Genomic DNA, 110,547 nt, shown 5'->3' on the forward strand with positions numbered 1-110,547 from the left:
ACAGCGGGTTGGGCCATCGCCGTCGGCTGCGCCCGAGAGGTGCCAGGCCCGGCCGGCTGCTGAAGCATCGGCAGCGGCTGCGTCAGCCGAACCTGCGGCTCCTCGGCCAGCTGCGACAGCGTGCGCAGCCCCATGGCGAATTCGAGCAGATGCGATTCGTAGAACAGCCCGCTGCCGCTCACCGATCGTCCCAGCGCGGCCGCGAGCACGGCGCCGGACGGAGCTTCCTGCGGCGACGCCCACAGCGGCGCCGCACCGCGCACCGGCTCCGGTTCGGCATGCAGGTCCGCCAGCACGGCGCCGATGACGCGTGCCGCCGCCGACCACCGCGTGTCGATCGAGGGCGGCGCATCGGCGCGCGGCAGTGCGGGCGCGGCGCCAGTGTCAAGGCGCGTTTCGAGCGGCGCATGGGACGGCAGCCGGACATCGTTCTTGATCTTCTGGATCTCGGCCATCGGCCCGACCGGCATGCTCGTGCCGACCTCGGTCTGCAGCACGGCGAGGTCCGGCCGCGCCGAAGAAAGCTTCGAGGCAAGCAGCGCATCGACGGCAGGTCCGATCGGTCTGTTCATGGCTTCGGGTGCAGCGTCCGGCGATCAGTGCGGCAGGCCGTAGGCCTTGCCAAGATCGCTGCGGTTCTGCAGCTGGGCCATCTTGGCCACCAGGCGCTCCAGCTGCGGCTTGACCAGCGCGCACACCTCGTCCTGGTCGGCGTGGATGCGCGCGATCAGTCCGCGCACCTGTTCCAGCTGCGCGGCATCGAGCGACACCGCGCCCACGGCCTTGAGCCGGTCGACCAGCTGCGCACAGCGGGCTTCGAGCTCGGGCAGCCGGTCCCATTCCCTCGCGCGGGCCAGCGAAGCCATGAGCGACATGGCCGAGGCGAGCTCGCCATAGCAGTGGACGACTTCGTGGCGGACTGGCACGGCCTGCGCTTCCAGTGCGGCGGGGTTGGGATCAATTGCCGGCACTGGCGCCGCCGATCTCGCGCCATGCGGACGCGACGTTCTCGAGCAATGCCTCGGCCTCGTCGAGTGCCTTGGGCTCGTTGTGCAGGTTGGCATAGAGCAGCCGGCGAATGACGTAGTCGTACAGCGCCGAGAGATTGCCCACCAGCTCGGCGCCGGCCGCGCCCGCGGCCTTGGCATCGAGGGCGGCCTTCAGGCCGTTGTCGACGATGCTCACGGCCTTGGAGATCGCGTTGCCCTTGGCGGCCATGTCGCCGGTGGCCATGTGGTGGCGGGCCATGCCGATGCTGGTGACGACGCCGTCGAACAGCATGACGATGAGCTGGTGCGGTGACGCGCTCATGGTGCGCGTCTCCATGCCGACGTGCGCATACGCGCTGGCGCCGGTCCTGAAGGTGTGGGGGGTGTACATGACTGCTTGCTCCGCTGGAATGGCTACTTGCTGCTGCTTTGCATGCTCGCGAATTGCTGTGTGAGATAGCTGCTGGTCCGGTTCATCTGGCTCATGAGCAGGTCGAGCTGGGTGAACTGCGTGCGATAGCGCTCCACCTTGGCGTCGACCCGCGTCTTCATGTCGGCGTACTGCTCGTCGAGCTGCTTGAGCGAGGCGGTCATGCCATCGGACGCGACCTTGAGCGCGCCGCCGGTGGAGGTGAGGTCGTCCACCAGCGCGCTCAGCTGCTTGCCGTAGCCGGCGGTGCTGCCGGTGGCGCTCGCGAACAGCCCCGAGACGCCCGCCAGGTTGCTGGCCAGGGCCGACTTGAGCTTGGTCGAATCGACCGCCATGGTGCCGTCCTTCTGGAAGGCGACGCCGATCTCGGACAGCACCTTCATGTCGTCGGGGCCGCCGGCCTGCGGCGTGGTGAGCGCCTGCCGGATGCGCGTCTGCAGGTTGCGCAGCGTCGAATCGCCGACGAGCGCGGCGCCGGTCTTGGAGTCCTGGTTGTAGGCGGTCAGCGTGTTGGCCGTGGCCTGCAGGCTGTTGTAGGCCTTGACGAAATCGTTGATGGCCGTCTCCACCGCGGCCGTGTCGGCCTGGGTCGAGAGGCTGCTGCTGCCGGTCTTGAGCAGCGTCAGCGTGGTGCCCTGGATGGCTTCCTTGACGGTGTTGCTCGCGCTGGTCACGGCAATGCCGTTGACGCTGAGCTTGGCGTTCTGCCCCGCCACCGTCTGCCGCAGGTTCTGCGTGCCCGCGGGATCGTTGTTCAGCAGGTTCTGCAGCGCTGCATCGCCCGCCACCGAGACGCGCATGCTCGAGGCCTCGCCGGTCTGCGAGGAGGTCAGCACCAGCCGGTTGGGCGTGCCGCTGCCGTCGTTCACGATGCTGGCCGAGACACCGGCCTTGGCGGCGTTGATGGCGTCGCGGATGCCCGCCAGCGTGTTGTTGCTGCTGTCGATGGTGATCGGCACGGCGGTGCGGGTGGCGTCCTTGGTGAAGCCGGAGCCGCTGTAGGTGCCGGTGGCCGCATCGAGCGTGCCGCCCGTGATGGCGCCGAAATCGATGGTGATGGTTCCGCTGCCGATGGCCGCGGTGGTGCTCGCCTGGCCCGCCGCCACCAGCGACTGCGGCTGCGCGAGCTGCGTCACCTCGACGGCATAGGTGCCGGCCGCGGCCGTGCCTGCGGCTGCCGCGGTCAGCACGTCGGTTGCGCTGGAGACGGCCTTCACGCCCTGGAACAGCGCCGGGTCCGAGAGCTTCTTGGCCGCGGCCTGCAGCGTGCCCAGCGAGCTTTGCAGCGTGCCGTAGGCCGAGAGCTTGCTCGTGTAGCTCACCTGGCGCTGCTGCAGCGCCACCAGCGGCTGGCTCTCCGCCGTCTGCAGCTGCGAGAGCAAGGTGCTCAGGTCGAGGTTGGAGCCCACGCCCAGGCTGCTGATCGATGCCATGTTGAAATTTCCTGATGTCTGTGAATGAGAAGGCGGCGGCGGCTGTCAGGATTGCTTTCGCTGTCGTCTGCGGCCTGGCCGGAACCAGGCCGCAGGGAACAGCGCAGGCGGAGCCGGGCTTTCGCCCGGCGGCCTGCGCAATGCCTTTTCAGATCAGCGCAGGAGCGACAGCACGCCTTGCGTGGTCTGGTTCGCCTGGGCCAGCACCGAGGTACCGGCTTGCTGCAGGATCTGCGCACGGGTCATGTTCGACACTTCGGTTGCGTAGTCGGCGTCTTCGATGCGCGAGCGCGAGGACGACAGGTTGGTGATGGCGGTGCCCAGGTTGGAGATCACCGAGTCGAAACGGTTCTGCACCGCACCCAGCGAGCTGCGCAGGTCGTCGACTTGCTTGAGCGCTGCGTCGATGGCTTCGAGCGGGTTGGCGGTCGAGCCGGTCTGCAGGCTGGCGACCGAGACCTTCGAGGTGTCGAGCGCGAAGGCGGCCGTGCCAGCGGTCGTGGTCGTGTCGGCGGCTTGCGGGTCCAGCGCGACGTAGAAGCGTTGGGCCACGCCGTTTGCTGCGTCGGTGAATCCTTCGTTGTTCAGGGCCATCGCTTCCGCGGCGCTGGCAGGCGTGATGGTGACTTCCGCGTACCAGTTGCCAGCCTTGTCGCTCAGTGCGTTGGCACCGAAGGTCACGCTACCGGCAGCCACGCCCAGGCTGGTTGCCAGCGTGCCGCCGGTCTTTTCGGTCACAGCGGAGGTCGTGACGTTGGTCGTTGCGCCGTACACCTTCTGTGCGGCGGCGGCGTCCACGTCGGCCGAGGTGCCGACCATCGTGGCGGTGCCGTCGAAGCTCGCGCCGGTCTTGGCTTGCGGGCCGTTGACGTTGAAGCCTTGCATGCCGAGCGTCTTCGAGCTGATTTCCTTCAGGTCGATGTCGATGGTCTCGCCGTCGTTGGCGCCGACCTGCACGGTCAGCGGCTTGGCCGACGACGACAGGACCTTCACGCCGTTGAAGTCGGTCTGCTTGGACACGCGGTCGATTTCACCGAGGCGCAGCTTGATTTCGTCCTGGATGGATTGCAGGTCGCTGCCGGAGTTGCTGCCGTTGGCGGCTTGCACCGACAGTTCGCGAACGCGCTGCAGGTTGTTGTTCACTTCCTTGAGCGCGCCTTCCGTCGTCTGCGCCAGCGAGATGCCGTCGTTGGCATTGCGCGAGGCTTGCGTCAGGCCGCGGATGTTGGCCGTGAAGCGGTTCGCAATGGCCTGGCCGGCGGCGTCGTCCTTGGCGCTGTTGATGCGCAGGCCGGAGGACAGGCGCTGGATCGCCGTGTTCAACGACGATTGCGACGCGTTGAGGTTGTTCTGCGTGAGCAGGGAAAGGCTGTTGGTGTTGATGACTTGCGCCATGTTCGACTCCTGATAGACAAAGGTTGTGGACTCCGGCCCTCAGGCCGCAACGCTGGACCCGCTCCCACTGTGAGACTCAAGCCATCGTTGGTTTAGTTATCGGCAGGGCTTTTCAAACATTTAGAGTCCGGCGCAAAAAAAGATGCGCGCCCCACAACCTCGGCGCTCAGGCGGGCAGGTTCATCACTTCCTGGTAGGCCGCCACCAGCCGGTTGCGCACCTGCAGCCCGGTCTGGAAAGCCACGTTGGCCTTCTGCAGGTCGACCATCACGTCGTTCAGCGCCACGCCGGGCTTGCCCATTTCGAAGTCCTCGGCCTGGCCGTAGGCCTTGGTCTGCGCGGTGCTGATGCTGTCGAGCGAGCGGCGCAGCTCGGCCGCGAAGGCCCCGGGCTGGGCCGCCTCGGCGGCGGGTTGCGCAATGCCGCTCTGGAGCGCGGTGGCGCGCATCTGCTGCAGGACGGATTCGATGGCGGTGATCGACATGGAGAGCTCTCTCTGGATGGGTTGGATCTGGATATGAAGAGGGAGGCCCAGGGCCTTCCCGCGTGTTTTCAGCGTAGCAGGCGAAGCCCCGGCGACATGCGCCCAACTGACGGCAAAACCCGCAGTTGTTCGACCAATCGAATATGGCCCGGCTGCTGAGAATCAACGCCGAACCCATAGCTCGCTGACGACACCACGGCCCCCTCGGCATGACCCCAGAACATCGAAGCCTCCAGCCCCTCGACATGATCCCGCGCCGCCCCGTGCACCTGGCCGCGGCGGAGCCTGCGCAATGAGTTCGGCGGCCCCCGCGGGCACCGGCCCGGCGCCCTCGCCCGCCTCCGGCCTTGCCGAGCGCCTGCGCACCCAGCCGAAGCTGCCGCTGATCGTCGGCGCGGCCGCCATTGCCGCGGCCGCCGCGGCGTTCCTGCTGTGGAGCCGCGCGCCCGACTACGGCGTGCTCTACACCAACGTGACGGACCGCGACGGCGGCGCCATCATCGCGTCGCTGCAGCAGATGAACGTGCCCTACAAGTTCGCCGAAGGCGGCGGCGCGATCCTGGTGGCGCGCGACAGGGTGCCCGAAGTGCGCCTGAAGCTCGCGTCGCAGGGCCTGCCCAAGGGCGGCGGGGTCGGCTTCGAGCTGATGGACAACCAGAAGTTCGGCACCAGCAACTTCGCCGAACAGGTCAACTACCAGCGCGGGCTCGAAGGCGAGCTGGCGCGCTCGGTCGAATCGATCGGCTCGGTGGAATCGGCGCGCATCCACCTGGCGCTGCCCAAGCCTTCGCTCTTCGTGCGCGACCAGAAGAAGCCCTCGGCCTCCGTGATCCTGACGCTGCACCGCGGCCGCAGCATCGACGAGGGCCAGGTCAGCGCCATCGTGCACATGGTCTCCAGCAGCGTGCCCGACCTGGACGCCAAGAGCGTGACGGTGGTCGACCAGCACGGCAACCTGCTGTCGGCCGCCAATGCCGGCGCCCGCGGGCTGGACGTGAGCCAGCTCAAGTACGCGCAGGAAATCGAGCAGGGCTACATCCGCCGCATCGAGGCGATCCTGCAGCCCCTCGTGGGCGCGAGCAACGTGCGCGCGCAGGTGGCGGCCGAGATCGACTTTTCCGTGGTCGAGCGCACCGAGGAAAGCTACAAGCCGAACCAGGACCCGCGCGCCGCAGCCATCCGCAGCCAGCAGTCCAGCGAGTCGATGCAGCAGGGCGCCACGCCGCCGGGCGGCGTGCCGGGCGCGCTGTCGAACCAGCCGCCGCAGACGCCGAGCGCGCCGATCACCGCGCCGCCGAACGCCGCGGCAGCTGCGCCGAAGGCCGCGGCAACCGCCACGGCAGCCAGCACGGCACCGGGCAGCTCGCGCAAGGACGTGACGACCAACTACGAGCTCGACCGTTCGATCCGCCATGTGCAGCAGGGCGCGGGCGGCGTGAGGCGGCTGTCGGTGGCCGTGGTGGTGAACCACCGCGACACCGCGGACAGCGCCGGCAAGCCGGGCCAGCGCGCGCTCACGCCGGCCGAGATCGAGCAGATCCGCAACCTGGTCAAGGAAGCGATGGGCTTCAGCCAGGAGCGCGGCGACTCGCTCAACGTGGTCAACAGCGCCTTCGCCCGCGAAGGCGGCGACGCAGAAGCCGGGCCCGCGCTGCCGTTCTGGCGCGACCCCGCCAACCTCGGACTCGCCATGACCATCGCGCAGTACCTGCTGGTGGCTGGCCTCGCGCTGTTCGCCTGGTTCGCGGTGCTGCGGCCGCTGCTGCGCAAGCACCTCGCGCCGCCCGCCGCCGCGGTGCCCGAAGCGGCGCCGGCCGCCCCTGGCGCGGCCGACGACGACGGAACGGTCGCGCAGAACAACGCGCGGCTGCGCGAGATCGAGCGCCAGAAGGCCGATCTCGACTACGCACACCAGACCGCCGACCAGGACCCGCGCCTGGTCGCCACGCTGATCAAGCATTGGATGAATTCATGAGCGACGCAGGCACCCGGAAGAGCGCAATCTTGCTGATGTCGTTGGGCGAGGACCGCGCCGCGGCCACGCTGCACCACCTGCCGGCCACCGAGGTGCAGGCACTGGGCGTGGCCATGGCGCGGCTGAGCCAGGTCTCCAAGGACGAGCTCGCGGCCGTGCTGGCCGAGTTCCGCATGGAGACCGAGCAGCTGTCCGCGCTGCACCTGGGCTCGGGCAGCTACATCCGCGCCGTGCTGCGCAAGGCGCTGGGCGACGACCGCGCGAGCAACCTGCTCGAGGACATCCTGCAACCCGACGAGCCGCACGGCGGCATCGAGCGGCTCAACGACCTGGAAGCCGGCGAGGTGGTGGAGCTGGTGCGCGACGAGCATCCGCAGATCCTGGCCACGCTGCTGGTCCACCTGGACCGCAAGAAGGCCTCCGAGGTGCTCGAACGGCTGCCCGAGCGCCTGCGCCACGACGTGATCCTGCGCGTGGCCACCTTCGGCGGCGTGCAGCCGGCCGCGCTGGCCGAGCTGACCGACGTGCTCACCGAGATGCTCTCGGGCGAAGGCCTCAAGCGCAGCCGCCTGGGCGGCGCGCGCACCGCGGCCGAGATCGTCAACCTGATGAACAGCGCGCAGGAGGAAGAGGCCATTGCCCACGTGCGCGCCCATGACGAGGCGCTGGCCCAGCGCATCGTCGAGGAGATGTTCGTGTTCGAGAACCTGCTCGACCTGGAGGACCGCTACATCCAGCGCCTGCTCAAGGACATCGAGTCCGATTCGCTCATCGTCGCGCTCAAGGGCTCGGCGCCCGAGCTGCGCGAGAAATTCCTCAAGAACATGTCGCAGCGCGCCGCCGAGACGCTGCGCGAGGACATCGAGCTGCGCGGCCCGGTGCGCGTGTCGCAGGTCGAGACCGAGCAGAAGGCGATCCTGCAGGTCGTGCGCCGCCTGGCCGATGCCGGCGAGATCGTCGTAGCCGCGCCTGGTACCGATGATTTCGTCTGACGCCTTTCCTGCCGCCGCGCGTCCGCGCCTGTCCGCCTGGCAGCGCTGGGAGATGGGCGCGATCGACGCGGACGCGCTCGCGGCGCGCAGCGCCAGCATCGAAGTGCCCGCAGCGCCGCGCGTCGACCCGGCCGCGCTGGCACGCGAGGCCGAGCTCGAACGCCTGCGGCTGGAAGCGCGCGCCACCGGCGAGGCCGAAGGCCGCCGCGAGGGCTGGGCGCAAGGCCATGCCGAGGGGCGCGCCGAAGGCCTGGCGGCCGGCTTGGCCGCGGCCAGCGCGCATGCCGAGCAGTTGCGCGCGCTGGCCGCCTCGCTGCCGGCCGCGCTGCGCAGCGCCGAGAGCGAGCTGGCCGATGCCATCCTGGCGCTTTCGCTCGACGTCGCGCGCCAGGTGATCCACCGCACCCTGCGCGTCGAGCCCGAATGGGTTCTTGCGCTGGTGCAGGACCTGCTGCACACCGAACCCGCGCTGCAGGGCGAACCGCGCCTGCTGCTGCATCCCGACGACCTGGCGCTGGTGAAGAACAGCCTCGGCGGCGAATTGCAAGCCGCGGGCTGGCAGTTGCGCGCCGACGACGCCCTGGCCCGTGGCGGCTGCCGCGTGCGCTCCGCGAGCGGCGAGATGGACGCCTCGCTCGAGACCCGCTGGAAGCGCGTGGCCGGCGCCTTCTCGCGCGATGCCGAACCCGATGGAGCCTGAAGCCATGCAAGCCACCGCCAACACCGCCGCGCCCGGCGCCGTCAACCCGCACCTCAAGTCCTGGCTCGGCACGCTCGCGCAGGCCCGCGGCGAGGTCGGCCTGTGCGCAACCATCGCCACCTCGGGCCGCCTGACGCGCGCCGTCGGCCTGGTGCTGGAGGCCGTGGGCCTGCAGCTGCCGGTCGGCAGCGACTGCCTGATCGAATTGCCGCCCGGCTATCCGCAGCGCCATGCCGAGGCCGAAGTGGTCGGCTTTGCCGGCGACCGCCTGTTCCTGATGCCGCAAAGCGAAGTGGCCGGCCTGCTGCCGGGTGCGCGCGTGTTTGCGCGGCCCGGTCCTGCGCAGTTTGCGGGCGGCGCTTCCGGCGATGCCCACACCAAGCGGCTGCCGGTGGGCGAAGGCATGCTGGGCCGCGTGGTCGATGCCGCCGGCCGGCCGCTCGACGGGCTCGGCCCGCTCGACGTGAGCCGCCGGGTGCCGCTGGGCGCGCCGCCGATCAATCCGCTCGCGCGCGCGCCGATCGATTCGGTGCTCGACGTGGGCGTGCGCGCCATCAACGCCATGCTCACCGTGGGCCGCGGCCAGCGCATGGGCCTGTTCGCGGGCTCGGGCGTCGGCAAGAGCGTGCTGCTGGGCATGATGGCGCGCTACACCAGCGCCGAGGTGATCGTGGTCGGCCTCATCGGCGAACGCGGCCGCGAGGTCAAGGACTTCATCGAGAACACGCTGGGCGAGGAAGGCCTGGCGCGCTCGGTGGTGGTGGCCGCGCCGGCCGACAACTCGCCGCTGCTGCGGCTGCAAGGTGCGGCCTATGCCACCTGCCTGGCCGAGTACTTCCGCGACCAGGGCCGCGACGTGCTGCTGATCATGGATTCGCTCACGCGCTATGCGATGGCGCAGCGCGAGATCGCGCTGGCCGTGGGCGAGCCGCCCGCCACCAAGGGCTACCCGCCTTCGGTGTTCGCCAAGCTGCCCGCGCTGGTGGAGCGCGCCGGCAACGGCGCGCGCGACGCCAACGGCCGCGGCGGCTCGATCACGGCCTTCTACACCGTGCTGTCCGAAGGGGACGACCAGCAGGACCCGATCGCCGATTCGGCCCGCGCCATCCTCGACGGCCACGTGGTGCTGTCGCGCACGCTGGCCGAGGCCGGCCACTACCCGGCGATCGACATCGAGGCCTCCATCAGCCGCGCGATGACGGCGCTGATCGAGCCCTCGCAGTTCGACACCGTGCGCCGCTTCAAGCAAGCGCTCTCGCGCTACCAGCGCAACCGCGACCTGATCAGCGTCGGCGCCTATGCGGCCGGCCACGACCCGCAGCTCGACCAGGCCATTGCGCTCTATCCGCGCATCGAGGCCTTCCTGCAGCAATCGATGCACGAGCGCTGCGACTACGCCGCCTCGATCGAGCGCATGGGCAGCCTCTTCGAATCCGCCTGATCCATTTCCCTTCCACAGGAGTTGCCATGCCGCACAAGCTTCCGCTCGACACGCTCACCGACCTCGCCCGCACACGGACCGACGATGCGGCGCGCCAGCTCGGCCTGCTGCAGAACGCGCAGGTCAGCGCCCACCAGAAGCTGGAGCTGCTGCTGCAGTACCGCCAGGACTACAGCGACCAGCTGCAGGTGCTGATGGAGAACGGCCTGCCCTCGGCCCAGTGGCACAACTACCGCAATTTCCTCGGCACGCTCGACGGCGCCATCCAGCAGCAGCAGGCCATCGCCGCACAGGCGGCCAGCCGGCTCGACCATGGCCGCAGCGAATGGCAGCAGCACAAGCGGCGCCTGAACTCCTTCGACGCGCTGGCCGAACGCGCACGGCGGCAGGAACTCGTGGTCGGCGCGCGGCGCGAGCAGCGCGACAGCGACGAGCGCACGGCACGCAAGTTCTTCGACCGCGCCTCCCAACCGACACCCTGACGCACATGCCTTCCCCCATCGCCCCTTCCTTCAGCCCGAACGCGGCTGCCTCCGCGGCTTCTTCCACCGCCGCCGGTGCACGCGGCCGCAACGCCGAGGAACCCGGCGGCCGCAGCTTCGACGCGGCGCTGGCCCGCTCGCGCAACGCAGGCGCAGCGCAGGCGCCCGAAGAGGCCGAATCGTCCGCACTGGCAACCACGCACCGCCGAAAGGCCTCGCGCGCCGGCGACCGCAAGGACGAGCTTCCCGCCGAGTTGCTGCCGATGTCTTTTTTTGCGCCGCTGGTGGCGCCGCCAGCTGCCGCTACTGCTGCACTTGCAGCCGGTGCGTCCGCCGCCGCCTCGGTGCCCGATGGCGTCCAGGCCGTGGTGCCGGGCGATGCGCCGGCCGACACGCTGGCTGGAGAGACCTCGGACGCTGCGGCAGGCCAGACGGCCGTCGCGGCGGATGCCGAAGGCGAAAGCACTGCGCAGGCGAAGCCGGCAGACGGTGCACAGCAGGCCGCGGCCCCGGACACCGCGCAGCCGGCGGAGGCACGCGCCGCCATGCAGGCCGCAGCCGCTGTGCCGCCGCCGGCCGCCGCGGGCACGGCCCCAGCCGCGATCCCGGCTGCCGATGCTGCAGCGCCCGACGCCGCCGCCACCACCGCGGCTTCCGCAGCAGCAGCCACCGACCCCCGCGGCGCCTCCACCGCCTCCCTCTCCGCCGATGCCGACACCGACTCGGCACCGGCCACCGCCATGATCTCCGCCGACAAGACCGCCGACCTGGCCGCCGCATCCGACGCGGCGCCCACTTCCACCAGCGTGGCCACCGCGATGCCGTTCACGCCGGCCGCGGCCGCTGCCGCGCGCACGAACGTGCCGCCGGCTTCGCCGCACACGCCCATCCTCAGCGTGGAGCCGTCCGTCGGCTCGGCCGCCTGGGGCAAGGCCATCGGCCACCAGGTGCTGCGCATGACCGCGGCGGGCTACCAGGTGGCCGAGCTGAACCTCAACCCGGCCGGCCTCGGCCCGCTCAAGGTCACGCTCACCATGGGCGACAACCAGGCGCAGGCGATGTTCACCTCGGCCCACGAGAGCGTGCGCAAGGCGCTCGAGGTGGCCTTGCCGCAATTGCGCACCAGCCTTGCCGACCACGGCATCAGCCTGGGCCAGGCCTCGGTCGGCGCGGAATCGCATCCCTTCGCCGGCCAGGGCGGCGCCTTCGGCCAGCCGCCCCCGCAGCAGGGGTCGCAGCGGCAGGCCGACTACCCGGGCGCGAGCCGCGTGCCAGCCATTGCCACCACCGAGCCGCTGCGCAGCATGCCGGCGCCCGCCGCGCTTCGCCGGCCCAGTGCCGGCGTCGACACCTTCGCATGAGACGGTGAACGCGGGATCTGAGGCCTTTTCCCGCGCTTGATCAGCCCTTCGCCTGCCAGCCACCTGGCAAAGAATAGTCCGAAACCGATTCGCTTCGCAGCACCCTTATGGCTACCAGTCCTCCTGTCGCACTCGCCCCCGTTCCCCCTTCCCCCGCACGTCCATCGAAGCTGTGGATCGTGCTCCTGATCGTCGCGCTGGTTGGCGCGCTGGCCGCTGCCGGCGGCTACTTCCTGCTGCGCCAGCGCGCACCGGCCGAGCCTGCCGCAGCCGCCGCGCCGGTGCCGGAGAAGCCGATCTTCGTGACGCTGGAGCCGCTCACCGTCAACGTGCAGTCCGAAGGCCGCGGCCGCTTCCTGCACGTGGGCGTGGCCCTCAAGGTGCATGACGAGCAGGCCAAGGCGCGCATCGTCGAATTCATGCCCGAGATCCGCAGCCGGGTGCTGCTGCTGCTGTCGAACCGCCCGCCCGAGTCGCTGGTGACGACCGCCGACAAGGCCCGCCTGGCCGAGGAGATCCGCGTCGAGTTGAGCCGCCCGCTGGGCGCCGGCCTGCCGCCGCAGGAGATCGCCAGCGTGTCCTTCAACACCTTCGTGGTGCAGTAACCCTTTCCGGACCGCCGATCCATGGCCTACGAACAAGTGCTCTCCCAGGACGAGGTCGACGCGCTGCTGCAGGGCGTCACCGGCGGCGCGCCCGAGCAGAGCGACGGCGCCGCCGCCCGCGCGGACGGCCTGCCGGTGTACGACCTGGGTGCGCCCGACCGCGTGGTGCGCAGCCGCATGCACACGCTCGAAGTCATCAACGAGCGCTTTGCCCGCCACCTGCGCAGCTCGCTGCTGAACTTCATGCGCCGCAGCCCCGACATCTCGGTCGGGCCGGTGCACATCCAGCAGTACGGCGAGTTCGTGCGCCACCTGCCGGTGCCGGCCAACATCAACATGCTGCACATGAAGCCGCTGCGCGGCACGGCGCTGTTCGTGTTCGATCCGAAGCTGGTGTTCCTGGTGGTGGACAACCTGTTCGGCAGCGACGGGCGCTACCACGTGCGCGTCGAGGGGCGCGACTTCACACGCACCGAGCAGCGCATCATCAAGCGCCTCCTGAACCTCACGCTGCAGTGCTATGCCGACGCCTGGCAGCCGGTGTTCCCGCTGAGCTTCGACTACGTGCGCGCCGAGATGCACGGCAAGCTCGCCAACATCGTCGCGCCCAACGAGGTGGTGATCAACACCACGCTGCAGATCGAGTTCGGCCCGGTGGGCGGCTTCCTGCACGTGTGCATTCCCTATTCGATGATCGAGCCGATCCGCGACCTGCTGTCCAACCCGGTGCAGGACGAGATCGAGGTCGACAAGCGCTGGGTGCGCCAGATGTCCCAGCAGATGCAGAGCGCCGACGTGGAGCTCAGCGCCGAATTCATCACGCTGCCCTCGACCATTGGCGAGGTGCTCAAGCTGCAGGTGGGCGACGTGCTGCCCATCGAGCTTCCCACGTCGATCACCGCGCGCGTGGACGGCATTCCGGTCATGGAATGCGGCTACGGCGTGTCGAACGAGCGCTATGCCCTGCGCGTGCTGCAGATGATCTCCCACCAAGACAGCGATCCGAAGAACGACCATGACTGACAACACCCCATCCACCAGCGATGCGGACGACTGGGCCAGCGCGCTGGCCGAGCAGACCGCGGCCTCCGCGCCCGCGCCCGCCTTCGCCCCCCCTGCCGCCCCGCCGGCAATCGCTCCCGCTCCCGCACCGGCTGCTGCTCCCGCGGGCAGCCGCGTGTTCCAGCCGCTGCAGGCCATGGCGACCGGCGCCGGCTCGCCGGTGGACGTGGAGCGCATCCTCGACGTGCCGGTGCAGCTCACGGCCGAGCTCGGCCGCACGCGCATCACCATCAAGAGCCTGCTGCAACTTTCGCAGGGCTCGGTGGTCGAGCTCGACGGCCTGGCCGGCCAGCCGCTGGACGTGCTGATCAACGGCTACCTGATCGCGCAGGGCGAAGTGGTGGTGGTCAACGAGAAGTACGGCATCCGCCTGACCGACATCGTCACCCCCTCCGAGCGCATGCAGAAGCTCGGCCGGTCATGAGCCTCTTCGCCCGCCGGCTGCGGCAGGCCGCGGCTTCGTTCGCGGCCGCGGCCTGCGTTGCCGCCCACGCCGCGCTGCCGACCGTGCCCTCGCCCGTGGAGGCCGCCGCGCCGGCCGTGGGCGCCTCCAGCCTGCTGCAGGCCGGCTTCGGCATGTTCACGGTGCTGGGCCTGATCTTCCTGTGCGCCTGGGCCGCGCGCCGCTTCGGCCTGCAGCGCCTGGGCGGCGGCCAGTCGGTGAAGGTGGTCTCCAGCACCATGGTCGGCCAGCGCGAGCGCGTGGTGGTGGTCGAGGTCGGCGGCACCTGGCTGGTGCTGGGCGTTGCGGCCGGCCGCGTCAATGCGCTGCATTCACTGCCGGCACAGGTTCTGCCCGCGGCGCCGCCGGCCAGCGCCATGCCCGACGCCCGCCTGGCCGGCGCGGCGGGCCTGTTCGCCCAGAAGCTGCGCGACTCGCTCGGCCTTCAGCGGCCCCACCCATGATGCGCATCGCCCGCCAACGAAGCCTTGCCGGCTTCGCGCTGATGCTGCTCGCCCTCGCGCTGCCGATGGCGGCGTCGGCTCAGGGCCTGCCCGGCCTCACCAGCACGCCCGGGCCGGGCGGCAGCCAGACCTGGTCGCTCAGCGTGCAGACGCTGGTGATGCTGACCTCGCTCAGCTTCCTGCCGGCGCTGCTGCTGAGCATGACGAGCTTCACGCGCATCCTCATCGTGCTGGGCCTGCTGCGCACGGCCATCGGCACGCAGTCGTCGCCGCCCAACCAGATCCTGGTGGGCCTGTCGCTGTTCCTGACCTTCTTCGTGATGGCGCCGGTGTTCGACAAGGTCCACGACGAGGCCTACAAGCCTTTTTCCGAGAACAAGATCACGGCCGAGAAGGCGCTCGAGAAAGGCATTGCGCCCTTCAAGTCCTTCATGCTGAAGCAGACGCGCGAGAACGACCTGGCCCTGTTCGCCAGGCTCGCGAAGACGCCCGACATGCAGGGCCCAGAAGAAGTGCCGCTGCGCATCCTGCTGCCTTCGTTCGTGATCAGCGAGCTGAAGACCGCGTTCCAGATCGGCTTCACCATCTTCATTCCGTTCCTCATCATCGACCTGGTGGTGGCCAGCGTGCTGATGTCGATGGGCATGATGATGGTGCCGCCCGCCTCCATCGCGCTGCCCTTCAAGCTGATGCTGTTCGTCATGGCCGATGGCTGGCAGCTGCTGATCGGCGCACTGGCCCAGAGCTTTTATCTTTAGAGGCGCGCAATGACACCCGAATCCGTCATGTCCCTGGGCAGCCAGGCCATCCACGTCTCGCTGCTGCTGGGCGCGCCGATGCTGCTGGTGGCGCTGGTCGTGGGCCTGGTCATCAGCATCTTCCAGGCTGCGACGCAGATCAACGAAGCCACGCTGTCCTTCATTCCCAAGCTGCTGGCGGTGTTCGCGGTGCTGGTGCTGGCCGGCCCCTGGATGCTGGCGCAGATGCTCGACTACATCCGCACGCTGTTCTCGAGCATCCCGCAGCTGGTCGCCTGAGCGCGCGCCGACATGCCCGCCATCTTCTCCGTCACCTCGGCGGAGCTGACCGCCTGGCTGACGGCCTTCCTGTGGCCCTTCGTCCGCATGCTGGCGCTGGTGAGCACCGCGCCGGTGTTCGGCGAGCCCGGCGTCGCGCGCCAGACCAAGGTGGCCATTGCCGCGCTGCTGGCGGTGGCCATCGCGCCCACGCTCGGGCCGATGCCCGCGGTGCCGGTGGTCTCCGCGGGTGGCGTGTGGATCATCGTGCAGCAGGTGCTCATCGGCGGCGCCATCGGCTTCACGATGCGCATGGTGTTTGCCGCCGTGCTGGCGGCGGGCGAGTACATCGGCCTGCAGATGGGCCTGTCGTTCGCGTCCTTCTTCGACCCCATGGCCGGCGGCGCCACCATGGTGGTCGCGCGGCTCATGCACATGCTGGCCATTCTTCTTTTCCTGGCGGTGGACGGCCACCTGCTGATGCTGGCCGCGCTGGCCGACAGCTTCCACACGCTGCCCATTGCCGATGCGCCGCTGGCGGCGCAGGGCTGGATGCTGCTGGTGTCCGGCGGCGGCCGCATCTTCGCCAACGGGTTGATGCTGGCGCTGCCGCTGGTGACCGCGCTGCTCACGCTCAACCTTGCGATGGGCATCCTGAACCGCGCATCGCCGCAGTTCAGCATCTTTGCGGTGGGCTTTCCGCTCACGCTGCTGGCGGGCATCGGCATGCTGCAGCTGCTGATGCCGCAGCTCGGCGCCTTCCTGGAGCCGCGCTTTGCCGCCGCGCTGTCTTCGCTGCCGCAGCTGATGCAGGCGCTGCGGCCCTGAGCCGCACGCCCCTTCCCATTCACAGGTAGTTGAACAGCGCGATGCTGTGCAGCCGCGCGAAGGTCTGCTGGGTGGCCTGGAGCGAGGTCTGGCGCTGCAGGAATTCCGAGATGGCGCTGGCCGGGTCCAGGTCCACCAGTTCCGAGAGGTAGGCCTTGTCGGTCAGGCCGCGCGAGGCACCGCTGGTGTCGAGCGCGTCGATCTCGTTCATGCGCGAGCCGATCGACGACATCACGGTGAGCACGTTGTCGTGCGCGTTGGTGATCTTGACATTGAAGGTGCTGAGCGCGTTGAGCAGGTCGGCCTTCGCCGAATCGCCATTGCCGGCGAGCGGCTGCCTGAGCGCGGTGACCAGTTCGCCGATGGCGGCGAACACGTCGGTGCCCGCATTGCGCGCGGTGGCCACCTGGAAGGTGTCGCCATCGGCCGGCGCGCCGCTCATGGTGATCTGCAGGCCGCCGAACGAGATGGCGGCGCCCGGCACGTAGGCGCCCGATGCGGCCACCACAGGCGGCGTCTCCTGCGTGGCCACCGTGTAGTTGCCGCCGCTGAAGCTGATGACGAAGTCCTTGCCGTAGTTGGCCGCACCCGCGTCGGTCACGCCCACGGCGCCGAAGACGCCGGAGCCGGTGTTGGCCGCGCCCGCCGAGCTCACGTAGCCCGCGCCGCCCTGCACCGACTGGAACACGCTGCGCCCGTCGTCCGTGGTGGACATCTGGCGCGACACGTCGACCTGCATCAGCCGCTGGCCCTGGTCGCCCATGTACTGGATGCCGCCGGCGGCGCCGGCCACGAAGGGCTGGCTCCCGCTCTTGAAGCCGGCGAACAGGAACTGGCCGTTGCCGTCGTCGGCATTGGCCACGTTCACGAGCTGGTCCAGGTTGCCCTGCAGCGTGGTGGCCAGCGAGGCGCGGTCCGCATCCGACAGCGTGCCGTTGCCCGCCTGCACCGCGAGCGTCTTCATGTTCTGCATGATCGAGGTGACCGACTTCAGCGCGGTCTCTTCCTGCGAGAGCGAGAGCATCGCGCGGCTGCGGCTGGTGGCGTACTGCGCCGACTCCGCCATCGACTGGCTCACGCCCAGCGCGCGCGCGGCGGCCACCGGATCGTCGGCAGCCGTCAGGAACTTGGTGCCCGCAGCGAGCTGCTGCTGGATGCGGAACAGCTGCTGCTGCTGCGAACCGAGCGAGTTCATGCTCTGGGCGTAGAAGGATTGGGTGCTGATGCGCATCGCGGCTCCTGAAGATCTTCTTTGGAAAAATGCGGCCGGCTCAGCCGCGAATGCCCAGAATCGCGTCGAACATGGTCGACGCGGTCTGGATCACCTTGGCATTGGCCTGGTACATCTGCTGGTACATCAGCAGGTTGGCGGTTTCCTCGTCCTGGTTCACGCCCGAGATCGAATCGCGGCTCGCGCGGATCTGGCCCGTCACGCCTTCCTGCGTGGCCGAGGCCACGCGGATTTCCATGGCGCGGTTGCCCACCTCGCTCACCAGCTTGGCGAAGGCGCCGTTGAAGGTGGAGGTGCCGCCGTCCATCGCGGTCTTGCGCTGCAGCGCGCCAAGACGCAGCGCGTTGCTGCCGTCGGACACGCCGCCGGCGTTCTTGCCGATGGTGAAGGTGTCGCCATCGGCAGGCGCGCCGCTGAGCTTGACCTCGATGCCGTCGAAGCGGATGGAAGCGCCCGCGGTGTAGGGCACGGCCGTACCGGCGGCATAGCTGGTCGATGTGCCGTCGGCCAGCGTCACCGTCACGGCGGAGGTCGCTGGAAAGCCCGTCAGCGTGTTGGCCGCGGCGTCGTAGCCGAGCGTGACCGTGCCGGCCAGCGGCGTGGCCAGGTAGGCCGAATCGACCACGGCCGGGCTCAGCGCGCCGGTGCCCTTGTTGCCGACCGCCTTGCCCGTGGCCAGCGGCGACGCGGCGGCCACCTTAGCGGTGTCGCGCACCAGCACGTCCATGTCGCGCGCGCCGGTGCGCGTCGGCTGCACCAGGAAGGAATCGCCCGCCTGCGCGGTGCCGCTGGCCACCGCGAGGCTCACGCCGTCGAAGCTGGCGGGGAAGCTGGTGAAGTCGCCCATCGGCTGCTTGTCCGACAGCCGCGTGACGCTGTAGGTGAGCGTGCCAGCCACGTCCTTCACCTGCACCGAATAGTCGCTGGTCGTGAGCTGCGAGGTGTCGGCCACGCTGGCACCGAGCACCATGTCGCCCCCGTTGCGCGCATTGGAAAACACGCCCGCCGTGGCTTGCGAGAAGAAGTCGGTGCCCAGCACGCCGTTCAGGTCGACGCCCAGCTTGTGCTGCTCGTTGAACTCGCTGCCCAGCGCCATGGCCAGGCGGCCGACGGCGTTCTGCGTGGGGGTGAGCGTCTCGGCGCGGAAGGCCAGCAGGCCGCCCAGCGATCCGCCAGCAATCACGTCGTCGTTGAGTTCGGACACCGTGCCGGTGAGCCCGACCAGCGCCACCGCCTTGCGCGTGGGATCGGCGGCGGACGACACCGCCTGCAGCTGCGCGGCCCGGTCGCCCAGCACCAGCGTCTGGCCGTTGCCGATGAAGACGTTGTACTGGCCGCTGTCCTGCTCCAGCACCTTCACGCCCACGATCTTGCCGAGCTCGCTCACCAGCTGGTCGCGCTGGTCCATCAGGTCGTTGGGCGGCTGGCCGCCGGCCATGGCGCTGAGCTGGCTGATCTGCTGGTTCAGGCTCGCGATCTGCTTGGCATAGGTGTTGATCTGCCCGGTGCTGCCTTCGATCTGGTCGTTGACCGAACCGTTCAGGTCGGTGAGGTACTGGTCGGTGGCGCGGAACTTGTTGGCCAGCGTCTGCGCCGCGCTGATGAGCTGCTGGCGCGCCGCCGGATCGGCCGGCGTGTTGGCCACGCCCTGCACGCTGGCAAAGAAGCTCTGCATCAGCGGCGTGAGGCCCGCGGTCTTGTCGGCCAGCAGCGAGTCGATGCGGTTGATCTGCGATCCGTAGCTCGCGAGCGCCGCGCCCGCGGCCTCGGCGCCGTTGAGCTGGGCCGTGAGATAGCCGTCGTAGCTGCGCTGCACCGTAGTGACGCGCGCGCCGTTCCCGATGAACCCCGCACCGGTCGTCGTGCCGCCGTTGGACGAGACCAGCGCGGTCTGCCGGCTGTAGCCGGCGGTGTACACGTTGGCCGTGTTGTGGGCCGTCGTCATGAGCGCGGATCGCGCGACGCTCAGGCCGGACAGGCCCGTTTGGAACATCGACATGAGGCTTTACCTGTAAAACGTTTTCTTGTTGGCACCGGGCATCGCTTGCGATGCCTGCTTCCTGTCTATCGGCAGGCGGCGCGGAAAATGAAGTGCCCGGTGGAACATTTCAGGCGGCGCGCCGGAACACGCTGACCGACTCGACCAGGCTCGCGGCCTGCTCCTGCATCGACTGCGCCGCAGCGGCGGCTTCTTCCACCAGCGCCGCGTTCTGCTGCGTCACCTGGTCCATTTGCGCAATCGCCTGGTTCACCTGCTCGATGCCGGTGCTCTGTTCCTGGCTTGCTGCGGTGATCTCGCCCATGATGTCGGTCACGCGTTTCACGCTGTCGACGATCTCGTCCATCGTGCGGCCCGCCTCGGCCACTTGGCGGCTGCCGGCCTCGACCTTGTCGACCGAGTCGTCGATCAGGCCCTTGATTTCTTTTGCCGCTGCACCTGAGCGCTGGGCGAGGTTGCGCACTTCGGAGGCCACCACTGCAAAGCCTCGGCCTTGTTCACCGGCACGTGCCGCTTCCACGGCCGCATTCAGAGCCAGGATGTTGGTCTGGAACGCAATGCCATCGATCACGCCGATGATGTCGACGATCTTCTTGGACGACGCATTGATCGACGCCATGGTGTCGACCACCTGGCCCACCACCCCGCCGCCTTTCACGGCCACTTCAGAGGCCGAGAGCGCCAGCTGGTTGGCCTGCCGTGCGTTGTCGGCGTTCTGCTTGACGGTGCTCGTGAGCTCTTCCATCGAGGCCGCCGTCTGCTCGAGCGAACTGGCCTGTTCCTCGGTGCGCGCCGAGAGGTCCCGGTTGCCCGCCGCGATCTGGCCCGATGCGGTCGCGATGGTGTCGGTGCCCTGGCGTACTTCGCCGACCACCCTGGCCAGGCTCTCGTTCATGTGCTTCAGCGCCTGCATGAGCTGGCCGGTCTCGTCGCGCGAGTCGGCTTCGATCACCGAGCCGAGATCGCCGCTCGCCACGGTTTCGGCCACCTTCACCGCGCGGCCCAGCGGCTGCGTGACGCTGCGCGCGATCAGGAAGGCGCAGGCCGCGCCGATCACCAGCGTGAGCACCGTGAGCACGATGCGCAGGTTGAAGCCTCGCTCGTTGGCCGCGTCGATTGCATGGCTCATGTCGTCGATCGCCTTGCGCTCGAGCGCCAGCAGTTCGAGCACCCGGCTTTCATAGGCCTTGGCGGCCGGCTGGAAGATGTTCTTGAAAACCGCCTCCGCTTCGCCCGGGGTGCCGCTGGCCTTGGCTTTTTGCACCGCGTCCTTGGCGGCCTGGTACTTGGCCCGCAGCTCGACGATGGACTTGAAGGTCGACTTCTCGACGTCGGTCACCAGCAGGGCCTCGACCTTGGCCATGGTCTCGCCGCCCTTCTTGACGCTGTCGGAGATGACGTCGGCAAAGGTGACGGGAAGCGTCTCGTCGGTGGTGCGGGCAATCATCGCGGTGCGCGCGATGGCCGAGTAGGTCAGCACGTACCAGTCGGAGATGAGCCGCTCCTTCGCGAGCGGGCTCTGCATCATCTGGCGCGTGGCCTCGGCATTGCTTCGGGCGGTCACCAGGGCGAAGGCGGCCGAGACCAGGGTCAGCGCGAGAACCAGGCCGAAGCCGATGGCCAGGCGCGTTCCGATGCGCATGTTGGAAAGGAAGTTCATCTTTGAATACCGAATGGGAGTGAAGGAGGCGCGCGGCCTCAGATGGGCGCCACCTCGGGCGCGTGGTAATGGACAGGGCTGGTTTGGCGCAGGGCGGTTGCGGGCTGGCGCGGCGGGCCGTCCAGCTTGAACACGCTCACGGCCTGCACGAGGCTCGCGGCCTGCTCCTGCATCGACTGCGCCGCGGCGGCGGCTTCTTCCACCAGCGCCGCGTTCTGCTGCGTCACCTGGTCCATCTGGGCAATGGCCTGGTTCACCTGCTCGATGCCGGTGCTCTGCTCCTGGCTCGCGGCCGTGATCTCTCCGATGATGTCGGTCACGCGTTTCACGCTGCCCACGATCTCGGCCATGGTCTTGCCGGCCTCGCCCACGAGGGCGCTGCCCATGTCGACCTTGCCGACGGAGTCGTCGATCAGGCCCTTGATTTCCTTGGCGGCGGCGCCCGAGCGCTGCGCGAGGTTGCGCACTTCGGAGGCGACGACCGCAAACCCTCTTCCCTGCTCGCCGGCACGCGCCGCTTCCACGGCTGCGTTCAATGCCAGGATGTTGGTCTGGAACGCAATGCCGTCGATCACGCCGATGATGTCGACGATCTTCTTCGAGGACGCATTGATCGAGGCCATGGTGTCGACCACCTGCCCCACCACATTGCCGCCCTTCACTGCCACTTCGGAGGCCGAGAGCGCGAGCTGATTGGCCTGACGCGCGTTGTCCGCGTTCTGCTTCACCGTGGAGGTCAGTTCTTCCATCGAGGCCGCGGTCTGTTCGAGCGAGCTGGCCTGCTCCTCGGTGCGCGACGAAAGGTCCTGGTTGCCCGCCGCGATCTCGCCCGAAGCCGTGGCGATCGCATCGGTGCCCTGGCGCACGCCGCCCACCACCTTGGCAAGGCCGCCGCGCATCGATTCGACGGCTCGCGTGATCACGCCGATCTCGTCGCGGCGGTCGGACGACAGCGGCCGTGACAGGTCGCCCTGGCCGATGGCCTGCACATGCTCGCTCAGTACGCGAAGCGGCCGCACCATGCGCCGGATGAAGACGATCAGCCCCGCGCCCAGCAGCAGCGCGGCCAGCGCCATGATGCCGCCGAGCAGGCGCATCTCGCGGTAGAGATCGGCCATCACTTCCGAGGCGGGCATCTCCGCCACGACCAGCCAGCCGGTCGCATCGCTCCTGCTCACGGACGCGTAGCGCTGCCCCGGCTGCACCGGCTGCAGCACCGCGGGTGCATCCTCGATCCACGCGGCGTCCTCGCCCTTCAAACGTGCGAGCCACCCGGCCGGATCCGCGCCCTGCACAACCTCGGACAGCTTCTTGCCGGCCGCCGACGGATGGAACACGAGCGTGGCAGCGGCAGGGTCTGCGCCCGGGTTGACGATGTAGAGCCCGCCCGTGTCGAAGATCCGGCTCTGGCCCACCGCTTCGCCGAAGGAAGCCTGCTGCTGCGAGATGTCCAGGCCGATGTAGAGCACGGCGACGACCTGGTCCGCGGCGTCGCGCACCGGCTCGTAGACCGTCATGAAGGGGCGCCCGAACAGCATGACGCGGCCGATGAATTTCTTGCCCGAGCGCAGCACCGGATACGCTGCGCTCTTGCGGTCGAGCAGCGTTCCGATGGCGCGCTCGCCGTTCTCCTTCTTGACCGAGGTCGTGATGCGGCGGAAGTCTTCGCCCTGCGCCACGAACACCGTGGCGTTGGCGCCGGGAAAATCCCGCGCGAAGGCATCCACCTCGCTCGTGCTCGCGCCATTGATCTGCGTGCCGTAGCTGCTCACGATGCCTTGGGCCGCATCTTCGACAACGAAAGTGGCCGCGAACTGGCGCCGGAAGACGCCGTACGCGTTCTCCGCGGTCAGCTGCATGGTGCGGTCGAAGATGTCGAGCGACCGCGCAATCGCTTCGGCCTTGGCATTGGCGTATTGCGCGGCGCTGCGCTGCTGCTGTGCAGAGCCGATCGCATAGAACGCCGCGAGCAGCAGCCCCGTCACCAGAAGAATGGCAAGGGCGGCCCTGACGGTGAGCGCGCGCGCCAGCGAGACGAAGGGGCGCGTTGGCTGGGACGGGTCCGTGGCTGCGGCTTTCATCAGAGTTCTCTCCTGTGGGTGTCTAGAACTCGGTCCAATCGCCCGTGGCACCTGCGGCACCCGCAGCGCCGCCGGCCAGGGTCAGCGGCGTGGCGGAGGCCATCGCTTCCTTCTTGCGCGGCTTCGCGAGCGGCCGGGCCGGCGCCTCGGGCGTGCGCGGTGCTTGCGCATGCAGGGTTGGGGCCGCGCCCTCGAGCCTGAACACGCTCACGGCTTCCACCAGGCTCGCGGCCTGCTCCTGCATCGACTGCGCCGCAGCCGCCGCCTCTTCCACCAGCGCCGCGTTCTGCTGCGTCACCTGGTCCATCTGCGCGATGGCCTGGTTCACCTGCTCGATGCCGGTACTCTGTTCCTGGCTTGCGGCCGTGATCTCTCCGATGATGTCGGTCACGCGTTTCACGCTGCCCACGATCTCGGCCATGGTCTTGCCGGCTTCGCCCACGAGGGCACTGCCCATGTCGACCTTGCCGACGGAGTCGTCGATCAGGCCCTTGATTTCCTTGGCGGCGGCGCCTGAGCGCTGGGCGAGGTTGCGGACTTCGGAAGCGACCACTGCGAAGCCTCTTCCCTGCTCACCGGCACGTGCCGCTTCCACTGCCGCATTCAGCGCGAGGATGTTGGTCTGGAACGCGATGCCGTCGATCACGCCGATGATGTCGACGATCTTCTTCGAGGACGCATTGATCGAGGCCATGGTGTCGACCACCTGGCCCACGACATTGCCGCCCTTGACGGCCACTTCGGAGGCCGAGAGCGCCAATTGATTGGCCTGGCGCGCGTTGTCGGCGTTCTGCTTGACGGTGCTCGTGAGCTCTTCCATCGACGCCGCCGTCTGCTCCAGCGAACTGGCCTGCTCCTCGGTGCGCGAAGAAAGATCCTGGTTGCCCGCGGCAATCTCTCCCGAGGCGGTCGCGATCGCATCGCTGGAACTCTTGATCCGCACCACGACCTCGGTCAGCTGGTCCTGCATGCGCTTGATCGAGAACAAGAGGCTGCCGGCGCGGGCCGAGCGGGCCTGCACGCTTTCGCTCAGGTCGCCGTTCGCGATGCGGCCGACCACATCGGCGGCGTAGCCGGGCTCGCCGCCCAACTGCCGCGCCAGGAGCCGTGCCACCACCACGCCGAGCCCCACGCTGATGGCGATGCCGGCCAGCGCCATCAGCACCATCAGCAGGCGCGAGGTCTTGAAGGTGCGTGCGGCGTCTTCCATGCTGTCCTTGGCCTGCTGGTCGCTGTAGGCCACCATGCGCTGGAGCACTTTCTCCAGCGCGCGCGACTCCTTGAGCAGCTGCTCGCTCTCCTGCGGCACGCTGCCTTCGAACTGCGAGCTGTCCAGCGACTGCTTGGCGATCAGGTCGGCAAAATCGGCCAGGTGCTTTCGCAGCGGCGGCATCAGGCGCTGGTACTGCTCGCTGAGTTCGCGGCCTTCGGGCGTCTCCTCGAGCAGGGGCTTGACCTCGGCCACGTTCGATTCGAGCGCCCTCACGGCGTTCTTCAGTTCCGTGAAGCCGGTGTTGCGCTCGCCCTTGGTGCCGGCCGACAGCAGGCCCATCTGGGCGCGGCTCGCGTCGAGCAGCTGGATGTTGGCCGCCTGCACGGCCTTGATCGCGCGCAGGTCATGGCTGTAGAGGTCTTCAGTCGAGGCGTTGATGCGCCCCATCTGAATGATGCCGATCCCGCTCACCGCGGCACCCACCGCCGCGACCACGAGAAAGCTGAGCACCAGCCTGACGGCGACGCGAAGCTGCTGGAACCATTTCATTTTTCTTTTTCCTGGGGTGCGTTAGAACTCGGTCCAGTCGCCCGGCGCGGCAGCCTGGGCCGCGGCGAGCCTTGGAGCGGAACGGGTGCCGGCTGCGCGGCGGGCCGCCGCCGGCCGGGCGGGCGCCTTCAGCGCGGGCACCGCCTTGCGCGGCGGCAGCGCCGGCTGCACCCGGGCCTGCATCTGCACGAGCGGGCGCGGTGCGTTGTCGCTGTCCAGCTTGAACACGCTGACCGACTCGACCAGGCTCGCGGCCTGCTCCTGCATCGACTGCGCCGCGGCCGCCGCCTCTTCGACCAGCGCCGCGTTCTGCTGCGTGACCTGGTCCATCTGTGCAATGGCCTGGTTCACCTGCTCGATGCCGGTGCTCTGTTCCTGGCTGGCCGCCGTGATCTCGCCCATGATGTCGGTCACGCGCTTGACGCTGTCGACGATCTCGTCCATCGTGCGGCCCGCCTCGGCCACCTGGCGGCTGCCGGCCTCGACCTTGTCCACCGAGTCGTCGATCAGGCCCTTGATTTCCTTGGCGGCTGCACCTGAACGCTGGGCCAGGTTGCGCACTTCGGAGGCGACGACTGCGAAGCCTCTTCCCTGCTCGCCGGCTCTTGCGGCTTCGACAGCAGCATTGAGCGCCAGGATGTTGGTCTGGAACGCGATGCCGTCGATCACGCCGATGATGTCGACGATCTTCTTGGACGAGCTGTTGATCGAGCCCATGGTGTCCACCACCTGGCTGACCACGCCGCCGCCGCGCACCGCCACTTCAGAGGCGGAAACCGCCAGCTGGTTGGCCTGGCGTGCGTTGTCCGCGTTCTGCTTGACGGTGCTCGTGAGCTCTTCCATCGAGGCCGCCGTCTGCTCGAGCGAACTGGCCTGCTCCTCGGTGCGCGAAGACAGGTCCTGGTTGCCCGCCGCAATCTGTCCCGAAGCCGTCGCGATCGCATCGGTGCCGTGGCGCACTTCGCCCACCACCTTGGCCAGGCTGCCGTTCATGCCCTTGAGCGCGTGCATCAACTGGCCGGTCTCGTCCTTCGTCGTCACTTCGATGCGGCTGGTCAAATCGCCGGCGGCCACCGCCTCGGCCACCTCGACGGCGCGGCGCAGCGGATGCGTGATGCTGCGCACCAGCAGCCAGGCGAGCACCAGGCCCAGGCCCAGCGACAGCACGCCGAAGACGACGAGCATCAGGCTGGTGCTGGCGCGCATCTCTTTGCTGCGCTCGGCCGCGGCGTCGAGCAGCGCGCGTTCCGTGTCCACCATCTGCTGCACGCCTGCAAGATAGCTGCGCGAGGTGGGCTCGAAGCGTTCGTTGAAGATCCGGTTGGCGCCTTCCATGTCGCCCGCCAGCTTGGCCTTGCTGACCTCCTCGCGGGCCGCGAGGTAGGCCTTGCGCAGCTCGCCGACCTTGTCGTACAGCGCCTTCTTTTCGGGCGTGTCCATCTGTTCCTCGATGAACTTCTGCAGCTCGTTGGTCTCCTTGATGGAGAGCGCCGTGGCCGGCGCGAAGTAGGCGATCAGGCTCGCATCGCTGCTCTTGGCGATGGCCGCGGCGCGCTGGACGCCCGAGTTGGTGTTGCGCAGCCAGTCGGAGCCCGCGCGCTCGGTCTTGATGTTCTTCTCGACCATCGCATTGATTTCCTCGCCGAGCTGCTGCAGCTTCAGCACGGCAAGCACGCTGCTCGTGAGAGACAGGGCGAGGATGACGCCGATCACGACGGCCAGCCGCTTGCCGATGGAAATATTGCTCAGAAACATGCTCATCACTCCAGAAAATCAGGAAAGGGCAAGCACGCAGAACGCGCGCTTGCCGCAGGAAAGGGTTGTGCGCGCCGTCTCAGGCGGCGATCTTCTCGACCAGGCCCATCTCGTCGCTGGACATCAGCCGGTCGATGTCCACCAGGATCAGCATCCGCTCGTCCAGCGTGCCCAGGCCGATCAGGTAGTCGGTGTCCAGCACCGAGCCCATCTCCGGCGCCGGCTTGATCTGCTCCGCGCTCAAGGTGATCACGTCCGACACGCTGTCCACCACCATGCCCACCACGCGCCCTGCAATGTTCAGCACGATCACCACCGTGAACTGGTCGTAGCTGGGCGTGCCCAGCCTGAACTTGATGCGCATGTCGATGATCGGAACGATGATCCCGCGCAGGTTCACCACGCCCTTGATGTACTCCGGCGCGTTCGCGATGCGCGTCACCGCGTCGTAGCCGCGCAGCTCCTGCACCTTCTGGATGTCGATGCCGTATTCCTCCTGGCCCAGCGTGAAGGAAAGAAATTCCAGGGGACGGCCGGCCCGCAACGGGGCGATGCTGCGGCTGTCGGTGGTTTGTTGGGATGTTGTTGTGCTCATCGGATATCTGTCGCTGTTGGCTAGAACTCGGGCCACCCGCCACCGGCCGCGCCGGCCATGGCCAGCTGCGGGGACGCGGGGGCTTCGTGGGTCTTCTTGCCCGGCGCGAGGCGCCGGGACTTCTCGGAAGCCGGGGGCGTGGCAGCGGCGCTGCCGGCTTCGAGCCTGAACACGCTGACCGACGCCACCAGGCTCGCAGCCTGCTCCTGCATCGACTGCGCCGCAGCCGCCGCCTCTTCGACCAGCGCCGCGTTCTGCTGCGTCACCTGGTCCATCTGCGCAATCGCCTGGTTCACCTGCTCGATGCCGGTGCTCTGCTCCTGGCTGGCCGCCGTGATCTCGCCCATGATGTCGGTCACGCGCTTGACGCTGTCGACGATCTCGTCCATCGTGCGGCCCGCCTCGGCCACCTGGCGGCTGCCGGCCTCGACCTTGTCGACCGAGTCGTCGATCAGGCCCTTGATTTCCTTGGCGGCTGCGCCCGAGCGCTGGGCGAGGTTGCGCACTTCGGAGGCGACGACTGCGAAGCCTCTTCCCTGCTCGCCGGCTCTTGCGGCTTCGACAGCAGCATTGAGCGCAAGGATGTTGGTCTGGAACGCGATGCCGTCGATCACGCCGATGATGTCGACGATCTTCTTGGACGAGCTGTTGATCGAGCCCATGGTGTCCACCACCTGACTCACCACGCCGCCGCCACGCACCGCCACTTCAGAGGCGGAGACCGCCAGCTGGTTGGCCTGGCGTGCGTTGTCCGCGTTCTGCTTGACGGTGCTCGTGAGTTCTTCCATCGAGGCCGCCGTCTGCTCGAGCGAACTGGCCTGCTCCTCGGTGCGCGAAGACAGGTCCTGGTTGCCCGCCGCAATCTGTCCCGAAGCCGTCGCGATCGCATCGGTGCCGTGGCGCACTTCGCCCACCACCTTGGCCAGGCTGTCGCGCATGGCCTGGACCGCATGCAGCAGGCTCGCCTGGTCGCCGTGCTTCAGGTCGATGCGGACCGCCAGGTCGCCCTCGGCGATGCGGTGCGCGATGCCGGCCGTGACCATCGGTTCGCCGCCGAGCTGTTTCAGCAGGCCGCGCGAGATCGCCCAGCCGAGCGCGAAGAGTGCCGCGGCCAGCACCAGCGCACTGATCGACAGGCCGATGACCCGGCTCATGATGGTGGCCTGCACCGTGTCCACGTAGACGCCCGAGCCGATGATCCAGCCCCAGGGCTCGAAGCCCTTCACGTAGGAGACCTTGGGCACCGGCTTGTCGCTGCCCGGCTTGGCCCAAAGATAGGGAACGAAGCCCGCACCATCGGCCTTGACGGTGTCGACGAAGGCGACGAACAGCCGCTTGCCGGTGGCATCCTTGTTGGACGAGAGGTCCTTGTTCTCGAGCGCCGGGCTGATCGGGTGCATCAGCATGCGCGGCTGCATGTCGTTGATCCAGAAATACTCGCTGCCGCTGTAGCGCAGGCCGCGGATCGCCTGCATCGCCTGCTCCTTGGCCTGCGGCTCGGTCAGCGTGCCCTTGGCGGCGAGCGCGTGGTAGTGGACCAGCAGGCCATGCGCGCTTTCCACCACCTGGCGCACGCTGGCCTGCCGCTCTTCCAGGATGAGCTTGCGCTCCGAAACCAGGAAAAGGGCCGTCAGCGCCGCCACGCCCAGGATGGCGCTGGCCGTGAGCAGCCCGAGCTTCTGCCCGATGCTGAGGGCGCGCGGATTCAAGCGGTTGAACATGGTCTCTTCCTTGGGTGGATGTCTTTTGTGCGGTGCTCTGTCCACAGGGTTATCGGCATCCGCGCGCAAGACTTGAGGCCTTCAGCTCAAAATTCCGTCCAATCGCCATTTGCCGCGCTGGCGGCAACAGCCAGTTGCGGGGCCGCGGTGGCCTCGCTCTTCCTGGCCGGGGCCGGCCGCAGGGCCTTCGGCGCGGCGAATGCGAGCCCGGAACGAGCGGCCGGTGTTCCATCCAGCCTGAACACGCTGACGGCCCCGACCAGGCTCGCGGCCTGCTCCTGCATCGACTGCGCCGCAGCGGCGGCTTCTTCGACCAGCGCGGCGTTCTGCTGCGTCACCTGGTCCATCTGGGCAATGGCCTGGTTCACCTGCTCGATGCCGGTGCTCTGCTCCTGGCTCGCGGCCGTGATCTCCCCGATGATGTCGGTCACGCGCTTGACGCTGCCCACGATCTCGGCCATGGTCTTGCCGGCTTCGCCGACGAGGGCGCTGCCCATGTCGACCTTGCCGACGGAGTCGTCGATCAGGCCCTTGATTTCCTTGGCGGCTGCGCCCGAGCGCTGGGCCAGGTTGCGGACTTCGGAGGCGACCACTGCGAAGCCGCGGCCCTGCTCGCCGGCACGTGCCGCCTCCACCGCGGCATTGAGCGCAAGGATATTGGTCTGGAACGCAATGCCATCGATCACGCCGATGATGTCGACGATCTTCTTCGAGGACGCATTGATCGAGGCCATGGTGTCGACCACCTGCCCCACCACGTTGCCGCCCTTCACTGCCACTTCGGAGGCCGAGAGCGCGAGCTGATTCGCCTGCCGTGCGTTGTCCGCGTTCTGCTTCACCGTGGAGGTCAGCTCTTCCATCGATGCCGCAGTCTGCTCCAGCGAACTGGCCTGCTCCTCGGTGCGCGACGAAAGGTCCTGGTTGCCCGCCGCGATCTCGCCCGAAGCCGTGGCGATCGCATCGGTGCCCTGGCGCACGCCGCTCACCACGGTGGCCAGGCTCGCATTCATGTTCTTCAATGCCTGCATCAGCTGGCCCGTCTCGTCGCGCGACGACGATTCGATGCGGCTGGTCAGGTCGCCGTCCGCCACCGTCTGCGCCACGCGCACGGCTTCGTTCAGCGGCCGCGTGATGCTGCGCGTCAGGAGCCATGCCAGCACGCCGCCGAGCAGCAGCGCAGCCATGGCCAGCACGATCACGTTCATGCGGCCCGCGCGGTTCAGGCTGTCCACGGCATCGGCGGCCTTGTCGATGCGCTCGGCCTGGTGCGTCAGCATGCCGCGGATGCTCGCGTCGTAGACCTCGAGCATCGGCACCAGCTTGCCGTTGGTGATCGCTGCCGCCTCCTCCTGCTTGCCTTCGGCCTTGAGTTTGAGGATGGTGTTGCGCAGGCCCACGTACTGGCTGCGCTTTTCCTTGATGTCGGCGCTGATCGCCTGCTCCTCGGGCGAATCCAGCATGGCTTCGAGCTTGGCCTGCGTCTCGGAGATGCCGGCGCTGGTCTTGCTCATCTGCTTTTGCAGGTAGTCCTGCACTTCCGCATCGTTGCTCTTGACCAGCGCGAAGGTGCGCACGCTGTTGCTGCTGGTGTTGAGCAGCCAGTTCGCGGCCAGGCGCTCCTTCACGAGCGAGCGCTGCACCATCTCCTGCACCGCGTCGCCCACGCCCTGCAGGCGGAACACGCCAATGCCCGCGATGCAGGCCATGAGCGCCAGCACCAGCGCAAAACCGATGCCCAGGCGCGTGCCGATCTTGAGGTTCTTCATGTCGATTGCTCCGTGCGCGCCCGCCTCAGGCGGCGATCTTCTCGACCAGGCCCATCTCGTCGCTGGACATCAGCCGGTCGATGTCCACCAGGATCAGCATCCGCTCGTCCAGCGTGCCCAGGCCGATCAGGTAGTCGGTGTCCAGCACCGAGCCCATCTCCGGCGCCGGCTTGATCTGCTCCGCGCTCAAGGTGATCACGTCCGACACGCTGTCCACCACCATGCCCACCACGCGCCCTGCAATGTTCAGCACGATCACCACCGTGAACTGGTCGTAGCTGGGCGTGCCCAGCCTGAACTTGATGCGCATGTCGATGATCGGGACGATGATCCCGCGCAGGTTCACCACGCCCTTGATGTACTCCGGCGCGTTCGCGATGCGCGTCACCGCGTCGTAGCCGCGCAGCTCCTGCACCTTCTGGATGTCGATGCCGTATTCCTCCTGGCCCAGCGTGAAGGTCACCACCTCCAGCCGGCTCGAGGTGGCAGGCGCCGCGGCGCCCCGGTGTTGTGGAGGGGTCATGATCTCTGCCATATGGATTCCTTCAGCTGAACTTCTGCATGATGCGAACGAGCTTCTGCCCGTACTGGGGATCGGTGGCGTAGCCGGCCTTCTGCAGGCCGTGCGCGGCCTCGGCCGGCGTGTCGGCGGCCAGCACGCCGGCGTAGCGCGGGTTGCGCGTGATGAACCGGGCGTAATCGGTGAAGGCCTCGTCGTAGGAGGCGTAGGCCCTGAACTTCGCGCGCACGCGCTGCGGCTCGCCGTCCACGTATTCGGTCGTGGTGGTCTCCACCACCGGACCCTTCCAGCTGCGGTCGGCCTTGATGCCGAACAGGTTGAAGCTCTGGGTGCCGTCGTCGGCGCGGATCTCGCGCTTGCCCCAGCCCGATTCGAGCGCGGCCTGCGCGAGGATCAGCGGCGCGGGCACGCCGCTCGCCTCGCTCGCCACCTGCGCGGAACCGCCCATGCGCTGCACGAAGCTGTCGACATTGCCCTGCAGCGAAGCCACGGCGCCCGCGGCCGAGCGGTCGCTGTTGCGCTGGTAGATGCCCAGGTCCACCGATGCGGCCGATGGCCTTGCCGGTGCGGATGGCAATGACGATGGCGACGAGCCGAGCGGAATGCCCGACTGCGGCGTGAGTGCGATGCCCGCGCGTGGCGCGAGCGAGATGCCTTCGCTGCCGCTGCCGTCTGCTTCGCCCGAGGGCGCCGCGCGGCTGAGCTGCGCGAGCATGGCCTCGGCCAGTCCCACGCCGCGCCCGGAGAGGTTCTGCGCGAGCTGCTGGTCGAGCATCGACATGTAGATCTTCTGGTCGCGGTTCTCCAGCAAGCCGCTCGAAGGCGTGGCCTCGCGCATGCTCTTGAGCACCATGTTCATGAACAGTGCCTCGAACTGGCGCGACACCTGCTTCAGGCCCTCTTCGGGCGAGCTGCGCACGGTGTAGCGCAAGGCATCGACACCCTGCACGTCGAGTGCAAGGCGCTGGTCCAGCGCGCCGCTTCTGCTTTCGGTGATGGCCATGGCGATGCTCAGATGATCTCGAGCTCGGCGCGCAGCGCGCCGGCGGACTTCATGGCCTGCAGGATCGACACCAGGTCCTGCGGATTGGCGCCCAGGCTGTTCAGGCCCTTGATCACATCGGCCAGCGAGGCGCCGCCGCGCACCATCTGCAGCGCGCCGCCGCCCTGGCTGATCGAGATCTGCGAGGTCTGCCCCACCACCGTGGAGCCGCCGGAAAATGCATTGGGCTGGCTCACCACGGGCTCGGTGTTGATGACCACCGAGAGGTTGCCGTGCGCCACCGCGCAGTCGTTCACGCGCACGGCCTGGTTCATGACCACGGAGCCGGTGCGCGCATTGACCACCACGCGCGCGACCGCCTGCGTCGGCGTCACTTCGAGGCTCTCGAGCCGCGCGAGAAAGCCCACGCGCTCCTGCGGCGCGGGTGCCTGCACCTGGATCACGCGGGCGTCGAGCGCCTGCGCCGTGCCCGCGCCGAACTGCCGGTTGATGGCGTCGGCCGCCAGCTGCACCGTGCCGAAGTCGGAGCGGTTGAGCTCCAGCGTGAAGCTGCCTTCGCCGCCCACCGGCGCCTCGACGCTGCGCTCCACCAGCGCGCCGGCCGGGATGCGGCCCGAGCCGAGCTGGTTGACCTGCGCCTTGCTGCCGTTGGCCGACGCGCCCGCGCCGCCGACCACCATGTTGCCCTGCGCGATCGCATAGACCTGCCCGTCGACGCCCTTGAGCGGCGTCATCAGCAGCGTGCCGCCGCGCAGGCTCTTGGCATTGCCCATCGAGGACACCGTCACGTCGATGTTCTGGCCGGGCCGTGCGAACGAAGGCAGCGTGGCCGTGACCATCACCGCCGCCACGTTCTTGAGCTGCATGTTCACGCCCTGCGGAATCGTGATGCCCAGCTGCTGCAGCATGTTGTTGAGGCTCTGCGTGGTGAACGGCGTCTGCATGGTCTGGTCGCCCGTGCCGTCGAGTCCGACCATGAGGCCGTAGCCGATCAGCGGGTTGTCGCGCACGCCCTGGATGCTCGCGAGCTCCTTCAGCCGCTCGGCCTGCGCCGGTGAACACAGGGTGATGGCGCACAGCGCCGCAAAGCCGATCAACGAACGCACATTGCAGAAGAAATTCATGATTTGGGGGTGAGTCATCAGAACGGCATGACGTTCAAGAAGAAGCGCTGCATCCATCCCATGTGCTGCGCCTCGTCGATGTAGCCCTTGGCCGTGTACTCGATGCGCGCATCGGCCACCAGCGTCGAAGGCACGGTGTTGCTGCCCGAGACCGTGCGCGGGTTCACCACGCCCGAGAACCGGATGTACTCGGTGCCCTGGTTGATGCCCATCTGCTTCTCGCCACTCACCAGCAGGTTGCCGTTGCGCATCACGTCCACCACCGTGACCGTGATCACGCCGTTGAAGGTGTTGTTGGCGTTGGCGCCGCCCTTGGCGTCGAGCTTGTTGCCGCCCGACAGCTTGGCGTCCTGCCCGTCGAGCAGCGAACCCAGCAGCTTCGGAATGCCGGCGAAGTCGGCCGCCAGGCTGCCCGTGCGGCTTGCCGTTGCGCCCGAGTTCTTGCTCGCGTTGACGCGCTCGCTGATGACGATGGTCAGGATGTCGCCCACGTTGCGCGGCCGGCGGTCCTCGAACAGCGCGCTGCCGCCGGGACCGTCCTGGAAGATCGCGCCGTTGGCACGCCGCGGCATCGAAGCCATGTTCTCCGCCCGCGCCGTCATCGGCTGGTGCACCAGCGGCTCGCGCGGAACCTGCGCGCAGCCCGAGGCCAGCACGGCAAGAGCCACCGACAGCGCCAGGCACAAGGTGCGGGAGGTCATAACTGCGCCAGGCGCTGCAGCATCTGGTCCGAGGTCTGGACCGCCTTGCTGTTGATCTCGTAGGCGCGCTGCGTGGCGATCATGTTCACGAGCTCTTCGACCACGTTGACGTTCGAAGCCTCCACGTAGCCCTGGCTCAGGATGCCCGCGCCGTCGATGCCGGGGTTGACCTGGTTCGGCGCGCCGGAGGCATCGGTTTCCGCATAGAGGTTCTCGCCCTTGCTCTGCAGGCCGGCCGGGTTCAGGAAGGTGGCCAGCTGCAGCTGCCCGACCTGCACCGTGTTGGTCTGCCCGGCCTGCGTGATCGACACGATGCCGTCGCGGCCGATGGTCAGGCTGGTGGCGTTGGCGGGCAGCGTGATGGCCGGCTGCACCGGAAAGCCGCTGGCCGTGACGAGCTGGCCGTCGCGGTCGGTCTGGAACGAGCCGTCGCGCGTGTAGGCGGTGGTGCCGTCGGGCATCAGCACCTGGAAGAAGCCGCCGCCGTTGATGGCCACGTCGGTCGGCTTGTCGGTCTTGGTGAGGTTGCCCTGCGAGTGGATGCGCTCGGTGGCGACCACGTGCACGCCGGTGCCCACCTGCAGGCCCGAAGGCAGCCGGGTCTGGTCCGAGGTCTGGCCGCCGACCTGGCGCAGGTTCTGGTACATCAGGTCCTCGAACACGGCGCGGCTTCGCTTGAAGCCCGTGGTGCCGACGTTGGCAAGGTTGTTCGACACCACGTCGAGTTGGGTCTGCTGGGCATCCAGGCCGGTCTTGGCGATGTAGAGCGAGCGCATCATGGCAAAAAATCCTTGGGGAAATGGGTGGTGGGGCGCGGGCTCAGCCGTACGCCAGCAGCTTGTTGGCCGACTGCGCGTTCTCGTCCGCGCTGTGCATCGACTTCATCTGCATCTCGAAGCTGCGGGCGTTGGCGATCATGGCCACCATGGCCTCCACGCCGTTGACGTTGCTGCCCTCGACCGCGCCGGTGGTCACGGTCACGGCCGCATCGGGCTCGGCCGGCGCGAGGCCCTCGCGCATGCGAAAAAGGCCGTCGGCGCCGCGCACCAGGTCGGCCACGGGCGGGTTGACCAGCTTCAGCCGGCCCACCTCGGCAATGCCGATGGCCGGGTCGCCGGCACCGCGCGCCGTCACGAGGCCGTTGGCCGCGATCGCGACGGTGGAGCCGGGCGGCACCGCCAGTGCGCCGGCGTCGCCGGCCACGGGCAGCGAGCCCATGGTCGTGAGCTGGCCTTCGGCGTTCACCTGCAGGTTGCCCACGCGGGTGTAGGCCTCGCCGCCATCGGGCGTCTGCACCGCGAGCCAGCCGTCGCCGTGAATGGCAACGTCGAGCGCGCGGCCGGTTTCCGTGAGCGGACCGTGGCTGAAGTCGGCGCCCGGCGTGGTGGCAACCACGTAGGCGCGCGTCGTCGCCTCGGCGCCATCGGTCACCGGCACCGCGCGAAAGCTGTTGATCTGCGCGCGGAACCCGGGCGTGGAGGCGTTCGCCATGTTGTTGGCGACGGAGGCCTGCTGCTCCATGGCCTGCTTGGCGCCGCTCATCGCGACATACAGCATGCGGTCCATGGGCGGCTCAGCGGATGTTGATCAGGGTCTGGACGACCTGATCCTGCGTCTTCACCGTCTGCGCATTGGCCTGGTAGCTGCGCTGCGCGACGATCAGGTTGACGAGCTCGGAGGTCAGGTCGACGTTCGATGCCTCCAGCGCGCCCGAGGCGAGCGAGCCCTGCTTGGTGCCCGCGCCCGGCGTGCCGGTGAGCGGCTGGCCCGAGGCCAGCGTTTCGCCCCAGACGTTCTCGCCCATCGGTTCCAGGCCGTTGGGGTTGGCGAAAGAGGTCAGCACCACCTGGCCCATCAGCGTGGTCTGTTCGTTGGAGAACTTGCCGGTGATGGTGCCGTCGGGGTTGATCGAGAACGAGGTCAGCGTGCCGGAGGTGTAGCCGTCCTGCTTGAGCGTCTTGATCTCGTTGACGTTGCCGAACTGCGTGGTGCCCGAAAGGTCCACCGTGGCGTTGAGCGCCACCGAGCCGTTGCCGAAATTCATCGTGGGCAGCGTCAGCTTGCCGCCGGCCGGCGTGAGCAGGTTGCCGTTGCCGTCGAAGCTCATCGTCGAGATCGGCGCGCCGCCATTGAGCGCGCTGCCGTCGGCCGCGCCGTACACGTCCCAGGCATTGGCGCCGGTCTTCACGAAGAAGACGCCGAGCTCGTGCGGATTGCCGAGCGAATCGAACACCGGGCCGAGCGCGTTCGAATAGTTGAAGGTGGCCGAATCGGTGGCGGAGAACGGCGTCTTGGTGGGCACCGTGCCGCGCGCGTCCAGGTTGAAGGTGGCGTTGATGGCGGTGGTCGCCTTCGGGCTCATGGCCGTGGTCTGGACCTGCAGCGGGCCCGGCGTGCCGCCGTCCAGGCCGCCGGTGGCGGAGACGCCGTAGCCCGTCAGGCGCAGGCCCGCGGCGTTGACGATGAAGCCGTCCTTGTCGCGCGTGAACTGGCCATTGCGCGAATACATCACCTCGCCGCTCGGGCTGCTGAGGCGGAAGAAGCCGTCGCCGTTGAGGATCGCCACGTCCAGCGGCCGGCTGCTGGTCTGCACCGAGCCCTGCGTGAAGTTCTGCACGATGCCCGACACCGCCACGCCCAGGCCGACGCGCGAGCCCGCATACACGTCCTGGAAGGTTGCCGCGCCCGACTTGAAGCCGACCGTGCCCGAGTTGGCGATGTTGTTGCCGATGACGTCGAGGTTGGCGGCGGCTGCGGACAGGCCGCTGATGCCTTGGGAAAAGCCCATGATCGAATCCTTGTTTCAGTGCAATGAAGAAGAAGAAATGGCCTGCGGCGCACGGGCCGCTGCCGATGAGGAAGACAGCGCGCGACAGCTGCTCAGAGGAACATGCGCACGTCGGCCAGGCCGATGCTCTGGCCCGACATCAGTTCGAGCGTGACGCCGCTGGCGCCCTGCTTGACGGCGGCCACCTGCGAGAAGACCAGCGAAGTGGCCTCCACGCGCGTGCCGTTGTTGGCGGCCGCGACGCTGAAGCTGTAGGCGCCCGCCGGGGCCGTGCTGCCGTCGTCGGCCTTGCCGTCCCAGCTGACGGCGTTGACGCCCTCGGTCATCGGCCCGAGCGTCAAGGTGCGCACGGTGTTGCCCGCGGCATTGACGATCTTCACCTCGACGGTGCCGGCGGTGGCCGGCAGCTGCACGGCAAAGGGCACGGCCGCCGGTTCCTCGCCGGCCTTGGGCTCCGTGGCGGCGATGGTGTTGCCGGGCGACAGCACGTTGTAGCCAATGAGCGATGCCGCCTGCAGCACCTGGTTGGCGCCGGTCTGGTTCACCAGTCCGCTGAGCGCGCTGTTGAGCCGCTCGATGCCGCTCACGGTGCTCATCTGCGCGAGCTGCGACGTGAGCTCGGCGTTCTCCATCGGGTTGAGCGGGTCCTGGTTGTTGAGCTGCGTCACCAGCAGCTTGAGGAAGCGCTGCTCGCTGTCCGCTCCCGAGACGTTGCCGGCGCTCGACGCGGCGGTGGCTGCGTTGAGCCCGGAGATGGAAGAGGTGTCGGAAATGGCCATGGTTCTTGTTGGGATGTGGGGGGTTACTGGCCGATGCTCAGCGTCTTGACCATCAGCGTCTTGGCGGTGTTGAGCACCTCGACGTTGGCCTGGTAGCTGCGCGAGGCGGAAATCATGTTGGTCATCTCCTCGACCACGTTGACGTTGGGCATGGCCACGTAGCCCTTGGCGTCGGCATGCGGGTTCTTCGGGTCGAAGACCATCTTCAGCGGCGAGGGGTCCTCGATGACGCCGGCCACCTTCACGCCGCCGATGTCCTGCTGGCCCGAGGCGTCCACTTCGAAGACCACCTGCTTGGCGCGGTAAGGCTTGCCGTCGGGGCCGGCCACGCTCTCGGCGTTGGCAAGATTGCTGGCCGTCACGTTCATGCGCTGCGACTGCGCGGCCATGGCGGAGCCCGCCACGCTGAAGATGTTCATGGAAGCACCGGGATGCGGCATGTGCGGCTCCTTCCTGTTTATTGCGCAGCGGAGAGCAGCGACTTGATCTTGGCGCTGACCACCGTGAGGTTGGCTTCGTAGCGCAGCGCGTTGTCGGCGAAGTTGATGCGCTCGGCATCCATCTCCACCGTGTTGCCGTCGATGCTGGCCTGGCTCGGCACGCGGTACAGCAGGTCGCGCTCGGGCATCGAGGGCGGCGCATCGGCCTGGATGTGGCGCGCCGACGTGGCGGCCATCTGCACCGGCTGCTGCGCCGCGCGGCCGTGCTCGACCGCCTGTGTCAGGCGGCTCGCGAAATCGAAGTCACGCGCCTTGTAGTTGGGCGTGTCGGCGTGGGCGATGTTGGCCGCGAGCACTTCCTGGCGCTGCGTCCGAAGGTTCAGTGCTTCGCGGTTGAAGCGAAGCGCCGCATCCAGCTTGTCGATCATGTGTTTCCATCTTTCGAGGCGTCGCGTCCCTGGCGGGGCATGGCGACAGATGGAAAGCGAGTCTATGCATGCACTGCGTTCGCAATGGCCCGAACAAAGGGGCATTTGGCGTGCACTTCGAATCTTCGGATCGGGTGCGCCTTCCTAGAATTGCCGGGCACCCATCATGGAAAAAATCCCTTGCCGCCCACGCCGCCTGAAGCTCGTGCTGCCTGCCCTGGCGGCCGGGCTGGGCGCGGCGATGTGCGTGGCCGCGGCGCCGCTCACGGGCGATGCGCGCGCCGCCGTCGACAGCCTGCTGCAGGCCCAGGCCGCCGGACTGCCGGGCAAGGTCGGCATCCGCGTCGAGGCGCCAGCATCGGGTCCGCTGCCCGCCTGCGATGCGCTCGAGGCCTTCCTGCCGCGCGGCGCCGCGGCGTGGGGCCGGGTGTCGGTCGGCCTGCGCTGCCACTCGGAGCAAAAGCCCTGGACGCGCTATGTGCTGGCCCATGTGGCGGTCGAGGGGCGCTACCTGGTGGCCGCGCGCAACATCGATACCGGCCAGGCCCTGGGCGCGGGCGACTTCATCGCCCGCAATGGCGATCTCACCGCCCTGCCGCGCTCGGTCGTGACCGACCTTGCCGAACTGCAGGGCGTGGTGGCCGCCAACCGCATCGCGTCCGGCGCGCCGCTCAGGCGCGAACTGATGCGCGGCGTGGCCGTGATCCAGCAGGGCCAGACCATCAAGGTCGTTGCCGAAGGCCCGGGCTATGTGGTCAGCACCGAAGCACGCGCGATGAGCAGCGCCAGCGCCGGTGCGGCCGTGCGGGCCAGGACCGTGGACGGCCGCATGGTCAGCGGCGTGGCCGACGAGGAAGGGCAGGTCCGCCTGCCGCAGTAGCCGCATTCGATGCGCACTGCCCTAAAGTTCTGGCCCGAACTGCCGATACACCAGGCAGCCCTTTGAGGAACCATCTTGAAAATCGATCCATTCGCCCCTTCGGCCACACCGCTCCCCCGAACGAACAAGGGCGCGGCGTCCTCGCCCGCCAGCGGCACCGACGCCGTCCAGGGCGGCAGGAACGCGGTGAAGCTCTCGTCGTCGGCCCAGGTGCATTCGATGCCCGAGGCGCCCAACTCCGATTTCGACGCGGCGCGCGTTGCCTCGATCCGCGAGGACATCCGGGCCGGGCGCTATGAAATCCACCCCGACCGGATCGCCCGCGGCCTGCTCGCCAGCGTGCGCGATCTGCTCCACGAAAACGGAAAGCTCTGAACGCCATGCTGCTTCACCTGTTGGCCGAAAAAACCTGTATCGAGGAATTCCTGTCGGTGCTGGAGCGGGAGGCAGAGGCCATGAAGAACGGCCTCTTTGCCGAGCTGCCTTCGCTCACCAGGCGCAAGGCCGGCTTGCTCGACCGCATGGCGGCACTCGACCAGGCGCGCGAATCGGCGCAGGTGGCGCGGGGTTTCGAGCCAGGGCGCGCGGGCGCCGATGCCGCCGCCGAGGCGGACGGCGAGGCCTCGCTTGCCGCCTGGACGGCACTGGTCGAGCTGGCGCAGCAGGCCAAGGCCTGCAACCGCCGCAATGGCGCCATGGTGTACAGCCAGCTCGATTTCACGCAGAACGCGCTGCACTACCTGCAGGCCGGCGCGCAGCCCTTCTACGGGCCGGACGGCATCCGCAAGGCCGCCAGCGCCGCGGGAACGCGGCTGGCGGTGGGCTGAGCCGCAGATCTACTTGCGAGTCGTCTTGCCCGACTTGGGCGGCGCCTCGAACAACTCCGAGAAGAACGACTGATTCACCTCGCCGGAATCCTTGGCAGTTGGACTCGGCTCAGTCGACGGCAGCTCCTGGAAGTCCGACGACGCGAAGTGCGGCGGCACATACACCCCGTGCTCGTCCCGCCTGACCAGGCCGCGGCGCTCCAGGTCCCGCATGGTCTTGTTGACCTGCATCCTGGAAAGCCCCGAATAGGAGGCGATGACCGACTGGGTGATGCGCTTGTCGTAGCCGCCGTCGGTGCCCGGCGCCAGCACGGTGAGCTCGTGCAGGATGCGGCTGATGAGCCGCTCCGACGAGGCCGATGAAATCTGCCGGATCTGCCTGCGCAGCACCGTGGTGCGCTTCATGACCACGTCGAGCAGGCCCATCGTCACGGCCGGATGGCGGTCGCACAGCGCCTTGAATTCGAGCGTGGGCACCAGGTACAGCGAGGTGGGCAAGGCCGCCACCAGGGTCGCGCCGGCCTGGTAGCGCTCCTCGATCAGGGCGGAGTTCAGGAAGAAGTCGTCCTGCCGGATGAAGTCGGTCGTGACGTCGCCGCTGTCTCCGCTGCCCTGCACCACCACCCGCAGCAGGCCGGTGGCCACGCAGTAGATGCGGTCGGACCATTCGTCCGCCGCCAGCACCACTTCGTTGCGCCGGTAGGACCGAAGTTCGATGCGCTGAACGAAGGCTGCGCGCTCATCCGGGGGAACGCTGGCAATAAGAGGATGCAAATACATCTGTACCGTCCATGGGCTGCCTTGCCGCATATTGGCTCAAAGCGGCTGCCTGCAACTCTCCCCGCTCTCTAAATGTGAATATTTACCAGATTAGACTCATATACTAACAGTCGGTAACATCTGGACACGCAACATCATCGCATGACTTGGCGAACTACGCGCGCCAGCCGCCCGAGACCAGCCATTGGCTTGTACCGCAGGCGACAACGAGCGCCGCGTAGGTCGCCATCGCGCCGTCGCGCCCTGCAAGGACGACGCCGCCGAGCAGCACCAGCGCTCCCACGCCTGAATTGATCGCGCCCTGGGCCCACCATGCCCTGCCGCCCGCCTTGCGCCGGAAGGCCCGGCCCATGAGCGCGCACAGGAAGCCGACGGCCAGCGCGGGCGCCACGAAGTTCAGCAGGTGATTGAGAAGATCCAGCAGCGACATGGGTAGGAATGGGTATCGAGCGAGGGCCGCCGGATAAGGCCAAGGGCGCTCGCGGCGCCCTTGTTGTGTGGAGTTGCATGCGGCCAAGCCCCTTGGCGGCCGCATGGCTGCTGCTGATTTTATAATCAGTGGATATGTCAGTCTGGACCCTCGGGTTGAACCACACGACCGCGCCGCTCGATCTGCGCGGTCGTTTCGCGTTCGCGCTCGATCAGCTGGCGCCCACGCTGCAGAGCCTGCGCAGTTCGTTTGCCGGCGGCCGCCATCCGCAGGTCGAGGCCGCGATCATCTCCACCTGCAACCGCACCGAGATCTATTGCGCCGCCGAGCATGCCGCGCTCGACCACACGGTCGGCTGGCTGGCCGAGAGCGGCGGCGTCGCGCCCGCGCTGCTGCGCTCGCATGCCTACACGCTGCAGGACGACGAGGCTGCGCGCCACGTCTTCCGCGTGGCCAGCGGGCTCGATTCGATGGTGCTCGGCGAAGCCCAGATCCTCGGCCAGATGAAGGACGCCGTGCGCGCGGCCGAAACCGCCGGCGCGCTCGGCAGCACGCTCAACCAGCTGTTCCAGCGCTCCTTCGCGGTCGCGAAAGAGGTGCGCACCGCCACCGAGATCGGCGCGCATTCCATCAGCATGGCCGCGGCGGCCGTCCGGCTGGCCGGCCAGCTGTTCGAAGACCTGCACCAGACGCGCGTGCTGTTCGTCGGCGCGGGCGAGATGATCGACCTGGCCGCCACGCATTTCGCGGCCAAGGACCCGAAGTCCATCGCCATTGCCAACCGCACGCTCGAGCGCGGCGAAAAGCTGGCCTCGCGCTTCGGCGGCGAGGCCATGCGGCTGGCCGACCTGCCCAGCCGGCTGGCCGAGTTCGACATCGTGGTGAGCTGCACCGCCAGCACGCTGCCGATCATCGGCCTGGGCGCGGTCGAGCGCGCACTCAGGGCCCGCAAGCACCGCCCGATGTTCATGGTCGACCTGGCCGTGCCGCGCGACATCGAGCCCGAGGTGAAGGCGCTCGAGGACATCTACCTCTACACCGTCGACGATCTCGCCCAGGTGGTGCAGCAGGGCCAGGCCAACCGCCAGGCCGCCGTGGCCGAGGCCGAGGTCATCATCGACGCCGGCGTGCAGAGCTTCATGCACTGGCTCGGCCAGCGCGGCACCGTGCCGCTGATCCAGCAGCTCAATGCCCAGGCCGACGAGTGGCGCGCCGCCGAGATGGCGCGCGCGCGCAAGCTGCTGGCCAAGGGCGAATCGGTCGATGCGGTGCTCGAGGCCATGTCGCGCGGGCTCACGCAGAAGCTGCTGCACGGCGCCATGGCCGAACTGCACGCGGGCGACGCCGCATCGCGCGAGCACACCGCGCAGACCATCTCGCGCCTGTTCCTGCGCAAAGAGCGTTAGCGACGCTCGCCAGCGGCCCGGCCCTGCCGGCCGCGGTCCCACATGCGCCCTGCCGCGGCACCGCGGCGCCCTTCCCCATTTTTCCGAGCTCCTTTCCGCCGTGAAGACCTTTCTGCGCCACCAACTCGAACGCTATGCCCAGCGCCTGGGCGAACTCGACTTCCTGCTTTCGCGCGAAGACATCATGAGCGACATGGCGCAGTACCGCACCATCTCGCGCGAGCACGCCGAGATCACGCAGATCGCGGGCCGCTACGAGCGCTACAAGCAGCGCGAAGCCGACATCGCCGGCGCGGCCGAAATGCTCGAAGACCCCGACATGGCCGAGATGGCCCGCGAAGAAATCGCCGCCGCGCAGGCCGAGCTCGTGCAGCTCGAGGAAGAGCTGCAGCGCCTGCTGCTGCCCAAGGATCCGGACGACGCGCGCAACGCCTTCCTCGAAATCCGCGCGGGCACCGGCGGCGACGAGTCGGCGCTGTTCGCGGGCGACCTGCTGCGCATGTACACGCGCTACTGCGAGCGCGCCGGCTGGCGCTGCGAAGTGGTGAGCGAGAGCGAGAGCGAGCTCGGCGGCTACAAGGAAGTGGTGATCCGCATCGCCGGCAACGACGTGTTCGGCCGCCTGCGCTTCGAATCGGGCGGCCACCGCGTGCAGCGCGTGCCGGCCACCGAGACCCAGGGCCGCATCCACACCAGCGCCTGCACCGTGGCCGTGCTGGCCGAGCCCGACGAAACCGTGGCAGTGCAGATCAACCCGGCCGACCTGCGCATCGACACCTACCGCGCGAGCGGCGCCGGCGGCCAGCACATCAACAAGACCGACTCGGCCGTGCGCATCACGCACATTCCAACGGGCATCGTGGCCGAGTGCCAGGACGACCGCAGCCAGCACCGCAACAAGGCCAAGGCGCTGCAGGTGCTGTCGGCGCGCATCCAGGAAAAGGACCGCAGCGAGCGCGCCGCCAAGGACGCCGCCATGCGCAAGGGGCTGATCGGCAGCGGCGACCGCTCCGACCGCATCCGCACCTACAACTTCCCGCAGGGCCGGCTCACCGACCACCGCATCAACCTCACGCTCTACAAGCTGCAGGCCATCATGGAAGGCGACCTCGGCGACGTGCTCGACGCGCTGCGCGCCGCGCGCGAGGCCGAGCAGCTGGCCGAGCTCGAATCGAGCCTGCCGGCATGACGGCCACGGCCACCACGCCGTCCACCGTGGCCCAGGCGCTGGCCGCGGCCGTGGCGCTGGGCGTCGACCGGCTCGACGCGCAACTGCTGCTGCTGCATGCGCTGGGCCGCGCGCCGCACGACCGCGCCTGGCTGCTGGCGCACGACACCGACGCCATTTCCGAAGCGGCCTGGTCCGCCCTTTCGGCGCAGCTGCCGCGCCGGCTGGCGGGCGAGCCGGTGGCCTACCTGCTCGGCGAAAAGGAATTCCACGGCCTCGGCCTGCAGGTGGATGCGCGGGTGCTGGTGCCGCGCCCCGATACCGAAACGCTGGTCGACTGGGCCCTGCAATGCCTCGAAGGCCGCAAGGCGCCGCAGGTGCTCGACCTGGGCACCGGCAGCGGCGCGATCGCGCTGGCGCTGCAGCATGCGCGCCCCGATGCGCTGGTCGACGCGGTCGATGCCAGCGCCGACGCACTGGCCGTCGCCAAGGCCAATGCGCAGCGCCTGGGCCTGCCGGTGCGCTTTCGCCAGGCCCACTGGCTCGACGGCGCGGCCGGCGGCTACGCGGTCATTGCCAGCAATCCGCCCTACATCGCGGCCGGCGACCCGCACCTGGCGGCGCTGCAGCACGAGCCGCTGGCGGCGCTGGTGGCCGGCCCCGACGGGCTGGCCGACATCCGCCAGATCGTGCAGCAGGCCCCCGCGCACCTGGCGGACGGCGGCTGGCTGCTGCTCGAGCACGGCCACGACCAGGCCGCGGCCGTGCGCCAGCTGCTCCAGGCCCGCGGCTTTGCCGAAGTGCAAAGCCGCGACGACCTTGCCGGCATCCAGCGCTGTTCCGGCGGGATCTGGCGCACGGTGAAATAATCCCCCCAGCCCATTTTTCAGGAGTTCCCATGTCCGACGCCCAGCAACGCATCGACGATCTCGTCAAGACCAACGACCTCGTGCTCTTCATGAAGGGCAACGCCAGCTTTCCGATGTGCGGCTTCTCCGGCCGCGCGATCCAGATCCTCAAGGCGGTCGGCGTCGACACCAGGACGCTCAAGACCGTCAACGTGCTCGAAGACGATGGCATCCGCCAAGGCATCAAGGAATACAGCAACTGGCCCACGATCCCCCAGCTCTACGTCAAGGGCGAATTCGTCGGCGGCTCGGACATCATGATGGAGATGTACGAGTCGGGCGAGCTGCAGCAGGTGCTGGGCGGCAGCGGCAGCAACGCGGCCTGATTTTCCGGCCCTCCATGAGCCACGACCACGGCCACGAGGGCAAGGCCGCGCCGGCCTGGAAGCACGACGGCGTGCGCGTGATCGCGGCCAACCAGCTCGACGCCAACACCGCCCAGACGCCCGGCATGAACCGCGCCGCGGCCATCAACTTCGCGCGCGTCGGCGCGCAGAAGCTGTGGGCCGGCACCGTCACCATCCATGCCGACGCCAAGACCGGCGCCCATCACCACGGGCACCTCGAATCGGTGATCTACGTGGTGCGCGGCCGGGCCCGCATGCGCTGGGGCGAGAAGCTCGAGTTCACGGCCGAGGCCGGCCCGGGCGACTTCATCTACGTGCCGCCCTACGTGCCGCACCAGGAAATCAACGCCAGCGCCACCGAGCCGCTCGAATGCGTGCTGTGCCGCAGCGACGGCGAGGCGGTGGCGATCAATCTCGATATCGAGCCGGTAGAAAAACCCGAATCGGTCCTGTGGGTCGACCCGACCCACCCGCACGGCGGCGTCTAGGCTCTCCCCCAGGCTGCGCGCACTTCGTGTCGCTTCTCCCTCCCCCTTCCGGGGGCAACACCAGCGGCCCGGCAAAGCCGGTTCCGCGGTGTTCGCTGGAATGTGCTCCGGGTCATGGCACCATCGTGCACTTCGCCGTGCCACCATGACCCTCACCCAAAGCCTGCTCATCATCGTCCTGCTGATCGCGATGAGCGCGTTCTTCTCCCTTGCCGAAATCACGCTGGCCGCCTCGCGGCGCCTGCGCCTGCGCCAGATGGCCGACGAGGGCGATGCGCGGGCCGAGCGCGTGCTGCGCGTGCAGGAGCAGCCGGGCCACTACTTCACCGTGGTGCAGATCGGCCTCAATGCGGTGGCGATCCTCGGCGGCGTGGTCGGCGAGGGCTCGCTCAGCCCCTACTTCGCGCGCTTCCTCGAAGGCTGGATGAGCGTGGAAGCCTCGGCCAACGTGGCCTTCCTGTGCTCGTTCGTGATCGTCATCGCGGTGTTCCTGGTGTTCGCCGACCTGTTCCCCAAGCGCCTGGGCATGAGCGACCCCGAGCGCATCGCGGTTCGCATGGTGGGCCCGATGATGGTGCTGATCACCGCCTTCAAGCCGCTGGTGTGGTTCTTCACGCGCTCCACCGACATGCTCTTCAAGCTGCTGGGCATGCCGCTGGTGCGCGACGACAAGATCACCTCGGCCGACATCCTGGCCATGACCGAGGCCGGTGCGCGCGCGGGCGTGCTCGCGGTGCGCGAGCAGCAGGTGATCGCCAACGTGTTCGAACTCGACACGCGGCTGGTCAGCAGCGTGATGACGGTGCGCGACAACATCGCCTGGTTCCTGCACGACGACCCCGAATCGGTGCTGCGGGCGCGCATCGTGGCCGAGCCTTTTTCGGCCTACCCGGTGTGCGACGGCGACATCGACCATGTGCTCGGCTATGTCGACGCCAAGGAGATGTTCCAGCGCGTGCTCAGCGGCCAGCCGCTGGCGTTCGACCAGGGCCTCACGCTGCACAAGGCGCTGGTCATTCCCGACCGGCTCACGCTCACCGAGGTGCTCGAGCAGTTCCAGCAGGCGCACGAAGACTTCGCGATCGTGGTCAACGAATACAGCCTGGTGGTGGGCGTGATCACGCTCAACGACGTGATGAGCACGGTGATGGGCGACCTGGTGTCCATGCCCGACGAGGAACAGATCGTGAAGCGCGACGAGAACTCGTGGCTGATCGACGGCGTCACGCCGATCCAGGACGTGCAGCGCGCGCTGCACATCGACGAGATGCCGCATCCGGACGACTACGAAACGCTGGCCGGCTTCCTGATGGTGATGCTGCGGCGGGTGCCCAAGCGCACCGACAGCGTGAGCTGGGGCGGCTACACCTTCGAGGTGATGGACGTCGACAGCTACCGCATCGACCAGGTCATGGTCACGAAAACCTAGCTCGCCCTCAGGCAGCCGAGCGGTCGCGGTCCACGAAGGTCCAGAGGCGCTGGTTCGCGAACACGGCGCTCGGGTACGGCGCCTTGCCGCGGCTGCCGTTGTAGCGCCCGAGGGTCATGTACAGGTCGCCGTTCTCGCGGTCGAGATAGTGGCGCAGGATCACGCAGCCGAAGCGCAGGTTGGTCTGCATGTGGAACAGCTTGGCCGGGTCGCTGTCGCCGATCACGCGGGTCCAGAACGGCATGACCTGCATGTAGCCGCGCGCACCAGCGCTGGACACCGCGAACTTGCGGAAGTTGCTCTCGACCTGGATCAGCCCGAGCACCAGGCTCACGTCCAGGCCCGAGCGCTTGGCTTCATACCAGGCGGTCTGCAGGAATTCCTTGCGCGTGGGCCAGTCGGCAATCTTCTTCTTGAGGCGCTCGCTCATCTCGCCCAGCCAGCGCAGGTAGGTCAGGCGGGCCTCGGTGCTCGAGAACTCGGGCACCGGCGGCGCCTTGTTGTGCACGGCCGAACTCAGCGCAGTGCGCACCGAGTCGATCAGCGGCTCCTCGATCTGCGCGCCGGCGTGCGCGGCCTGCGGCAGCGACAGCGCCGCCAGGGCGCCCGCCGCCGCGGCGCCGCCCACCAGGCACCGGCGCCGCGAGAGGCCGCCCTCCAGGCTCATTGCGCGAACTTGCCGGCGATGAATTCGGCGATGCCCGCGGCAGGCACCTTGGTGGCCGCCGTGTCGCGGCGGTGCTGGTATTCGAGCTGGCCTTCCTTCAGGCCGCGGTCGGAAATGACCACGCGGTGCGGCACGCCGATCAGTTCCCAATCGGCGAACATCGCGCCCGGGCGCTCGCCGCGGTCGTCCAGCAGCACGTCGACGCCGGCCGCGAGCAGCTGCTCGTACAGCGCTTCGGCCGCCACCTTGACCTCGGGGCTGCGGTCCATGCCGATCGGGCAGACCACCACCGTGAACGGCGCCAGCGCGTCGGGCCAGATGATGCCGCGCTCGTCGTGGTTCTGCTCGATGGCGGCGGCCGGCAGGCGCGTGATGCCGATGCCGTAGCAGCCCATCTCGAGGAACTGCGGCTTGCCGGCTTCGTCCAGGTAGGTGGCGTTCATGTCCTTGCTGTACTTGGTGCCGAGCACGAACACGTGGCCCACCTCGATGCCGCGCTCGATCGCGAGCACGCCCTTGCCGTCGGGCGAGGCGTCGCCCGCCACCACGTTGCGCAGGTCGGCCACCAGTTCGGGCTCGGGCAGGTCGCGGCCCCAGTTGACGCCGGTCATGTGGAAGTCGACCTCGTTGGCGCCGGTGATCCAGTCGGCCATGACCATCACCTCGCGGTCGGCCACGAGCCTGACGGGCTTCTTGAGGTTCAGCGGGCCGAGGTAGCCGGGCTTGCAGCCGAAGTGGTCGTCGATCTCGGCCAGCGTCGCGAAGCGGAAGCCCTTGTCCAGGCCCGGCACCTTGCCGACCTTGATCTCGTTCATGTCGTGGTCGCCGCGCAGGAGCAGCAGCCAGACCTGCGAACCCTTGGGGTTGCCGGCCTCGTCGAGGATGTCCGTTGCCAGCACCAGCGACTTGACGGTGGTCGAGAGCGGCACGCCGAGCAGTTCGGCCACGTCGGCGCAGGTGCTCTTGCCCGGGGTGGGCGTCTTCTCGAGCGCCTTGACCGCTGCCGGGCGCGGGCCGGCCGGAGCGAGCGCCTCGGCCTTCTCCATGTTGGCCGCGTAGTCGCTGCCGGGGCAGTAAACGATGGCGTCTTCGCCGGTGGCGGCAATCACCTGGAACTCTTCGCTCAGGTCGCCGCCGATGGCGCCGCTGTCGGCCGCCACCGCGCGGTAGCGCAGGCCGAAGCGGTCGAAGATGCGGCGGTAGGCATCGGCCATGACCTGGTAGCTGGCCTTGGCCGCATCCAGGTCGCGGTCGAAGCTGTAGGCGTCCTTCATGATGAATTCGCGCCCGCGCATCAGGCCGAAGCGCGGACGGCGCTCGTCGCGGAACTTGGTCTGGATCTGGTAGAAATTCTTCGGCAGCTGCTTGTAGCTGCGGATTTCCTGGCGCGCGATGTCGGTCACCACCTCTTCGCTGGTGGGCTGGACCACGAAGTCGCGGTCGTGCCGGTCCTTGATGCGCAACAGCTCGGGGCCCATCTTGTCGAAGCGGCCGGTCTCCTGCCAGAACTCGGCCGGCTGCACCACGGGCATCGTGAGCTCGACCGCGCCGGCGCGGTTCATTTCCTCGCGCACGATCGCCTCGACCTTGCGGATCACGCGCAGCCCCATCGGCATGTAGGTGTAGATGCCCGTGCCGAGCTTCTTGATCATGCCCGCGCGCATCATGAGCCGATGGCTCGCGACCTCGGCGTCAGCGGGCGCTTCCTTGAGGGTGGAGACAAAAAATCGGGAAGCTTTCATCGGGATCGCGCTGGTGGATTTAAGAATCTTGGGGAAGACGGATGCCGGCGGAGAGACCTCCGGGAACCCGCGGGCCTCGAACTGGCCGCTTGCCGTGTGCAACCCGGCATGCATAATCGACTCAGTTCAAAAATTGGGGTTTGATTATGCTCGACCGGGACGGCTTCAGGCCCAACGTCGGCATCATCCTGCTCAACCAGAGAAACCAGGTTTTCTGGGGCAAACGCATACGCACGCATTCCTGGCAGTTTCCGCAAGGCGGCATCGACCGCGGCGAAAGTCCCGAGCAAGCCATGTTCCGGGAACTGCACGAGGAAGTCGGACTCCATCCGGAGCACGTGCGCATCGTGGCCCGTACCCGTGACTGGTTGCGCTACGAGGTGCCGGATCGGTTCATTCGCCGTGACGCACGGGGCCACTACAAGGGCCAGAAGCAAATCTGGTATTTGCTGCAATTGATCGGTCACGACTGGGATCTGAACCTGCGCGCGACCGACCACCCCGAATTCGACGCCTGGCGATGGCACGACTACTGGGTGCCGCTCGATGTGGTCGTCGAATTCAAACGCGGCGTCTACGAGATGGCACTGACCGAGCTTGCTCGCTACCTGCCGCGGCAGGATTTCCGCAACCGCTTCCTGCGCAGCAACGTGCGCGCCCGGGAGTTCGAGCGCCACATGCCAGACGGCGGCGCGCCCGCGGGGCTGGACCTGCCGCCCGGCGGCAGTTTCGATCCGCATCCCGACATTACTTCTGCGAGCGATGACCCTTCCCCTCCTCCCCACAACAAAGCGCCTTTCCTTCCGTCGCAGCGCTGAGGGCGCCCTGCTCGCCGTGTGCCTGGCCCTGCTGGCCGGATGCGCATCGGGCCCGCACGACACGGACAACCCCGACTGGGCGCAGGCCGGCCTGCCGCCGCCGCCCAAGCGCTATGAGACCGATGCCGAATGGAAGGAAAGCGAAGCGCCTCCGCCTCCGGCCTTCGACGTCAAGCGTCTCGAGCCGATCGCAATGCCGCCCTACATGTCGCTGAAGTTCGGCGTCGATCCGGCCACCATCACCATCACCGGCGACGGCGTGGTGCGCTACGTGGTGGTCGCCACCAGCCGCAGCGGCGGGGACGCGGCGCTGAACGCTTTCTACGAGGGCGTGCGCTGCTCGACCGACGAGGTGAAGAGCTACGCGCGATTCAACAACGGCGCCTGGAGCAAGGTCGAACGGTCCGAGTGGAAGAGCTTCCGCGACCTGAACTCGAGCTACGCCAGGCAGCTGGCGCAGCAGGGTCTGTGCCGCGGCCATGCGCCCCGCGTCTCGGTCAAGGACATGGTCACCAACATGCGGGACCCGGCGCGCCAGCTGCAATAGGGCAAGGCGGCAGAACGATCGAACGGGGCCTCCTTGAAGGCCTCGTTTTCCATTCCGGCCCGGCCTCAGCCGCGCATCAGCACCATGTTGTCGCGGTGGACCATTTCCGGCTCCGCCACGTAGCCCAGCAGCCGCTCGAATTCCGACGAGGGCTTGCGGCACAAAAGCCGGGCCTCCACGCTCGAGTAGTTGGCCAGGCCGCGGGCGAGTTCCACGCCGTCGGCGTCGCGCACGGCGATCACGTCGCCGCGCGAAAACTCGCCCGAGACGCCCGTCATGCCGATCGGCAGCAGGCTCTTGCCCTCGGCGCGCACCTTGGCGGCCGCGCCGGCATCGACGGTGACCGCGCCGCGCAGCTGCAGGTGGTCGGCCATCCAGCGCTTGCGCGCCTGGTGCTTGGCGGTCTGCGCCACCAGCAGCGTGCCGATGGATTCGCCGCGCACGAGGCGCAGCAGGGCATCGGGCTCGCGGCCCCAGGCGATCACGGTGGAGGCGCCCGAGCCGGCCGCGCGCTTGGCAGCGAGGATCTTGGTGATCATGCCGCCGCGGCCGAGGCTGGAGCCCGCCCCGCCCGCCATGGCTTCGAGCGCCGGGTCGCCGGCCGCGGCCTCGTGCACGAACTTGGCCTGCGGGTCCTTGCGCGGATCGGCCGTGTAGAGGCCCTTCTGGTCCGTGAGGATCACCAGCGCATCGGCTTCGACCAGGTTGGCCACGAGCGCGCCGAGCGTGTCGTTGTCGCCGAACTTGATCTCGTCGTTGACGACGGTGTCGTTCTCGTTGATGACCGGCACCACGCCCAGCCCGAGCAGCGTGACGAGCGTCGAGCGCGCATTGAGGTAGCGCTCGCGGTCGGCCAGGTCGGCATGGGTCAGCAGTACCTGGGCGCTGCCGATCCGGTTCTCGCGCAGCTTGGTCTCGTACATCTGGGCCAGGCCCATCTGCCCGACGGCCGCGGCGGCCTGCAGTTCATGCACCTCGTGCGGCCGCGTGCGCCAGCCCAGGCGCTTCATGCCTTCGGCAATGGCGCCGCTGGACACCATGACCACCTCGCGGCCGCCCTGCACCAGCACCGCCAGCTGCCGGCACCATTCGCCGATGGCGGCCTCGTCGAGACCGCGCCCCTCGTTGGTCACGAGGCTGGAGCCCACCTTGACGACGATACGGCGGGCATCCCGCAAGGCAGTGGATCCGGAGTTCGAGGTCATGGAGGGGCGTGGCGGTCGTGAATGCGGGGTGCGGAGCGTCAGGAGGAGGAGGAAGAAGTATCGGGCGGCAGCTCGACGAAGCGCGGATCGACCTCGACCGGCACGTGTTCAGCCGCCTGCTGCGCCTTGACCTGCTGGTACACGGCCTGCACCAGGTGCTCGCAGCCTTCGCGCGTGAGCGCGGAGATCTCGAACACCGGGCCCTTGAAGCGCAGGCGCTTGACGAAGTCCTTCACGCGCGCGGCGCGCTCGTCGGCGGGCACCATGTCCAGCTTGTTGAGCACCAGCCAGCGCGGCTTTTCATAGAGCGCGGCATCGTACTTCTTGAGCTCGCCGACGATGGCCTTGGCCTGGGCGACCGGATCGACCGCATCGTCGAACGGCGCCATGTCGATCACGTGCAGCAAGAGCCGCGTGCGCTGCAGGTGGCGCAGGAACAGGTGGCCGAGGCCCGCGCCTTCGGATGCGCCTTCGATCAGGCCCGGCAGGTCGGCCACCACGAAGCTCTGCTCCGGGCCGACGCGCACGACACCGAGGTTCGGGTGCAGCGTGGTGAAGGGATAGTCGGCGATGCGCGGGCGCGCGTTCGAGATGGCGCTGATCAGGGTCGACTTGCCCGCGTTGGGCATGCCCAGCAGGCCGACGTCGGCGAGCACCTTGAGCTCGAGCTTGAGGCTCTTCTTCTCGCCCGGCCAGCCCGGGGTCTTCTGGCGCGGCGCGCGGTTGATGGCGCTCTTGAAGCGCATGTTGCCGAAGCCGCCGTCGCCGCCTTTGGCGATGGTGACGACCTCGCCTTCCTTCAGCAGCTCGTACAGCACTTCGCCGGTTTCGGCGTCGCTGATGATGGTGCCGACCGGCATCTTCAGCAGGATGTCGTCGCCCGCGGCGCCGAACATGTCGGAGCCCATGCCGTGCTCGCCGCGCCTGGCCTCGTGGCGGCGCGAATAGCGGAAGTCGACCAGGGTGTTGAGGTTGGAATCGGCCACCGCGTAGACGTGGCCGCCGCGGCCGCCGTCGCCGCCGTTGGGGCCGCCGAATTCCTTGTATTTTTCATGACGGAACGACACGCAGCCGTTGCCGCCATCGCCTGCGGCGATGTCGATGAAGGCTTCGTCGACGAACTTCATGGGGTATCCAGTGTACAAATGAAGAAGCCCCGACAAAGCGGGGCTTCGAGCTGATCGAAGTGACTCGGGCTTATGCCGGGGTCACGTTGACCATGTGCTTGTTCAGTGCGCCCTTGACACCGAACGACACGTGGCCGTCCACCAGTGCAAACAGCGTGTGGTCCTTGCCCACGCCGACGTTCACGCCGGGGTGGAACTGGGTGCCGCGCTGGCGCACGATGATCGAGCCTGCGCTGATCAGTTCGCCGCCGAAGGCCTTCACACCGAGCATCTTGGGCTTGGAATCGCGCCCGTTTCGCGTTGAGCCGCCGCCTTTTTTCTGTGCCATGGAATCTGCTCCTTAGCCAGCGATCGCGCCGATTTGCAGTTCCGTGAACTGCTGGCGATGGCCTTGACGTTTCTGATAGTGCTTGCGACGGCGCATCTTGAAGATGCCGACCTTGTCGTGCTTGCCGTGCGACAGTACCGTGACTGTCACCGTTGCGCCGGACACCAGGGGCGTACCGATCTTGATTTCGCTGCCGTTGCCGACTGCAAGAACCTGATCGATCACGATTTCCTGGCCTACATCCGCAGCAATCTGTTCTACTTTAATTTTTTCGCCGGAAGCAACGCGATACTGCTTGCCGCCGGTTTTTATGACCGCGTACATGTGAACCTCTTAAGGAATGAGCTCTACGGCGAATTCCGCAGAGCCCAAGATTCTAGCACGGTTTGCACGCGCTAACATGGTTTGAGCCAAGGCGCCGCCGGGACGGCGCGCGCTCCTCCCTATAATCTGCGCCTTCCGGCCTCGTGCCGCTGTCACTTTCGCATTCAGACGCGCCGCGCGCAAACGCCTTGCCAGTCCACGCCGCCGATACCTCCCCCACCGCCACCGTGCTGGATTTGATCGCCGGCGACATGGTCGAAGTCGACCGTGTGATCGCGCAGCGCCTCGACACGGGCGTGCCCCTGGTCAGCCAGGTGTCGAAGTACATCATCTCCGCGGGCGGCAAACGCCTGCGCCCGGCGCTGCTGCTGCTCATGTCCGGCGCGCTCGGCTACACGGGCGAGCAGCGCTTCAACCTGGCGGCGGTGGTGGAGTTCATCCACACGGCCACCCTGCTGCACGACGACGTGGTCGACGAATCGACCCTGCGGCGCGGGCGCCCGACCGCCAACGAATCGTTCGGCAACCCGGCCAGCGTGCTGGTCGGCGACTTCCTCTATTCGCGCGCCTTCCAGATGATGTTGGATGCAAACAACATGCGCATCATGCAGATCCTGGCGGAGGCGACCAACGTGATCGCGGAAGGCGAAGTGCTCCAGCTGATGAACATGCACGACGCGACGCTGGACGAATCCGCCTACCTGCGCGTGATCCGCTCCAAGACCGCCAAGCTTTTCGAGGCCAGCACGCGGCTGGCCGCCGTGCTGGCGGGCGCCACGCCGGAAGTCGAGGAAGCCTGCGCTACCTACGGCCAGGCCCTGGGCACGGCCTTCCAGGTGATCGACGACGTGCTCGACTACGCCGGCGACGCACACGAAACGGGCAAGAACGTGGGCGACGACCTGCGCGAAGGCAAGACCACGCTGCCGCTGATCTTCGCCATGCGTCGCGGCAGCCCCGCGCAGGCGACGCTGGTGCGTGCGGCCATCGAGGCCGGCGACACCGCCCAGCTGGGCAAGATCGTCGAAATCGTCCACGCCACGGGCGCCCTGGAAGCCTCGCGCGCCGCCGCGGCCGACGAGGCAAAACGCGCAATTCATGCCTTGCGCGACTTCCCGTCCAATTTGCATGCCGACGGTTTGCTACAATTGGCGGCTCAGTTGCTTGAGCGACGTGCCTGAACACCTCACAAGAGTTGGCAAGGACGAATTCTCTTTTTTTGCAACCAATCGGGGTGTAGCTTAGCCTGGTAGAGCGCTACGTTCGGGACGTAGAGGCCGGAGGTTCGAATCCTCTCACCCCGACCAGCCTTTGGCTGGCACAAATAATGCCCGTGCCTGTTGCTGCGTAGCGATTTACAGGGACGGGTGGTTCAGCGATGATCGTGAAGCACTTTTTCACATCTCTTGCAATTCGCTGAATGGCTGCTGCCGAACTTCCTGTTAAAGAAAACACGCAAATCGCCCTCCCGGGTCTTGCGCGTGCCTTGGTCTCGGCCGGCAAGCTTCCTGCGAAGACCGCGGAAGACATCTATCAAAAGTCGCTGAGCGGCCGCACCAGCTTCATTGCCGAGCTGACCGGCAGCGGCGCCGTCTCGGCCGCCGACCTCGCCCACACGCTGTCCAGCGCCTTCGGCGCGCCGCTGCTGGACCTGGACGCCATCGACCACCAGCGCCTGCCCAAGGACCTGCTCGACCCGAAGCTGTGCCACGCCTACCGGATCGTGGTTCTCAGCAAGCGCAACAACCGTCTCATTGTTGCAACGGCCGACCCTTCGGACCAGCAGGCGGTGGAAAAGATCAAGTTCGCCTCCCAGATGGGCGTGGACTGGGTCATTGCCGAATACGACAAGCTCTCGCGCATGATCGAAGCCGCCGCGGTCACTGCGGCGGAAACCATCAACAGCATCGTCGGCGCCGAGTTCGAGTTCGACGACGTCTCGGCGGACACCTCGGGCGATGCCAACGAACAGGCCATCGCCGAGGTCGAGGACGCGCCGGTCGTGCGCTTCCTGCACAAGATGCTGCTCGACGGTGTCAGCATGCGGGCCTCGGACATCCACTTCGAGCCCTACGAGCACAACTACCGGGTGCGCTTTCGCATCGACGGCGAGTTGCGCGAGATCGCGAGCCCGCCCACGCTCATCAAGGACAAGCTGGCCTCGCGCATCAAGGTCATCTCGCGGCTCGACATTTCGGAGAAGCGCGTGCCGCAGGACGGCCGCATGAAGCTCAAGATCGGGCCCGACCGCGTGATCGACTTCCGCGTCAGCACGCTGCCCACGCTGTTCGGCGAGAAGATCGTGATCCGTATCCTGGACCCGAGCAGCGCGCGCCTGGGCATCGACGCACTGGGCTACGACGCCGACGAAAAGGAGCGCCTGCTGCATGCGATCGGCCGCCCCTATGGCATGGTGCTGGTGACGGGCCCCACGGGTTCGGGCAAGACGGTGTCGCTCTACACCTGCCTGAACCTGCTGAACCAGCCCGGCGTCAACATCGCCACGGCGGAAGACCCGTCCGAAATCAACCTGCCCGGCGTGAACCAGGTGAACGTCAACGAGCGCGCCGGGCTCACCTTCGCGGCGGCGCTGCGCGCCTTCCTGCGGCAGGATCCCGACATCATCATGGTCGGCGAAATCCGCGACCTCGAAACCGCCGACATCTCGATCAAGGCCGCGCAGACGGGCCACCTGGTGCTCTCGACGCTGCACACCAACGACGCGCCGACCACGCTCACGCGCATGCGCAACATGGGCATTGCGCCGTTCAACATTGCCTCCAGCGTGATCCTGATCACGGCGCAGCGGCTCGCGCGGCGCCTGTGCCACGTATGCCGCGCGCCGGCCGACATGCCGCGCCAGGCGCTGCTGGATGCGGGCTTCAAGGAAGAACAGCTCGACGGTACCTGGAAGCCCTATCGGCCGGTCGGCTGCGCGGCGTGCAGCAACGGCTACAAGGGCCGGGTCGGCATCTACCAGGTGATGCCGATCTCGGAAGCCATCCAGGCGATCATCCTGCGCGACGGCAGCGCACTCGACATCGCACGCCAGTCCGAGGCCGAGGGCGTGCGCTCGCTGCGGCAATCGGGCCTGCGAAAAGTCATGCAAGGGCTCACCTCACTCGAAGAAGTGGTGGCGGTCACCAACGAATAACGAACACACTGCAAGAAATCGGAGATCGAATGGCAACAGTGGCATCCACCCGCACCTCGAACACGCTCAAGGAATTTGTCTACGAGTGGGAGGGCAAGGACCGCAACGGCAAGCTGGTGCGCGGCGAGCTCCGGGCCGCCGGCGAGAACCAGGTGCAGGCCGCCCTGCGGCGCCAGGGCGTCCTGGCGTCCAAGATCAAGAAGCGCCGCATGCGCTCGGGCAAGAGCATCAAGCCCAAGGACATCGCGATCTTCACGCGCCAGCTGGCAACCATGATGAAGGCCGGCGTGCCGCTGCTGCAGTCCTTCGACATCGTGGGCCGCGGCAATGCGAACCCGAGCGTGGCCAAGCTGCTCAACGACATCCGCAGCGACGTGGAAACCGGCACCTCGCTGTCGTCCGCCTTCCGCAAGTTTCCGAAGTACTTCGACAACCTCTACTGCAACCTGGTGGAAGCCGGCGAAGCGGCCGGTATCCTGGAAGACCTGCTGGACCGCCTGGCCACCTACATGGAAAAGACCGAGGCGATCAAGTCGAAGATCAAGTCGGCGCTGATGTATCCCACCTCCGTGGTGGTGGTCGCGTTCGTGGTGGTGGCCATCATCATGATCTTCGTGATTCCGGCCTTCAAGCAGGTGTTCACCTCGTTCGGCGCCGACCTGCCCGCGCCCACGCTGTTCGTGATGGCCATGAGCGAATTCTTCGTCTCCTACTGGTGGCTGATCTTCGGCGTGGTCGGCGGCGGCACCTACTTCTTCCTGCAGGCCTGGAAGCGCAACGAACGCGTGCAGCGGGTCATGGACCGCGCGCTGCTGCGCGTGCCGATCTTCGGTACGCTGATCGAGAAGTCGTGCGTGGCCCGCTGGACCCGCACCCTTGCGACCATGTTCGCGGCCGGCGTTCCGCTGGTCGAGGCGCTCGACTCGGTGGGCGGCGCCTCGGGCAACACCGTCTACGGCGACGCCACGGCCAAGATCCAGCAGGAAGTCTCGACCGGCACCAGCCTCACGACGGCCATGACCAACGTCAACCTGTTCCCCTCGATGGTGATCCAGATGACGGCCATCGGCGAAGAATCCGGCTCGATCGACCACATGCTCGGCAAGGCCGCCGACTTCTACGAGTCCGAGGTGGACGACATGGTGGCCGGCCTCTCGAGCCTGATGGAGCCCATCATCATCGTGTTCCTGGGCGTGATCATCGGCGGCATCGTGGTGTCGATGTACCTGCCGATCTTCAAGTTGGGCCAGGTCGTTTGATGCTGGTGTCGCAGGAGTTCGACGCCGCTTTCGCCGGCGTCCTCGGGTTGCTGGTCGGCAGTTTTCTCAACGTGGTGATCTACCGCACCCCGGTCATGATGTACCGGGGCTGGCTGGCCGATGCCGTGGCCAACCTGATGTCGTCCAAGGACGTCCCGTCGCTCTGGGCGCTGGTGTTCGGGCCCAAGGCGCAGCCGCCGGCCGGGCTCGAAGCCGCGGCGGACAAGGCGGCCGCGGCCATCGAGGCGCTGCCGCCCTTCGACCTCGCCCGGCCGGCCTCGCGCTGCGGCGCCTGCGGCCACAGGATCCGCTGGTACCAGAACATCCCGGTGCTGAGCTACCTGGTGCTGCGGGGCCGCTGCGCCGCCTGCGGCACGTCCATCAGCCCGCGCTATCCGCTGGTGGAGCTGGTGACGGGCGCGCTGTTCGCGCTGTGCGCCTACCGCTTCGGCCTCACGCCCACCGGCGCGCTCTGGGCGGCGTTCGCGGCCTTCCTGATCTGCCAGTTCCTGATCGACTTCGACACCCAGTTCCTGCCCGACGCGCTCAACTATCCGCTGCTGTGGCTCGGGCTCGTCGGCGCGGCCATGGGCTGGACCGGCACCGCGCTGAGCTCGGCGGTCTGGGGCGCCGTCTTCGGCTACCTGAGCCTGTGGCTTGTGTACCATGGCTATCGCCTGGCCACGGGCAAGGAAGGCATGGGATATGGCGACTTCAAACTGCTGGCGGCGCTCGGCGCCTGGCTCGGGGCCGACTACCTCATTGCCATCATCCTGGTCTCATCGCTGGTGGGCGCCGTGATCGGCCTCACGCTGCGCCTTGTCGGGAAGCTGGCGCACAAGGACATTCCGATGGCCTTCGGTCCCTTTCTTGCCGGTGCCGGCCTGGTCTGCCTGGTGGCGGGCCCGGAGCTCGTGAGGCAATGGATTCCCTTCGCCTTCCCGCTCGGCGCATTCGCCCGCTGAGGAGCGCGTGATGCGGCGCATCGGCCTCACGGGCGGCATCGGAAGCGGCAAGAGCACGGTCGCGGCCCTGCTGGTCGCCGAAGGCGCCGTGCTGGTCGACACCGACGCCATCGCGCGCCGCATCGCGATGCCCGCGGGCATCGCGATGCCCGCCCTCGAGGCCGCCTTCGGCCGCGGCGTCATCGCGGCGGACGGCGGACTCGACCGCGCGGCGATGCGTCAGCTCGTGTTCGCCGACAGCAGCGCCAAAAAGCGCCTCGAATCGATCCTGCATCCGCTGATCGGCGCCGAGACCGAGCGCATGGCCTCCAACGCCGGCCCCGACGCGGTGGTGGTCTTCGACGTGCCGCTGCTGGTCGAATCCGGCCGCTGGCGGGCCCGGGTCGACCGCGTGCTGGTGGTCGATGCCACCGAGGAAACGCAGCTGCGGCGCGTGGTGGCGCGCTCCGGCTGGACGCCCGAGGCGGTGCGCGCGGTGATCGCCCAGCAGGCGCCGCGCGGGCTGCGCAGGGCGGCCGCGGACGCGGTCATTTTCAACGAGTCGCTCTCGCTGGAGGAACTCGCTGCAGAGGTCCGGAGTCTCTGGAAGCGGTGGGTTCCGCCCGGCACGCGATAATCCGAGACTGGCCGCCAGAGCGGCCGCACAACGACCAAGACAAAAAAGGCGCTCGCCGGAGTGCCCTCACCTCCTGCGATGCTTTTCAATTCGTATCCCTTCATTTTTGTCTTCTTCCCGCTGGTACTGATCGGGTTCTTCCTGATCGGCAAGCGCAACGCCCGGTCCGCCGCGGGCTTTCTCGCCCTGGCCTCGCTGTTCTTCTACGGCTGGTGGAGCGTCAAGGCGCTGCCGCTGCTGGTGGCGTCGATCTGCATCAACTACTGGTTCGGGCTGCGCCTGTCGCCCGCGCCGGAGCGGGACGACCGCAAGCGCAAGTCGCTGCTGGTGCTGGCGCTGGTGGTCAACCTGGGCGTGCTCGCGGTCTTCAAGTACGCCAACTTCTTCGTCTCGAACGTGAACGACGGGCTGGCCGCGGCGGGCCTGTCGCAGATCCCGCTGCTGCACATCGTGCTGCCGATCGGCATCTCGTTCTACACCTTCACGCAGATCGCCTTCCTGGTCGACTGCTGGCAGGGCAAGGTGCATGAGCGCAGCTTCATCCACTATGTGCTGTTCGTCACCTACTTTCCGCACCTGATCGCGGGCCCGGTGCTGCACCACGCGCAGATGATGCCGCAGTTCGCCAATGCGGCCACCTACCGGTTCGACCCCAGCAAGGTGGCGCTCGGCATTGCGATCTTCACCTTCGGCCTCGCCAAGAAGCTGCTGATCGCCGACCCGGTGGGCCAGTACGCCGACATGATGTTCAATGGCGTGCACAAGGGCATCGAGCCCACGCTCTACACCGCGTGGTTCGGCGCGCTCGCCTACACGCTGCAGATCTATTTCGACTTCTCGGGCTATTCGGACATGGCGGTCGGCCTGTCGCTGTGCCTGGGCGTGCAGCTTCCGCTGAATTTCCGCTCGCCCTACAAGTCGACCAACATCATCGAATTCTGGCGGCGCTGGCACATCTCGCTGTCGAACTTCCTGCGCGACTATCTCTACGTGCCGCTGGGCGGCAACCGCAAGGGCCCGGCGCGGCGCTACTTGAACCTGTTCCTCACGATGCTGCTGGGCGGCCTCTGGCACGGCGCCGCCTGGACCTTCGTGATCTGGGGCGCGCTGCACGGCGTGTTCCTGATGATCAACCACCTCTGGAACGCCAAGGTGCGCCGCAACATTCCGGCGGGGCCGGTCGCGCACGTGCTGGGCTGGTTCCTGACCTTCCTGTGCGTGGTGCTGGCCTGGATCGTGTTCCGCGCCGACGGCCTGCACACGGCCATGGCCATCTACAAGGGCATGCTCGGCCTGCATGGCGCACCGCCTTCCGCGTTCAGCGAGCTGGGGCCGGTTCCGTTCCGCAAGCCCGAGTTCTTCCAGACCATGCTCGTGGGCATCGTGATCTGCCTCGCATTGCCGCCGACGATCACGCTCGAGCGCTGGATTCCCCACCCGAAGGCGGTGGCGGGGCAGCGCGTCATGGCCTGGTGCTCCTCGGCCGTGCTGGCCATCGGTACCTTCGCGCTCTTCGCCTGGTGCGTCTCGAAGCTGGGCAACTACAGCCCGTTCCTCTACTTCCAATTCTGATTCGACATGACGACGCCCGCGAAAGTCTGGCTGCGGTTCTTCCTGACCGGCTACATCGTCCTGATGGTGCTGTGGATCGTTTCGCTCACCAGCCCCGTGCCTTACGGCGACCTCACGCGGATCGGCCGCCTGTCCGAGCGCGAATTCGGCTGGACCGCCCCGCCGCCCAAGGTGGACCCCGCCTACCTGAAGGGCACGCCCGTGGACCAGGCCGACATCATGGTGATCGGGGACAGCTTCTCCATGACCTTCCGCTGGCAGTCGGTGCTCACCAGGGCCGGCTACCGCGTCTCGACCACCTACTGGGGCCAGTACGAGAACGCGCTGTGCAGCGACTTCGACCAGTGGGTCGAGCGCACGGGCTTCAAGGGCAAGCTGATCATCATCGAGAGCGTGGAACGCCTGTTCGGCGACCGTACCAAGGACAGCATGAAGTGCCAGAAGATGATCCGGCCCTACGACGCCATGGACCATCCGCTGATCACGCCCGACGAGACCGTGCCGAGCCCCGCGCCCAACTGGAACGTGCAGTTCCTGACCGGCATCACCACCTACTACAACACCTGGAAAGCGAAAAAGTCTGCAACAGACATCCACTTCGACTGGAACACCTGGGTGCGCCCGGTGCCCGATGGTTGCAAGCTCTTTTCGCATCGCTCATGCGACAAGATGCCCTTTTTCGCTGAAGATGACGACAATGGGCCGCTGACCCTTGCGCACCTGGAATGGATGAAGAATTTCACAAAGGCGCACAGCAAGCTTCCTATCATGTGGATGGTGATTCCCAACAAGACCACCGTGTACCTGAAGCCCGACTACTCGAAGGATTTCGAAGCCGGGTTCCGCACGTCCGGGCTGCCAGGACCGGATCTCTTTGCGTTCACGCGCGAAAAGCACACGCAGATCCGGGACTTCTATTTCTCGAACGACACCCACATGTCCATGCACGGCCAGCTCGCGCTGGGAGAACGCATGCTGGCGGCCGTGCGCGAGGTGGTGCCGACGCCTCCCTCGAAATCGCCCTGAAGCTATGATGGCTCGACAGGAAAGCTATAGAACCGCGTGATCCTCTACGAGTACCCCTTCAACGAGCGCATCCGCACCTATCTGCGGCTGGAGCACCTGTTCCGCCGTCTCGGGGAGCTGGTGCCCTCGGAGTCCGCGCTCTCGCACCACTACGCGCTGGTCACGATCTTCGAGATCATGGATGTCGCCGCGCGCGCCGACCTCAAGGCCGACGTGATGCGCGACCTCGACAAGCACAAGAACGTCTTCAACAGCTACCGCGGCAATCCCGCCATTGCCGAGGCCGTGCTCGACCAGGTGGTCGGCCAGCTCGAACGCAATTTCGCCACGCTCAATGCCGTTGCCGGCAAGGCCGGCCAGTCGCTGACCGAAAACGAATGGCTCATGAGCATTCGCAGCCGCGCGGGCATTCCGGGCGGCACCTGCGAATTCGATTTGCCCGCCTACTACGCGTGGCAGCACCGCAGCGCGGCCAGCCGCCGCGCCGACCTCGAACGCTGGTCGGCCACACTCTCGCCGCTGGCCGAATCCATCTACCTGCTGCTCAAGCTGCTGCGCGATGCCGACGTGCCCTACAAGGTCATCGCCACCAGCGGACAATTCCAGCAGAACCTGCCGCAGGGGCGCAGCTTCCAGCTGCTGCGCCTGCGCATCGATCCGCAACTGGGGCTGATTCCCGAAATCAGCGGCAACCGGCTCATGGTGTCGGTGCGGATGATGCGGCATGAAGCCGACGACCGCCTGCACCCGAGCAGCGACGACGTCGCATTCGAACTCACGCTCTGCGCCTGAGCCGCCGGCTCGTCTCCAGGGCGCGCACCGCAGGGCAAGCACGAAGGTTATCCATCCCATCATGAGCGACGTGAACAAGATCGGCGAGCGGATCGTCCGCTGCCCCTCGTGTGGCGGCGACAGTGTCTACGCCGAACGCAACCCTTACCGCCCGTTCTGCAGCGCACGCTGCAAGGGCATCGATTTCGGCGCCTGGGCCAGCGAGGAATTCCGGATGCCGGCCGAAGCGCCGGCCGACGACGAGCCTTTCGGCGATCCGAAGAAAGTCCAGTAGGCGCGCTACGGCTGCGGCGCGAGCAGGATGCGGTCCAGGTAGTCCGCATGGCCGCGCACATAGGCCGGGCGCAGATGCTCCCGGTCCTTGTAGACCGGCGCGTCGTCGGGCGTTGCCCGCAGGCACTGCCCGCCGGTGCAAAGCCTGGCCATCACGTCGATGGGCTCCGCGCCGCTGGCCCGCGCCAGGGCCTTCAGCTGCTCGTTGAGCCGCGCCTGGTCCGGCGGCAGGGGCGCCGTGGGCGTGCTGTGCAGGGCCACCATGCGCCCCATGCGGCTGCCTTCGATGAGGCGCCGCGGCTCGAACTCGGGGCCGCCGGCGTTGTCCAGCAGCAGGTAGACCTTCTTCTTGTGCCGCACCAGTTCGGCCAGCAGCTTCTCGAGCGAGGCCAGCGAGCGGCCGAGGCCTTCGCCGCCGTTGTTCACGAGGTAGGCCGCATCGCCTTCGCGAAAGTAGAAGGGCAGCGGGAAGTTGCCCGTGAAATAGCAGTTCCAGCAGCCGCCCACCACCACCGTGTCGATCCGCGGATCGAGCGCCAGCGCCAGCATCTCGCCGCGCGCCTTCTCGCAGCCCGGGTTGCCTTCGGCGACCATGCCGGGCACCGGCGGGCAGGCGCCATAGGTCGAGAAGTACGTGGTCGCCATGCGCTCGGGCGCGCTGCCCGCGAGCGCCAGGGCGCGGGGTGCGTACTGCAGGATGTGGCTGTCGCCGATCAGCAGGACCGTGCGCGGCCCGCTGCCCACGCGCTTGACCGGATAGGCGCCGATCTTCTGCTGCTCGAAGCCGGCGTAGTAGTTGTCGTCCACGGTGGCGTCGGTCACCTTGCGCAGCAGGTCGCTGCCGTTGCGCGGCGGCATGCCGCCCAGCGCCAGCAGGCCGGCCACCGCAATCGCCGTGCTGCCGGCCACCAGCGAACGCAGCATGCCGGCCTGGGCTCGCGCCCGGGTGAAGCGCTCGACGAAGCGATAGGTGAACCAGGCCAGCGCCACGCTCGCCAGCACCAGGCATGCGCGGATCCACGCCGCCGGCTCGCCCTCTTCCACGATGCGCGCATACACCAGCAAGGGCCAGTGCCACAGGTAGAGCGGATAGCTGATGAGCCCGATCCACACCATCGGCCGGCTCGCGAGCACATGCCTGTTGAGCAGGCCCGCAGGCCCGGCCGCGATGCAGCTTGCCGCGCCCAGCGTGGGCAGCAGCGCCCACCAGCCTGGAAAGGCCTTGTCGCTGCGGGTCATCACGAGCCCGAGCACGATCAGCCCCACGCCCAGGCAGGACTGCAGGTGGCTGCGCCAGGCCGGCACCTTGCCCGCGGCCTTGAGGCGCATGCAGGCCAGGATGCCGCCCACCATCAGCTCCCAGAAGCGCGAAGCGGGCGAGTAGAAGGCCGCCGTGCGGTAAGGGTGGATGGTCAGCACGTTGACCAGGAACGACACCGCCGCGAGCACCCACAGCAGCCGAAGAATGGGCCAGCGCCGGCGCCAGGCCAGCGCGAGCAGCATGGGCCAGAAGATGTAGAACTGCTCCTCGATGCCCAGCGACCACAGGTGCAGCAGCGGCTTGGTCTCGGCCGCCGTGTCGAAGTACCCGGCCTCGCCCCAGAAGACGAAATTGGCGATGAAGGCCGCGCCGCCCGCTGCCTGCTTGCCGAGTTCGGTGAACTCCCTGGGCAGCAGCGCATACCAGCCGAAGGCGAGCGTGGCCAGCAGCACCAGCGTGAGCGCCGGAAAGATCCGCCGGATGCGCCGCGCGTAGAAGTCGCGGTAGCTGAAGTCGCCGGCCGCGTGGCTCTGCATGATGATGGTCGTGATCAGGAAGCCCGAGATCACGAAGAAGATGTCGACCCCGATGAAGCCCCCCGGCAATGCATCGGGAAACGCATGGAAGGCCAGCACCGAGGCCACCGCCACGGCGCGCAGGCCGTCGATGTCGGGGCGGTACTTGGGGTGCATCATCTGGTGCTCCAGGCCCGCAGCGCCGGCTGCGCGCGTCCGCCCGCCCGCGCGGCCCCGTCCATCAGGCCAGCGTCGAGACCGCCAGCGCCGCCGAGGCCGGCAGGCCGCGCTCCTGGGTCAGCCATTCGAGCACCGGCAAGGCGCCCGGCAGCACCGGCGCCACATCCAGCGGCAGTTGCTGCCAGCGCATGGCCTGGCCTTCGCGCATTTCGAACTCGCCGCTCCAGGCCGTGACCTTGCACCAGTGCAGCCGCACCAGCGCATGCGGATAGTCGTGCTCGGTGATCTTCCAGACCTCGGCGCCCGCGATGGTGATGCCGAGTTCTTCTTCCAGTTCGCGGCGCAGCGCCTGCTCCACCGTTTCGCCGGCCTCGATCTTGCCGCCCGGAAATTCCCAGAAGCCCGCATAGGCCTTGCCCTCGGGCCGGGTGGACAGCAGCAGCGCGCCGTCGGCCGGCCGGATCAGCACGCCAACGGCCACCTCGGTGTGCTTGCGGCCTTGCTCTGCACTCATGCCGTCGCCCGCCCGGCGTAGTCGCGCGCGAACTGGTAGGCCACGCGGCCGCTGCGCGATCCGCGCTCCAGCGCCCAGACCAGCGCCTCGGGCCGCGCCGCCTCGATGGCGGCGGCGTCGACGCCGAACGACGACAGCCACTGCGCGACGATGGCCAGGTATTCGTTCTGGCTGAACGGATAGAAGCTGACCCACAGGCCAAAGCGCTCCGACAGCGAGATCTTTTCCTCGATCACCTCACCGGGATGGACTTCGCCGTCCTCGGTGTGGGTGTAGCTGAGGTTGTCCTTCATGTACTCGGGCAGCAGGTGGCGCCGGTTGCTGGTCGCGTAGATCAGCACGTTGGGCGTGGCCGCGGCGATCGAGCCGTCGAGAATGGACTTGAGCGCCTTGTAGCCCGGCTCGCCCTCGTCGAAGCTCAGGTCGTCGCTGAACACGATGAATTTCTCGGGCCGCTGCGACACCACCTCGACGATGTCGGGCAGGTCGGTGAGTTCAGCCTTGTCGACCTCGATCAAGCGCAGCCCCTGCGGCGCATAGGCCTGCAGGCAGGCGCGGATCAGCGACGACTTGCCCGTGCCGCGCGCGCCGGTCAGCAGCACGTTGTTGGCCGGCTTGCCCTCGACGAACTGGCGCGTGTTGCGCTCGATCTTTTCCTTCTGGACGTCGATTTCCTTCAGGCTGTCGAGCGCCATGGCGGCCACGTGCCTGACGGGCTCGAGCACGCCATGGCCCGAGCTGCGGCGGCGGTAGCGCCAGGCGATCGACGCGTTCCAGTCGGCGGGGGCCGCGAGCGGCTGCGGCAGGATCGACTCGATGCGGCCGATCAGCTGCTCGGCGCGCTCGATCAGCTTCTGGAACTGCTCGTTCATGACCTGTAGTCGGCGTTGATGGTCACGTATTCGTGGCTGAAGTCGCAGGTCCACACGGTTTCGCTGGCGTTGCCGCGGCCCAGGCCGATGCGCACCGTGATCTCGCTCTGCTTCATCACGCGCTGGCCGTCTTCCTCGCGGTAGGACGGATTGCGCCCGCCCTTGACGGCCACGTGCACGTCGTCCAGGAACAGGTCAATGCCGGTCTGGTCGAGGTCCTCGATGCCCGCGTAGCCGACCGCCGCGAGGATGCGGCCGAGGTTCGGGTCGCTCGCATAGAAGGCCGTCTTGACCAGCGGCGAATGCGCCACGGCATAGGCCACCTGCTTGCACTCGGCGGCATTGCGGCCGCCTTCGACCTGGATGGTGATGAACTTGGTGGCACCCTCGCCATCGCGCACGATGGCCTGCGCGAGCAGGCGCGCGACGTTCTGCATGGCGTCAACCAGGGCCTTGCCCTCGGGCGAATCGAGCGAGGTGATGGCGGCGTGCGCGGCCTTCTGGGTGGCGATGACCACGAAGGAATCGTTGGTCGAGGTATCGCCGTCGATGGTCACGCGGTTGAACGAGGCGTCGGCCAGGCGCCGGGCCAACGGCTGGATCAGCGAGGGATCGATCTTCGCGTCGGTCGCCATGAAGCCCAGCATGGTCGCCATGTTCGGGCGGATCATGCCGGCGCCCTTGCTGATGCCGGTGATGGTGACGGTGGCGCCGCCGACCTGGACCCGCTGGCTGAACGCCTTGGGGATCGTGTCGGTGGTCATGATGCCTTCGGCGGCACGCGCCCAGTGGTTCTCCGCCGCGTCGGCCAGCGCGGCGGGCAGGCCGGCCTCGATGCGGTCCACCGGCAGCGGCTCCATGATCACGCCGGTGGAGAACGGCAGGATCTGCTCGGGCGCGATCTCCAGCTGGCGCGCGAGAGCGATGCAGGTGGAGCGCGTGCGCATCAGGCCGTCTTCGCCGGTGCCGGCGTTGGCGTTGCCGGTGTTGATGACCATCGCGCGGATGCCGTAGCCGGCCGCCAGGTGGTCGCGGCAGACCTGCACCGGCGCCGCGCAGAAACGGTTCTGGGTGAACACCCCGCCGACCGCGGAACCTTCGTCGATCAGCACGACGGTCAGGTCCTTGCGGTTGGCCTTGCGCACACCCGCTTCGGCCACGCCGATGCGGACGCCGGGCACCGCGAACAAGGCGGCAGGATCAGGGGCGGACAGGTTCACGGGCATGGCGGTTTTCTCTTCTCTGGAGTTTCTGGGTCAGCTGAGCTTGCCGTGGCAGTGCTTGTACTTCTTGCCGCTGCCGCAGGGGCAGGGATCGTTGCGGCCGACGCGCGCGAAGGCCGCGGCCTCGGCGCCGAGCGTGCCCAGCCCCAGTCCCGCGGCCGCGATGCGGCGCTGGTTTTCCTCGTCCAGGCGCACCTCGACCTCGCCGGTCTCGGTGGGCGCGCTGTAGGTGATGTTCGAGACGTTCTCGCCGCGGCTCTCGAGCGCATCGGCGGCCTCCTCGAGCTGCTCGCCCGACTGCACGCGCACCGTCATGAGCTGGCGCGTGACTTCGTTCTTGACCGAGTCGAGCAGCTGGCCGAAGAGCTCGAAGGCCTCGCGCTTGTACTCCTGCTTGGGCTGCTTCTGCGCATAGCCGCGCAGGTGGATGCCCTGGCGCAGGTAGTCGAGCGAGGCCAGGTGCTCGCGCCAGTGCGTGTCGATGCTCTGCAGCAGCACCATGCGCTCGAACTGGGTGAAGTTTTCCTGGCCGATCAGCGCCACCTTGGCATCGAAGCTGTCGTTGGCGGCCTTCACCACCATGTCGACGATGTCCTCGTCGCTCACGGCCTCGGCCGCCTCGACCTGCTGCTTCAGGGGCATGTCGATGCCCCATTCATTGGAAAGCGTCTTCTCCAGGCCCTGCAGGTCCCACTGCTCCTCGACCGACTCGGCCGGCACGTACTGGCGCACGAGGTCGGTGAAGCAGCCTTCGCGCAGCGCCGCGATCTGTGCCGAGAGATCGGCCGCGTCGAGGATGTCGTTGCGCTGCTGGTAGATCACCTTGCGCTGATCGTTCGAGACGTCGTCGTACTCGAGCAGCTGCTTGCGGATGTCGAAGTTGCGCGCCTCGACCTTGCGCTGCGCGCTCTCGATGCTGCGCGTGACGATGCCCGCTTCGATGGCCTCGCCGTCGGGCATCTTGAGGCGGTCCATGATCGCCTTGACGCGGTCGCCCGCGAAGATGCGCATCAGCGGATCGTCCAGGCTCAGGTAGAAGCGCGAGGAGCCCGGGTCGCCCTGGCGGCCCGAACGCCCGCGCAGCTGGTTGTCGATGCGGCGCGACTCATGGCGCTCGGTCGCGATGATGCGCAGGCCACCCAGCGACTTGACGAACTCGTGGTCCCGGGTCCATTCGTCGCGCACGTGCGCGATGTCGGCTGCCTTGGTGGCTTCGTCGCGGCCTTCGTCGTTCTCGATGGCCTCGATCATCTTCTCGATGTTGCCGCCCAGCACGATGTCGGTACCGCGGCCGGCCATGTTGGTCGCGATGGTGATCATCTTCGTGCGGCCGGCCTGCGCCACGATGTCGGCTTCGCGCGCATGCTGCTTGGCGTTGAGCACCTGGTGCGGCAGGCCCGCCTGGGTGAGCAGGCCGTCGATGATTTCGGAGTTCTCGATCGACGAGGTGCCCACCAGCACGGGCTGGCCGCGCTCGTAGCACTCGCGGATGTCCTGGATGGCCGCCTCGTACTTCTCGCGCGTGGTCTTGTAGACGCGGTCGAGCTGGTCGTCGCGCTTGCTGAGGCGGTTCGGCGGAATGATGACGGTTTCGAGGCCGTAGATTTCCTGGAACTCGTAGGCTTCGGTGTCGGCCGTGCCGGTCATGCCGGCCAGCTTGCCGTACAGGCGGAAGTAGTTCTGGAAGGTGATGGAGGCCAGCGTCTGGTTCTCGGCCTGGATCTGCACGCCTTCCTTGGCTTCCACGGCCTGGTGCAGGCCGTCGCTCCAGCGGCGGCCCGTCATCAGGCGGCCGGTGAATTCGTCGACGATGACGACTTCGCCCTGCTGCACCACGTAATGCTGGTCGCGGTGATACAGGTGCCGTGCACGCAGCGCGGCGTTCAGGTGGTGCATCAGCGTGATGTTGGCCGGGTCGTAGAGCGACGCGCCTTCGGGCAGCAGCTTGAATTCGCCCAGCAGCTGCTCGGCCTTCTCGTGGCCGTCTTCGGTCAGGAACACCTGGTGGGTCTTTTCGTCGACCGTGAAGTCGCCCGGCACCGTGACGCCCTCGCCCGTGCGCGGATCGGCCTCGCCTTCCTGCTTGGTCAGCAGGGGCACCACCTTGTTGATGGCCAGGTAGAGGTCGGTGTGGTCTTCGGCCTGGCCGCTGATGATCAGCGGCGTGCGGGCCTCGTCGATCAGGATGGAGTCCACCTCGTCGACGATGGCGTAGTTCAGCATGCGCTGCACCCGGTCGCCGGGCTCGTACACCATGTTGTCGCGCAGGTAGTCGAAGCCGTACTCGTTGTTGGTGCCGTAGGTGATGTCGCTGCCGTAGGCCTGCTGCTTTTCCTCGCGCGGCATCTGCGGCAGGTTGATGCCGACCGTGAGGCCCAGGAAGTTGTACAGGCGGCCCATCCACTGGGCGTCGCGGTTGGCCAGGTAGTCGTTCACCGTGACCACGTGCACGCCCTTGCCGGACAGCGCGTTCAGGTACACCGGCAGCGTGGCCGTGAGGGTCTTGCCCTCGCCGGTGCGCATTTCGGCGATCTTGCCGTTGTGAAGGGCCATGCCGCCGAGCAGCTGCACGTCGAAGTGGCGCATCTTCATGACGCGCTTGGAGCCTTCGCGCACGGTGGCGAATGCTTCGGGCAGCAGGTCGTCGAGGGTTTCGCCCTTGGCGATGCGGTCCTTGAACTCCTGGGTCTTGGCGCGCAGCCCATCGTCGCTGAGCTTCTCGAATTCGGGTTCGAGTGCATTGATGCGCTCCACCGTCTTGCGATACTGCTTGAGGAGCCGGTCGTTGCGACTGCCGAAAATCTGGGTCAGGAAGTTGGTTGCCATTGGCGTGGAGATGGGCGTGCACCTGACCAGGCAGGCACTGCGACCGGATTCCCTAAGATATGGTGAAAGCAGTTGGGCGCATCTTCTTCGAATGCAAGCTCCGAAGAAGGCAAGCGGCTCCAGACCGGATCTGCCGGCGCAAGCGTCGGCAAACCGGGCATTTTAGCTGCCCTTGTTCCTCCCTCCGGATTACCCATGAATCGCCGCTCCGTCCCCCCCTTCACGCTGCAGCAGGCCGCCGAAGGTTCGCCCACCCTGGCGAGCCTGATCGCCCGTGCGCGCGACGCGAGCGAGCGGCTGCGGGCGGTCGAGGGGCTGATTCCGCCGGCCATGCGCCCGGCCGTGCAGGCCGGCCCGGCCGAGGGCGACGTGTGGTGCCTGCTGGTCAACGGCAGCGCGGCGGCCGCCAAGCTGCGCCAGCTGTCGCCGATGCTGGTCACGCGGCTGCGCAGCAAGGGCTGGGACGTGAACACGATCCGGATCAAGGTGCAGTCCGGACGCTGAGCAAGAAAAGCCGTCCCCTCGAACGGCCGGGCGGCCCCGCCTATTGCGGCTGCAGCCCGATGCCGTGCGCCACCTTCTGCCAGCGCTCGGCCTCCGAACGCATGAAGGCCCGCAGCTCGCCCGTGGTGGAGCCCTTCAGCTGCACGCCGAGCACCGCCATGCGCTCCTTCACCGACGCATGGTCCAGCGCCGCGATCGCCTCGCGCCGCAGCCGCTCGATCAGCTCCAGTGGCGTGGTGGCCGGCGCCACCAGCGCCCACCACTGGTCGATCTCCATGCCCTTGAGCCCGCTCTCCGCCAGCGCGGGCACTTCCTTGAGCCCCGGAATGGCCACGCGCTGCGCGCTCGTCACCAGCAGCGGGCGGATCCGGTTGGCGCCCAGCAGGCTGGAGCCGCTGGCCAGCGTGGCGAAGTGCCCGGCCACCGTGCCCGCCGCCACGTCGGTGAGCGCCGGCGCCGAGCCGCGGTAGGGAACCATGTTGAACCTGATCCCGGTGCGGCTCGCCAGCAGTTCGGCCGCCAGGTGGCTCACCGTGCCGGCGCCGCTGTGCGCGATGGCCGGCGGCATCGGCCGCGCGGCCGCGGTCTTGACGAAGGTCTTGAAATCGCGGCTGTCGTTGTCCATGCCCGCGAAGAACACGAGCGGCGAGGTGCCGATCATCGTCACCGGCGTGAAGTCGCGCAGCAGGTCGTAGGGCAGCCGCGCCGTCACCGCGGGCGCAATGGCGTGCGGCAGCTCGACGATGGCCAGCGTGTAGCCGTCGGGCGCGGCCTTGGCCGCCGCCTCGGTGCCGATCTGGCCGGCGGCGCCGGGCCGGTTGTCCACGATCACCGAGCTGCCGATCGTCTGGCTCATGCGCTGCGCCATGGCGCGGGCAATGGCGTCGGTGCTGCCGCCGGCGGCCCAGGGCACGATCAGCTTGATGGGCTTGTCGGGAAAGGCCGCCCAGGCGCGCTGCGCGGTGGCGGCAAACAGGGCGGCGGCCGAACCGGCAGCCAGGAAGGCGCGGCGTTGCATTGCGTGCATGGTTTCGATTCCTTCTGGGGTGCGTCGGAGGTTCAGGCGGCCCGGTCGGGCCAGCTCGGGTCGCGCGAGGCATTGGCGGTGAGCATCAGCACCACGTGGGCGTCAGCCGCAATGGCATGGCGCTCGCGCAGCTGGCGCAGCGCGTCCAGCCCGGCCGCCGCGCACAGCTCGGCGCTCACGCCGGCCGCCGTGAGCTTTTGCCGGGCGGCGCGGGCCTGGTCGTCGCTCACCACCACCGCGCCGCCGCCCGAGGCGACGGCCGCCTGCCACTGCAGGAAGGTCACGGTGGAGCCGGCGGTGGAAAACTGCGCGGTGTGGCCGGGGTACGCGCCATCGAGCGCGCCGCCGGCCAGCACGCGCGAGAGGCGCGCAAAAGGCTCCACCAGCCAGAGCCGCGGCAGCCGCGAAATGCGCCCGGCGGCCAGCAGGTCTCGAAAGCCCGCGTAGATGCCCCAGGCCAGGTCGCCGCGCGCCGTGGGGATCACGACGTGGTCGGGCAGGCCGCCCTCGGCCAGGCACTCCAGCGCAATGGGCTTGTAGCCCTCGATCGCGAGCGGCGCGCTGCCCAGGGCGGGCAGGCGGAAATTGGTCAGCGCGAAATAGCCCGGATGCTGCGAGCGCTCGCGCACGAAGGCCCAGCGGCCGGCGTTGTCGGCAAAGGCGTAGCGCCGCGCACCCAGCGCATCGAGCTGCCGCGCGTAGGCGGCGGGCAGGCCCTCGTAAGTGGCCACTTCGCAGCCCAGCCCCGCAGCCCATGCATAGTGCGCCGCCGAGACCGCGGCATTGCCCGACGAGGCCAGCACCAGCGTGTGGGCGCCGAAGTCCAGCGCCTGGGCCACGCCCACCGCGGCCATGCGGTCCTTGTGGGAGCCCGTGGGATTGCACGATTCGTCCTTGAGCGCGAGCCGCGCCACGCCGAATTCGTGCGCCAATTCCGGCATGTCGAGCAGCGGCGTGCCGCCCTCGCCCAGCGTGAAGCCCGGCGCGTAGGGCATGGGCAGGGGGCTGCCGCTCTCAGGCAGGTAGCTCGCGTGCAGCCCGACGTGGACACCCATGCCGCGGCAAGCGGGGCAGCCGTCGTTCGCCAGCGTGAGCGGATAGGGGGCATCGCAGCGCAGGCACCGAAAACCCTGCAACCGGGGGTTTTTCACCGGGCGCGGCGGACGGGTCCGCGCGGCGCCTGGCGGATCGGCGGGCGGCTCGGAAGCCGAGGCGAGCTTGAAGTGGATGACGGGTGCAGGCATGTTCAGCGGGGTCTTGGCTGGGGAAGTCGTGCCGAAATCTTAGGCATCTACAAATAAAATCATCTAGCTTGAAATACTCAAGCGATAAGAAAACTTATCGATGCGCTTCACCGAAATAGAGACGTTCCGGGCCCTGATGCGCGCCGGCTCCACCCGCAAGGCCGCGGCGCTGCTGCATGTGACGCAGCCCGCCATCAGCCAGTCGCTCAAGCGGCTCGAAGCGCAGGCCGGCATGCTGCTGTTCCAGCGCACCGGCGGGCGGCTGGTGCCCACGCCCGAGGCGCAGGCGCTGTGGAGCGAGGTGGAACGCGTCTTCATCGGCATGGAGGCGATCGAGCACCGCATGCGCAGCCTGCGCGACTTCGGCACCAACCAGCTCGAGCTCAGCTGCTATCCGGCCTTCGGCCTGGGCTTCATGCCGCGCGCACTGGAACGCCTGAAGGCGCAGCGCGGCGACAACCCCTGGCCGCAGGTGTCGCTGCAGGTGCTCAGCTCCAAGGACGTGCGCGACCGCGTGGCGAAGGGCGTCTCCGACTTCGGCCTGATGGCCGATGAACTGCCGCTCGAAGGCATCGATCACTCGACCTTCGCGCGTTTTCCCGGCGTGGTCGTGATGCCGCAAGGCCATGCGCTGGCGCGCTTCAAGCGCGTCGAGCCCGAACAGCTCGCGCAGGTGCCCTTCCTGGCACTGAACCCCGAGGACCCTTCGCACCGCGGGCTCGAAACCGCACTGGCCGAGCGCGGCGCGTCGCTCCGGGTGATGGTGCAGACGCCCTACGCGGCCAGCGTGTGCGAGATGGCCGTGCGCGGCCTGGGCGTGGGGCTGGTCAACCCGATCACCGCGCTCGACTACGCGGAGCGCGGCCTCGTCGTGCGCCGCCTCTCGGTCGACGTGTTCTTTTCGTGCGTGCTGGCGCTGCCCGCGGGCAAGGTGCTGTCCACCACCGCGCGCGACTTTCTTTCGCTCATGCGCCGGCAGCTGGCGGAGGACGAGAAGCGCATCCAGCGCTACCTGCGCTGAAGCCGCGCGCCTCCTCTTTTCTCCCTTCTACTTCAAGCCGAACTCGTGGTTCAGCCCCACGACGAAGCCGCGCACGCCGCCGGGCCCCGTCCTGGAGGCGCTCACATCCACGCTGACCAGCGGCGTGAGGCTGAAGCGCCCGCCGACGCGCGAGGTCCACACCCCCGATGCGCGGCTGCGCTCGGCGATCAGCGAGACCTTGTCATCGAGCGCCCATTCCGCCGCCAGCCCGCCGCGCGGCGTGCGGGCCCCCGTGCCGGTGGCCCAGTCGGCGCCGAGGTTGGCGTGGACCTGCAGGCTGTCCGCCGGCCGCCAAGTGACCGGCAGCACCAGCTGCCCGCCGGCGCGGCCGCCGCGCCGGAGGTCGAACACGGCGCCGAGCGACAGCGCCGCGCTCAGCGGCGCATCGGCAGCGGGTCCGTAGAAATTCCATTTGAGCTGCGGCCCCGCGGTGACCGAATGCACGCCCTGCGCCGACAGCCGGTCGGCGTTGAACCCGAGCTCGACCGGCCCGACGCGGCAGGACGGGCCGATGTGCAGCCCGTTCACCGGCTCGGTGCCGGTGCGGCCCCACCAGGCTTCGTACTGGCACTGGCCCGGATCGAGCATGCCTGCATCGTCCACGTCGAAATGGCCCGCGGCCTGGGCAGCCGCGCTGGCCAAAGTGCAAGCCGCCATCAGCCAGGCGGGTTGCGGCCGAAGTCGTCGAATCCTTGTTGTTCTGCGTCTGTTCTTTTTCATCGCCCGTCATCCCGAAGTCCCCGGCATTCTAGGGATGGCCAAAGTCACCGCGGCGGCGCGGCGCCCGCAAGGCGGATTCTCAGATCTCGAACTGCGGCTGCAGCTCGCGGATGCGCTTGATGGCCACGCCCGCGGCGGCCGTGCGGGTCTCGACGCCGAGCTTCACGTACACCCGCTCCAGGTGCTTCTTGGCCGTGGCGGGGCTGCTGCCCAGGATCTCGCCGATGTCCTTGTTGGTCTTGCCCTTGACCACCCAGTAGAGCACCTCGGCCTCGCGCGCCGTGAGCTTCAGGCTCAGGCTCATGGCCTCGATCACGGCAGTGTCGGAAATCTCGCGCATGACGATCATCCATTCGTCGCCATCGTCGTCCTGCCCGGTCTGCCGATGCAGCCGCAGGCTGAGGCTGCTCGTGGTTGGTGTGGCCCCCACGCTCGGCACTGCGTGTCCTCGCTGCCCCCCGAGGGGGCCGCTCGCGCCTTGGGGCGGCCCGGCGGCGCTCGGTGTGGCCCCCACGCTCGGCCGCACGATCGAAAGCGCCGGCGGCTCGATGCCCTGCTGCCTGGCCTCGGGCGCATGGCGCCGCAGCCATTCGAGCACCACGGGCGGCGTCTCGGGCGCGCGGGTGTCGCAGTAGCGCTGCAGCAGCTCGCGCGCGAGCGCCGTCTGCCAGATCAGCTTGCCTTCGGGCAGGCGCACCGTGATGCTCGCGTAGCCGAAGGCGTCGAGCGCATTGCGCGCCTGGCCGGCCTGGCGCGCGTCCTGCCGCGCGCGGCGGGCGCCCTGCAGGTGTACGTTCATGCGGGCCAGCACTTCCTTGGGCTTGATCGGCTTGGTGACGTAGTCGACGCCGCCGGCCTCGAGCGCGGCCACCAGGTGCTCGGTCTCGGTGAGGCCGGTCATGAAGACGATGGGAATGTGCGCCGTCGCGGCGTCGGCCTTGAGCCGGCGCGCCACCTCGAAGCCGTCGATGCCCGGCATCATCGCGTCGAGCAGCACGATGTCGGGGCGGGCCTGCGCGGCGCGCTGCAGCGCCTGCTCGCCGCTGGTGGCAATGAGCACGGTGTAGCCCGACTCGTCGAGCGCATCGTGCAGCACCGCGAGGTTGTCAGGCACGTCGTCGACGATCAGCACGAGGTCGCTGTTGGCGCCCTGTTCGCGCAGCGTTCTTGCAAGCGGAGTGGTTTCCATGGGGGTTGTTCTTCAGGCCGCGCCGACCGCGGCAGCCAGCGCCCGGCTCATGGCCTCGAACTGGAACTGGCGCGCAAGCACGCGCTGCGCTTCGGTCCAGGCCAGGCATTCAGGCTCGTCGGCGTCGATTTCGTCGAGCTGGTTCATGATGCCGCGAAAGTAGCCCAGGCTCACCGCTTCGTCGAGCGCACGCAGCCTCGAAAGCGATGGCGCCTGCATGGCGCGCGCCGCGGCGGCGGGCGCGGGCTTGGCGGCGGTGTCGGTCCATCGCAGGCCGAGGCGGCGTTCGAGCCAGTCGAGCAGTTCCGTGTGGCGCACCGGCTTGACGAAGAAATCTTCCGGTGCAATGCCCACGTCGTTCTCCAGGCCCTTGTCGAAGGCATTGGCCGAGACGATGGCCACGCTGGCATCGGCCAGGCCGAGCCTGCGCGCGCGGCGGATGGTCTCCCAGCCATCGATGCCGGGCATGGCAAGGTCGACGAACATCGCGTCGGGCCGGTAGCCGGCCGCAATGAGGTCGAGTGCATCGTGGCCGCTGGCGGCGCTGCGCAGCTCGAAGCCGAGCGGCGCCAGCACATGGCCCAGCAGCTCGCGGTCGGCCTCCTCGTTGTCGACCACCAGCAGCCGCCGGCGCGGGCCTTCGTAGCCGCGCCGCGCAGGCTGCACCGGCGCCGGCCGGCCCGAGGCGCCAGCCGCGTCGTGCACGCGCGGCAGGAAGAGCCGCACGCAGAAGAGCGAGCCTTCGCCGGGCGTGCTGCGCACCTTCATCTCGCCGCCCATCAGGTCGGTCAGCATCTTGGCGATGGTGAGGCCCAGCCCCGCGCCGGGCGTCGCAGCCGCGGCCGCATCGCCGCGCGTGAAGGGCTCGAAGATGCGCTCGATGTCCTCGGCCGTCATGCCGGGGCCGGTGTCCTCGATCTCGACCGAGGCGAATTCGCGCGCATACGACAGCCGCAGCCTCACCTCGCCCACGGCCGTGAACTTGATGGCGTTGCCCAGCAGGTTGATGAGGATCTGGCACACGCGCTTCTCGTCGGCGCGCACCACCTCGGGCAAGCTGCCCGTGGTCTCGAAGCGGAACCGCAAGCCCTTCTCGGCCGCCTGCAGCTCGAACATGTCGGCCAGCTCGCGCAGCGTGTCGGCAAAGCGCATGGGCCTGGCATGCAGCGTGAGCTTGCCGGCCTCAATGTGGGCAATGGCCAGCGTGCCCTCGATGAGCGACAGCAGGTGTTCGCCGCCGCGCTTGATCACCGCAACGGCCTGCTGGCGGTGCGGCGGCACGGACTGATCCTCGCCCATCAGCTGCGCGTAGCCCAGGATGCTGTTGAGCGGCGTGCGCAGCTCGTGGCTGATGGCGCTGATGTAGCGGCTCTTGGCCTGGTTGGCCTGGTCGGCGGCGCGGCGCGCCTCGTCGGCCGCGAGCTTGGCCTGCTCGGCGACTTCGCGCGCTTCCTCCGCCGTCTGCTTGGCCGACTGCAAGGCGCGGTCGGTGGCGCGGTGCAGTTCGATCTCGCGCATCAGCAGATGGGTCTGGCGGTTCGATTCCTCCTGCGCGACCTTGCGGCTCTGGTGCGCCAGCACCAGCCACCAGGCCACCACGCCCGCAATCACGAGCAGCGCCATGTAGGCCTTGAGAAAGCCCGAGCGCAGTGCCGACTGCTGCACGCCGGCCAGCGCCTCGGCCAGCTCTGACTGCGAGGCCAGCTGCAGCGCGCTCTCGCCCAATGCGCGCAGCTCCTGCTGGTAGAGCACGCCGAACACCACCGCCAGCACCGGCACGATGATCAGCATCAGCAGCAGGAAGTGCCCGAGGCCGGTGTCGAGATAGCGCCAGCTGAAGCGCGGCAGCAGCCAGCGCAGCACCGAGGACCATTGCGCCGACAGGCTCGCATGCGGCTTGCACAGGTCGCCGCAGCGCGCGTCGAGCGTGCAGCACAGCGAGCAGATCGCGCCTTGGTAGGCCGGACAGTGGGCCATGTCGGGGCCTTCGTACTCGCGCTCGCAGATCACGCAGTGCTGCACCTTGAGGCGCTGGTAGCTGCCCTCGTCCACTGCATGCACGACCCGCGCCCAGCGCACCGCGCGCGGGCCCGCGGCCGGGGCGAAGGCAACCGCGCCCTGGCCGGCCGAGCCCCGCGCCAGGTAGTACTTGCCGCCCGTGGCCCAGGCCAGCAGCGGCGACACCACCAGCGCCGTGCCCAGCGCAATCAGCGCCGAAAAAGCCTGCGCGAGCGGCCCGAACACGCCCAGGTGCGCGGTGATCGACAGCACCGAGGCCAGCGCCATCGCGCCGACGCCCACCGGGTTGATGTCCCACAGGTGCGCCCGCTTGAACTCGATGCCCGGCGGCGACAGGCCCAGCGGCTTGTTGATGACCAGGTCGGCCACCACCGCCATCATCCAGGCGATGGCGATGTTGGCGAACAGGCCGAGCACGTCGCCCAGTGCCTCGAACACGTTCATCTCCATCAGCATGAAGGCGATGAGCGCGTTGAACACCACCCACACCACGCGCCCCGGATGGCTGTGCGCCACGCGCGAGAAGAAATTGCTCCAGGCCAGCGAGCCCGCATAGGCGTTGGTCACGTTGATCTTGAGCTGCGAGATCACCACGAACAGCGCGGTCGCGGCCACCGCCCAGCCGTAGTTCGGAAACACGTACTCGTAGGCCGCCAGGTACATCTGGTTGGGATCGACCGCGCGCTCGGCCGGCACCATGTGCGTGATCGCCAGGTAGGCCAGCAGCGCGCCGCCCAGCATCTTGACCACCCCCAGCACCACCCAGCCCGGCCCGCCGGCCAGTACGCCGGCCCACCAGCGCCGCGCGCCTGCGGCGGTGCGCGCGGGCATGAAGCGCAGGTAGTCGGCCTGCTCCCCCATCTGGGTGATCAAGGCGATGCCGACGGTCAGCGCCGCGCCAAACAGGTGCAGGTCGAAGCCCTTGGCGCCGGCCTTCACACCGTTGTAGTGCACGATGCCAGCAAACGCACCAGGATCGCGCACCAGCACGAAGACGAAGGGCACCACCAGCATCACCAGCCAGAGCGGCTGGGTCCACAGCTGCAGCCGGCTGATGGCCGAGACGCCGTGCGTCACCAGCGGAATCACCACCAGCGCGCACACCAGGTAGCCCCACACCGGCGGCACGCCCAGCGCGAGTTCGAGCGCATAGGCCATCACCGCCGCCTCGAGCGCGAAGAAGATGAAGGTGAACGAGGCGTAGATCAGCGAGGTGAGCGTGGAGCCGATGTAGCCGAAGCCCGCGCCACGCGTGAGCAGGTCCATGTCGACGCCGTAGCGCGCGGCATACACGCTGATCGGCAGGCCCGCCAGGAAGATGATGAGCCCCGTCGCCACGATCGCCCAGAACGCGTTGGCGAAGCCGTACTGCACCAGCAGCGTCGCGCCCACGGCCTCCAGCACCAGGAACGAAGCCGCGCCGAAGGCCGTGTTGGCCACGCGCCATTCAGACCACTTGCGAAAGCGCTGCGGCGTGTAGCGCAGCGCGTAGTCCTCGAGCGTCTCGCTCGCCACCCAGCTGTTGTAGTCGCGCCGCACCTTGACGATGCGCTGGGGCGCGTCGTCGGGGCTGGGGGTGGCGGCATCCGGGTTCACACCGTTTCGGTGCATCTTTCGTGCCATCCATACGTCTTTTGGCGAACACCGGCACGACTGTTGCAAAGACGAAGCCTGCCCAATAATGGCCGACCTCCCCGCCACCCGAAGCCGCCTCCCATGGAACTGACCCCGCGCGAAAAAGACAAGCTGCTGATCTTCACCGCAGCACTGCTGGCCGAACGCCGCAAGGCGCGGGGACTGAAGCTCAACTACCCCGAAGCCGTCGCGCTGATCTCCGCCGCCGTGATGGAAGGCGCGCGCGACGGCAAGAGCGTCGCGGCGCTGATGAGCGAAGGCCGCTCCGTGCTCACCCGCGCCGACGTGATGGACGGCATCGCCGAGATGATCCCGGACATCCAGGTGGAAGCCACCTTTCCCGACGGCACCAAGCTCGTCACCGTGCACCAACCCATCGTCTGACTCTCCCTCGGAACAAGAAAGCCTGCCATGCGCCACAACGCTTCCAAGACGCTTGCCCTCATTGCCATGCTGCTGCCGCTCGCGGCCAGCGCCCACACCGGTGCCGATGGCGGCGTGCACCACGGCTTTGCCACCGGCTTTTTGCACCCGCTGACCGGCGCCGACCATCTGGCGGCGATGGTCGCGGTCGGCCTCTGGAGCGCGCTGGCCGCGCGCCGCGCCTGGCCCGACCTGCTGTGGGCGCCGCTCGCCTTCGCGGGCATGCTGCTCGTGGGCGCGCTGATGGGACTCGCAGGCGTGCAGCTGCCGGCCGTCGAACCGATGATCGCGGCCTCGCTGCTGGTGCTGGGCCTGCTGGTCGCCACGCGCGTGCATCTGCCGGCCGTGGTGGCTATGGCAGTGGTCGGCGTGTTCGCGGTGTTCCACGGCGTGGCGCATGGCCACGAACTCGCGGGCGAACAAGGCGCCGCATTGACGCTGGCCGGCATGGTCGGCGCCACCGTGCTGCTGCACGCCGCTGGCATCGCGATGGGCTGGGCGCTGCGGCGCGCCAACGCCTGGCTGCCCCGCGTGGCCGGCGCCGCTGTGCTCGGTCTGGGCGCAACGCTGCTGGCCCAGGCCATCTGAGGCCGGCCATGATCCCTGGCGAACTCCTCACCGACGACGGCGAGCACACGCTCAACCCGGGCCGCCGCACGCTCACGCTGGTGGTGCAGAACACCGCCGACCGGCCGATCCAGGTCGGCTCGCACTACCACTTCGCCGAAACCAATGGCGCGCTCGGCTTCGACCGCGAGGCTGCGCGCGGCATGCGGCTGAACATCGCCTCGGGCGCCGCGGTGCGCTTCGAGCCGGGCCAGCAGCGCACGGTCGAGCTCGTCGATTTTTCAGGCGATCGCATCGTCTACGGCTTTCGCGGCCTCGTTCAAGGAAAGCTCTAAGCCATGGCAACGATTGGACGGCGTGCGTACGCCGAGATCTTCGGCCCCACCGTGGGCGACCGGGTGCGGCTCGCCGACACCGACCTGCTGATCGAGGTCGAGGCCGACTACACGCTGCGCGCCGGCGGCTACGGCGAAGAGGTGAAGTTCGGTGGCGGCAAGACCATCCGCGACGGCATGGCGCAGTCGCAGCGCACTCGCGACGGCAAAGGCAGCGGCCCGACGGCCGGTGGAGCCGTCGACACCGTGCTGACCAACGCGCTGATCCTCGACCACTGGGGCATCGTGAAGGCCGACATCGGCCTGAAGGACGGGCGCATCGCCGCCATCGGCAAGGCCGGCAACCCCGACGTGCAGCCGGGCGTGGACATCGTCATCGGCCCGGGCACCGAGATCATCAGCTGCGAGGGCAACATCGTCACGGCCGGCGGCATCGACAGCCACATCCACTTCATCTGCCCGCAGCAGATCGAGGAAGCGCTCGCCTCCGGCATCACCACCATGCTGGGCGGCGGCACCGGCCCCGCCACCGGCACCTTCGCAACCACCGCCACGCCCGGCCCCTGGCACATCGAACGCATGCTGCAGGCGGCCGATGCGTTCCCGATGAACCTGGGCTTCCTCGGCAAGGGCAATGCGAGCCTTCCGGATGCGCTGCACGAGCAGATCGAAGCCGGCGTCATGGGCCTGAAGCTGCACGAGGACTGGGGCACCACGCCTTCGGCCATCAGCAACTGCCTGGACGTGGCCGACGCCACCGACACGCAGGTGGCGATCCACAGCGACACGCTCAACGAATCGGGCTTCGTCGAGAACACCATCGCGGCCGTGGGCGGCCGCTCGATCTGCGCCTTCCACACCGAAGGCGCGGGCGGCGGCCATGCGCCGGACATCCTGCGCGTGGTGGGCGAGGAGAACTTCCTGCCCTCCTCCACCAACCCCACCATGCCCTACACCGTGAACACGCTCGACGAGCACGTCGACATGCTCATGGTGTGCCACCACCTGGACGCCGGCATTGCCGAGGACCTGGCCTTTGCCGAGTCGCGCATCCGCAAGGAGACCATTGCCGCCGAGGACGTGCTGCACGACCTGGGCGCGATCAGCATGTTCAGCTCCGACAGCCAGGCCATGGGCCGCGTCGGCGAAGTGGTGCTGCGCTGCTGGCAGACCGCGCACAAGATGAAGCTGCAGCGCGGCAAGCTGCCCGAGGACAACGAGCGCAACGACAACTTCCGCGCCAGGCGCTACGTGGCCAAGTACACGATCAACCCCGCCATCTCGCACGGCATTGCGCACGAGGTGGGCTCGATCGAGGTCGGCAAGTGGGCCGACATCGTGATCTGGAAACCCGCCTTCTTCGGCGTGAAGCCCTTCACGCTCATCAAGGGCGGCACCATCGCCATGGCTGCCATGGGCGACCCCAACGCGTCGATCCCCACGCCGCAGCCGGTGCACTACCGCCCGATGTTCGGCAGCTACGGCGGCTCGCTGGCCAGGAGCTCGCTGACCTTCGTCTCGCAGGCCGGACTGGCCGCGGGCATCAAGGAACGCTACGGCCTGGCAAAGCACCTCAGCGCGGTGAAGAACATCCGCAATGTGCGCAAGAAGGACCTGGTCCACAACGGCTACACGCCGAAGATGGAGATCGATGCGCAGACCTATGCGGTGCGCGCCGACGGGCATCTGCTGACCTGCGATCCGGCGGTGCAGCTGCCGCTGACGCAGCGGTATTTTCTGTTCTGAATGTCAGCTGCTCCGAGGCGCGAGGTGAGCGCGGATCCACTCCGCAAGCGCCTCTTCCTCGAGCTGGCCGGCGGCGAGCTTGAGTGTGGTCAGCACGCAATCGTGGTCGGTCGCGCGAAGCTCAAACCCATTGAGGTCCAGAAAAACTTCCATGGCGACGAAAGCCGTTCTTTTGTTGCCGTCGGTGAATGGATGGTTGCGAGCAATCCCGAAGGCGTAGCTCGCAGCCAGTGCCGCCGCGTCGGGCGATTCATAAAGCGCCCGGTTTTGCGGTCGCCCCATGGCGGAAACGAGCAGCCCCTCGTCGCGTACTCCGGCGGGACCTCCATGCTCGGCCAGCTGTTCTTCGTGGACAGCATGAATCAATTGAAGGCTGAGCCAGACCCAGGCGTCGTTCGCGGCGCTCACTTGGCGAGCTCGCGCAGCACGTTGCGCCGCTTCTTCATGATGCGGCGGGCTGCTTCCATCTGGCGCTCGAACTCCTCGTCATACGGAGTCATGGTGAACCCCCCGCCTGCGGCTTGCGTCAGGTAAATCGTGTCACCCTTGCCGACATTCATGCTCGCCAGCACTTCCTTGGGCAGGATGACTCCGACCGAGTTGCCGATCTGGGTCAGTTTGAGGGCGGACATGGAAAGCTCCATTCAATCGAAGTTATAACAAACGTTATATTATTCCGCCTTACTGGGAGTCGCAAGCCACCATGCTCACCGCCAACAAACTCATGCCCCAAGGCCGCGGCCTTGCGCCCGTGCTGCTCAAGCGCGCCGCCACCATCGAGCTCGACTGGGACGTGCGCCAGAAAAGCCGTTTCGATGCCACCGATTCGCAGGGCCGGCAGATCGGCGTGTTCCTGCCGCGCGGCACCGCCGTGCGCGGCGGCGACGTGCTGGTGGCCGAGGACGGCTCGCTGGTCCGCGTGATCGCGGCGCCGCAGCCGGTGCTGCGCATCACGCATTGCACGGCCCACGGCACGCCGTTCGACCTGACGCGCGCAGCCTATCACCTGGGCAACCGGCATGTGCCGATCGAGCTCAAGCCCGACCACCTGAAGATCGAGCCCGACCATGTGCTGGCCGACATGCTGCGCTCGATGCACCTGATCGTCGTCGCGGTCGAGGAAGCCTTCGAGCCCGAGGGCGGCGCCTACGGGTCGCACGAGCATTCGCACGGCGCCGGCCACGACCACGCGCATGGCAGCAGCAAGGGTCCGAAGCCGCTCGTGCTCGCACCGGAACTGCTCGATGACCATGATCATTCGCACGATCACGGCCATCATGGGCACTCGCACTGAAATGAGATCGGCTTGGTGCGTTGTGCGTCATTCAGGGCGCGCTCCCGCCGACGGGGTACGCGGCGAAGCGAATGTCCCCCGGCCTGCGGCCTCCTCCTTTACCGGGACTTCTCGCGCAGTCAAGCACGGGTTTGGGTTGGTTTTTCTACCAAGCTGTATCGCTTGCGAGGCATTGAGGATCGAGGCGCAACGAAACGAGGAACAGACTGCACATCTACCGACGGTCTTGTTGCACTGGCACGTGGCCGTGCGGACCCAGATACGAACCGCTCAGCGGGGCTCCATTCATTTCTCGTGATGCCCACTACAACCGGCATCACCAAGGAGGAGTCGAGCTTGCCCGCTGCCGGTCTGACCTGTTCATTGCATCTTCGAACTCACGTCTGGCAAGCAAATAAACAACAACAAAGGGTATCCGAACGGCTGGCGCTACGTCGCGATCACCGCGACGATGACGCCTGGCGGTTTGGTACTGACGTGGTGCGCATCGAAGGGCCGGCCCCGTGCGAACACGGCCCACAGAATGCGTGCGTTCTTGTTGGCCAACGCCACCACGGCCTTCTGCCAGCCGCAGCGCTCGCGCAAGGCCTGCACCCAGCGCGAGATCGGGTCGTCGCGCCTGTGCGCCGTCAGCACTATCGACTTGGCCCCCTGGATCAGCAGCGTGCGCAGGTACGCGTCGCCGCGCTTGGTGATGCGCCCCAGGTTGTTCTTGCCCCCGCTGGAGTTCTGTCGGGGCGTCAGGCCCAGCCAGGCGCCGAACTGTGCACCGTTCTTGAATTGCTTGAAGTCGCCCACGGTTGCCACCACCGCGGAGGCCGTGACCGGTCCCACGCCCAGCAACTGCTCGGCCTGGCGCACCTGCTCGCTGGCCTTGCCGTGCGCGGCAATGCGCTCGTCGCACCAGCGCAGGTGCGCATCGAGTTCCTGCCACTGTGCATACGCTCTGTGCAGCGCCAGCCGGGCAAGGCCGCCGAGTTCATTGCCAGCGTCTTCCATCACATCGGGAAGAACCTGGCGCAGCGCCTCGGGGCTTTGGGCGAACACCAGCCCGAACTCCGCCAGCAGGCCCCGAATGCGGTTGATGCAGGCGGTGCGGTCTGCCTTGACGCCCTCGCGCAGGCGGTGAATGCACAGCATGCTTTGCTGCTCCACGCTCTTGATCGGCACGAAGTGCATGTGCGGGCGCGAGGCGGCCTCGCAGATGGCGGCAGCATCGTTGGCGTCGTTCTTGCCGCTCTTGCCCTGCAGGCGATAGGCCACGACGTGCGCGGCGGCGATGATGCGGGCATCCAGCCCCAGGGCGAGCAGCTTGCGCGCCCAGTAATGCGCACTGGAGCTGGCCTCCATGGCGACCAGGCAGCCCGCGGGCAATTGCGCGCACCAAGCCAGGAATTTAGCGCGCGGCAATGCACGCCCCGTAACGCGCACGCCGGCCGCGTTGACCGCAAAAACCTCAATGACGTGCTTTGCCAGATCGATGCCGACTCGGGTAATCTCGTTCATGGGGCTTCTCCTTCCAAAGGTTTCAGATTGACTTCGCAAATCAATCTTGGCACTCGATGCCGTGACCAGGAAGCGAGAAGTCCCTTCGCATTCATTTCGCTGCGCAAGGCACCCCATCGGCGTGATCGTTATCAGCCACGGTCGTTGATCGCGGTTCACCGGCAGCGTGCCCGAGTGCACAGGGCATCGGGTGCTCCCCGCAGCGAAATCAAGGAGGAGGGGCGTAGCCCCGGGGGACATTCGCGGAGGGGAGTACCCGGTGGCCTGTGCACGCGCCCTGAACAACGGCGCCCTGAACAAGAGCGCCAAGAACACAAGCGCCCCCCAACACAACGCGCAGCAAAGAGCTGACCATGCCCGACCCCCACAGCCTCCTGCAGCTCATCTGGCTCGCCTCCCCCGCCCTGCCCGTCGGCGGTTTTTCCTATTCGGAAGGCATCGAGGCGGCCGTCGAATGGGCCGGCATCGATTCGGAGGCCAAGGCCATCGAGTGGCTCTCCGACCAGTTGCACCTGAGCTTCGCGCGCGGCGACCTCGCGCTGGTGGCGCAAGCCATCCCGGCCTGGCGCGCAGGCGACGCAGCGCGCATCCGAGAACTCAACACTTGGGTGATGGCCACCCGCGAATCGGCTGAATTCTTCCTGCAGACCGAACAGATGGGCCGCTCCTTCGTCGAATGGCTCAAGCTGCACCACGACGACACGGCCACCGTTTTTGCCGGCCTGCCCGCGAGCTATCCCGTCGCCTTTGCCTTTGCCGCGAGCCGCACCGGCGCCTCCGTGCACGACGGCTGCCTGGCCTTTGCCTTCGGCTGGGCCGAGAACATGGTGGCCGCGGCGGTCAAGGCCGTGCCGCTCGGCCAGAGCGCGGGCCAGCGCATCCTGGCCCGGCTCGCCAACGAGATTCCCGCCGCCGTCGAGCGCGCCATGCAGCTTGGCGACGACGAGCGCCAGGCCTTTGCGCCCCTCTTGGCCGTGCTGTCGGCACGGCATGAAACACAATACTCGCGCCTCTTTCGAAGCTGACCGAACCGGACAACGCCCATGACCTCCGCCCTGCACCACATTCCCCATCGCACCAAGAAACTGCCGCCGCTGCGCGTGGGCATCGGCGGCCCGGTCGGCTCGGGCAAGACCACACTGCTCGAGATGCTCTGCAAGGCCATGCGCGACAAGTACGACCTCGTCGCCATCACCAACGACATCTACACCAAGGAAGACCAGCGCCTGCTCACCGTGGCCGGCGCCCTGCCCGCCGAACGCATCATGGGCGTGGAGACCGGCGGCTGCCCGCACACCGCCATCCGCGAAGACGCGTCGATCAACCTCGAGGCCATCGACCGCATGCTCGAGGATTTTCCCGATGCCGACGTGGTGTTCGTCGAATCGGGCGGCGACAACCTCGCGGCCACCTTCAGCCCCGAGCTGTCGGACCTGACGATCTACGTGATCGACGTGGCGGCCGGCGAGAAGATTCCGCGCAAGGGCGGCCCCGGCATCACCAAGAGCGACCTGTTCGTCATCAACAAGACCGACCTCGCGCCCTACGTCGGCGCGAACCTCGACGTGATGGAGCAGGACACGCAGCGCATGCGCCGCCAGCGGCCCTACGTGATGACCAACCTCAAGACCCACACCGGCGTGGCCGAGGTGGTGGCGTTCATCGAGAAGCGCGGCATGCTGACCGCAGACTGAGGCACGCCCTCAGAGTTCGCTGCCGTCGCGCAGCTGCCGCGCCTTGTAGACCAGCCGCACGCCCCCGCGGCGCGCATCGCGCACGTGCTGCAGGTACACGTCGGCATCCTCGTGCGTCCACGCCGCGTAGGCACTGCCGGGATCGTTCGAGGCCAGCTCGGCGCCGAAGGCCGCGCGGCCCCATCGGAGCAGTTCGGCAAACGCGGCCGCGCCGCCGTCGGGCACCGCCGATGCGGACGCGAGGTACTCGACGCGCCGCAGCTGCGAATCGGCAAAGAAGAAGGTCGGTTCGAACACCAGCCCCGCCATCGAGACCGGCGCCCCCTGCCAGCCGCCGACCAGGCCGCCCGCGAGCCGCTGCGGCCGCGGCACGCGCTCGATCGTGGGCATTGCGGCCTGCAGCTCGACGGCCGTCATGCCGAGCCGCACGCCGGGCGGCAGCGCCTGCGCATGCAGCGCCCCGGCGGCAAAGACTGCGGCGCTCGCGGCGAGTGCGCGAACGAGAGGACCGAAAAAGAGCGGGGGAACGAGGGATCGCAGCTTCGACATCGGAACAGGAAAGAATCAATTTGCGGCCAGCACAGGCAGCGAGCAAGCCGCAAGTATCGTGCGAGCGAAGGCCCGGCATCCTCGGCCGTGCCGAATGACCCGCATCAACCGCTTTCGCGGCAGTGCGAAGCGCCCGGCACTCAGCCTCCCGCCGACGCCGCCCGCCCGGGCAGCGGCAGCCGCAGCGTCAAGCCCAGCGCGCCGCCCGCGTCCGGCGCCGCATAGATGCGCCCGCCGTGGCGGCTCGCGATGCGCTCGCACACGCGCGCACCGGCATGGCCGACGACCTGCGTCGCCTCGAGAAAACGCGCCAGCGGCGGGCTCGCATCGGAAGCATCGAGATCCCTCCAGTGGATGACGGCCTGGCCGCGTTCCACCCGCGCCGAGACCTGCAGCGTGGCGCCGGGGGACATGACCTTTGCCGCATAACGCGCGATCTTCGAAAGCAGTTCCTCGAGCTCGGCCTCGATGCCGAACACGGGCACCACCTCGTGCGGAACCCGGATGTCGAAGCGGATCGGCCAGCCGGACGCGCCTTCGGAATCTTCAAAACTCCGCAGCGACGCGACAAGCGGCCGCAGGTCCTGCATGCGGCTCTCGCGCATCTTCTGCTCGGCCTCGTGGCGGGCCTCGGCGGCCATTTCGCGCGCTTGCGCGCCGGCCTTGAGGTTGGCAACGAACAGGGAGGCGATGAAGGCCAGCACTGCGGCGAGGCCGAGTGCAACGACGATGGCAATGGCCAGGCCCAGGTTGCTTGAATACATGGCTCGTGCGCCTTCAGCGCCCCTGCGGCGGCCGGAACTCCAGCGCACCGCCAGGGCCGCGTTCGCAGGTTCCCGACAAGCTATCGGCGCGAGGACCCGGAAGCACCGGGCGCGCGCCTTCGGCCTGGCCGTCGCACACGTCCCATGCGGCCATGGGCGGCCCTGGCGGTGCTTCGCCGCGAAAACCCGCGTGCCAGCCGGGCAGCGGACCATGGGGCGGCGGCGGGGGAAGCATGATGCAGCCGGACAAGCCGGCCGCGGCGAGCAGGCCCGCCAAGTGATGATGGATTCTGGTCATTCGAACCTCATGAACAAGTTCACGGGCACATGCGGCGGGGCTGTGCATTGCAAGGCCCCGCCGCACATCGCCTGTCGTCAGAACGCGTGCCGGATGCCGAAGTCGTAGCCCGTGGACGAGCGCGGCAGGCCCGTGTAGCTGACGCCGGCGCTGCCGTAGCCCGTGGTGCTGGCGGCGCTCAGGCTGCCGGTGTAGGCCGCATCGTTGCGGTTGTTCACGCGGGCCACGGTCGCGTACAGGGCCGTGCGCTTCGAGAGGTTGTGCACATAGCCGATGGCCAGCTTCTGCGCGCGCGGATCCTCGCCCGTGATGCCCGCGGCGCCTTCGTCGTAGCGCACGGTCGAGTACGACGCGCGGATCACGCCCGCCCCCACCGGCATGCTCGCGCCGATCAGGTAGCCGTTGTAGCTGTCGTGGCTGTTGCCGACGGCCAGGTCGAACTTGTTCTTCACGTTCGACAGCTCGCCGAACAGCTTGACCGGGCCGAAGTCGTACGACGCGCCGAGGTTGATGGTCTGCACCTTGCGGGTCAGCGAGGTGGTGTCCACCGCAACGTTCTCGCCCACGGCCAGTGCCACGTCGAGCGGCCCGTTCGCATAGCCGAAGCGCCCGCCCGCGTAGCGGCCCGCGCTGCTGCTGGTGGCGGCCGTGAGGTCGGTGGCGCTGGTCCGGGTGTTCTCGTTCAGGCTGTATTGCAGCTGGCCGTAGAAGCCACCGAGGTTGGGCGGCAGGAAGTAGCCGACCATGTTGCTCGCACGCACGTAGTTGGTGTTGTTCAGGCCGGTGCTGCCGCTCACGGTATTGATCACGCTGGCGCCCGAGCCGTTGGTGCCGAACGGATCGAAGACCGTGTCGTTCCAGAAGGTGGCGGTGTAGTCGCGGCCCAGCCGCAGTTCGCCGAAGCCGCCCGACAGGCTCACGGTGGAGCGGCGGTTGAAGGTGGAGATGCCGGTGGCGCCGTCATCGTTGGTGATCGGCGCTTCGAGCCAGAAGCTGGCGGCCAGCCCGCCGCCCAGGTCTTCCGTGCCACGGAAACCGATGCGGCTGGAGTTGTAGCCGGAGTTGGCGAGGCTCCACTTGCTCTGTTTGGAGCTCAAGCCTGTGGCCGCGTCGCGCGAGGTGGCCGACTGGTAGGTCACGCCGGCATCGATGACGCCGAACAACGTGACGGACGATTGGGCAGAGGCCAGGCCGGCAACGGCCAGCGCGGCGAGTGCCGTGAGGGATTTCTTCATACAGGTTTCTCCGGTTTTCAGCAGCTCTTCATCGAGCAGCTGGACGGATGGTCCCGTTCAAATTTGGAGGAATCTGGTCGATGCAGCCGGCTTTGCATCGACTGTTGTTTGTGCGCACGCCCAAGCCCTTCGGCCCTGCAAGGCCTCGTACCAGAAATCTCCCAAATGGCGCGCAATGCTCGGCTTCCGAAGGAGCCCGACATGACCATTGCAATGCAGAACACCATCGCAGCCTCGCTGGGTGTGCAGCAGCTCGCCAGCGCATTCAGCCCGGCCTTTTCCCATTTGCGCATTCTTCGCAACCTGATCATCCCGATGCCCGAGGGCAGCGTGGTGCGCACCGCCATGATCGATGCGGTGCTGGTGTGCGAAACCGGCGTCTACCTGTTCGAGATCAAGGCCTGGCGCAATGCCTTCGTCTACCGCAAGAAATCGGAGGCGGCGCCGCCGCGCTGGTTCCTGCGGCTGCAGGGCTGCAGCCGGGCACGCGAGGTGAAGGACCCCGCCTGGCAGGGCGGCCGCAAGACCACGCAGCTGCGAAGCCTGCTGAGCGACGAGCTGCGGCTGCAGTATTTCGTGCTGCTGCCCTGCGAGGGCGTCGAACTCGAAGGCGTGATGCCCGCCGCCGTGATCACCCAGCAGGACCTGCCCTACATTGCGCGCCTGGTGCGCAACAACGGCCGCACCGCGCGCAGCTATCCGCTGCTGGATGCCGACGCCATCGACCGCACTGCGCAGCGCCTGCTCGACATCCAGGGCAGCCTTTCTCTCGACGACCACATGCAGAACTGCCGAGAAAGAAGCGAGCAGATCTCCACGCGCTGGAACGGCGCGGGCGCTACTGCAACGGCAGGCATCGGGCTGCAGTAGGCGGCGCCTGCGGCACGCCCCCGCGCAGCGCAGGGCATCCCAGATTTCTCCGACTTTGGCGGGGACCATGCGGCGATGAATCCTTCCAAGCCCGCCTGCGTCCTTGCCGCCATGTTTCTCTCGATCGCCTGCGCGCCCGCCTGGGCCGCCGATCCGTTCACCGTCAGGGACATCCGGCTCGAAGGCCTGCAGCGCGTGGAGTCCGGAACGGTGTTTGCCACGCTCGGCATCAAGGCGGGTGACACCTACAGCGACGAGCGCGGCAGCGCAGCCATCCGCTCGCTGTTCGAACTCGGCCTCTTCAAGGACGTGCGCATCGACATCAACGGCAGCGTGCTGGTGGTGATCGTCGAGGAACGCCCGTCGATTGCCGACGTCGACTTCGTCGGCACCAAGGAATTCGACAAGGCCGCGCTCCAGAAGGCACTGCGCAGCGTGGGCCTGGCCGAGGGCCAGCCCTACGACAAGGCGCTGGCCGACCGCGCGGAGCAGGAACTCAAGCGGCAGTACATCAGCCGGAGCCTCTACAGCGCGCAAGTCGTCACCACCGTGACGCCGCTGGAGCGCAACCGCGTCAACCTGACTTTCAGCGTGACCGAGGGCGAGTCCGCGCGCATCAAGGAAGTGCGCGTGGTCGGCAACCAGGCCTTCGGCGAAAGCACCCTGCTCGACCTGTTCGACCAGGACAGCGGCGGCTGGCTGAGCTGGTACACCAAGTCGAACCAGTATTCGCGCAGCAAGTTCAACGGCGACCTGGAGACGCTGCGCTCCTTCTACATCACGCGCGGCTACCTGGAGTTCCGCATCGATTCCACGCAGGTCGCCATCTCGCCGGACCGGGAGACGCTCACGCTCACGGTCAACATCACCGAAGGACAGAAGTTCGCGGTGGCCGGCGTCAAGCTCGCGGGCAACTACCTGGGCCGCGAAGACGAGTTCAAGTCGCTCGTGACGATCCGCCCCGGCCAGCCCTACAACGGCGAAGACGTGAACGCCACCACCCGGGCCTTCACCGACTATTTCGGCAGCTTCGGCTATGCCTTCGCACGCGTCAAGGCAGAGCCGGAGATCGACCGCGACAACAACCGCGTCACGCTGGTGCTGCGGGCCGAACCTTCGCGGCGCGCCTACGTGCGGCGCCTGAACATCGGGGGCAACGCAAGAACGCGCGACGAAGTCATCCGCCGCGAGTTCCGGCAGTACGAGGGCGCCTGGTACGACGGCAACAAGATCAAGCTCTCGCGCGACCGCGTGGACCGGCTCGGCTTCTTCACCGACGTGAACATCGAGACCACCGAGGTGCCGGGCTCGCCCGACCTGGTCGACCTGGCGATCAACGTGACCGAGAAGCCCACCGGTTCGCTGCAGCTCGGCGCGGGCTACTCGTCGACCGACAAGGTGTCGCTGAGCTTCGGCATCACGCAGGAGAACGTGTTCGGCACGGGCAACTACCTGGGCCTGCAGGTCAACACGAGCTCGTACAACCGCACCATCTCCCTTACGGCCACCGACCCGTACTTCACGCCGGGCGGCATCTCGCGCACCTTCAATGTGTTCCACACCACCACCCGCCCCTACTACCAGGCAGACGGCAACTACAAGCTCGCGAGCGATGGCGGCTCGGTGCGCTTCGGGCTGCCGCTCGGGGAGATGGACACGGTCTACCTGGGCATCGGCGTGGAGCGCTACAGCTTCACGCCGGGCACCAACGGCGCCTACACGCTGGTCGACGGCTCCTACGTCTACACCGGCACGCCGCAGGCCTACCTCGACTACTTCCAGTGCACGGGCACGGCGCCAAGCGTGGTGTGCGCATCGAGGAACATGGTGGGCATTCCCGCGACCATCGGCTGGGCGCGCGACGACCGCGACAGCGCGCTGGTGCCCACCACCGGCCGGCTGCAGAGCGCCAACCTGGAGGTGGGCGTGGGCAGCGAGCTGCGCTACCTGAAGAGCACCTACCAGTACCAGCAGTACTTCGCGCTGTCCAAGCAGTACACGCTCGCCCTCAACGGCCAGCTCGGCTATGCCAAGGCGCTGGGCGGCACCACGTACCCCATCTTCAAGAACTTCTATGCGGGCGGGCTCGGTTCGATCCGCGGCTTCGAGCAGAACTCGCTCGGGCCGGTCGATGCGGTCACGGGCGGTGCGCTCGGCGGCACGCGCAAGGCCATCTTCAACATGGAGTTCAGCACGCCCTTCCCGGGCGCGGGCAACGACCGGTCGCTGCGGCTGTACACCTTCTTCGATGCCGGCAACGTGTTTGCCGAGCGCACCGCGAGCATGACCGATGCGCAGTGGAAGGCGCAGAACCGCCTGCGCGCCTCGGCGGGGGTGGGCATCAGCTGGATTTCTCCGCTCGGCCCGCTGCGCCTGGCCTATGCGGTGCCGCTCGTGTACCAGAAGCTCGACGAAGCCAACGGCATTGCGGCGGACCGGACGCAGCGCTTCCAGTTCCAGATCGGCACCTCGTTCTGAAGCGGAGCACCCCTCCATGAGCCGCATCCTGCTGGCCGAAAAAGGCCGCGAGATGGCCGCCGCGCTGTGCGAAGAGCTGCAGCGCGCCGGCCACGACGTGGAGCACATCGCCGATGGCGCCGCGGTGCTCGACCGCATCCTCAGCTCGCCGCCGGCGCTCACGCTGCTCGACACCGCGCTGCCGCGCATCGGCGGCCTCCGGGTGCTGGAGCAGGTGCGCTCGCACAGCGACCATCCGATCATCGTTCTGACGGCCCGCACGCGCGAGGCCGACCGCCTGCGCGGCCTGGACCTGGGCGCCGACGACTACGTGTGCAAGCCCTTCTCGCCGCGCGAAGTGGTGGCGCGCGTGAACACGGTGCTGCGCCGCCATGCGCAGCGCCAGCGCATCGCCATGGCCTCGCCTTCGGTGGCCTTCGGCGGCAGCGCCCACAGCGTGAGGATCGAGGGGCGGCTGCTCGCGCTCACGGGCCGCGAGCTGAACCTGCTGCAGGCGCTGTCACGCGAGCCGGGCCGGGTGTTTTCGCGCTCCGCGCTGCTCGAGGCGGCGTTTGCAGATGCGCTCGACGTGAACGAGCGCGCAGTCGACGGGCACATCAAGAACCTGCGCAGGAAGCTCGCCGCCGCATCGCCCGCGCACGACTGGATCCGCTCGATCTACGGGGTCGGCTTTGCCTTCGAGGAGCGGCCGGCCTGAACGCGAGCGCAGAGCTCGCGCGGCGGCCGGGCGGCGCGGCTGTCGGTGGCCATGATCGGCGCCAGCGTGGAAAGCGCCGAACTGCCCGCGCGGACCCGGCCGGCCGCGACGCATCCGCCGCTCGCCGCCACCACGGCGCCGACCACCAGGCCGCAGGCGGCCAGCAACCCCAGGAGGCGCTCCGCCAGCATGGGCCCGTGGTCTTCCGCAGCCTCGGCGCGGACGTGCCAGACGGCGCTCATATGCGCGGAGGCTCGGTGGCGGTGCCGGTCCCGCCCGATCGGGTGGCGCGTGCTTCCGCCCACACCACCAGCAGCGCCCAGACATGGGCCACCGCCCAGAACAGCGCGGCCAGCAGCAGCAACAGCGCGTCCATCCCCGGATCGGACCAGAGTTCGGTCCAGGACCACGGCGAAGGCGCCGGCGCGCAGTACCCCGGACTCGCCCATGCGAGCGCGGGGGCCACGAGGGCCTGCCAGGCCTTCTTCTTCGGGGAGCATCGGTGCGTGAGCGGGTTCATGGCACGCATCGTGCGGTTCGATTCGGGAGAAATGTGGGAGAGCGGTTCTCCCAATTTCCTCCTCGATTCGCGGCCATGATCGGCCGCTCCTCCATGACGCATTCCCGCCCCGTACGCATGCCGCAGAATGCGGCCATGCCTCCCCCGAGCCCATGCCGCGCCTGACACTTTCCAGGAAGATCTTCCTGGCGCTGGCCGCCTTGCTGATCGTGCTGCTGCTCAGCTTCGCTGGGCTTTCCATCGTGGCGCTGCAGCGCGGCCTCGGCTCCTACGTGGCCGAGATCGAGATCCGGCGCATGGACTGGCTCTCGCAGCTGCTGCTCAAGCACTATGCGGCCAACGGCGACTGGAAGAAGCTGCAGGGCAACGACGATGCCTGGCAGCGCCTGCAGATGGGCCGGCTCGCCGCGGTGCTCGACGGCGCCAGCAATACCGACGAAAGAAAGCTCCCGCCCTGGTACGAGAACCGCGGGCCGGGCGCAAACGGCAGCGGCCCCGAAGGCAACCCCGAGAACGGATCGCGCCCGCCGCCTCCTGCGCCCTCGCCCCAGCTCGAGCTGCTGCCCCGGCGCTTTCCGCCGCCACCGCCGCTGGGCTTCTTTCCCGATCCGCGCGAGGCCGCCGACTCGATCTTCCAGCGCCTGGGCGTGGTCGACGCGCACGGTGCGCACGTGGTCGGCGCCAAGGTCGACCCGGAGAATGCCGCGCGCCTGCCGATCCGCCACGGCCGCTCGGTCGTCGGCTACCTGGTGCTTGCGCCGATGCAGGGCCTGGAGAGCGAGGCCGACCGCGCCTTTCTCGCGCGCCAGTCCGGCGTGATCGCCCTCACCGGCCTGTGCGGGCTGGCCTTTGCGCTGATGCTGTCGTGGCTGCTCGCGCGGCGCTGGTTCCGGCCGATCGACGAGCTCACGCAGGCCGCGCAGCACGTGGCGCGCGGGCGGCTGTCCACGCGCGTGGCCGTGCATGGCTCGGACGAGCTTGCGCTGCTCGGCAAGACCTTCAACGACATGGCGCAGCGCCTGGACACGGTGGAGGCCTCGCGCCGCGCCTGGCTGGCCGATGCGGCCCACGAACTGCGCACGCCGCTGGCCGCCATGCGCGCAGAAATAGAGGCGCTGCAGGACGGCGTGCGCAGCTTCGACGAGCGCACCGCGCTGCGGCTGCATCGGCAGGTGATCCGCCTCGGCCAGCTGGTGGACGACCTGCGCAGCAGCATGCGCGAGCCGCAGAACGACCTGCTCGCGACCACCGTGTTCCCGCTCTCGCTGCTGAAGGAAGCGCTGGACCACACGCGCGACCGGTTCGCTGCGCGCGGCATCGCGGTCGACCGCAGCGCCATCGACCGTGTCTCGGCGCGCGCCCAGCCGATGATCGACGGCGACGCGCACCGGCTGCACCAGGTCTTCATGAACCTGCTGGAGAACACGCTCGCCTACACCGACGCCGGCGGCCGGCTGCGCATCGGCGCCACGGTCGACGGGGCGTGGACGGGCAACAGCCTGACCCTGCAGTTCGACGACAGCGCGCCCGGCGTTCCCGAGGCGGAATTGCCGCGCCTGTTCGACCGGCTGTTCCGCGGCGAGTCGTCGCGCAGCCGCGAGCTCGGCGGCTCCGGGCTCGGCCTGTCGATCTGCCGCGCGGCCATCGAGGCCCATGGCGGCACCATCGATGCCCAGGCTTCGGAGCTCGGCGGACTGCGCGTGACCATCACCCTTCCGCTGTCGAGGAGCGCATCGCCATGACCCGCATCGTCATTGTCGAGGACGAGCTCGACATCGCATCGGTGGTGCAGGATTACCTGCGCCACGCCGGCTACGAGACCACGCATTTCGCCGACGGCCAGAGCGCGCTCGACCACCTCATCGCGACGCCGCCCGAGCTCACGCTGCTCGACATCATGCTGCCGCGTCTCGACGGCATCGAGGTGCTGCGCCGCGCGCGGGAGCACACCAGCCATCCGATCATCATGCTCACCGCGCGCATCGAGGAGGTCGACCGCCTGCTCGGGCTGGAGCTGGGCGCCGACGACTACGTCTGCAAGCCCTTCTCGCCGCGCGAACTGGTGGCGCGCGTGCGCGCCGTGCTGCGGCGCACCGAGCCGCCCGCGGAGCGCGGCCAGGCGCGCCAGGGCATGTCCGGCCTGGTGCTGGACGACGTGCACTGGCGCGCGTCGCTCGAAGGCACGCCGCTCAATCTCACACGCCGCGAGTTCGGGCTGCTGCAGGTGCTGTCGCGGCACCCGGGCCGCATCTTCTCGCGCGCCCGCCTGCTCGAGCTGGCCTACGACGACACCATGGACGTGACGGAGCGCGCCATCGACAGCCACGTGAAGAACCTGCGTCGCAAGCTCGGCGCCGTCACCCCGTCGCACGACTGGATCCGCTCGGTCTACGGCGTGGGGTTTGCGTGGGAGGCGCCGGCCCAGGCCTGAGCGTGCGTGGGCGCTCTCCCGTCGTTTGCGATTAGGGGCCGCAGCCCAGCTTCGTTGCTTGAAGGCCCCCTGCCCGCGAACTAGACTGGAATGCGAAGGCACCCGCAGTGCCGGGGGCCAAGGAGTCGGCCATGTACAAGCGCATCCTCGTCCCCACCGATGGCTCTTCGCTCTCCGAGCAGGCGGTTGCCACTGCCATCGACCTGGCGCTGCTGGCGGGTGCCGAACTGGTGAGCGTCACCGTCGCACACATCCAACCCTACGGCTACTTCGAAGGCTCGATGGTGCTGAACCAGCGCGAGATCGAAGCCTCGCAAGAACAGGTGGAGCAATCCGCGCAGCGCCTGGTCGATGCGGTCAGGAGCGCCGCCATCGCCCGGGGCGTGCGCAGCGCGCAGGCCATCGTCATGAAGTCGAACCAGGTGGCCGAAGCCATCATCGCCACGGCCAAGAACCAGCAGTGCGACCTGATCGTGATGGCCTCGCACGGCCGGCGCAGCCTGGCGCGGCTGCTGATGGGCAGCGAGACGCTGCATGTGCTGACCCACTCGCACATTCCGGTGCTGGTGCTGCGATAGAAGCCTGATCGAAGCAAGCGCGCCCGAAGTGAAATTTTTCACGGCCGGGCACCGGCATCGGTTGCCCCTCGTGAACGCGCCGCTCCTGGTGCGACTCACTCCCTGACTGCCATCCGCAGCGCGCGCAGGGCTGCGGAAGGTACAGTTCCCTGCAATGGCCGCATTGCGCAAGGGCCGTTTCAAGGGAGTGAGTGAAAATGAAATCATCGATGTTTCCCCGCGCCGTGGGCTGGGGCCTGCTTCTGCTGTCGGCCCTGGTGGCGCTGTGCATCGCGGTCCTGTTGAGCTTCGACTGGAACCGCGCCCGGCCCTGGATCAACCAGCGCGTGAGCGAAGCAACCGGCCGCCCGTTCGCGATCCGCGGCGACCTGGCGCTGCAGTGGTCGAGCCCCGAAGCCGAAACAGGCTGGCGCCGCTGGGTGCCCTGGCCGAGGCTGAGCGCACAGGACATCACGCTGGGCAATGCCGACTGGGGCAAGACCGGCCCGCACCTGGCCGAGATCCGGCAGCTGAGCTTCTCGCTGAACCCGCTGCCCCTGCTGAACCACACGATCCGCATCCCCACGCTCGAGCTCGCCGGCCCCGTTCTTTCGCTCGAACGCACCGCGGACGGCAAGAACAACTGGACGCTGGCCGCCGGCGGCGGCGCGGAGCCCTCGAGCTGGAAGCTCGACCTGCAGCGGCTGGTGCTGAGCCAGGGCACGGTGAAGCTGGCCGATGCAACGGCAAGGCTCGATCTCAAGGTCGACATCGACAGCCTGCCCGCGGAAAGCGCCGAAGGCTACGGCATCGGCTGGAAGCTCGGCGGCACCTTCCGCCAGACGCCGGTGCAGGGAAGCGGCAAGGCCGGCGCCGTGCTCTCGCTGCAGCAGGACACCAAGCCCTACCCCTTGCAGGCCGGCGTGCAGGTGGGTGCCACGCGCATCGACATCGCCGGCACGCTGACCAAGCCCGACGCGCTGACCGCACTCGACCTGCGGCTCAAGCTGTCGGGCGCGAGCATGGCGCACCTGTATCCCATTACCGGCATCACGCTGCCCAACACGCCGCCGTTCAGTACCGAAGGCCATCTGGTCGGCAAGCTCGACAAGGCCGGCGGGCGCTGGCTGTACGAGAACTTCAAGGGCCGCGTGGGTGCCAGCGACATTGCGGGCACGCTGGAGTACGTCTCGCAGCAGCCGCGGCCGCTGCTGCGCGGCCAGGTGCAGTCCAACCAGCTGCGGCTGGAAGACCTGGCGCCCTTGATCGGCGCCGATTCGAACGCGAGCAAGGCCAAGCGGGGCGCCCCGGCCGTCCAACCGGCGGGCAAGGTGCTGCCGGTGGAGAAGTTCGATACCGCAAGCTGGGGCAGCATCGATGCGGACGTCAAGTTTGCCGGCCGCAAGATCTTCCACGCGAAGGACCTGCCCATCGACAGCCTGGTGGCGGATCTTCACCTGAAGGACAGCGTGCTCTCGCTCACGCCGTTGAGCTTTGGCGTGGCAGGCGGCACCGTGGCCGCCACGGTCAAGCTCGACGGCCGGCAGGACCCGATCCGCGCCAACCTGCAGCTGTCGGCGCGCCGGCTCCGGATCAAGGAACTCTTCCCGACGCTCGACACCCTGCAGGCCAGCCTGGGCGAAGTCGGCGGCGACGCGGCGCTGTCCGCCTCCGGCAACTCCGTCGCGGCCCTGCTGGGCACTTCGAACGGCGAGGTGAAGGCGCTGGTGAGCAAGGGCACGGTGAGCAAGTTCCTGCTCGAGGCCATGGGACTGAACATCGGCAGCGTGGTGGCGACCCAGCTGTTCGGCGACAGGCAGGTCCAGCTGAACTGCCTGGCGAGCGATTTCAAGGTGACGCAGGGCGTCATGCAGACGCGCTCCTTCGTGCTGGACACGGACGAATCGGTCGTCAACGTGAGCGGGCTCATCGATCTTTCCAAGGAACAGCTCGCGCTGGAGATCCAGCCGCGCAACAAGGCGCTGCGCGTTCTTTCGCTGCGCTCGCCGCTGTACGTGCAGGGCACGTTCAAGAACCCCGACGTCGGCGTCGACAAGGGTGCCGTGGCACTCAAGCTGGGTTCCGCGATTGCGCTGGGTGCAGTGGCGCCCGCTGCCGCGCTGCTGCCGCTCTTGAACATGGGCTCGCAGGAGTTCGCGCAATGCGCGCCGCTGGAGGCAGCCGCGCGCCAGAAGCCGAAGGCTGGCAAGCAGCCCGGGGCACGCTAGCGGCGCCGCGGGCCCGCTGCCCGCGCGGGGCCTGCCTTCTATTTTGAAAGCTTGGCCTGGACCGCACGCTGCGCCAGGCAGGCCTGCGTGGCGCGATGCGTTGCGAGTCCGAAGCAGTGCGGCTCGGCCCGGCGGGCAAGCGCCTCGAGCGATCGGCGTTCCTGCGCCGCCGAGACCTGGAATTCGACCAGCCACTTCATGACCACGGCCATCACGATCAGGAGGCCGACCAGCGCGGCAACCAATGTTCCGCGCCAGTCCTGGATGCGGAAGATCGACGGTGGGGGCTTGCTCATCGTTGTCGTCCGAGTCGGCAGAGGAGCACTAGCGCGGAAGCTCCGGGAAGAGCCACAGGCTCAAGCCAAGAATGACGCCCGCCCCGAGCGACACGACGGCCGCGGTCACGAACAGCGCCGCGGCAACGATGTTCGGCACCCGCATGGCGATGGCCAGGAAGGAAACGGTCGCCAGGGCATACAGGAGCACGGGCAGCAGGGCCAGCCAGGCCGGCCGCCCGGGCGGTGCCGGCGGCTCGTCCGGACTCGGGTCTGCGAGGAACGGACTACGCATGGAATCCCTTGCCGTGGAAGGCGGCGCGCAAATCGGCATCGCTCGCGGGGGAAAGGATCATCTGCGAACGCCATCCGCTGACAGCCGACCGCGACAGCGCCTCCCGCGCATGGGGCAGCTCGGTCGGATGCGCCATGAAGAACACGTGAACGCGCTGGCCGAGCGCGCTCCACGCGTCGGCAATGAGCGCCACGACCGGCGCTGCATCCGCGTGCAGTCCAAGAAGAATGGCATCGAAGCGCCGGCCTTCGCGGGCGGCGTCGATCAGGCCATGAAGATGCGCGAAGGAGGCGTGGTCGAGGCCGATGGCTTTCAGCGAACTGCCGGTGCACAGGCGTTGCAGGGCGTCGGAGTCCACCAGCGCGATCCGGTGCTGGCGGAGCGTGGGTGCAGATGTCATGGAGGTGGCGGCTTGGTGTTCCCGGCCGGGGTCGGGCCTGCGGTCCGGGAACACCGGCTCAGCAGTTGCCCTTCTTGGCTTGCCCAGGAGGGCAGAAGCCGCCCTTGCCCGGGCCTGGCCCCGGGTCCGCCACAACGCAGGCGCTCAGGAGCAAGGTCATCGCAAACGAGAAGATCACGGCGGCGGCGGTTTTTTTCATGCGGACTCCTTGGTTGAAATTGTCTGGCGCTGCTTCAGATGGCGCCCTGGCCGTCAGCGAAGCGGCAAGATATGTGAATTACTAACATTTAGACAGGAAATGCTTCACGATCGGCTTTGGTTTACGTGAGAAACCGTAACCAGCTCTCCGTTCTGCCCAGTACTTCACGAATGCGCGAAGCGGACATCCGTCACAGGTGTGCAGATTTAGAAGCACATCTGCAGGCCCGGGCGGGAATCCGGCCGCCGCATTCGGTCAAACTCGGGTACGACCCTCCGTGGTTTTCACAAATGTTCTATCGAAAGGAATTCCTGTTTTGAACAAGACCGAACTCATCGCCGCCATTGCAGAAGACACCAACCTCAGCAAGGCCGACGCCGGCCGCGCCTTCGACTCGGCGCTCGAACAACTCTCGCGCGCCCTGGTGCGTGGGGAGACGGTGCAGCTGATCGGCTTTGGCACCTTCAGCGTGGCCGACCGTGCCGAGCGCACCGGCCGCAATCCGTCGACCGGCGAGCAGATCACGATCAAGGCGAGCAAGAGCGCGAAATTCGCGGCCGGCAAGGCGCTGAAGGACGCCATCAACCAGGTCGGCTGATCGTCCCCGGGGGGCGGCGGCTCAGGCCTGTGCGCCCTGCCACCCTCCGCCCAGCGCCTTGTAGAGGTTGACCCTGTTCACGGCCTCCTTGAGCTGCAGTTCGATCAGCTGCTGCTGCTCGGCATAGAGCTCGCGCTGGGCGTCCTGGCTCGCGAAGTAGTCTTCCAGGCCGCTGCGAAAGCGCGTGCGCGCAATGTTCGCCACCTTCTCCAGCGCCTGCACGCGGGCCTGCTGCGCTTCCAGCTGCGGGCGCAGGTGGTCGTCGGCGATCAGGGCGTTGGCGGTTTCGCGGAATGCCATCTGCGCGGCACTTTCATAGGACGCCATGGCCGCTGCCAGCCGCTCCTCGTTGGCCGTGATGTTGGCCGAGCGGCGGCCCCAGTCGAACAGCGGCAGCGACACCCCCAGCACCCCGGCCCAGCTGCTGTTGCCGCTGCTCAGCAGCGTCGACAGCTCCCGGCTCACGCCGCCCGCGAGCGCGGTGAGCGAGATGGTCGGCAGCATCGCGGCCTTGGCCGCGCCCACGCCCGAATTGGCCGCCTCGACGCGCGAATAGGCCGCCAGCAGGTCGGGCCGGCGCTGCAGCAGGCTGGACGGCAGGCCGGCCGCCACCTGCGCAGTGGAGCGCTCCGGCCACGGCCGTGCGCTGCCCGTGTCGGGCGACACCGGCTGGCCGACCAGCACGTTCAGCCACTGGAGATCCTGCGCGACGCGCATGCGGAATTCTTCCTGCTTGACGCGGGCGTTCTGCAGCAGCGACTGCGCGCGGTACACGTCCAGCTGCGCCGCACCGCCCGCCGCCTTGGCGCGCCCGATCATGTCGGCATTGGCGGCCAGGCCGGACTCGTTGGCATTGGCCAGCGCGAGCAGGGCGCGGTCGGCGCGCAGCGTGAGGTAGGCATTCGACACCTCTCCCACCAGGTTCATGTGGGCGGCCGCAAAGTCCTTGTTGCCCGCCTCGGCCAGCGAGCCGGTCTGCTGGGTCGCGCTCTGCTGGCGGCCGAAGAAGTCGAGCTCGTACGAGGTCACGCCGGCCTGGATGTCGAAGCTGTTCGATGTCCGGCCGTCGGTCGGAATGTTGCCCAGCGGGCTGAGCGAGCCCTGCGGGGTGGTCTGCGCCCGCTGCGCATGGCCCGACAGGCCGATCTGCGGAAACAGCGAGGCGCGGCTGCCGGCATACACGGCCCGGGCTTCGCGGGCACGCGCGGCATAGGCGCGCAGGTCGCGGTTCTGCGCGAGGGCGGTGGTGATGAGCCCGCGCAGTTCGTCGTCCTGCACGAAGCTGCGCCAGTCGACGGGCTCCGCATTCGGCGCCGTCGTGCCGGCCGGCCATTGCGAAGGCACCGCGAGGTCGGGCTGCTTGAGCGGCGGCGTGAGATTGCATCCGCTCACCACCAGCACCACGCAGGTCGCCAGCACCAGCAGCAGCAGCCGCAGGGACAGGCGCACGAAGCCGGCGCCGGGAGATCCGAAGCCCGCGCTCGCGAGCAAGGCCGAGGCGGCCTTCCATGGCCGCACCTGGACCGCGACGTGGCTCGGCGGCACGTTGAACACGTGGCTCACCAATTGCTCTCGCTGGGCCTCGGTCCCGGCAAAGCGCAGCTCGGCGCCCGCGGCACTCCTGGCGGCCAGGCGGGCCGGAAGCCATCCCACCGGGTCGACGTAGACCTCCAGCGGCTGCCCCACGCGCAGGCGCTTCAGCAGGGCCTTGGCTTCCAGCAGCGCGCCGTCGGCCGCGATGTTGACGAAGCGCGATTCGCCCTCGCCCGCCGCGGTGCGCACCCGGGTGCGCGCACGCCAGGGGAAGCGCTCTTCCTGCTCCGGCCGCGGCAGGTCGACGCAGGCCATGAGCGCGGCCAGGCACAGCAGCAGTGCGATACCGGTCCACACCAGATTGAGCTCGTCGCCAGGCGTGAGCGCCTCGCCGCTCAGCGCGACCGACGCGCCGCCGAGCTGCAGCGCCAGCAGAAGCCCGCCGAACATCGCGACCAGCTTCCAGTGCACGACGGTCTTGGTGCGGTCCAGCCCCTTGTTCGTCACCTTGAAGGGCCGCCCGAAGGGCCGCAGCATGGCGCTGGCCAGCGTGCTGGTGACGGCCATGGCCGCCACCAGCTGGCTCACCTCGCTGAACACGGGCAGGCAGCGCCGGCCGCTGATCCAGTAGCTGTAGGCCCAGAACATGAGGAGCGGCGGCAGCCCGAAGGAGGCAAAGGCCTGCGGCGTGGCATGGAACACCGAGACCCCGGCATACCAGTAGAGCGCCGGCGCCAGCATGACCATGGCCATGAACGGCTTGCCGAGCCAGTGCAGCAGCCCGTGCAGGAAGTGCATCCGCGCCGAGAAACTGAAGCCCCGGCCGCGCAGCGGGCCGTTGGGCAGCAGCGCGAGCTGCACCGTGCCCAGGCACCAGCGGCTGCGCTGGTTGATGTAGTCGATGATGCTCTCGGCCGACAGGCCGTTCGACAGCCGCTCGCCGAGCCAGCGCGTGATGTGGCCGTGGCGCAGCAGCAGGTAGGTGGTGTGGATGTCCTCGCACACGCTGCCCACCGGAAAGCCGCCCGCGGCGGTGATCAGGTCGCGCCGCACGATGAAGGAGGTGCCCACGCAGAAGGCCGAGTCGGCGGCATCCTTGGCCGGCTGCAGCACGTCGAAGAACACGCGCTGCTCGTCCACCCAGCTGTCGGTGGCGCGCAGGTTGTGCTGGATGGGGTCGGCGTTGTAGTAGAACTGCGGCGTCTGCACCAGCCCGACCTTGCGGTCCGCGAACAGGCCCAGCATGCGGTAGACGATCTGGCGCTGCGGCGCGAAGTCGGCGTCGAGCACCAGGATGTAGGGCGCATTGGTCACGCCCGCCGACAGCCGCAGGCCGTTGTTGAGGTTGCCGGCCTTGGCATGGCTGTTGTCGGGCCGGCGCGCGTAGTGCACGCCCTTGCGTTCGCAATACTCGCGCAGCCAGTCGCGACGGGTGTCGTCGAGCACCCACACGTTCAGGTTCGGGTAGTCGATGGCCTGCGCGGCAATGACGGTCTTCTCCAGCACCGCCAGATCCTCGTTGTACGTGCAGATGAACACGTCCACCGCCGGCACCTGCGCACCGCGGCCGCGCAGCAGCGCTTCGCCGCGGTCGGCCAGCTGGTGGTTGTCGCGCCGCCGCACCAGCATGTGGATGGACATCAGCGTGTAGACGATGGCCGTGAGCTCGAAGCACAGGAACACCCAGGCGAACAGGGTCTCGAAGCCGAGGTCCGAAGGCGGCATGGTCGCAACCACGCGCCAGACGGCATAGCGCATCAGCAGCAGCGCGGTCAGCGCGCCGAACAGCACGCGGTGGGAGGTGCGGTCGATCCGCCCCCACGTCATCAGGAGGAGGGCCAGGCCCGCGACGAGTGCGTTGAGCTGGAACTCCGGTGTGGCGATCAGGTGGGACATGGTGACGTAGCTCCTGTTGCGGCGGTTTTGCCGGTGAAGGGGTTGAACCCCGTGGCGGCCAGCGCGATCCAGGCAGTCGCGCCCAAGTGTGGCCAGCGGTAGTAGAAGAAGTCGGCCCCGGTCGAGTCGGGGCCGATGGCCAGCCCCGTCGATATGCGGGCACTGGGGGTGGCGTAGTAAAGGCCGTTGCCGGCGCGCTGCGAGGCCAGCAGCTGCCACAGGGCTTCGGGCGCCGCGCCCTTGCGCGCCACCAGCGTGGCGGCGGCCTGGGCGGTGCCCTCGGTCCAGATGCCGTCGGGGCTGCGCGAGAAGCCGTAGCCTTCGCCGAAGCGATGGTGCTTCTCCACCCAGTCGAGCCCCCGCATCCAGGGGCAGGAACCCTCGGGCGCCGCCAGCAGCGGCCACAGCTGGGCATCCAGGCCGGAGCCATCCGTGGCAATGGTGGCGCCGTCTTCCTTGGTGCCGATGTTGAAGCGCTGCTCCGATGCGTTCCACATGCGGTTGACGAATTCGAGCGCGGTGCGCGCCTGCCGGCGTTCGGCTTCGGCCTCGCCGCCGGCGCTCTTCGCCGCCCAGGCGGCCGCCACCGCGATGTCGATGTTGTGCTCGGTGGATTTCCAGGTCTGGGCGCGCTGCGCGTTGTCCCAGCCGTACCAGCCGCCGTTGTAGCCGTCGGGGGCGTTGCGCGCGCGGGTGCGCTGCTCGATCCAGCCCAGCAGGCGGCGCGCGCCCGCCAGGTAGGCGGGCGAAGGCTCGGCCTCGTTCAGGTTCAGCAGCAGCAAGGCGGCCCAGGCCACGTTGCCGGTGGCCGTGCTCACTTGGTAGGCATCGGCGATCCACTGGTTCTTGGCCGCATCCCAACGCCCCGGCAGCGCGGCCTTTTCCTCGGTCATCGGGCCGGCGCGGTAGGCGTTGCGAACGCGCCCGTCGGCCGTGTTCGGGTCGCGCTCCATCGCGCGCACCACCGCGTCGCCGATGCGCCGGGCCGAGGCTGCGTCGCCGCAGGCCAGGAGCGCGATGCCCGCGAGCGCGTTGTCATAGGTGAAGGCGGCGCCCGCCAATGCAGGTTCCAGCGGCGTGCCCTGCTTCGGGTCGGCGACGCGGTAGCTGGCCAGGAACAGCGGTCCGGAAGCCGCGCCCTTCTGGTCCTCCGCCACCGCGCGCCGCAGCCCCTCGCAGCTTTGCCGCGCCAGCGTTTGCTGGGTGGCGCTGGCGGCTTGCGGGCCGGGCGGCCGGCTCGCAGACGGCTGGGCGAGCGCTGCGGACAGCGGCAAGGCCAGTGCCATCGATGCGGCAAGGCAGGACGCCAGGGGCCGGGAAAACGCGAAGACCGACATGGTTCTGTTCCGATGCATGCAAGGGGTGCATTGGCGCCTGCGCTCAGGACCTGAGGCTGGCCGACACCACCTTGCCGGGCGCGCACATGTTGCTGCCGCCGTCCGGCGGAGCCTCCTGCGGCTCCTTGCCTTCGATGCGGGCCACGGCGTAGATGGAGCCCTGCTCGGCATACGGGAACGGCACGCTGTAGGTGCTCTGCAGCGCATCCGAGGCCACGGGCAGCAGCTGCTCCACGCGCGCCGGCATCGACTTGGCGGAATCGTCGAGCTTCACGTCGAGCACGGAGCCGATGCCCAGCCGCTTGGCCACGCGCGCCGGGAACACCGCCACCACGCCGAGCCGGCTGCAATCGGTCACCCGCACCAGCGAGGCACCTGCCGTGACATACGCGCCTTCGGGTGCGAGCACGGAGTGGACCTGCCCGGCCTGGGACGCCTTGATTTCATAGAAGGAGAGCTTCTCCACCCGGCGGCGCTCCTCTTCCTCGAGGTCGCGGACCTCCTTGAGCTGCTTGAAGATGGCGGTGGCGTCCTGCTGGGCGCGCCCGACGCTGTTGCGCAGCGCCTCGCGGCGGCTGGCGAGCGTCTGGAACAGGTTGCTGCCGCCGGTGCCCACGAAGGCGCCCTGCCCGGCGCTCGCCACCGTCTGGGCCTGGCCCGCGAAGGACTGTTCCGCCACCGCGGCATTGGCGCGCGCCGTGTTCAGCTGCGCCATCGAGGCGTTCATCACCTGCTCGCTGATCGCGCCCTGCTCCAGCAGCGCCTGGTTGGTGCGGACCTTGTTCTCCTGCTCTTCCACCACGCTGTGCGCCACGTCGCGCTGGCGCCGGGCGATCTGCCAGGCCTCCCAGGCCTGCGCCAGCGAGGCCTCGCGGTGCACGCCGGCTTCCTGCCCGACGGACCGCATCTCCTGGTTGTCGGACTTGTACTGGTTGCCGAGCTGGGCCAGCTGGCTTTGCAGCGACAGGCGCTGCGACCTCAGGGTGGTGAGGATTTCCTGGCTCACGGTCGGGTTGCGCACCGTGGCCACGATGGTGCCGGGCTCCACCTTGTCGCGTGCATGCACCACCATCTGCGACACCACGCCGTTGATCGGCGAAGTGATCAGCCCCACCGGCGCCTGCAGGACGGCGCGGGTGGCCTGCGAAGACAGCAGCGGCTGGACCAGCGTGGCAACCATCAGCCACAGCACGAAGGCCAGCAGCGCATAGGCCGCCAGCTTGGGAACGAAGGCGCCCGATTGCCTTCGCCGGCCGTTCCGGCCCAGGGCGCGAGCGCTCGCGGCGCCAGCGATGCGCCGCTGGCGAAGAGAAAAGAGAACCGAATCCGGTTTTGACACACGCATAGCCACCTCTCGTGAGAACCACGTAGCGCCGCCCACAAGCGGCGCGACCAAGATTGAAAGACCGCCCGCAGCAGGCCGACGCCAAGCCACAGGCCCGCGTCCGCATGTTGCGGTGCAATATCAAGGTACGTCGAAACCCTGGTCAGGACTGCTTCGGTGCGAAACAAGATGTGCTGAATTCACATTCCGGCAACACCGGTGGTCGGGTAAAAGTCCTACATTGGCGTCGGATAGCGCGCCATTGACCACAAAAGGCCGCATCAGGCATGCGGACTGATGCGAGGCTCGGGTTTCCCATGGGAAGCCCTCAGCGGGGCACGCCAAAGCGCGGTTCGCCGGGCCCTCCGGCATTTGAACGCGCAGCCGTCCGCAAGTGGGCAAAAGGAAGATTCGGTAACGATACCGATCGTGTCTGCGCCCCGCTCCGGGCGGCTTCGCGGTGCTAACCGGGTGGGAGAAGCTCGGGATCAGCGGTCCGGGACCGCCGCCGCAGCCGCTGCGGGATCGCCGCGGCGCCTTGCCACGCACATCAGCGACAGCGCGCTCGTAGGCGACGAGGGCCGCCGGCCGGACAGCATGTTGCCCAGCCGGTATTTCCATTTCGCCGGTCCCACCACGCCGCGCAGCGCATCGGCGCCGATCTGGTGGTTGTGCGGGTAGACGCGCACCTCGAAGCCCAGCGGCTCCAGCGTCGAATGGAAGAATTCCTTCGTGACCCCGTCGCCCGGCTGGTGATGGACCTCGGTCCGCAGCCCCCACGACTGCTGGCTGCCGGTCTTGTGGAAGCCATGCCCGATCGCCCGGTAGACCCACAGCCGCGCATCCCACATCAGCTTGGCAAGGCCCTTGTAATCCCAGGCGGTGAGCTGCGGATCATGGTCGGTGACCAGGAGGCCATGCGGCTTCACCAGCCGCGCCCCCTCGCGCAGCACGGCGGCCATGTCGTCGCAGTGGTGCAGCGACGCATTGATGGCAACGATGTCCGCCACCTGCGAGCGAAAAGGCGTGTAGGCCGCATCGGCCAGCACCGCCGTGTAGCCCAGCTTGGCCGCCAGCTCCAGCGAACCGGGCGCCACGTCCACGCCGATCAGCAGCCGCGGCTTTCCGCCGAGGGTGGCAAAGATGTTGCCCGGCCCGCAGCCCAGGTCGATGACCACCTTGTCGGTCCAGTCGCCGGCAGCCGCGAGCCACCGGCTCTTGAAATGCGCATCGCGGTGGCAGAAATCCAGATATTCCTGGGCCCACTGCGCATTTCCAAAATAAGTGGCATTGGCGGTAATGGCGTCGGTTTTGCGTTCGAGCCCCGATTCGAAGTAAGCACCCGAGCGTTTCAAACTCGCGTGCGGCAATAAGATGTCTCCAATCATCTTGAATCCTTCAAAAATCTGGGCGGGTATTGAGACAAGTTATGCTTAAGAATTACATGACTTTCGATTCCACTGTTAGCTTTTTTAATACGTTTACAAGCTGCGTGATTTAAAAACTGACCTGTTGGTTACCCCATTCGGGTGATGTCAGGCATCGATATTCGCCCCGTCATCGGCCAATGAAAGCGGCCACCCCGTCGCGGAATGCCTGGCTGCCATACACCTCCTCGATCAGGTCATCGTCGTCCAGCCGCTGCTCGACGACGATGCGGCGAATGCTCTCCTTCACGGCCTTGTGCGTGACCGGCGACAGCGCCATGAGCCGCGCTGCCAGCGCATGCGCGGCGGCATCGAGTTCGCCCGCCGCGCAGACGGCGTGCACATAGCCGCAAGCCAGCGCTTCCTGTGCCGTCAGGTGGTCGGCCAGCAGCAGCATCCGCTTGACCCGCGGCACGCCCAGGGCGGCCTGCAGCCGCGCGATGTTGCGCGACGACAAGGTGTTGGACAGCGTTCTCGCAATCGGCGCGCCGAAGCGCGACGCCTCGCTGCAGACCCGGAAATCGCAGGCCGTGGCCAGGGCCAGGCCGCCGCCCACGGCCCAGCCGTCGATCACGGCCACGGTGGGTACCGCGATGCGCTCGACCGCGTCGATGACGCGCTCCACGAAGGCTTCGTAGGCGATGCCGTCGCGGCCGCCGCGAAAGCCCTTGAAATGGGCGATGTCCGTGCCCGCGATGAAGGACTTGCCGCCCGCCCCCTTGAACAGCACGCTGCGCACCGCCGGGTTGCGCGCGCACGCGCCGATGCGC

At 68.1% G+C, this 110,547-nt stretch carries 111 protein-coding genes and 1 tRNA gene (2 of these 112 cut by a window edge); 51 read left to right on the forward strand and 61 right to left on the reverse strand.

The genetic code is table 11. The annotated features are described in order from the left end of the window. From ACAM58_RS20420 to fliE, 6 genes are all read right to left on the reverse strand, one after another. Positions 1-572, reverse strand: the start of a protein-coding gene (locus ACAM58_RS20420) for a flagellar hook-length control protein FliK (protein ID WP_369663427.1). Its footprint begins 589 nt before the window's first position; the window shows 572 of its 1,161 coding nt (coding positions 1-572); the start codon lies at positions 570-572; its stop codon lies beyond the left edge, outside the window. Positions 573-596: 24 nt separating this feature from the next. Continuing rightward, positions 597-926, reverse strand: a complete 330-nt coding sequence (locus tag ACAM58_RS20425) for a flagellar protein FliT (protein WP_230537932.1) — start codon at positions 924-926, stop codon at positions 597-599. Positions 927-957: 31 nt separating this feature from the next. Next, positions 958-1,380 (reverse strand): flagellar export chaperone FliS, encoded by a 423-nt coding sequence (gene fliS / locus ACAM58_RS20430; protein WP_015866938.1) that lies wholly within the window; start codon positions 1,378-1,380, stop codon positions 958-960. Positions 1,381-1,403: 23 nt separating this feature from the next. Further along, positions 1,404-2,852 (reverse strand): flagellar filament capping protein FliD, encoded by a 1,449-nt coding sequence (fliD, locus tag ACAM58_RS20435; protein WP_369663428.1) that lies wholly within the window; start codon positions 2,850-2,852, stop codon positions 1,404-1,406. 153 nt (positions 2,853-3,005) lie between these two features. Beyond that, a complete protein-coding gene (locus ACAM58_RS20440) occupies positions 3,006-4,247 on the reverse strand; it encodes a FliC/FljB family flagellin (RefSeq protein WP_369663429.1) in 1,242 nt (413 codons plus the stop codon). A gap of 166 nt (positions 4,248-4,413) precedes the next feature. Beyond that, positions 4,414-4,731, reverse strand: a complete 318-nt coding sequence (fliE, locus tag ACAM58_RS20445; protein ID WP_369663430.1) for a flagellar hook-basal body complex protein FliE — start codon at positions 4,729-4,731, stop codon at positions 4,414-4,416. A 292-nt stretch (positions 4,732-5,023) separates the two neighbouring features. Between fliE and fliF the strand changes: the two genes are divergently transcribed. From fliF to fliR, 13 genes are all read left to right on the forward strand, one after another. Continuing rightward, positions 5,024-6,706 (forward strand): flagellar basal-body MS-ring/collar protein FliF, encoded by a 1,683-nt coding sequence (gene fliF, locus ACAM58_RS20450; protein ID WP_369663431.1) that lies wholly within the window; start codon positions 5,024-5,026, stop codon positions 6,704-6,706. Then, a complete protein-coding gene (gene fliG / locus ACAM58_RS20455) occupies positions 6,703-7,698 on the forward strand; it encodes a flagellar motor switch protein FliG (protein WP_015866943.1) in 996 nt (331 codons plus the stop codon). Before fliF ends, fliG begins: the two co-directional genes overlap by 4 nt. Further along, positions 7,685-8,398 (forward strand): flagellar assembly protein FliH, encoded by a 714-nt coding sequence (gene fliH, locus ACAM58_RS20460; protein ID WP_369663432.1) that lies wholly within the window; start codon positions 7,685-7,687, stop codon positions 8,396-8,398. The genes fliG and fliH overlap by 14 nt, the downstream gene beginning before the upstream one ends. Before the next feature lie 4 nt (positions 8,399-8,402). Then, entirely contained in the window at positions 8,403-9,839 is a 1,437-nt protein-coding gene (gene fliI / locus ACAM58_RS20465) for a flagellar protein export ATPase FliI (protein WP_015866945.1), read from the forward strand. 26 nt (positions 9,840-9,865) lie between these two features. Further along, on the forward strand, positions 9,866-10,321 hold the full coding sequence (gene fliJ / locus ACAM58_RS20470; RefSeq protein ID WP_015866946.1) for a flagellar export protein FliJ: 456 nt from the start codon (positions 9,866-9,868) through the stop codon (positions 10,319-10,321). Positions 10,322-10,326: 5 nt separating this feature from the next. Next, positions 10,327-11,682 carry a flagellar hook-length control protein FliK gene (locus ACAM58_RS20475; RefSeq protein ID WP_369663433.1) on the forward strand — a complete coding sequence of 452 codons (1,356 nt, stop codon included), beginning with the start codon at positions 10,327-10,329 and terminating at the stop codon, positions 11,680-11,682. Positions 11,683-11,789: 107 nt separating this feature from the next. After that, positions 11,790-12,287: a flagellar basal body-associated protein FliL gene (fliL, locus tag ACAM58_RS20480; protein ID WP_015866948.1), complete on the forward strand. Its 498-nt coding sequence runs from the start codon at positions 11,790-11,792 to the stop codon at positions 12,285-12,287. A gap of 21 nt (positions 12,288-12,308) precedes the next feature. Continuing rightward, complete coding sequence (fliM, locus tag ACAM58_RS20485; RefSeq protein ID WP_015866949.1) at positions 12,309-13,310, forward strand: flagellar motor switch protein FliM; 1,002 nt, start codon at positions 12,309-12,311, stop codon at positions 13,308-13,310. Then, on the forward strand, positions 13,303-13,773 hold the full coding sequence (gene fliN, locus ACAM58_RS20490) for a flagellar motor switch protein FliN (RefSeq protein ID WP_369663434.1): 471 nt from the start codon (positions 13,303-13,305) through the stop codon (positions 13,771-13,773). The genes fliM and fliN overlap by 8 nt, the downstream gene beginning before the upstream one ends. Next, the gene (fliO, locus tag ACAM58_RS20495) at positions 13,770-14,255 is read left to right on the forward strand and encodes a flagellar biosynthetic protein FliO (protein WP_062365647.1); all 486 of its coding nucleotides are present in this window, start codon (positions 13,770-13,772) and stop codon (positions 14,253-14,255) included. The genes fliN and fliO overlap by 4 nt, the downstream gene beginning before the upstream one ends. A gap of 41 nt (positions 14,256-14,296) precedes the next feature. Then, positions 14,297-15,013, forward strand: coding sequence for a flagellar type III secretion system pore protein FliP (gene fliP / locus ACAM58_RS20500; RefSeq protein ID WP_369664505.1), 717 nt, complete (start codon positions 14,297-14,299; stop codon positions 15,011-15,013). Between the two features lie 9 nt (positions 15,014-15,022). Further along, positions 15,023-15,292, forward strand: a complete 270-nt coding sequence (gene fliQ, locus ACAM58_RS20505; protein ID WP_015866953.1) for a flagellar biosynthesis protein FliQ — start codon at positions 15,023-15,025, stop codon at positions 15,290-15,292. A gap of 12 nt (positions 15,293-15,304) precedes the next feature. Further along, on the forward strand, positions 15,305-16,099 hold the full coding sequence (fliR, locus tag ACAM58_RS20510) for a flagellar biosynthetic protein FliR (RefSeq protein WP_369663435.1): 795 nt from the start codon (positions 15,305-15,307) through the stop codon (positions 16,097-16,099). Between the two features lie 19 nt (positions 16,100-16,118). On the opposite strand, the gene flgL is transcribed toward fliR, so the two are convergent. The 19 genes from flgL to flgB all read right to left on the reverse strand — a co-directional run bounded on the left by flgL (position 16,119) and on the right by flgB (position 38,452). Beyond that, on the reverse strand, positions 16,119-17,330 hold the full coding sequence (gene flgL / locus ACAM58_RS20515) for a flagellar hook-associated protein FlgL (RefSeq protein ID WP_369663436.1): 1,212 nt from the start codon (positions 17,328-17,330) through the stop codon (positions 16,119-16,121). Between the two features lie 40 nt (positions 17,331-17,370). Next, positions 17,371-19,329, reverse strand: coding sequence for a flagellar hook-associated protein FlgK (flgK, locus tag ACAM58_RS20520; RefSeq protein WP_369663437.1), 1,959 nt, complete (start codon positions 19,327-19,329; stop codon positions 17,371-17,373). Between the two features lie 109 nt (positions 19,330-19,438). Beyond that, the gene (locus tag ACAM58_RS20525) at positions 19,439-20,989 is read right to left on the reverse strand and encodes a methyl-accepting chemotaxis protein (RefSeq protein ID WP_018906367.1); all 1,551 of its coding nucleotides are present in this window, start codon (positions 20,987-20,989) and stop codon (positions 19,439-19,441) included. A 38-nt stretch (positions 20,990-21,027) separates the two neighbouring features. Further along, on the reverse strand, positions 21,028-23,070 hold the full coding sequence (locus ACAM58_RS20530) for a methyl-accepting chemotaxis protein (RefSeq protein WP_369663438.1): 2,043 nt from the start codon (positions 23,068-23,070) through the stop codon (positions 21,028-21,030). 22 nt (positions 23,071-23,092) lie between these two features. Then, complete coding sequence (locus tag ACAM58_RS20535) at positions 23,093-24,832, reverse strand: methyl-accepting chemotaxis protein (RefSeq protein WP_369663439.1); 1,740 nt, start codon at positions 24,830-24,832, stop codon at positions 23,093-23,095. A 21-nt stretch (positions 24,833-24,853) separates the two neighbouring features. Continuing rightward, a complete protein-coding gene (locus tag ACAM58_RS20540) occupies positions 24,854-26,587 on the reverse strand; it encodes a methyl-accepting chemotaxis protein (protein ID WP_015866960.1) in 1,734 nt (577 codons plus the stop codon). A 79-nt stretch (positions 26,588-26,666) separates the two neighbouring features. Continuing rightward, a complete protein-coding gene (locus ACAM58_RS20545) occupies positions 26,667-27,182 on the reverse strand; it encodes a chemotaxis protein CheW (protein ID WP_015866961.1) in 516 nt (171 codons plus the stop codon). A gap of 20 nt (positions 27,183-27,202) precedes the next feature. Beyond that, entirely contained in the window at positions 27,203-28,903 is a 1,701-nt protein-coding gene (locus ACAM58_RS20550) for a methyl-accepting chemotaxis protein (RefSeq protein WP_015866962.1), read from the reverse strand. Positions 28,904-28,989: 86 nt separating this feature from the next. Continuing rightward, positions 28,990-30,669, reverse strand: coding sequence for a methyl-accepting chemotaxis protein (locus tag ACAM58_RS20555; protein ID WP_369663440.1), 1,680 nt, complete (start codon positions 30,667-30,669; stop codon positions 28,990-28,992). 25 nt (positions 30,670-30,694) lie between these two features. Next, positions 30,695-31,192: a chemotaxis protein CheW gene (locus tag ACAM58_RS20560; RefSeq protein ID WP_062366021.1), complete on the reverse strand. Its 498-nt coding sequence runs from the start codon at positions 31,190-31,192 to the stop codon at positions 30,695-30,697. A 22-nt stretch (positions 31,193-31,214) separates the two neighbouring features. Continuing rightward, positions 31,215-32,192 (reverse strand): flagellar assembly peptidoglycan hydrolase FlgJ, encoded by a 978-nt coding sequence (flgJ, locus tag ACAM58_RS20565; RefSeq protein WP_369663441.1) that lies wholly within the window; start codon positions 32,190-32,192, stop codon positions 31,215-31,217. Between the two features lie 8 nt (positions 32,193-32,200). Then, entirely contained in the window at positions 32,201-33,334 is a 1,134-nt protein-coding gene (locus tag ACAM58_RS20570; protein ID WP_369663442.1) for a flagellar basal body P-ring protein FlgI, read from the reverse strand. Continuing rightward, entirely contained in the window at positions 33,334-34,017 is a 684-nt protein-coding gene (locus tag ACAM58_RS20575) for a flagellar basal body L-ring protein FlgH (RefSeq protein WP_369663443.1), read from the reverse strand. The genes ACAM58_RS20570 and ACAM58_RS20575 overlap by 1 nt, the downstream gene beginning before the upstream one ends. After that, complete coding sequence (flgG, locus tag ACAM58_RS20580) at positions 34,014-34,796, reverse strand: flagellar basal-body rod protein FlgG (protein ID WP_015866968.1); 783 nt, start codon at positions 34,794-34,796, stop codon at positions 34,014-34,016. Before flgG ends, ACAM58_RS20575 begins: the two co-directional genes overlap by 4 nt. A 40-nt stretch (positions 34,797-34,836) precedes the next feature. Beyond that, complete coding sequence (locus ACAM58_RS20585) at positions 34,837-35,583, reverse strand: flagellar basal body rod protein FlgF (RefSeq protein ID WP_278878777.1); 747 nt, start codon at positions 35,581-35,583, stop codon at positions 34,837-34,839. A 7-nt stretch (positions 35,584-35,590) separates the two neighbouring features. Continuing rightward, the gene (flgE, locus tag ACAM58_RS20590; protein WP_015866970.1) at positions 35,591-36,805 is read right to left on the reverse strand and encodes a flagellar hook protein FlgE; all 1,215 of its coding nucleotides are present in this window, start codon (positions 36,803-36,805) and stop codon (positions 35,591-35,593) included. A 92-nt stretch (positions 36,806-36,897) separates the two neighbouring features. Next, positions 36,898-37,584 (reverse strand): flagellar hook assembly protein FlgD, encoded by a 687-nt coding sequence (locus tag ACAM58_RS20595; RefSeq protein ID WP_062365632.1) that lies wholly within the window; start codon positions 37,582-37,584, stop codon positions 36,898-36,900. Positions 37,585-37,607: 23 nt separating this feature from the next. Then, complete coding sequence (flgC, locus tag ACAM58_RS20600) at positions 37,608-38,024, reverse strand: flagellar basal body rod protein FlgC (RefSeq protein WP_015866972.1); 417 nt, start codon at positions 38,022-38,024, stop codon at positions 37,608-37,610. Between the two features lie 17 nt (positions 38,025-38,041). After that, complete coding sequence (gene flgB / locus ACAM58_RS20605; protein WP_369663444.1) at positions 38,042-38,452, reverse strand: flagellar basal body rod protein FlgB; 411 nt, start codon at positions 38,450-38,452, stop codon at positions 38,042-38,044. Positions 38,453-38,618: 166 nt separating this feature from the next. Between flgB and flgA the strand changes: the two genes are divergently transcribed. The 3 genes from flgA to ACAM58_RS20620 all read left to right on the forward strand — a co-directional run bounded on the left by flgA (position 38,619) and on the right by ACAM58_RS20620 (position 40,159). Then, entirely contained in the window at positions 38,619-39,332 is a 714-nt protein-coding gene (flgA, locus tag ACAM58_RS20610) for a flagellar basal body P-ring formation chaperone FlgA (RefSeq protein ID WP_369663445.1), read from the forward strand. Positions 39,333-39,407: 75 nt separating this feature from the next. Continuing rightward, positions 39,408-39,707, forward strand: coding sequence for a flagellar biosynthesis anti-sigma factor FlgM (gene flgM / locus ACAM58_RS20615; protein WP_369663446.1), 300 nt, complete (start codon positions 39,408-39,410; stop codon positions 39,705-39,707). Positions 39,708-39,712: 5 nt separating this feature from the next. Continuing rightward, a complete protein-coding gene (locus ACAM58_RS20620) occupies positions 39,713-40,159 on the forward strand; it encodes a flagella synthesis protein FlgN (RefSeq protein ID WP_369663447.1) in 447 nt (148 codons plus the stop codon). 9 nt (positions 40,160-40,168) lie between these two features. On the opposite strand, the gene ACAM58_RS20625 is transcribed toward ACAM58_RS20620, so the two are convergent. Together ACAM58_RS20625 and ACAM58_RS20630 are read right to left on the reverse strand one after the other, a co-directional pair. Beyond that, positions 40,169-40,939: a Crp/Fnr family transcriptional regulator gene (locus ACAM58_RS20625; protein ID WP_369663448.1), complete on the reverse strand. Its 771-nt coding sequence runs from the start codon at positions 40,937-40,939 to the stop codon at positions 40,169-40,171. 154 nt (positions 40,940-41,093) lie between these two features. Continuing rightward, on the reverse strand, positions 41,094-41,369 hold the full coding sequence (locus ACAM58_RS20630; RefSeq protein WP_278878741.1) for a hypothetical protein: 276 nt from the start codon (positions 41,367-41,369) through the stop codon (positions 41,094-41,096). 134 nt (positions 41,370-41,503) lie between these two features. On the opposite strand from ACAM58_RS20630, the gene hemA reads away from it, so the two are divergent. The 6 genes from hemA (at position 41,504) to ACAM58_RS20660 (ending at position 47,115) form a co-directional block, all read left to right on the forward strand. Next, positions 41,504-42,775 (forward strand): glutamyl-tRNA reductase, encoded by a 1,272-nt coding sequence (gene hemA / locus ACAM58_RS20635; protein ID WP_369663449.1) that lies wholly within the window; start codon positions 41,504-41,506, stop codon positions 42,773-42,775. 100 nt (positions 42,776-42,875) lie between these two features. Further along, complete coding sequence (gene prfA, locus ACAM58_RS20640) at positions 42,876-43,964, forward strand: peptide chain release factor 1 (protein WP_015866980.1); 1,089 nt, start codon at positions 42,876-42,878, stop codon at positions 43,962-43,964. Then, positions 43,961-44,812 (forward strand): peptide chain release factor N(5)-glutamine methyltransferase, encoded by an 852-nt coding sequence (prmC, locus tag ACAM58_RS20645; RefSeq protein ID WP_369663450.1) that lies wholly within the window; start codon positions 43,961-43,963, stop codon positions 44,810-44,812. Before prfA ends, prmC begins: the two co-directional genes overlap by 4 nt. Before the next feature lie 29 nt (positions 44,813-44,841). Further along, positions 44,842-45,177, forward strand: a complete 336-nt coding sequence (gene grxD / locus ACAM58_RS20650; protein WP_027730704.1) for a Grx4 family monothiol glutaredoxin — start codon at positions 44,842-44,844, stop codon at positions 45,175-45,177. Between the two features lie 14 nt (positions 45,178-45,191). Then, positions 45,192-45,686 (forward strand): cupin domain-containing protein, encoded by a 495-nt coding sequence (locus ACAM58_RS20655; protein ID WP_027731018.1) that lies wholly within the window; start codon positions 45,192-45,194, stop codon positions 45,684-45,686. Between the two features lie 145 nt (positions 45,687-45,831). Beyond that, positions 45,832-47,115, forward strand: coding sequence for a hemolysin family protein (locus tag ACAM58_RS20660; RefSeq protein ID WP_015866984.1), 1,284 nt, complete (start codon positions 45,832-45,834; stop codon positions 47,113-47,115). A gap of 7 nt (positions 47,116-47,122) precedes the next feature. Here the strand turns inward: ACAM58_RS20660 and ACAM58_RS20665 are convergent, their stop codons facing one another. Both ACAM58_RS20665 and ACAM58_RS20670 read right to left on the reverse strand, forming a co-directional pair. Beyond that, on the reverse strand, positions 47,123-47,782 hold the full coding sequence (locus ACAM58_RS20665) for a lytic transglycosylase domain-containing protein (protein WP_018906810.1): 660 nt from the start codon (positions 47,780-47,782) through the stop codon (positions 47,123-47,125). Beyond that, a complete protein-coding gene (locus ACAM58_RS20670; RefSeq protein ID WP_369663451.1) occupies positions 47,779-49,524 on the reverse strand; it encodes a proline--tRNA ligase in 1,746 nt (581 codons plus the stop codon). The genes ACAM58_RS20665 and ACAM58_RS20670 overlap by 4 nt, the downstream gene beginning before the upstream one ends. A gap of 146 nt (positions 49,525-49,670) precedes the next feature. Between ACAM58_RS20670 and ACAM58_RS20675 the strand changes: the two genes are divergently transcribed. Together ACAM58_RS20675 and ACAM58_RS20680 are read left to right on the forward strand one after the other, a co-directional pair. After that, positions 49,671-50,342 carry an RNA pyrophosphohydrolase gene (locus tag ACAM58_RS20675; protein WP_015866987.1) on the forward strand — a complete coding sequence of 224 codons (672 nt, stop codon included), beginning with the start codon at positions 49,671-49,673 and terminating at the stop codon, positions 50,340-50,342. 16 nt (positions 50,343-50,358) lie between these two features. Continuing rightward, a complete protein-coding gene (locus tag ACAM58_RS20680; RefSeq protein ID WP_015866988.1) occupies positions 50,359-50,889 on the forward strand; it encodes a CNP1-like family protein in 531 nt (176 codons plus the stop codon). Positions 50,890-50,954: 65 nt separating this feature from the next. On the opposite strand, the gene proB is transcribed toward ACAM58_RS20680, so the two are convergent. The 4 genes from proB to rplU all read right to left on the reverse strand — a co-directional run bounded on the left by proB (position 50,955) and on the right by rplU (position 53,873). Next, the gene (gene proB / locus ACAM58_RS20685) at positions 50,955-52,094 is read right to left on the reverse strand and encodes a glutamate 5-kinase (RefSeq protein WP_015866989.1); all 1,140 of its coding nucleotides are present in this window, start codon (positions 52,092-52,094) and stop codon (positions 50,955-50,957) included. A gap of 38 nt (positions 52,095-52,132) precedes the next feature. Beyond that, entirely contained in the window at positions 52,133-53,221 is a 1,089-nt protein-coding gene (gene cgtA / locus ACAM58_RS20690; RefSeq protein WP_015866990.1) for an Obg family GTPase CgtA, read from the reverse strand. 70 nt (positions 53,222-53,291) lie between these two features. Further along, positions 53,292-53,549: a 50S ribosomal protein L27 gene (gene rpmA, locus ACAM58_RS20695; RefSeq protein ID WP_015866991.1), complete on the reverse strand. Its 258-nt coding sequence runs from the start codon at positions 53,547-53,549 to the stop codon at positions 53,292-53,294. Between the two features lie 12 nt (positions 53,550-53,561). Beyond that, entirely contained in the window at positions 53,562-53,873 is a 312-nt protein-coding gene (gene rplU / locus ACAM58_RS20700) for a 50S ribosomal protein L21 (RefSeq protein WP_015866992.1), read from the reverse strand. A 188-nt stretch (positions 53,874-54,061) separates the two neighbouring features. Here rplU and ACAM58_RS20705 point away from each other — a divergent pair, with 188 nt between their 5' ends. The 10 genes from ACAM58_RS20705 (at position 54,062) to ACAM58_RS20750 (ending at position 63,531) form a co-directional block, all read left to right on the forward strand. Then, positions 54,062-55,054 carry a polyprenyl synthetase family protein gene (locus tag ACAM58_RS20705; RefSeq protein ID WP_021008896.1) on the forward strand — a complete coding sequence of 331 codons (993 nt, stop codon included), beginning with the start codon at positions 54,062-54,064 and terminating at the stop codon, positions 55,052-55,054. Between the two features lie 49 nt (positions 55,055-55,103). Then, positions 55,104-55,180 (forward strand) — tRNA-Pro (locus ACAM58_RS20710). A 113-nt stretch (positions 55,181-55,293) separates the two neighbouring features. Continuing rightward, positions 55,294-57,027: a type IV-A pilus assembly ATPase PilB gene (gene pilB / locus ACAM58_RS20715; protein WP_015866994.1), complete on the forward strand. Its 1,734-nt coding sequence runs from the start codon at positions 55,294-55,296 to the stop codon at positions 57,025-57,027. A gap of 29 nt (positions 57,028-57,056) precedes the next feature. Beyond that, the gene (locus ACAM58_RS20720; RefSeq protein WP_015866995.1) at positions 57,057-58,286 is read left to right on the forward strand and encodes a type II secretion system F family protein; all 1,230 of its coding nucleotides are present in this window, start codon (positions 57,057-57,059) and stop codon (positions 58,284-58,286) included. Then, positions 58,286-59,251, forward strand: coding sequence for an A24 family peptidase (locus ACAM58_RS20725; RefSeq protein ID WP_369663452.1), 966 nt, complete (start codon positions 58,286-58,288; stop codon positions 59,249-59,251). The genes ACAM58_RS20720 and ACAM58_RS20725 overlap by 1 nt, the downstream gene beginning before the upstream one ends. A 10-nt stretch (positions 59,252-59,261) precedes the next feature. After that, on the forward strand, positions 59,262-59,867 hold the full coding sequence (gene coaE / locus ACAM58_RS20730) for a dephospho-CoA kinase (RefSeq protein WP_369663453.1): 606 nt from the start codon (positions 59,262-59,264) through the stop codon (positions 59,865-59,867). A gap of 78 nt (positions 59,868-59,945) precedes the next feature. Continuing rightward, entirely contained in the window at positions 59,946-61,439 is a 1,494-nt protein-coding gene (locus ACAM58_RS20735; RefSeq protein ID WP_369663454.1) for an MBOAT family protein, read from the forward strand. Positions 61,440-61,445: 6 nt separating this feature from the next. Further along, positions 61,446-62,465: a hypothetical protein gene (locus tag ACAM58_RS20740; RefSeq protein WP_015866999.1), complete on the forward strand. Its 1,020-nt coding sequence runs from the start codon at positions 61,446-61,448 to the stop codon at positions 62,463-62,465. 36 nt (positions 62,466-62,501) lie between these two features. Continuing rightward, entirely contained in the window at positions 62,502-63,257 is a 756-nt protein-coding gene (gene zapD / locus ACAM58_RS20745; protein ID WP_015867000.1) for a cell division protein ZapD, read from the forward strand. A gap of 61 nt (positions 63,258-63,318) precedes the next feature. Then, on the forward strand, positions 63,319-63,531 hold the full coding sequence (locus tag ACAM58_RS20750; protein ID WP_015867001.1) for a DNA gyrase inhibitor YacG: 213 nt from the start codon (positions 63,319-63,321) through the stop codon (positions 63,529-63,531). Positions 63,532-63,536: 5 nt separating this feature from the next. Here ACAM58_RS20750 and ACAM58_RS20755 read toward each other — a convergent pair whose 3' ends face one another. The 5 genes from ACAM58_RS20755 to secA form a co-directional block, all read right to left on the reverse strand. Further along, entirely contained in the window at positions 63,537-65,486 is a 1,950-nt protein-coding gene (locus ACAM58_RS20755) for an acyltransferase family protein (RefSeq protein WP_369663455.1), read from the reverse strand. A gap of 61 nt (positions 65,487-65,547) precedes the next feature. Further along, entirely contained in the window at positions 65,548-66,000 is a 453-nt protein-coding gene (locus ACAM58_RS20760; protein WP_015867003.1) for a (deoxy)nucleoside triphosphate pyrophosphohydrolase, read from the reverse strand. After that, positions 65,997-66,872 (reverse strand): ATP-binding protein, encoded by an 876-nt coding sequence (locus tag ACAM58_RS20765; protein ID WP_015867004.1) that lies wholly within the window; start codon positions 66,870-66,872, stop codon positions 65,997-65,999. The genes ACAM58_RS20760 and ACAM58_RS20765 overlap by 4 nt, the downstream gene beginning before the upstream one ends. After that, on the reverse strand, positions 66,869-68,098 hold the full coding sequence (argJ, locus tag ACAM58_RS20770; protein ID WP_018906804.1) for a bifunctional glutamate N-acetyltransferase/amino-acid acetyltransferase ArgJ: 1,230 nt from the start codon (positions 68,096-68,098) through the stop codon (positions 66,869-66,871). Before argJ ends, ACAM58_RS20765 begins: the two co-directional genes overlap by 4 nt. A 30-nt stretch (positions 68,099-68,128) precedes the next feature. After that, a complete protein-coding gene (gene secA / locus ACAM58_RS20775; protein WP_015867006.1) occupies positions 68,129-70,921 on the reverse strand; it encodes a preprotein translocase subunit SecA in 2,793 nt (930 codons plus the stop codon). Between the two features lie 195 nt (positions 70,922-71,116). Between secA and ACAM58_RS20780 the strand changes: the two genes are divergently transcribed. Beyond that, positions 71,117-71,425: a DciA family protein gene (locus tag ACAM58_RS20780; RefSeq protein ID WP_015867007.1), complete on the forward strand. Its 309-nt coding sequence runs from the start codon at positions 71,117-71,119 to the stop codon at positions 71,423-71,425. A gap of 40 nt (positions 71,426-71,465) precedes the next feature. Here ACAM58_RS20780 and ACAM58_RS20785 read toward each other — a convergent pair whose 3' ends face one another. Both ACAM58_RS20785 and ACAM58_RS20790 read right to left on the reverse strand, forming a co-directional pair. Next, on the reverse strand, positions 71,466-72,452 hold the full coding sequence (locus ACAM58_RS20785) for a tripartite tricarboxylate transporter substrate-binding protein (RefSeq protein WP_062365615.1): 987 nt from the start codon (positions 72,450-72,452) through the stop codon (positions 71,466-71,468). A 32-nt stretch (positions 72,453-72,484) separates the two neighbouring features. Further along, a complete protein-coding gene (locus ACAM58_RS20790) occupies positions 72,485-73,696 on the reverse strand; it encodes a pyridoxal-phosphate dependent enzyme (RefSeq protein ID WP_369663456.1) in 1,212 nt (403 codons plus the stop codon). Between the two features lie 100 nt (positions 73,697-73,796). Between ACAM58_RS20790 and ACAM58_RS20795 the strand changes: the two genes are divergently transcribed. Then, positions 73,797-74,717 (forward strand): LysR substrate-binding domain-containing protein, encoded by a 921-nt coding sequence (locus tag ACAM58_RS20795; RefSeq protein ID WP_018906800.1) that lies wholly within the window; start codon positions 73,797-73,799, stop codon positions 74,715-74,717. A gap of 27 nt (positions 74,718-74,744) precedes the next feature. Here the strand turns inward: ACAM58_RS20795 and ACAM58_RS20800 are convergent, their stop codons facing one another. From ACAM58_RS20800 to ACAM58_RS20810, 3 genes are all read right to left on the reverse strand, one after another. Then, positions 74,745-75,395 carry a hypothetical protein gene (locus tag ACAM58_RS20800; RefSeq protein WP_369663457.1) on the reverse strand — a complete coding sequence of 217 codons (651 nt, stop codon included), beginning with the start codon at positions 75,393-75,395 and terminating at the stop codon, positions 74,745-74,747. 142 nt (positions 75,396-75,537) lie between these two features. Continuing rightward, positions 75,538-76,647, reverse strand: a complete 1,110-nt coding sequence (locus ACAM58_RS20805; protein ID WP_369663458.1) for a response regulator transcription factor — start codon at positions 76,645-76,647, stop codon at positions 75,538-75,540. 12 nt (positions 76,648-76,659) lie between these two features. Next, positions 76,660-80,277, reverse strand: coding sequence for an ATP-binding protein (locus tag ACAM58_RS20810; RefSeq protein ID WP_369663459.1), 3,618 nt, complete (start codon positions 80,275-80,277; stop codon positions 76,660-76,662). A 105-nt stretch (positions 80,278-80,382) separates the two neighbouring features. Between ACAM58_RS20810 and ACAM58_RS20815 the strand changes: the two genes are divergently transcribed. The 4 genes from ACAM58_RS20815 to ureC are packed head-to-tail and all read left to right on the forward strand — an operon-like array spanning position 80,383 to position 83,372. After that, entirely contained in the window at positions 80,383-80,685 is a 303-nt protein-coding gene (locus ACAM58_RS20815) for an urease subunit gamma (RefSeq protein WP_018906796.1), read from the forward strand. A gap of 27 nt (positions 80,686-80,712) precedes the next feature. Next, positions 80,713-81,312: a HupE/UreJ family protein gene (locus ACAM58_RS20820; protein ID WP_369663460.1), complete on the forward strand. Its 600-nt coding sequence runs from the start codon at positions 80,713-80,715 to the stop codon at positions 81,310-81,312. Between the two features lie 8 nt (positions 81,313-81,320). Continuing rightward, the gene (locus tag ACAM58_RS20825) at positions 81,321-81,626 is read left to right on the forward strand and encodes an urease subunit beta (RefSeq protein ID WP_056594107.1); all 306 of its coding nucleotides are present in this window, start codon (positions 81,321-81,323) and stop codon (positions 81,624-81,626) included. A gap of 3 nt (positions 81,627-81,629) precedes the next feature. Further along, complete coding sequence (gene ureC, locus ACAM58_RS20830; RefSeq protein ID WP_369663461.1) at positions 81,630-83,372, forward strand: urease subunit alpha; 1,743 nt, start codon at positions 81,630-81,632, stop codon at positions 83,370-83,372. A 3-nt stretch (positions 83,373-83,375) separates the two neighbouring features. Here ureC and ACAM58_RS20835 read toward each other — a convergent pair whose 3' ends face one another. Together ACAM58_RS20835 and ACAM58_RS20840 are read right to left on the reverse strand one after the other, a co-directional pair. Then, positions 83,376-83,780, reverse strand: a complete 405-nt coding sequence (locus tag ACAM58_RS20835) for a type II toxin-antitoxin system death-on-curing family toxin (protein ID WP_015867018.1) — start codon at positions 83,778-83,780, stop codon at positions 83,376-83,378. After that, positions 83,777-84,004: an AbrB/MazE/SpoVT family DNA-binding domain-containing protein gene (locus tag ACAM58_RS20840; protein ID WP_015867019.1), complete on the reverse strand. Its 228-nt coding sequence runs from the start codon at positions 84,002-84,004 to the stop codon at positions 83,777-83,779. The genes ACAM58_RS20835 and ACAM58_RS20840 overlap by 4 nt, the downstream gene beginning before the upstream one ends. A 71-nt stretch (positions 84,005-84,075) precedes the next feature. Between ACAM58_RS20840 and ureE the strand changes: the two genes are divergently transcribed. Continuing rightward, on the forward strand, positions 84,076-84,666 hold the full coding sequence (gene ureE / locus ACAM58_RS20845) for an urease accessory protein UreE (protein ID WP_369663462.1): 591 nt from the start codon (positions 84,076-84,078) through the stop codon (positions 84,664-84,666). Positions 84,667-85,095: 429 nt separating this feature from the next. Here ureE and ACAM58_RS20850 read toward each other — a convergent pair whose 3' ends face one another. Further along, positions 85,096-86,172, reverse strand: a complete 1,077-nt coding sequence (locus tag ACAM58_RS20850) for an IS110 family transposase (RefSeq protein WP_027730205.1) — start codon at positions 86,170-86,172, stop codon at positions 85,096-85,098. Positions 86,173-86,525: 353 nt separating this feature from the next. On the opposite strand from ACAM58_RS20850, the gene ACAM58_RS20855 reads away from it, so the two are divergent. Further along, the gene (locus ACAM58_RS20855; protein ID WP_369663463.1) at positions 86,526-87,197 is read left to right on the forward strand and encodes an urease accessory protein UreF; all 672 of its coding nucleotides are present in this window, start codon (positions 86,526-86,528) and stop codon (positions 87,195-87,197) included. A gap of 18 nt (positions 87,198-87,215) precedes the next feature. Further along, positions 87,216-87,866 carry an urease accessory protein UreG gene (gene ureG, locus ACAM58_RS20860; protein WP_015867022.1) on the forward strand — a complete coding sequence of 217 codons (651 nt, stop codon included), beginning with the start codon at positions 87,216-87,218 and terminating at the stop codon, positions 87,864-87,866. A 9-nt stretch (positions 87,867-87,875) separates the two neighbouring features. Here the strand turns inward: ureG and ACAM58_RS20865 are convergent, their stop codons facing one another. From ACAM58_RS20865 to ACAM58_RS20880, 4 genes are all read right to left on the reverse strand, one after another. Next, a complete protein-coding gene (locus ACAM58_RS20865; RefSeq protein WP_278877518.1) occupies positions 87,876-88,415 on the reverse strand; it encodes a hypothetical protein in 540 nt (179 codons plus the stop codon). Between the two features lie 140 nt (positions 88,416-88,555). Then, complete coding sequence (locus ACAM58_RS20870) at positions 88,556-89,179, reverse strand: ATP-binding protein (protein ID WP_015867024.1); 624 nt, start codon at positions 89,177-89,179, stop codon at positions 88,556-88,558. Positions 89,180-89,192: 13 nt separating this feature from the next. Continuing rightward, positions 89,193-89,477, reverse strand: coding sequence for a hypothetical protein (locus ACAM58_RS20875; protein WP_369663464.1), 285 nt, complete (start codon positions 89,475-89,477; stop codon positions 89,193-89,195). Positions 89,478-89,554: 77 nt separating this feature from the next. Continuing rightward, positions 89,555-90,712: a porin gene (locus tag ACAM58_RS20880; RefSeq protein WP_278877522.1), complete on the reverse strand. Its 1,158-nt coding sequence runs from the start codon at positions 90,710-90,712 to the stop codon at positions 89,555-89,557. 201 nt (positions 90,713-90,913) lie between these two features. On the opposite strand from ACAM58_RS20880, the gene ACAM58_RS20885 reads away from it, so the two are divergent. The 3 genes from ACAM58_RS20885 to ACAM58_RS20895 all read left to right on the forward strand — a co-directional run bounded on the left by ACAM58_RS20885 (position 90,914) and on the right by ACAM58_RS20895 (position 94,757). Next, the gene (locus ACAM58_RS20885) at positions 90,914-91,582 is read left to right on the forward strand and encodes a nuclease-related domain-containing protein (RefSeq protein ID WP_369663465.1); all 669 of its coding nucleotides are present in this window, start codon (positions 90,914-90,916) and stop codon (positions 91,580-91,582) included. A gap of 111 nt (positions 91,583-91,693) precedes the next feature. Further along, positions 91,694-94,060, forward strand: a complete 2,367-nt coding sequence (bamA, locus tag ACAM58_RS20890) for an outer membrane protein assembly factor BamA (RefSeq protein ID WP_369664506.1) — start codon at positions 91,694-91,696, stop codon at positions 94,058-94,060. 16 nt (positions 94,061-94,076) lie between these two features. Further along, complete coding sequence (locus ACAM58_RS20895; RefSeq protein WP_369663466.1) at positions 94,077-94,757, forward strand: response regulator; 681 nt, start codon at positions 94,077-94,079, stop codon at positions 94,755-94,757. Here ACAM58_RS20895 and ACAM58_RS20900 read toward each other — a convergent pair. Continuing rightward, positions 94,718-94,999 carry a hypothetical protein gene (locus ACAM58_RS20900; protein ID WP_369663467.1) on the reverse strand — a complete coding sequence of 94 codons (282 nt, stop codon included), beginning with the start codon at positions 94,997-94,999 and terminating at the stop codon, positions 94,718-94,720. The two genes, ACAM58_RS20895 and ACAM58_RS20900, sit on opposite strands and share 40 nt — an antisense overlap. After that, complete coding sequence (locus ACAM58_RS20905) at positions 94,996-95,331, reverse strand: hypothetical protein (RefSeq protein WP_369663468.1); 336 nt, start codon at positions 95,329-95,331, stop codon at positions 94,996-94,998. Before ACAM58_RS20905 ends, ACAM58_RS20900 begins: the two co-directional genes overlap by 4 nt. Before the next feature lie 98 nt (positions 95,332-95,429). Between ACAM58_RS20905 and ACAM58_RS20910 the strand changes: the two genes are divergently transcribed. The 4 genes from ACAM58_RS20910 to ACAM58_RS20925 all read left to right on the forward strand — a co-directional run bounded on the left by ACAM58_RS20910 (position 95,430) and on the right by ACAM58_RS20925 (position 100,493). Next, positions 95,430-97,019 (forward strand): ATP-binding protein, encoded by a 1,590-nt coding sequence (locus tag ACAM58_RS20910; RefSeq protein ID WP_369663469.1) that lies wholly within the window; start codon positions 95,430-95,432, stop codon positions 97,017-97,019. Next, a complete protein-coding gene (locus ACAM58_RS20915; RefSeq protein ID WP_015867033.1) occupies positions 97,016-97,708 on the forward strand; it encodes a response regulator in 693 nt (230 codons plus the stop codon). Before ACAM58_RS20910 ends, ACAM58_RS20915 begins: the two co-directional genes overlap by 4 nt. 131 nt (positions 97,709-97,839) lie before the next feature. After that, positions 97,840-98,286 (forward strand): universal stress protein, encoded by a 447-nt coding sequence (locus tag ACAM58_RS20920; RefSeq protein WP_015867034.1) that lies wholly within the window; start codon positions 97,840-97,842, stop codon positions 98,284-98,286. A 197-nt stretch (positions 98,287-98,483) separates the two neighbouring features. Beyond that, on the forward strand, positions 98,484-100,493 hold the full coding sequence (locus ACAM58_RS20925; RefSeq protein ID WP_369663470.1) for an AsmA family protein: 2,010 nt from the start codon (positions 98,484-98,486) through the stop codon (positions 100,491-100,493). Between the two features lie 38 nt (positions 100,494-100,531). Here the strand turns inward: ACAM58_RS20925 and ACAM58_RS20930 are convergent, their stop codons facing one another. The 4 genes from ACAM58_RS20930 to ACAM58_RS20945 are packed head-to-tail and all read right to left on the reverse strand — an operon-like array spanning position 100,532 to position 101,662. Next, positions 100,532-100,789 (reverse strand): hypothetical protein, encoded by a 258-nt coding sequence (locus tag ACAM58_RS20930; RefSeq protein ID WP_369663471.1) that lies wholly within the window; start codon positions 100,787-100,789, stop codon positions 100,532-100,534. A 28-nt stretch (positions 100,790-100,817) separates the two neighbouring features. Continuing rightward, on the reverse strand, positions 100,818-101,063 hold the full coding sequence (locus tag ACAM58_RS20935; protein ID WP_015867037.1) for a hypothetical protein: 246 nt from the start codon (positions 101,061-101,063) through the stop codon (positions 100,818-100,820). Further along, the gene (locus ACAM58_RS20940) at positions 101,056-101,463 is read right to left on the reverse strand and encodes a hypothetical protein (protein WP_015867038.1); all 408 of its coding nucleotides are present in this window, start codon (positions 101,461-101,463) and stop codon (positions 101,056-101,058) included. The genes ACAM58_RS20935 and ACAM58_RS20940 overlap by 8 nt, the downstream gene beginning before the upstream one ends. Before the next feature lie 58 nt (positions 101,464-101,521). After that, positions 101,522-101,662 carry a hypothetical protein gene (locus ACAM58_RS20945; protein WP_018906775.1) on the reverse strand — a complete coding sequence of 47 codons (141 nt, stop codon included), beginning with the start codon at positions 101,660-101,662 and terminating at the stop codon, positions 101,522-101,524. A gap of 316 nt (positions 101,663-101,978) precedes the next feature. On the opposite strand from ACAM58_RS20945, the gene ACAM58_RS20950 reads away from it, so the two are divergent. Further along, positions 101,979-102,260, forward strand: coding sequence for an HU family DNA-binding protein (locus ACAM58_RS20950; RefSeq protein ID WP_015867040.1), 282 nt, complete (start codon positions 101,979-101,981; stop codon positions 102,258-102,260). Between the two features lie 21 nt (positions 102,261-102,281). On the opposite strand, the gene ACAM58_RS20955 is transcribed toward ACAM58_RS20950, so the two are convergent. The 5 genes from ACAM58_RS20955 to ACAM58_RS20975 form a co-directional block, all read right to left on the reverse strand. Continuing rightward, positions 102,282-105,689 carry an efflux transporter outer membrane subunit gene (locus ACAM58_RS20955; RefSeq protein WP_018906774.1) on the reverse strand — a complete coding sequence of 1,136 codons (3,408 nt, stop codon included), beginning with the start codon at positions 105,687-105,689 and terminating at the stop codon, positions 102,282-102,284. After that, a complete protein-coding gene (locus ACAM58_RS20960) occupies positions 105,677-107,026 on the reverse strand; it encodes a hypothetical protein (protein ID WP_369663472.1) in 1,350 nt (449 codons plus the stop codon). The genes ACAM58_RS20955 and ACAM58_RS20960 overlap by 13 nt, the downstream gene beginning before the upstream one ends. Before the next feature lie 43 nt (positions 107,027-107,069). Next, positions 107,070-108,371: an HlyD family secretion protein gene (locus ACAM58_RS20965; protein ID WP_278877538.1), complete on the reverse strand. Its 1,302-nt coding sequence runs from the start codon at positions 108,369-108,371 to the stop codon at positions 107,070-107,072. A 467-nt stretch (positions 108,372-108,838) separates the two neighbouring features. Beyond that, positions 108,839-109,720 (reverse strand): class I SAM-dependent methyltransferase, encoded by an 882-nt coding sequence (locus ACAM58_RS20970; RefSeq protein ID WP_369663473.1) that lies wholly within the window; start codon positions 109,718-109,720, stop codon positions 108,839-108,841. A 187-nt stretch (positions 109,721-109,907) separates the two neighbouring features. Continuing rightward, positions 109,908-110,547: the 3' portion of an enoyl-CoA hydratase gene (locus ACAM58_RS20975; RefSeq protein ID WP_369663474.1), read on the reverse strand. Its footprint extends 119 nt past the window's final position; only the last 640 of its 759 coding nucleotides appear in the window; its start codon lies off the right edge, out of view; its stop codon occupies positions 109,908-109,910.

Origin of the sequence: Variovorax sp. V116 (genome assembly GCF_041154435.1) — a bacterium.
Taxonomy (GTDB): domain Bacteria; phylum Pseudomonadota; class Gammaproteobacteria; order Burkholderiales; family Burkholderiaceae_C; genus Variovorax; species Variovorax paradoxus.

Bases quoted from the DNA above. Each gene is read 5' to 3' on its own strand.
- fliS (WP_015866938.1), bottom strand. From the start codon at position 1,380: ATGTACACCCCCCACACCTTCAGGACCGGCGCCAGCGCGTATGCGCAC.
- fliD (WP_369663428.1), bottom strand. From the start codon at position 2,852: ATGGCATCGATCAGCAGCCTGGGCGTGGGCTCCAACCTCGACCTGAGC.
- ACAM58_RS20440 (WP_369663429.1), bottom strand. From the start codon at position 4,247: ATGGCGCAAGTCATCAACACCAACAGCCTTTCCCTGCTCACGCAGAAC.
- fliE (WP_369663430.1), bottom strand. From the start codon at position 4,731: ATGTCGATCACCGCCATCGAATCCGTCCTGCAGCAGATGCGCGCCACC.
- fliF (WP_369663431.1), top strand. From the start codon at position 5,024: ATGAGTTCGGCGGCCCCCGCGGGCACCGGCCCGGCGCCCTCGCCCGCC.
- fliG (WP_015866943.1), top strand. From the start codon at position 6,703: ATGAGCGACGCAGGCACCCGGAAGAGCGCAATCTTGCTGATGTCGTTG.
- fliH (WP_369663432.1), top strand. From the start codon at position 7,685: ATGATTTCGTCTGACGCCTTTCCTGCCGCCGCGCGTCCGCGCCTGTCC.
- fliI (WP_015866945.1), top strand. From the start codon at position 8,403: ATGCAAGCCACCGCCAACACCGCCGCGCCCGGCGCCGTCAACCCGCAC.
- fliJ (WP_015866946.1), top strand. From the start codon at position 9,866: ATGCCGCACAAGCTTCCGCTCGACACGCTCACCGACCTCGCCCGCACA.
- ACAM58_RS20475 (WP_369663433.1), top strand. From the start codon at position 10,327: ATGCCTTCCCCCATCGCCCCTTCCTTCAGCCCGAACGCGGCTGCCTCC.
- fliL (WP_015866948.1), top strand. From the start codon at position 11,790: ATGGCTACCAGTCCTCCTGTCGCACTCGCCCCCGTTCCCCCTTCCCCC.
- fliM (WP_015866949.1), top strand. From the start codon at position 12,309: ATGGCCTACGAACAAGTGCTCTCCCAGGACGAGGTCGACGCGCTGCTG.
- fliN (WP_369663434.1), top strand. From the start codon at position 13,303: ATGACTGACAACACCCCATCCACCAGCGATGCGGACGACTGGGCCAGC.
- fliO (WP_062365647.1), top strand. From the start codon at position 13,770: ATGAGCCTCTTCGCCCGCCGGCTGCGGCAGGCCGCGGCTTCGTTCGCG.
- fliP (WP_369664505.1), top strand. From the start codon at position 14,297: ATGCTGCTCGCCCTCGCGCTGCCGATGGCGGCGTCGGCTCAGGGCCTG.
- fliQ (WP_015866953.1), top strand. From the start codon at position 15,023: ATGACACCCGAATCCGTCATGTCCCTGGGCAGCCAGGCCATCCACGTC.
- fliR (WP_369663435.1), top strand. From the start codon at position 15,305: ATGCCCGCCATCTTCTCCGTCACCTCGGCGGAGCTGACCGCCTGGCTG.
- flgL (WP_369663436.1), bottom strand. From the start codon at position 17,330: ATGCGCATCAGCACCCAATCCTTCTACGCCCAGAGCATGAACTCGCTC.
- flgK (WP_369663437.1), bottom strand. From the start codon at position 19,329: ATGTCGATGTTCCAAACGGGCCTGTCCGGCCTGAGCGTCGCGCGATCC.
- ACAM58_RS20525 (WP_018906367.1), bottom strand. From the start codon at position 20,989: ATGAACTTCCTTTCCAACATGCGCATCGGAACGCGCCTGGCCATCGGC.
- ACAM58_RS20530 (WP_369663438.1), bottom strand. From the start codon at position 23,070: ATGAAAGCCGCAGCCACGGACCCGTCCCAGCCAACGCGCCCCTTCGTC.
- ACAM58_RS20535 (WP_369663439.1), bottom strand. From the start codon at position 24,832: ATGAAATGGTTCCAGCAGCTTCGCGTCGCCGTCAGGCTGGTGCTCAGC.
- ACAM58_RS20540 (WP_015866960.1), bottom strand. From the start codon at position 26,587: ATGTTTCTGAGCAATATTTCCATCGGCAAGCGGCTGGCCGTCGTGATC.
- ACAM58_RS20545 (WP_015866961.1), bottom strand. From the start codon at position 27,182: ATGAGCACAACAACATCCCAACAAACCACCGACAGCCGCAGCATCGCC.
- ACAM58_RS20550 (WP_015866962.1), bottom strand. From the start codon at position 28,903: ATGTTCAACCGCTTGAATCCGCGCGCCCTCAGCATCGGGCAGAAGCTC.
- ACAM58_RS20555 (WP_369663440.1), bottom strand. From the start codon at position 30,669: ATGAAGAACCTCAAGATCGGCACGCGCCTGGGCATCGGTTTTGCGCTG.
- ACAM58_RS20560 (WP_062366021.1), bottom strand. From the start codon at position 31,192: ATGACCCCTCCACAACACCGGGGCGCCGCGGCGCCTGCCACCTCGAGC.
- flgJ (WP_369663441.1), bottom strand. From the start codon at position 32,192: ATGGCCATCACCGAAAGCAGAAGCGGCGCGCTGGACCAGCGCCTTGCA.
- ACAM58_RS20570 (WP_369663442.1), bottom strand. From the start codon at position 33,334: ATGACTCACCCCCAAATCATGAATTTCTTCTGCAATGTGCGTTCGTTG.
- ACAM58_RS20575 (WP_369663443.1), bottom strand. From the start codon at position 34,017: ATGACCTCCCGCACCTTGTGCCTGGCGCTGTCGGTGGCTCTTGCCGTG.
- flgG (WP_015866968.1), bottom strand. From the start codon at position 34,796: ATGATGCGCTCGCTCTACATCGCCAAGACCGGCCTGGATGCCCAGCAG.
- ACAM58_RS20585 (WP_278878777.1), bottom strand. From the start codon at position 35,583: ATGGACCGCATGCTGTATGTCGCGATGAGCGGCGCCAAGCAGGCCATG.
- flgE (WP_015866970.1), bottom strand. From the start codon at position 36,805: ATGGGCTTTTCCCAAGGCATCAGCGGCCTGTCCGCAGCCGCCGCCAAC.
- ACAM58_RS20595 (WP_062365632.1), bottom strand. From the start codon at position 37,584: ATGGCCATTTCCGACACCTCTTCCATCTCCGGGCTCAACGCAGCCACC.
- flgC (WP_015866972.1), bottom strand. From the start codon at position 38,024: ATGCCGCATCCCGGTGCTTCCATGAACATCTTCAGCGTGGCGGGCTCC.
- flgB (WP_369663444.1), bottom strand. From the start codon at position 38,452: ATGATCGACAAGCTGGATGCGGCGCTTCGCTTCAACCGCGAAGCACTG.
- flgA (WP_369663445.1), top strand. From the start codon at position 38,619: ATGGAAAAAATCCCTTGCCGCCCACGCCGCCTGAAGCTCGTGCTGCCT.
- ACAM58_RS20620 (WP_369663447.1), top strand. From the start codon at position 39,713: ATGCTGCTTCACCTGTTGGCCGAAAAAACCTGTATCGAGGAATTCCTG.
- ACAM58_RS20625 (WP_369663448.1), bottom strand. From the start codon at position 40,939: ATGTATTTGCATCCTCTTATTGCCAGCGTTCCCCCGGATGAGCGCGCA.
- ACAM58_RS20630 (WP_278878741.1), bottom strand. From the start codon at position 41,369: ATGTCGCTGCTGGATCTTCTCAATCACCTGCTGAACTTCGTGGCGCCC.
- hemA (WP_369663449.1), top strand. From the start codon at position 41,504: ATGTCAGTCTGGACCCTCGGGTTGAACCACACGACCGCGCCGCTCGAT.
- prmC (WP_369663450.1), top strand. From the start codon at position 43,961: ATGACGGCCACGGCCACCACGCCGTCCACCGTGGCCCAGGCGCTGGCC.
- grxD (WP_027730704.1), top strand. From the start codon at position 44,842: ATGTCCGACGCCCAGCAACGCATCGACGATCTCGTCAAGACCAACGAC.
- ACAM58_RS20655 (WP_027731018.1), top strand. From the start codon at position 45,192: ATGAGCCACGACCACGGCCACGAGGGCAAGGCCGCGCCGGCCTGGAAG.
- ACAM58_RS20660 (WP_015866984.1), top strand. From the start codon at position 45,832: ATGACCCTCACCCAAAGCCTGCTCATCATCGTCCTGCTGATCGCGATG.
- ACAM58_RS20665 (WP_018906810.1), bottom strand. From the start codon at position 47,782: ATGAGCCTGGAGGGCGGCCTCTCGCGGCGCCGGTGCCTGGTGGGCGGC.
- ACAM58_RS20670 (WP_369663451.1), bottom strand. From the start codon at position 49,524: ATGAAAGCTTCCCGATTTTTTGTCTCCACCCTCAAGGAAGCGCCCGCT.
- ACAM58_RS20675 (WP_015866987.1), top strand. From the start codon at position 49,671: ATGCTCGACCGGGACGGCTTCAGGCCCAACGTCGGCATCATCCTGCTC.
- proB (WP_015866989.1), bottom strand. From the start codon at position 52,094: ATGACCTCGAACTCCGGATCCACTGCCTTGCGGGATGCCCGCCGTATC.
- cgtA (WP_015866990.1), bottom strand. From the start codon at position 53,221: ATGAAGTTCGTCGACGAAGCCTTCATCGACATCGCCGCAGGCGATGGC.
- rpmA (WP_015866991.1), bottom strand. From the start codon at position 53,549: ATGGCACAGAAAAAAGGCGGCGGCTCAACGCGAAACGGGCGCGATTCC.
- rplU (WP_015866992.1), bottom strand. From the start codon at position 53,873: ATGTACGCGGTCATAAAAACCGGCGGCAAGCAGTATCGCGTTGCTTCC.
- pilB (WP_015866994.1), top strand. From the start codon at position 55,294: ATGGCTGCTGCCGAACTTCCTGTTAAAGAAAACACGCAAATCGCCCTC.
- ACAM58_RS20720 (WP_015866995.1), top strand. From the start codon at position 57,057: ATGGCAACAGTGGCATCCACCCGCACCTCGAACACGCTCAAGGAATTT.
- ACAM58_RS20725 (WP_369663452.1), top strand. From the start codon at position 58,286: ATGCTGGTGTCGCAGGAGTTCGACGCCGCTTTCGCCGGCGTCCTCGGG.
- coaE (WP_369663453.1), top strand. From the start codon at position 59,262: ATGCGGCGCATCGGCCTCACGGGCGGCATCGGAAGCGGCAAGAGCACG.
- ACAM58_RS20735 (WP_369663454.1), top strand. From the start codon at position 59,946: ATGCTTTTCAATTCGTATCCCTTCATTTTTGTCTTCTTCCCGCTGGTA.
- ACAM58_RS20740 (WP_015866999.1), top strand. From the start codon at position 61,446: ATGACGACGCCCGCGAAAGTCTGGCTGCGGTTCTTCCTGACCGGCTAC.
- ACAM58_RS20750 (WP_015867001.1), top strand. From the start codon at position 63,319: ATGAGCGACGTGAACAAGATCGGCGAGCGGATCGTCCGCTGCCCCTCG.
- ACAM58_RS20755 (WP_369663455.1), bottom strand. From the start codon at position 65,486: ATGATGCACCCCAAGTACCGCCCCGACATCGACGGCCTGCGCGCCGTG.
- ACAM58_RS20760 (WP_015867003.1), bottom strand. From the start codon at position 66,000: ATGAGTGCAGAGCAAGGCCGCAAGCACACCGAGGTGGCCGTTGGCGTG.
- ACAM58_RS20765 (WP_015867004.1), bottom strand. From the start codon at position 66,872: ATGAACGAGCAGTTCCAGAAGCTGATCGAGCGCGCCGAGCAGCTGATC.
- argJ (WP_018906804.1), bottom strand. From the start codon at position 68,098: ATGCCCGTGAACCTGTCCGCCCCTGATCCTGCCGCCTTGTTCGCGGTG.
- secA (WP_015867006.1), bottom strand. From the start codon at position 70,921: ATGGCAACCAACTTCCTGACCCAGATTTTCGGCAGTCGCAACGACCGG.
- ACAM58_RS20780 (WP_015867007.1), top strand. From the start codon at position 71,117: ATGAATCGCCGCTCCGTCCCCCCCTTCACGCTGCAGCAGGCCGCCGAA.
- ACAM58_RS20785 (WP_062365615.1), bottom strand. From the start codon at position 72,452: ATGCACGCAATGCAACGCCGCGCCTTCCTGGCTGCCGGTTCGGCCGCC.
- ACAM58_RS20790 (WP_369663456.1), bottom strand. From the start codon at position 73,696: ATGCCTGCACCCGTCATCCACTTCAAGCTCGCCTCGGCTTCCGAGCCG.
- ACAM58_RS20795 (WP_018906800.1), top strand. From the start codon at position 73,797: ATGCGCTTCACCGAAATAGAGACGTTCCGGGCCCTGATGCGCGCCGGC.
- ACAM58_RS20800 (WP_369663457.1), bottom strand. From the start codon at position 75,395: ATGGCGGCTTGCACTTTGGCCAGCGCGGCTGCCCAGGCCGCGGGCCAT.
- ACAM58_RS20805 (WP_369663458.1), bottom strand. From the start codon at position 76,647: ATGGAAACCACTCCGCTTGCAAGAACGCTGCGCGAACAGGGCGCCAAC.
- ACAM58_RS20810 (WP_369663459.1), bottom strand. From the start codon at position 80,277: ATGCACCGAAACGGTGTGAACCCGGATGCCGCCACCCCCAGCCCCGAC.
- ACAM58_RS20815 (WP_018906796.1), top strand. From the start codon at position 80,383: ATGGAACTGACCCCGCGCGAAAAAGACAAGCTGCTGATCTTCACCGCA.
- ACAM58_RS20820 (WP_369663460.1), top strand. From the start codon at position 80,713: ATGCGCCACAACGCTTCCAAGACGCTTGCCCTCATTGCCATGCTGCTG.
- ACAM58_RS20825 (WP_056594107.1), top strand. From the start codon at position 81,321: ATGATCCCTGGCGAACTCCTCACCGACGACGGCGAGCACACGCTCAAC.
- ureC (WP_369663461.1), top strand. From the start codon at position 81,630: ATGGCAACGATTGGACGGCGTGCGTACGCCGAGATCTTCGGCCCCACC.
- ACAM58_RS20840 (WP_015867019.1), bottom strand. From the start codon at position 84,004: ATGTCCGCCCTCAAACTGACCCAGATCGGCAACTCGGTCGGAGTCATC.
- ureE (WP_369663462.1), top strand. From the start codon at position 84,076: ATGCTCACCGCCAACAAACTCATGCCCCAAGGCCGCGGCCTTGCGCCC.
- ACAM58_RS20850 (WP_027730205.1), bottom strand. From the start codon at position 86,172: ATGAACGAGATTACCCGAGTCGGCATCGATCTGGCAAAGCACGTCATT.
- ACAM58_RS20855 (WP_369663463.1), top strand. From the start codon at position 86,526: ATGCCCGACCCCCACAGCCTCCTGCAGCTCATCTGGCTCGCCTCCCCC.
- ureG (WP_015867022.1), top strand. From the start codon at position 87,216: ATGACCTCCGCCCTGCACCACATTCCCCATCGCACCAAGAAACTGCCG.
- ACAM58_RS20865 (WP_278877518.1), bottom strand. From the start codon at position 88,415: ATGTCGAAGCTGCGATCCCTCGTTCCCCCGCTCTTTTTCGGTCCTCTC.
- ACAM58_RS20870 (WP_015867024.1), bottom strand. From the start codon at position 89,179: ATGTATTCAAGCAACCTGGGCCTGGCCATTGCCATCGTCGTTGCACTC.
- ACAM58_RS20875 (WP_369663464.1), bottom strand. From the start codon at position 89,477: ATGACCAGAATCCATCATCACTTGGCGGGCCTGCTCGCCGCGGCCGGC.
- ACAM58_RS20880 (WP_278877522.1), bottom strand. From the start codon at position 90,712: ATGAAGAAATCCCTCACGGCACTCGCCGCGCTGGCCGTTGCCGGCCTG.
- ACAM58_RS20885 (WP_369663465.1), top strand. From the start codon at position 90,914: ATGACCATTGCAATGCAGAACACCATCGCAGCCTCGCTGGGTGTGCAG.
- bamA (WP_369664506.1), top strand. From the start codon at position 91,694: ATGTTTCTCTCGATCGCCTGCGCGCCCGCCTGGGCCGCCGATCCGTTC.
- ACAM58_RS20895 (WP_369663466.1), top strand. From the start codon at position 94,077: ATGAGCCGCATCCTGCTGGCCGAAAAAGGCCGCGAGATGGCCGCCGCG.
- ACAM58_RS20900 (WP_369663467.1), bottom strand. From the start codon at position 94,999: ATGAGCGCCGTCTGGCACGTCCGCGCCGAGGCTGCGGAAGACCACGGG.
- ACAM58_RS20910 (WP_369663469.1), top strand. From the start codon at position 95,430: ATGCCGCGCCTGACACTTTCCAGGAAGATCTTCCTGGCGCTGGCCGCC.
- ACAM58_RS20915 (WP_015867033.1), top strand. From the start codon at position 97,016: ATGACCCGCATCGTCATTGTCGAGGACGAGCTCGACATCGCATCGGTG.
- ACAM58_RS20920 (WP_015867034.1), top strand. From the start codon at position 97,840: ATGTACAAGCGCATCCTCGTCCCCACCGATGGCTCTTCGCTCTCCGAG.
- ACAM58_RS20925 (WP_369663470.1), top strand. From the start codon at position 98,484: ATGAAATCATCGATGTTTCCCCGCGCCGTGGGCTGGGGCCTGCTTCTG.
- ACAM58_RS20930 (WP_369663471.1), bottom strand. From the start codon at position 100,789: ATGAGCAAGCCCCCACCGTCGATCTTCCGCATCCAGGACTGGCGCGGA.
- ACAM58_RS20935 (WP_015867037.1), bottom strand. From the start codon at position 101,063: ATGCGTAGTCCGTTCCTCGCAGACCCGAGTCCGGACGAGCCGCCGGCA.
- ACAM58_RS20940 (WP_015867038.1), bottom strand. From the start codon at position 101,463: ATGACATCTGCACCCACGCTCCGCCAGCACCGGATCGCGCTGGTGGAC.
- ACAM58_RS20945 (WP_018906775.1), bottom strand. From the start codon at position 101,662: ATGAAAAAAACCGCCGCCGCCGTGATCTTCTCGTTTGCGATGACCTTG.
- ACAM58_RS20955 (WP_018906774.1), bottom strand. From the start codon at position 105,689: ATGTCCCACCTGATCGCCACACCGGAGTTCCAGCTCAACGCACTCGTC.
- ACAM58_RS20960 (WP_369663472.1), bottom strand. From the start codon at position 107,026: ATGTCGGTCTTCGCGTTTTCCCGGCCCCTGGCGTCCTGCCTTGCCGCA.
- ACAM58_RS20965 (WP_278877538.1), bottom strand. From the start codon at position 108,371: ATGCGTGTGTCAAAACCGGATTCGGTTCTCTTTTCTCTTCGCCAGCGG.